General features: G+C 70.2%; 116 protein-coding genes (2 of these 116 cut by a window edge). 71 read left to right on the top strand and 45 right to left on the bottom strand.

All coding sequences use genetic code 11. From position 1 onward, the window contains the following. From hemH to hisG, 3 genes are all read left to right on the top strand, one after another. A protein-coding gene (gene hemH / locus ASG60_RS16185) for a ferrochelatase (protein ID WP_056172594.1) crosses the window boundary here: on the top strand, positions 1–630 show its 3' portion. It extends 444 nt beyond the left edge of the window; the window shows 630 of its 1,074 coding nt (coding positions 445–1,074); its start codon lies off the left edge, out of view; its stop codon occupies positions 628–630. A 76-nt stretch (positions 631–706) separates the two neighbouring features. Continuing rightward, positions 707–1,879 carry an ATP phosphoribosyltransferase regulatory subunit gene (locus ASG60_RS16180; RefSeq protein ID WP_056266771.1) on the top strand — a complete coding sequence of 391 codons (1,173 nt, stop codon included), beginning with the start codon at positions 707–709 and terminating at the stop codon, positions 1,877–1,879. A gap of 10 nt (positions 1,880–1,889) precedes the next feature. Beyond that, entirely contained in the window at positions 1,890–2,864 is a 975-nt protein-coding gene (gene hisG, locus ASG60_RS16175; RefSeq protein ID WP_056172589.1) for an ATP phosphoribosyltransferase, read from the top strand. 7 nt (positions 2,865–2,871) lie between these two features. On the opposite strand, the gene ASG60_RS16170 is transcribed toward hisG, so the two are convergent. Genes ASG60_RS16170 through ASG60_RS16150 form a run of 5 tightly spaced genes read right to left on the bottom strand, consistent with a single transcriptional unit; the run spans position 2,872 to position 5,494 of the window. Next, positions 2,872–3,222, bottom strand: coding sequence for a lysozyme inhibitor LprI family protein (locus ASG60_RS16170; RefSeq protein WP_056172585.1), 351 nt, complete (start codon positions 3,220–3,222; stop codon positions 2,872–2,874). Between the two features lie 20 nt (positions 3,223–3,242). Next, positions 3,243–3,542, bottom strand: a complete 300-nt coding sequence (locus ASG60_RS16165) for an addiction module antidote protein (RefSeq protein ID WP_056172582.1) — start codon at positions 3,540–3,542, stop codon at positions 3,243–3,245. Positions 3,543–3,561: 19 nt separating this feature from the next. Beyond that, positions 3,562–3,855: a type II toxin-antitoxin system RelE/ParE family toxin gene (locus tag ASG60_RS16160; RefSeq protein ID WP_056386581.1), complete on the bottom strand. Its 294-nt coding sequence runs from the start codon at positions 3,853–3,855 to the stop codon at positions 3,562–3,564. Between the two features lie 59 nt (positions 3,856–3,914). Next, positions 3,915–4,364: a protoporphyrinogen oxidase HemJ gene (gene hemJ / locus ASG60_RS16155; RefSeq protein ID WP_056172579.1), complete on the bottom strand. Its 450-nt coding sequence runs from the start codon at positions 4,362–4,364 to the stop codon at positions 3,915–3,917. Beyond that, positions 4,364–5,494 carry a uroporphyrinogen decarboxylase gene (locus ASG60_RS16150; RefSeq protein WP_056386579.1) on the bottom strand — a complete coding sequence of 377 codons (1,131 nt, stop codon included), beginning with the start codon at positions 5,492–5,494 and terminating at the stop codon, positions 4,364–4,366. Before ASG60_RS16150 ends, hemJ begins: the two co-directional genes overlap by 1 nt. Before the next feature lie 518 nt (positions 5,495–6,012). On the opposite strand from ASG60_RS16150, the gene ASG60_RS16145 reads away from it, so the two are divergent. From ASG60_RS16145 to ASG60_RS16080, 14 genes are all read left to right on the top strand, one after another. Beyond that, positions 6,013–6,843 (top strand): pyruvate, water dikinase regulatory protein, encoded by an 831-nt coding sequence (locus ASG60_RS16145; RefSeq protein ID WP_056386577.1) that lies wholly within the window; start codon positions 6,013–6,015, stop codon positions 6,841–6,843. A gap of 62 nt (positions 6,844–6,905) precedes the next feature. Continuing rightward, positions 6,906–7,130: a hypothetical protein gene (locus ASG60_RS16140; protein WP_056266765.1), complete on the top strand. Its 225-nt coding sequence runs from the start codon at positions 6,906–6,908 to the stop codon at positions 7,128–7,130. A gap of 47 nt (positions 7,131–7,177) precedes the next feature. After that, positions 7,178–7,798 carry a Maf family nucleotide pyrophosphatase gene (locus tag ASG60_RS16135; protein ID WP_056386575.1) on the top strand — a complete coding sequence of 207 codons (621 nt, stop codon included), beginning with the start codon at positions 7,178–7,180 and terminating at the stop codon, positions 7,796–7,798. 29 nt (positions 7,799–7,827) lie between these two features. Further along, positions 7,828–8,757 (top strand): AEC family transporter, encoded by a 930-nt coding sequence (locus tag ASG60_RS16130; RefSeq protein WP_056172564.1) that lies wholly within the window; start codon positions 7,828–7,830, stop codon positions 8,755–8,757. A gap of 161 nt (positions 8,758–8,918) precedes the next feature. Then, a complete protein-coding gene (locus tag ASG60_RS16125) occupies positions 8,919–9,920 on the top strand; it encodes a cation diffusion facilitator family transporter (protein WP_056266761.1) in 1,002 nt (333 codons plus the stop codon). Further along, on the top strand, positions 9,917–10,780 hold the full coding sequence (locus tag ASG60_RS16120) for a shikimate dehydrogenase (protein WP_056172557.1): 864 nt from the start codon (positions 9,917–9,919) through the stop codon (positions 10,778–10,780). The genes ASG60_RS16125 and ASG60_RS16120 overlap by 4 nt, the downstream gene beginning before the upstream one ends. Then, entirely contained in the window at positions 10,777–11,385 is a 609-nt protein-coding gene (gene coaE, locus ASG60_RS16115) for a dephospho-CoA kinase (protein WP_056386573.1), read from the top strand. The genes ASG60_RS16120 and coaE overlap by 4 nt, the downstream gene beginning before the upstream one ends. A 58-nt stretch (positions 11,386–11,443) precedes the next feature. Beyond that, positions 11,444–12,166, top strand: coding sequence for a DNA polymerase III subunit epsilon (gene dnaQ / locus ASG60_RS16110; RefSeq protein WP_056172552.1), 723 nt, complete (start codon positions 11,444–11,446; stop codon positions 12,164–12,166). Positions 12,167–12,169: 3 nt separating this feature from the next. After that, the gene (locus tag ASG60_RS16105; RefSeq protein WP_056172549.1) at positions 12,170–12,604 is read left to right on the top strand and encodes a TIGR01244 family sulfur transferase; all 435 of its coding nucleotides are present in this window, start codon (positions 12,170–12,172) and stop codon (positions 12,602–12,604) included. Positions 12,605–12,833: 229 nt separating this feature from the next. Beyond that, positions 12,834–13,415 carry an FMN reductase gene (gene msuE, locus ASG60_RS16100; protein WP_056386570.1) on the top strand — a complete coding sequence of 194 codons (582 nt, stop codon included), beginning with the start codon at positions 12,834–12,836 and terminating at the stop codon, positions 13,413–13,415. Between the two features lie 102 nt (positions 13,416–13,517). Continuing rightward, positions 13,518–14,330 carry an aliphatic sulfonate ABC transporter permease SsuC gene (gene ssuC, locus ASG60_RS16095; RefSeq protein ID WP_056172542.1) on the top strand — a complete coding sequence of 271 codons (813 nt, stop codon included), beginning with the start codon at positions 13,518–13,520 and terminating at the stop codon, positions 14,328–14,330. A gap of 47 nt (positions 14,331–14,377) precedes the next feature. Next, positions 14,378–15,235: an ATP-binding cassette domain-containing protein gene (locus ASG60_RS16090; protein WP_082531782.1), complete on the top strand. Its 858-nt coding sequence runs from the start codon at positions 14,378–14,380 to the stop codon at positions 15,233–15,235. Positions 15,236–15,304: 69 nt separating this feature from the next. Beyond that, a complete protein-coding gene (gene ssuD, locus ASG60_RS16085; protein WP_056266749.1) occupies positions 15,305–16,465 on the top strand; it encodes an FMNH2-dependent alkanesulfonate monooxygenase in 1,161 nt (386 codons plus the stop codon). A gap of 282 nt (positions 16,466–16,747) precedes the next feature. Next, a complete protein-coding gene (locus tag ASG60_RS16080; RefSeq protein WP_244476701.1) occupies positions 16,748–17,650 on the top strand; it encodes a sulfonate ABC transporter substrate-binding protein in 903 nt (300 codons plus the stop codon). Between the two features lie 95 nt (positions 17,651–17,745). Here the strand turns inward: ASG60_RS16080 and hisS are convergent, their stop codons facing one another. The 3 genes from hisS to secB form a co-directional block, all read right to left on the bottom strand. After that, positions 17,746–19,269 carry a histidine--tRNA ligase gene (hisS, locus tag ASG60_RS16075; protein ID WP_056386566.1) on the bottom strand — a complete coding sequence of 508 codons (1,524 nt, stop codon included), beginning with the start codon at positions 19,267–19,269 and terminating at the stop codon, positions 17,746–17,748. Positions 19,270–19,391: 122 nt separating this feature from the next. Next, entirely contained in the window at positions 19,392–19,877 is a 486-nt protein-coding gene (locus ASG60_RS16070; RefSeq protein ID WP_056172524.1) for a DUF3429 domain-containing protein, read from the bottom strand. A gap of 174 nt (positions 19,878–20,051) precedes the next feature. Continuing rightward, entirely contained in the window at positions 20,052–20,558 is a 507-nt protein-coding gene (secB, locus tag ASG60_RS16065; protein WP_056172521.1) for a protein-export chaperone SecB, read from the bottom strand. A 479-nt stretch (positions 20,559–21,037) separates the two neighbouring features. Here secB and ASG60_RS16060 point away from each other — a divergent pair, with 479 nt between their 5' ends. The 9 genes from ASG60_RS16060 to ASG60_RS16020 all read left to right on the top strand — a co-directional run bounded on the left by ASG60_RS16060 (position 21,038) and on the right by ASG60_RS16020 (position 31,210). After that, positions 21,038–21,763: a Tim44/TimA family putative adaptor protein gene (locus ASG60_RS16060; protein ID WP_056172518.1), complete on the top strand. Its 726-nt coding sequence runs from the start codon at positions 21,038–21,040 to the stop codon at positions 21,761–21,763. Between the two features lie 101 nt (positions 21,764–21,864). After that, positions 21,865–23,094, top strand: coding sequence for an MltA domain-containing protein (locus tag ASG60_RS16055; RefSeq protein ID WP_082531800.1), 1,230 nt, complete (start codon positions 21,865–21,867; stop codon positions 23,092–23,094). After that, positions 23,091–23,732 (top strand): Smr/MutS family protein, encoded by a 642-nt coding sequence (locus ASG60_RS16050; protein ID WP_056266740.1) that lies wholly within the window; start codon positions 23,091–23,093, stop codon positions 23,730–23,732. The genes ASG60_RS16055 and ASG60_RS16050 overlap by 4 nt, the downstream gene beginning before the upstream one ends. Positions 23,733–23,997: 265 nt before the next feature. Next, the gene (gene rho, locus ASG60_RS16045) at positions 23,998–25,341 is read left to right on the top strand and encodes a transcription termination factor Rho (RefSeq protein WP_056172508.1); all 1,344 of its coding nucleotides are present in this window, start codon (positions 23,998–24,000) and stop codon (positions 25,339–25,341) included. Between the two features lie 182 nt (positions 25,342–25,523). Continuing rightward, a complete protein-coding gene (mnmE, locus tag ASG60_RS16040; RefSeq protein ID WP_082531799.1) occupies positions 25,524–26,843 on the top strand; it encodes a tRNA uridine-5-carboxymethylaminomethyl(34) synthesis GTPase MnmE in 1,320 nt (439 codons plus the stop codon). A 74-nt stretch (positions 26,844–26,917) separates the two neighbouring features. Continuing rightward, entirely contained in the window at positions 26,918–28,801 is a 1,884-nt protein-coding gene (gene mnmG, locus ASG60_RS16035) for a tRNA uridine-5-carboxymethylaminomethyl(34) synthesis enzyme MnmG (protein WP_056386739.1), read from the top strand. Next, positions 28,791–29,429: a 16S rRNA (guanine(527)-N(7))-methyltransferase RsmG gene (gene rsmG, locus ASG60_RS16030; protein ID WP_056386737.1), complete on the top strand. Its 639-nt coding sequence runs from the start codon at positions 28,791–28,793 to the stop codon at positions 29,427–29,429. The genes mnmG and rsmG overlap by 11 nt, the downstream gene beginning before the upstream one ends. Then, positions 29,426–30,274: a ParA family protein gene (locus tag ASG60_RS16025; protein WP_056172499.1), complete on the top strand. Its 849-nt coding sequence runs from the start codon at positions 29,426–29,428 to the stop codon at positions 30,272–30,274. Before rsmG ends, ASG60_RS16025 begins: the two co-directional genes overlap by 4 nt. Before the next feature lie 39 nt (positions 30,275–30,313). Continuing rightward, positions 30,314–31,210, top strand: a complete 897-nt coding sequence (locus ASG60_RS16020; protein ID WP_056172496.1) for a ParB/RepB/Spo0J family partition protein — start codon at positions 30,314–30,316, stop codon at positions 31,208–31,210. Positions 31,211–31,248: 38 nt separating this feature from the next. Here ASG60_RS16020 and holA read toward each other — a convergent pair whose 3' ends face one another. From holA to leuS, 3 genes are all read right to left on the bottom strand, one after another. After that, a complete protein-coding gene (gene holA, locus ASG60_RS16015; RefSeq protein ID WP_056386560.1) occupies positions 31,249–32,277 on the bottom strand; it encodes a DNA polymerase III subunit delta in 1,029 nt (342 codons plus the stop codon). A gap of 13 nt (positions 32,278–32,290) precedes the next feature. After that, a complete protein-coding gene (lptE, locus tag ASG60_RS16010; RefSeq protein WP_056386735.1) occupies positions 32,291–32,848 on the bottom strand; it encodes an LPS assembly lipoprotein LptE in 558 nt (185 codons plus the stop codon). A gap of 125 nt (positions 32,849–32,973) precedes the next feature. Beyond that, positions 32,974–35,577 carry a leucine--tRNA ligase gene (leuS, locus tag ASG60_RS16005; RefSeq protein ID WP_056306304.1) on the bottom strand — a complete coding sequence of 868 codons (2,604 nt, stop codon included), beginning with the start codon at positions 35,575–35,577 and terminating at the stop codon, positions 32,974–32,976. A gap of 252 nt (positions 35,578–35,829) precedes the next feature. On the opposite strand from leuS, the gene ASG60_RS16000 reads away from it, so the two are divergent. Further along, entirely contained in the window at positions 35,830–36,543 is a 714-nt protein-coding gene (locus ASG60_RS16000) for a YggS family pyridoxal phosphate-dependent enzyme (RefSeq protein ID WP_056306306.1), read from the top strand. Positions 36,544–36,553: 10 nt separating this feature from the next. Here ASG60_RS16000 and ASG60_RS15995 read toward each other — a convergent pair whose 3' ends face one another. Then, entirely contained in the window at positions 36,554–36,979 is a 426-nt protein-coding gene (locus ASG60_RS15995; protein WP_056172483.1) for a MarR family winged helix-turn-helix transcriptional regulator, read from the bottom strand. A 115-nt stretch (positions 36,980–37,094) separates the two neighbouring features. Here ASG60_RS15995 and ASG60_RS15990 point away from each other — a divergent pair, with 115 nt between their 5' ends. Continuing rightward, positions 37,095–38,405 carry an MFS transporter gene (locus ASG60_RS15990; RefSeq protein ID WP_056172480.1) on the top strand — a complete coding sequence of 437 codons (1,311 nt, stop codon included), beginning with the start codon at positions 37,095–37,097 and terminating at the stop codon, positions 38,403–38,405. Between the two features lie 17 nt (positions 38,406–38,422). On the opposite strand, the gene ASG60_RS15985 is transcribed toward ASG60_RS15990, so the two are convergent. Then, positions 38,423–38,956, bottom strand: a complete 534-nt coding sequence (locus ASG60_RS15985; RefSeq protein WP_056172476.1) for a L,D-transpeptidase family protein — start codon at positions 38,954–38,956, stop codon at positions 38,423–38,425. 290 nt (positions 38,957–39,246) lie between these two features. Between ASG60_RS15985 and ASG60_RS15980 the strand changes: the two genes are divergently transcribed. The 6 genes from ASG60_RS15980 (at position 39,247) to ASG60_RS15955 (ending at position 44,197) form a co-directional block, all read left to right on the top strand. Beyond that, a complete protein-coding gene (locus ASG60_RS15980; RefSeq protein WP_056172474.1) occupies positions 39,247–39,933 on the top strand; it encodes a response regulator transcription factor in 687 nt (228 codons plus the stop codon). A 61-nt stretch (positions 39,934–39,994) separates the two neighbouring features. Further along, positions 39,995–40,483, top strand: coding sequence for a Crp/Fnr family transcriptional regulator (locus tag ASG60_RS15975; protein ID WP_056266720.1), 489 nt, complete (start codon positions 39,995–39,997; stop codon positions 40,481–40,483). Between the two features lie 207 nt (positions 40,484–40,690). Then, entirely contained in the window at positions 40,691–41,119 is a 429-nt protein-coding gene (locus ASG60_RS15970; RefSeq protein ID WP_056172468.1) for a hypothetical protein, read from the top strand. Between the two features lie 78 nt (positions 41,120–41,197). After that, on the top strand, positions 41,198–42,040 hold the full coding sequence (dapD, locus tag ASG60_RS15965) for a 2,3,4,5-tetrahydropyridine-2,6-dicarboxylate N-succinyltransferase (protein ID WP_056172465.1): 843 nt from the start codon (positions 41,198–41,200) through the stop codon (positions 42,038–42,040). Positions 42,041–42,224: 184 nt separating this feature from the next. Continuing rightward, positions 42,225–43,100, top strand: coding sequence for an alpha/beta hydrolase (locus ASG60_RS15960; RefSeq protein WP_056386558.1), 876 nt, complete (start codon positions 42,225–42,227; stop codon positions 43,098–43,100). Between the two features lie 203 nt (positions 43,101–43,303). Beyond that, entirely contained in the window at positions 43,304–44,197 is an 894-nt protein-coding gene (locus ASG60_RS15955; protein WP_082479087.1) for a phosphatase PAP2 family protein, read from the top strand. Positions 44,198–44,410: 213 nt separating this feature from the next. Here ASG60_RS15955 and ASG60_RS15950 read toward each other — a convergent pair whose 3' ends face one another. Both ASG60_RS15950 and ASG60_RS15945 read right to left on the bottom strand, forming a co-directional pair. Continuing rightward, complete coding sequence (locus ASG60_RS15950) at positions 44,411–45,169, bottom strand: TerC family protein (protein WP_056386556.1); 759 nt, start codon at positions 45,167–45,169, stop codon at positions 44,411–44,413. Positions 45,170–45,221: 52 nt separating this feature from the next. Further along, on the bottom strand, positions 45,222–46,151 hold the full coding sequence (locus tag ASG60_RS15945; protein WP_056172456.1) for a lipid kinase: 930 nt from the start codon (positions 46,149–46,151) through the stop codon (positions 45,222–45,224). 362 nt (positions 46,152–46,513) lie between these two features. Here ASG60_RS15945 and ASG60_RS15940 point away from each other — a divergent pair, with 362 nt between their 5' ends. The 3 genes from ASG60_RS15940 to ASG60_RS15930 all read left to right on the top strand — a co-directional run bounded on the left by ASG60_RS15940 (position 46,514) and on the right by ASG60_RS15930 (position 49,161). Then, positions 46,514–47,368 (top strand): hypothetical protein, encoded by an 855-nt coding sequence (locus ASG60_RS15940; protein ID WP_056386554.1) that lies wholly within the window; start codon positions 46,514–46,516, stop codon positions 47,366–47,368. Positions 47,369–47,422: 54 nt separating this feature from the next. Beyond that, positions 47,423–48,661: a hypothetical protein gene (locus ASG60_RS15935; protein WP_082531781.1), complete on the top strand. Its 1,239-nt coding sequence runs from the start codon at positions 47,423–47,425 to the stop codon at positions 48,659–48,661. 287 nt (positions 48,662–48,948) lie between these two features. Continuing rightward, the gene (locus ASG60_RS15930; protein WP_056172448.1) at positions 48,949–49,161 is read left to right on the top strand and encodes a DUF1127 domain-containing protein; all 213 of its coding nucleotides are present in this window, start codon (positions 48,949–48,951) and stop codon (positions 49,159–49,161) included. 115 nt (positions 49,162–49,276) lie between these two features. Here the strand turns inward: ASG60_RS15930 and ASG60_RS15925 are convergent, their stop codons facing one another. Further along, the gene (locus ASG60_RS15925) at positions 49,277–52,222 is read right to left on the bottom strand and encodes a phosphoenolpyruvate carboxylase (RefSeq protein WP_244476692.1); all 2,946 of its coding nucleotides are present in this window, start codon (positions 52,220–52,222) and stop codon (positions 49,277–49,279) included. Between the two features lie 280 nt (positions 52,223–52,502). On the opposite strand from ASG60_RS15925, the gene ASG60_RS15920 reads away from it, so the two are divergent. Genes ASG60_RS15920 through ASG60_RS15910 form a run of 3 tightly spaced genes read left to right on the top strand, consistent with a single transcriptional unit; the run spans position 52,503 to position 53,994 of the window. Beyond that, complete coding sequence (locus ASG60_RS15920; protein ID WP_056172445.1) at positions 52,503–52,772, top strand: hypothetical protein; 270 nt, start codon at positions 52,503–52,505, stop codon at positions 52,770–52,772. A gap of 11 nt (positions 52,773–52,783) precedes the next feature. Next, positions 52,784–53,512, top strand: coding sequence for a hypothetical protein (locus ASG60_RS23795; RefSeq protein WP_200947681.1), 729 nt, complete (start codon positions 52,784–52,786; stop codon positions 53,510–53,512). A gap of 32 nt (positions 53,513–53,544) precedes the next feature. Continuing rightward, positions 53,545–53,994, top strand: coding sequence for a cupin domain-containing protein (locus tag ASG60_RS15910; protein ID WP_056172440.1), 450 nt, complete (start codon positions 53,545–53,547; stop codon positions 53,992–53,994). Here the strand turns inward: ASG60_RS15910 and ASG60_RS15905 are convergent. Continuing rightward, positions 53,991–54,860: a DMT family transporter gene (locus ASG60_RS15905; RefSeq protein ID WP_056172437.1), complete on the bottom strand. Its 870-nt coding sequence runs from the start codon at positions 54,858–54,860 to the stop codon at positions 53,991–53,993. The genes ASG60_RS15910 and ASG60_RS15905 overlap by 4 nt on opposite strands. Positions 54,861–55,033: 173 nt before the next feature. Between ASG60_RS15905 and ASG60_RS15900 the strand changes: the two genes are divergently transcribed. Then, the gene (locus tag ASG60_RS15900; protein ID WP_056386548.1) at positions 55,034–56,263 is read left to right on the top strand and encodes a glycerophosphodiester phosphodiesterase family protein; all 1,230 of its coding nucleotides are present in this window, start codon (positions 55,034–55,036) and stop codon (positions 56,261–56,263) included. Positions 56,264–56,304: 41 nt separating this feature from the next. Here the strand turns inward: ASG60_RS15900 and phbB are convergent, their stop codons facing one another. Together phbB and ASG60_RS15890 are read right to left on the bottom strand one after the other, a co-directional pair. Beyond that, positions 56,305–57,033, bottom strand: a complete 729-nt coding sequence (gene phbB / locus ASG60_RS15895) for an acetoacetyl-CoA reductase (RefSeq protein ID WP_056172430.1) — start codon at positions 57,031–57,033, stop codon at positions 56,305–56,307. Between the two features lie 135 nt (positions 57,034–57,168). Next, complete coding sequence (locus tag ASG60_RS15890) at positions 57,169–58,350, bottom strand: acetyl-CoA C-acetyltransferase (protein ID WP_056172427.1); 1,182 nt, start codon at positions 58,348–58,350, stop codon at positions 57,169–57,171. A gap of 328 nt (positions 58,351–58,678) precedes the next feature. Here ASG60_RS15890 and phaR point away from each other — a divergent pair, with 328 nt between their 5' ends. Further along, positions 58,679–59,293: a polyhydroxyalkanoate synthesis repressor PhaR gene (gene phaR / locus ASG60_RS15885; protein ID WP_056172424.1), complete on the top strand. Its 615-nt coding sequence runs from the start codon at positions 58,679–58,681 to the stop codon at positions 59,291–59,293. Positions 59,294–59,387: 94 nt separating this feature from the next. Further along, positions 59,388–59,627, top strand: coding sequence for a hypothetical protein (locus ASG60_RS22920; RefSeq protein WP_156398929.1), 240 nt, complete (start codon positions 59,388–59,390; stop codon positions 59,625–59,627). 157 nt (positions 59,628–59,784) lie between these two features. Here ASG60_RS22920 and rpmF read toward each other — a convergent pair whose 3' ends face one another. Beyond that, positions 59,785–59,973: a 50S ribosomal protein L32 gene (gene rpmF, locus ASG60_RS15880; RefSeq protein WP_018046018.1), complete on the bottom strand. Its 189-nt coding sequence runs from the start codon at positions 59,971–59,973 to the stop codon at positions 59,785–59,787. A 331-nt stretch (positions 59,974–60,304) separates the two neighbouring features. On the opposite strand from rpmF, the gene ASG60_RS15875 reads away from it, so the two are divergent. The 6 genes from ASG60_RS15875 to rpoN all read left to right on the top strand — a co-directional run bounded on the left by ASG60_RS15875 (position 60,305) and on the right by rpoN (position 65,879). Beyond that, on the top strand, positions 60,305–60,736 hold the full coding sequence (locus ASG60_RS15875) for a helix-hairpin-helix domain-containing protein (protein WP_056172419.1): 432 nt from the start codon (positions 60,305–60,307) through the stop codon (positions 60,734–60,736). Positions 60,737–60,836: 100 nt separating this feature from the next. After that, entirely contained in the window at positions 60,837–61,463 is a 627-nt protein-coding gene (locus ASG60_RS15870; protein WP_056386546.1) for a ribonuclease D, read from the top strand. A 203-nt stretch (positions 61,464–61,666) separates the two neighbouring features. After that, complete coding sequence (locus ASG60_RS15865) at positions 61,667–62,407, top strand: hypothetical protein (protein ID WP_056386544.1); 741 nt, start codon at positions 61,667–61,669, stop codon at positions 62,405–62,407. Continuing rightward, positions 62,404–63,147, top strand: a complete 744-nt coding sequence (locus ASG60_RS15860; RefSeq protein ID WP_244476691.1) for an LptA/OstA family protein — start codon at positions 62,404–62,406, stop codon at positions 63,145–63,147. Before ASG60_RS15865 ends, ASG60_RS15860 begins: the two co-directional genes overlap by 4 nt. 53 nt (positions 63,148–63,200) lie before the next feature. After that, positions 63,201–63,992 carry an LPS export ABC transporter ATP-binding protein gene (gene lptB / locus ASG60_RS15855; RefSeq protein WP_244473814.1) on the top strand — a complete coding sequence of 264 codons (792 nt, stop codon included), beginning with the start codon at positions 63,201–63,203 and terminating at the stop codon, positions 63,990–63,992. A gap of 315 nt (positions 63,993–64,307) precedes the next feature. Next, the gene (gene rpoN / locus ASG60_RS15850) at positions 64,308–65,879 is read left to right on the top strand and encodes an RNA polymerase factor sigma-54 (RefSeq protein WP_082479077.1); all 1,572 of its coding nucleotides are present in this window, start codon (positions 64,308–64,310) and stop codon (positions 65,877–65,879) included. Between the two features lie 11 nt (positions 65,880–65,890). Here the strand turns inward: rpoN and ggt are convergent, their stop codons facing one another. The 3 genes from ggt to rlmN all read right to left on the bottom strand — a co-directional run bounded on the left by ggt (position 65,891) and on the right by rlmN (position 69,482). After that, a complete protein-coding gene (gene ggt, locus ASG60_RS15845; RefSeq protein WP_056266687.1) occupies positions 65,891–67,621 on the bottom strand; it encodes a gamma-glutamyltransferase in 1,731 nt (576 codons plus the stop codon). Beyond that, the gene (locus ASG60_RS15840; RefSeq protein ID WP_056386540.1) at positions 67,622–68,110 is read right to left on the bottom strand and encodes a hypothetical protein; all 489 of its coding nucleotides are present in this window, start codon (positions 68,108–68,110) and stop codon (positions 67,622–67,624) included. Positions 68,111–68,180: 70 nt separating this feature from the next. Next, positions 68,181–69,482, bottom strand: a complete 1,302-nt coding sequence (gene rlmN, locus ASG60_RS15835; protein WP_056172397.1) for a 23S rRNA (adenine(2503)-C(2))-methyltransferase RlmN — start codon at positions 69,480–69,482, stop codon at positions 68,181–68,183. A 157-nt stretch (positions 69,483–69,639) separates the two neighbouring features. Here rlmN and ASG60_RS15830 point away from each other — a divergent pair, with 157 nt between their 5' ends. Continuing rightward, positions 69,640–70,323 (top strand): spermidine synthase, encoded by a 684-nt coding sequence (locus ASG60_RS15830; protein ID WP_056386538.1) that lies wholly within the window; start codon positions 69,640–69,642, stop codon positions 70,321–70,323. 1 nt (position 70,324) lies between these two features. On the opposite strand, the gene ASG60_RS15825 is transcribed toward ASG60_RS15830, so the two are convergent. From ASG60_RS15825 to ASG60_RS15815, 3 genes are all read right to left on the bottom strand, one after another. Then, a complete protein-coding gene (locus ASG60_RS15825) occupies positions 70,325–70,525 on the bottom strand; it encodes a hypothetical protein (protein ID WP_056386536.1) in 201 nt (66 codons plus the stop codon). A gap of 114 nt (positions 70,526–70,639) precedes the next feature. Further along, positions 70,640–70,939: a hypothetical protein gene (locus ASG60_RS15820; RefSeq protein ID WP_056386535.1), complete on the bottom strand. Its 300-nt coding sequence runs from the start codon at positions 70,937–70,939 to the stop codon at positions 70,640–70,642. A 40-nt stretch (positions 70,940–70,979) separates the two neighbouring features. After that, positions 70,980–71,588, bottom strand: coding sequence for a GNAT family N-acetyltransferase (locus ASG60_RS15815; protein ID WP_244473086.1), 609 nt, complete (start codon positions 71,586–71,588; stop codon positions 70,980–70,982). Positions 71,589–71,825: 237 nt separating this feature from the next. On the opposite strand from ASG60_RS15815, the gene zapE reads away from it, so the two are divergent. From zapE to ASG60_RS15795, 4 genes are all read left to right on the top strand, one after another. Continuing rightward, complete coding sequence (gene zapE, locus ASG60_RS15810) at positions 71,826–73,055, top strand: cell division protein ZapE (protein WP_244473087.1); 1,230 nt, start codon at positions 71,826–71,828, stop codon at positions 73,053–73,055. Between the two features lie 390 nt (positions 73,056–73,445). Beyond that, complete coding sequence (locus ASG60_RS15805; protein ID WP_056089887.1) at positions 73,446–73,925, top strand: (2Fe-2S)-binding protein; 480 nt, start codon at positions 73,446–73,448, stop codon at positions 73,923–73,925. Continuing rightward, positions 73,922–76,261 carry a xanthine dehydrogenase family protein molybdopterin-binding subunit gene (locus ASG60_RS15800; RefSeq protein WP_056172378.1) on the top strand — a complete coding sequence of 780 codons (2,340 nt, stop codon included), beginning with the start codon at positions 73,922–73,924 and terminating at the stop codon, positions 76,259–76,261. The genes ASG60_RS15805 and ASG60_RS15800 overlap by 4 nt, the downstream gene beginning before the upstream one ends. 248 nt (positions 76,262–76,509) lie before the next feature. Next, positions 76,510–76,911 (top strand): hypothetical protein, encoded by a 402-nt coding sequence (locus tag ASG60_RS15795; RefSeq protein ID WP_056172374.1) that lies wholly within the window; start codon positions 76,510–76,512, stop codon positions 76,909–76,911. A gap of 87 nt (positions 76,912–76,998) precedes the next feature. Here the strand turns inward: ASG60_RS15795 and ASG60_RS15790 are convergent, their stop codons facing one another. Then, positions 76,999–77,220 carry a hypothetical protein gene (locus ASG60_RS15790; protein WP_056172371.1) on the bottom strand — a complete coding sequence of 74 codons (222 nt, stop codon included), beginning with the start codon at positions 77,218–77,220 and terminating at the stop codon, positions 76,999–77,001. 416 nt (positions 77,221–77,636) lie between these two features. Here ASG60_RS15790 and ASG60_RS23200 point away from each other — a divergent pair, with 416 nt between their 5' ends. The 3 genes from ASG60_RS23200 to ASG60_RS15775 all read left to right on the top strand — a co-directional run bounded on the left by ASG60_RS23200 (position 77,637) and on the right by ASG60_RS15775 (position 79,435). Beyond that, the gene (locus tag ASG60_RS23200; protein WP_200937402.1) at positions 77,637–77,777 is read left to right on the top strand and encodes a hypothetical protein; all 141 of its coding nucleotides are present in this window, start codon (positions 77,637–77,639) and stop codon (positions 77,775–77,777) included. 413 nt (positions 77,778–78,190) lie between these two features. Next, positions 78,191–78,598, top strand: a complete 408-nt coding sequence (locus ASG60_RS15780) for a DoxX family protein (protein WP_056172979.1) — start codon at positions 78,191–78,193, stop codon at positions 78,596–78,598. A gap of 225 nt (positions 78,599–78,823) precedes the next feature. Next, positions 78,824–79,435: a hypothetical protein gene (locus tag ASG60_RS15775; RefSeq protein WP_156398935.1), complete on the top strand. Its 612-nt coding sequence runs from the start codon at positions 78,824–78,826 to the stop codon at positions 79,433–79,435. Here ASG60_RS15775 and ASG60_RS15770 read toward each other — a convergent pair. Together ASG60_RS15770 and ASG60_RS15765 are read right to left on the bottom strand one after the other, a co-directional pair. After that, the gene (locus ASG60_RS15770; RefSeq protein WP_056266664.1) at positions 79,425–80,084 is read right to left on the bottom strand and encodes a methyltransferase; all 660 of its coding nucleotides are present in this window, start codon (positions 80,082–80,084) and stop codon (positions 79,425–79,427) included. The genes ASG60_RS15775 and ASG60_RS15770 overlap by 11 nt on opposite strands. Continuing rightward, positions 80,081–81,232: a glycosyltransferase gene (locus ASG60_RS15765; RefSeq protein ID WP_056386531.1), complete on the bottom strand. Its 1,152-nt coding sequence runs from the start codon at positions 81,230–81,232 to the stop codon at positions 80,081–80,083. The genes ASG60_RS15770 and ASG60_RS15765 overlap by 4 nt, the downstream gene beginning before the upstream one ends. 75 nt (positions 81,233–81,307) lie before the next feature. Between ASG60_RS15765 and ASG60_RS15760 the strand changes: the two genes are divergently transcribed. The 4 genes from ASG60_RS15760 (at position 81,308) to ASG60_RS15745 (ending at position 85,760) form a co-directional block, all read left to right on the top strand. Further along, entirely contained in the window at positions 81,308–81,730 is a 423-nt protein-coding gene (locus ASG60_RS15760) for a GNAT family acetyltransferase (RefSeq protein WP_056386528.1), read from the top strand. Between the two features lie 76 nt (positions 81,731–81,806). Then, the gene (locus ASG60_RS15755; protein WP_056386526.1) at positions 81,807–83,075 is read left to right on the top strand and encodes a DNA topoisomerase IB; all 1,269 of its coding nucleotides are present in this window, start codon (positions 81,807–81,809) and stop codon (positions 83,073–83,075) included. A 133-nt stretch (positions 83,076–83,208) separates the two neighbouring features. Continuing rightward, positions 83,209–84,219 (top strand): SDR family oxidoreductase, encoded by a 1,011-nt coding sequence (locus ASG60_RS15750; protein ID WP_056386524.1) that lies wholly within the window; start codon positions 83,209–83,211, stop codon positions 84,217–84,219. 134 nt (positions 84,220–84,353) lie between these two features. Further along, positions 84,354–85,760: a cytochrome ubiquinol oxidase subunit I gene (locus ASG60_RS15745; protein WP_056266649.1), complete on the top strand. Its 1,407-nt coding sequence runs from the start codon at positions 84,354–84,356 to the stop codon at positions 85,758–85,760. A 2-nt stretch (positions 85,761–85,762) separates the two neighbouring features. Here ASG60_RS15745 and ASG60_RS15740 read toward each other — a convergent pair whose 3' ends face one another. The 10 genes from ASG60_RS15740 to ASG60_RS15705 all read right to left on the bottom strand — a co-directional run bounded on the left by ASG60_RS15740 (position 85,763) and on the right by ASG60_RS15705 (position 92,234). Next, positions 85,763–86,434: a response regulator transcription factor gene (locus ASG60_RS15740; RefSeq protein ID WP_056386522.1), complete on the bottom strand. Its 672-nt coding sequence runs from the start codon at positions 86,432–86,434 to the stop codon at positions 85,763–85,765. A 213-nt stretch (positions 86,435–86,647) separates the two neighbouring features. Then, entirely contained in the window at positions 86,648–87,544 is an 897-nt protein-coding gene (locus ASG60_RS15735) for a diguanylate cyclase (RefSeq protein ID WP_056266647.1), read from the bottom strand. A gap of 86 nt (positions 87,545–87,630) precedes the next feature. Next, positions 87,631–88,086, bottom strand: coding sequence for a hypothetical protein (locus ASG60_RS15730; RefSeq protein ID WP_156398928.1), 456 nt, complete (start codon positions 88,084–88,086; stop codon positions 87,631–87,633). 197 nt (positions 88,087–88,283) lie between these two features. Then, positions 88,284–88,544 carry a hypothetical protein gene (locus ASG60_RS15725; protein ID WP_082531779.1) on the bottom strand — a complete coding sequence of 87 codons (261 nt, stop codon included), beginning with the start codon at positions 88,542–88,544 and terminating at the stop codon, positions 88,284–88,286. A gap of 171 nt (positions 88,545–88,715) precedes the next feature. Beyond that, positions 88,716–88,874 carry a hypothetical protein gene (locus tag ASG60_RS23195; protein WP_200918827.1) on the bottom strand — a complete coding sequence of 53 codons (159 nt, stop codon included), beginning with the start codon at positions 88,872–88,874 and terminating at the stop codon, positions 88,716–88,718. Positions 88,875–89,020: 146 nt separating this feature from the next. Continuing rightward, positions 89,021–89,356 carry a hypothetical protein gene (locus ASG60_RS15720; protein WP_056172336.1) on the bottom strand — a complete coding sequence of 112 codons (336 nt, stop codon included), beginning with the start codon at positions 89,354–89,356 and terminating at the stop codon, positions 89,021–89,023. After that, positions 89,353–89,517: a hypothetical protein gene (locus tag ASG60_RS22915; RefSeq protein ID WP_156369063.1), complete on the bottom strand. Its 165-nt coding sequence runs from the start codon at positions 89,515–89,517 to the stop codon at positions 89,353–89,355. The genes ASG60_RS15720 and ASG60_RS22915 overlap by 4 nt, the downstream gene beginning before the upstream one ends. Before the next feature lie 262 nt (positions 89,518–89,779). Next, on the bottom strand, positions 89,780–90,148 hold the full coding sequence (crcB, locus tag ASG60_RS15715; protein ID WP_082515323.1) for a fluoride efflux transporter CrcB: 369 nt from the start codon (positions 90,146–90,148) through the stop codon (positions 89,780–89,782). Positions 90,149–90,173: 25 nt separating this feature from the next. Continuing rightward, positions 90,174–91,316 (bottom strand): complex I NDUFA9 subunit family protein, encoded by a 1,143-nt coding sequence (locus ASG60_RS15710; protein ID WP_056172333.1) that lies wholly within the window; start codon positions 91,314–91,316, stop codon positions 90,174–90,176. A 201-nt stretch (positions 91,317–91,517) separates the two neighbouring features. Continuing rightward, a complete protein-coding gene (locus ASG60_RS15705; RefSeq protein ID WP_056172332.1) occupies positions 91,518–92,234 on the bottom strand; it encodes a sulfate transporter family protein in 717 nt (238 codons plus the stop codon). Between the two features lie 199 nt (positions 92,235–92,433). Between ASG60_RS15705 and ASG60_RS15700 the strand changes: the two genes are divergently transcribed. Together ASG60_RS15700 and ASG60_RS15695 are read left to right on the top strand one after the other, a co-directional pair. Next, positions 92,434–93,468 (top strand): kelch repeat-containing protein, encoded by a 1,035-nt coding sequence (locus ASG60_RS15700; RefSeq protein WP_056386518.1) that lies wholly within the window; start codon positions 92,434–92,436, stop codon positions 93,466–93,468. A 67-nt stretch (positions 93,469–93,535) separates the two neighbouring features. Further along, positions 93,536–94,870: an NAD(P)/FAD-dependent oxidoreductase gene (locus ASG60_RS15695; protein ID WP_056386517.1), complete on the top strand. Its 1,335-nt coding sequence runs from the start codon at positions 93,536–93,538 to the stop codon at positions 94,868–94,870. 45 nt (positions 94,871–94,915) lie between these two features. On the opposite strand, the gene ASG60_RS15690 is transcribed toward ASG60_RS15695, so the two are convergent. From ASG60_RS15690 to ASG60_RS15680, 3 genes are all read right to left on the bottom strand, one after another. Continuing rightward, positions 94,916–95,131, bottom strand: a complete 216-nt coding sequence (locus ASG60_RS15690) for a hypothetical protein (RefSeq protein WP_056172325.1) — start codon at positions 95,129–95,131, stop codon at positions 94,916–94,918. Positions 95,132–95,165: 34 nt separating this feature from the next. Next, complete coding sequence (locus ASG60_RS15685; RefSeq protein ID WP_056172321.1) at positions 95,166–95,402, bottom strand: hypothetical protein; 237 nt, start codon at positions 95,400–95,402, stop codon at positions 95,166–95,168. A gap of 117 nt (positions 95,403–95,519) precedes the next feature. Next, complete coding sequence (locus ASG60_RS15680) at positions 95,520–97,964, bottom strand: EAL domain-containing protein (protein ID WP_056386515.1); 2,445 nt, start codon at positions 97,962–97,964, stop codon at positions 95,520–95,522. A gap of 622 nt (positions 97,965–98,586) precedes the next feature. Here ASG60_RS15680 and ASG60_RS15675 point away from each other — a divergent pair. The 4 genes from ASG60_RS15675 (at position 98,587) to ASG60_RS15660 (ending at position 102,548) form a co-directional block, all read left to right on the top strand. Beyond that, complete coding sequence (locus ASG60_RS15675; protein ID WP_056172316.1) at positions 98,587–99,660, top strand: sulfate ABC transporter substrate-binding protein; 1,074 nt, start codon at positions 98,587–98,589, stop codon at positions 99,658–99,660. A 108-nt stretch (positions 99,661–99,768) separates the two neighbouring features. Continuing rightward, positions 99,769–100,626: a sulfate ABC transporter permease subunit CysT gene (gene cysT, locus ASG60_RS15670; protein WP_056172313.1), complete on the top strand. Its 858-nt coding sequence runs from the start codon at positions 99,769–99,771 to the stop codon at positions 100,624–100,626. Next, a complete protein-coding gene (cysW, locus tag ASG60_RS15665; RefSeq protein ID WP_056172310.1) occupies positions 100,619–101,497 on the top strand; it encodes a sulfate ABC transporter permease subunit CysW in 879 nt (292 codons plus the stop codon). Before cysT ends, cysW begins: the two co-directional genes overlap by 8 nt. A gap of 4 nt (positions 101,498–101,501) precedes the next feature. After that, a complete protein-coding gene (locus ASG60_RS15660; RefSeq protein WP_056172309.1) occupies positions 101,502–102,548 on the top strand; it encodes a sulfate/molybdate ABC transporter ATP-binding protein in 1,047 nt (348 codons plus the stop codon). 84 nt (positions 102,549–102,632) lie between these two features. Here the strand turns inward: ASG60_RS15660 and ASG60_RS15655 are convergent, their stop codons facing one another. Continuing rightward, positions 102,633–103,055: an organic hydroperoxide resistance protein gene (locus ASG60_RS15655; protein WP_056172306.1), complete on the bottom strand. Its 423-nt coding sequence runs from the start codon at positions 103,053–103,055 to the stop codon at positions 102,633–102,635. 249 nt (positions 103,056–103,304) lie between these two features. On the opposite strand from ASG60_RS15655, the gene ASG60_RS23790 reads away from it, so the two are divergent. After that, complete coding sequence (locus tag ASG60_RS23790) at positions 103,305–103,886, top strand: MarR family transcriptional regulator (protein ID WP_277996241.1); 582 nt, start codon at positions 103,305–103,307, stop codon at positions 103,884–103,886. Between the two features lie 84 nt (positions 103,887–103,970). Here ASG60_RS23790 and ASG60_RS15645 read toward each other — a convergent pair whose 3' ends face one another. Then, the gene (locus ASG60_RS15645) at positions 103,971–104,333 is read right to left on the bottom strand and encodes a cytochrome c family protein (RefSeq protein WP_056089739.1); all 363 of its coding nucleotides are present in this window, start codon (positions 104,331–104,333) and stop codon (positions 103,971–103,973) included. A gap of 311 nt (positions 104,334–104,644) precedes the next feature. Between ASG60_RS15645 and ASG60_RS15640 the strand changes: the two genes are divergently transcribed. Further along, positions 104,645–106,078, top strand: coding sequence for an FAD-linked oxidase C-terminal domain-containing protein (locus tag ASG60_RS15640; protein ID WP_056386513.1), 1,434 nt, complete (start codon positions 104,645–104,647; stop codon positions 106,076–106,078). Between the two features lie 150 nt (positions 106,079–106,228). Then, entirely contained in the window at positions 106,229–106,498 is a 270-nt protein-coding gene (locus ASG60_RS15635) for a hypothetical protein (RefSeq protein ID WP_056172301.1), read from the top strand. Between the two features lie 796 nt (positions 106,499–107,294). Here ASG60_RS15635 and ASG60_RS15630 read toward each other — a convergent pair. Continuing rightward, positions 107,295–107,528 carry a hypothetical protein gene (locus ASG60_RS15630; RefSeq protein WP_056172298.1) on the bottom strand — a complete coding sequence of 78 codons (234 nt, stop codon included), beginning with the start codon at positions 107,526–107,528 and terminating at the stop codon, positions 107,295–107,297. Between the two features lie 707 nt (positions 107,529–108,235). On the opposite strand from ASG60_RS15630, the gene ASG60_RS15625 reads away from it, so the two are divergent. Continuing rightward, on the top strand, positions 108,236–109,078 hold the 5' portion of the coding sequence (locus tag ASG60_RS15625; RefSeq protein WP_056386510.1) for a cobalamin B12-binding domain-containing protein. Its footprint extends 51 nt past the window's final position; only the first 843 of its 894 coding nucleotides appear in the window; it begins with the start codon at positions 108,236–108,238; its stop codon lies beyond the right edge, outside the window.

Genomic DNA, 109,078 nt, shown 5'->3' with positions numbered 1-109,078 from the left:
CAGGGCTGCGACCGCATCCTCCTCGTGCCGCTCTATCCGCAATACGCCGCCGCCACCTCGGCCACCGCCTGCGACCAGGCGTTCAAGGCCCTGATGAAGATGCGCTGGCAGCCGACCTTGAGGGTCTCGGCGCCCTATCACGACGATCCGGTCTACATCGACGCCATCGCCACCTCGATCCGCGAGGGGCTGGCCAAGCTCGACTTCGAGCCCGAGGTGATCCTGACCTCGTTCCACGGGGTGCCGAAGAGCTACCTCCTCAAGGGCGACCCCTACCATTGCCAGTGCGTGAAGACCGGCCGCCTCGTGCGGGAAGCCCTCGGCTTCTCGACGGACAAGATGCGCACCACCTTCCAGTCGCGCTTCGGCAACGAGGAATGGCTGCGCCCCTACACCGACGAGACCGTGCAGGAGCTGGCGAAAAGCGGGGTGAAGCGCATGGCCATCGTGGCACCGGGCTTCTCGGCCGATTGTCTCGAGACCCTGGAAGAGCTCGACGGCGAGAACCGGCACTATTTCGAGGACAATGGCGGCGAGCGCTTCGCCTACATCCCGTGCCTCAACGACGGCGCATTGGGCCTCAAGGTGATCGAGACCGTGGTCCGGCGCGAATTGCAGGGCTGGCTCTAGTCGCCACGGTCGATACGACGGTCGCCAAGCCGGATTCCGGTTGCTACGAGGGCGCGATGACGAGGCGGGCGGACCCATGATGAACCCGGAACCCGGCGGCGCGATCGCCGGCGGACGATCGCACGGCACGGCGCGCCTGCTCGCCCAGTTCGCGGATGCGGGCTACGGCGCCGTGACCCCGCCGGTGCTCCAGCCCGTGGAGCCGTTCCTCGAACTGTCGGGCGAGGACATTCGCCGCCGCATCTTCGTGACCCAGGATGCCGGCGGCGCCGAGTTGTGCCTGCGGCCGGAATTCACGATCCCCGTCTGCCGCCACCACCTCGCGCACGGTGCCGCGGGACCGGCCGATTACAGCTATTGCGGGCCGGTGTTCCGCCTCGGGCGCGACGAGCCGGACGAATTCCTGCAGGCCGGCATCGAATCCATCGGCCGCACCGACGTTCCGGCGGCGGATGCCGAGGTCCTCGGCCTTGCGCTGGAGGGCCTTTCCGCCCTGGGCCGCAGCGACGTCGCCGTGCGGCTGGGCGACATGGGTCTCCTCGACGCACTCCTCGACGCGCTGGCCGTGCCCCCGGCCGCCAAGCGCCGGACCCTGCGGGCCATCGCGGCCGGCCGGTCGCTCGACGAGGTCACCAACGGCGTGCGCCAGGAGGATCCCCATGCGGGCCTCCTCGCGGCGATCCAGGGCCAGGACCCCAGGGGGGTGCGCGCCTTCGTGGAGGACGTGCTGTCCATCGCGGGCATCTCGCGGGTCGGCGGGCGCAGCGCCGGCGAGATCGCCGAGCGCTTCCTGTCGAAGGCCGCCGCCCAGGCGAGCGGCGGCGCCGGCCTCAACCCGGAGAACCGCGCCCTCGTCGAGCGCTACCGCGCCATCGCGGGCGATCCCGACGCGGCGGCACTCGCCATGCGCGAGCTCATCCGCACGGCCGGCCTCGACCATCCGCCCCTCGAGGCGGCGCTCGGTCTGTTCGAGGAGCGCACGGGCTTCATGGCGGCGCGGGGACTGTCCGTCGAGCGCTTCGCCTTCTCGGGCGGGTTCGCGCGCAACCTCGACTACTACACCGGCTTCATCTTCGAGGTGACGGCGGCAGGCCCCTCCGGGCCGCCCCTCGTCGGCGGCGGACGCTACGACGGCCTCCTGCAGCATCTCGGCAGTCCGATCCCGGTGCCGGCCGTCGGCTGCGCCGTCTGGCTCTCGCGGGTCGCCCCTTCCGACACCTCCCAAACATCCGACACTTCCCACCCGTGAGCCGGCGCCGATGACCGATCCCCTCGTCCTCGCCGTGCCCTCCAAGGGGCGCCTGCAGGAGAACGCCGCCGCCTTCTTCGCCCGCGCCGGACTGAAGCTCGCGCAGAACACCGGCGCCCGCGACTATCGCGGCAAGCTCGTCGGCGTGCCGGGCGTCGAGGTCCGCTACCTCTCGGCGTCCGAGATCGCGGCGCAACTGGCCTCGGGCGCGGCCCATCTCGGCATCACCGGCGAGGATCTCATCCGCGAATCCCTGCCCGAGGCGCGCGGCCAGGTCGAATTGCTGACCCCGCTGGGCTTCGGCCAAGCCACCGTCGTGGTCGCCGTGCCCCAGGCCTGGATCGACGTGCGGGCCATGAGCGATCTCGACGAGGTCGCGGCCGAGATGCGGGTGCGCCACGGCAAGCGCCTGCGCATCGCCACGAAATACGTGAACCTCACCCGGCGGTTCTTCGCCGAGCACGGGGTCGCGGATTACCGCATCGTCGAGAGCCTCGGGGCCACCGAGGGCGCGCCGGCGGCGGGCTCGGCCGAGATCATCGTCGACATCACCACCACGGGCGCGACGCTGGCCGCCAACGCCCTGAAGATCCTCGACGACGGGATCATCCTGCGCTCGGAGGCGAACCTCGTCGCCTCCCTCAACGCCGCCTGGGGCCCGAGCCCGCGCAACGCCCTGCGGGCCGTGCTCGGCCGCATCCAGGCCGAGGAGCGGGCCCGCACCACCCGCGAGGTCCGCGCCGCCATGCCGGACGACGGCGACATCGATCTCGCCGGCATCTCCGCTCTGCACGACGCCGAACTGCCCTACGGCGCCCCCGAGGGACGGGGCGAGATGGTGCTGCACTGCCCCGTCGACGCGGTGTTCGATCTGGCCGACGCCCTGGTGAAGGCCGGAGCCGGCTCGGTCAGCGTGCGCAAGATCGATTACGCCTTCACGCCGGACAACCCGCTGATGGACCGGCTTCTCGCCCGTTTGGGTTGAGGGCGCCTCAGAGCGGCCCCTGCTTGGCGAATTCCGAGAACACCGCCCGCAGGGTCTTCAGACGGGCGTCGTAGGCCTGCGTGAGACAGGCGACGTCCGCCTCGCAAGCGCGGCGCTCGGCGAGCCACGTTTCCTGGTCCTCGCGCAGCTTGGCATTGCCGCCCATGGGCAGCATGGCGCGCAGGATCTCGAAGCGGGTGGCCATCTCCACGTCGCGGTCGTTCAGGACGAGGGTGGCGCAGATGGCCTTCTCGTCGGCCGCCTCGGCCTTGTCGCACGGGAAGCTCGCGGCCTGCGCGGTCGTCGCGACGAGGGCCAGGGTCATCCCGGCGAGGGCAGCGGACAGGATCGGGGACATGGCGGTCCTTGAGGCGGGGGTCAGGTCGCTGCGGGGGTGATGGGTTTGACGCTCAGCTGCAGCCCAAGGGCCTTCAAAACTCCCATCAACGTGGTGAGTTCAGGGTTTCCCTTGTCGGAGAGCGCCCGGTACAGGCTTTCGCGCGAACGCCCGGTCTCCCTGGCGATCTGAGCCATGCCCCGCGCGCGCGCGATATCTCCGAGGGTCGCCGCAAGCAGTGCGGGGTCGCCATCGTCGATGACGGCTTCGATGTAGAGTGCGATGCGTTCCGGGGTATCCAAATACTCGGCCACGTCCCAGGGCTTCAGTTCGATGGTCATAGCTTTACCCTACCAACGATCATCGCAGTTCGCGCGCCAGCCGCTTCGCGGTCTCGATGTCCCGCGCTTGTGTTGATTTTTCGCCGCCGCAGAGAAGGATCGTGATGTCCGAACCGGTCCGCCGGAAATAGACTCGATAGCCCGGTCCGTAATCGATCCGCATTTCACTGACGCCCTCACCGACCGGTTTGACATCCCCCGGATTGTCCAGTTCGAGCCGCCTGATCCGAACGGCGATCCGGGTCAGCGTGCGATCGTCGCGAAGGGCATCGAACCATGCGACGAAATTCGGATGCCGGAGAATAGTCGCCACGATCTTTTGTAGCTTTTAAGCTACTCCCTTACAAGTAGACCAAGGGTAGGTCCGGCGGATCACCCCCACAGCCCCGGCTTCACCACCACGAGCACGACGATGGCGACCATCAGGAGGGTCGGTCCTTCGTTGAGCACCCGGTAGAACTTGTGGCCGCGCGTATTCCGGTCGGCGGCGAAATCCTTGACCATGCGGGCGAGCCAGCCGTGGATGCCGCTCATGGCGAGCACGAGGGCGACCTTCGCCTGGAGCCAGCCGGCGGCGTAGTAGCCGCTCTGCCAGACGAGGATCAGCCCGAAGATCCAGGTGGCGATCATGGCCGGCGTCATGATCGCCTTGAGGAGCCGCCGCTCCATCACCTTGAAGGTCTCGGACTGCGCCTGCGCGTGCGGTCCGGGCACCAGGGAGGCGTGGTAGACGAACAGGCGCGGCAGATAGAGCATCGCCGCCATCCACGAGATGACGGCGACGACGTGGAGCGCCTTGATCCAGAGGTAGAGGCCGTCCATCAGCCGCGAAGTCGCTTCAGCATCTGCTCGACATGGGCGATGGGCGTCTGCGGCGTGATGCCGTGGCCGAGGTTGAAGATGTGCGGCAGGCCATCCGTCGCCGCCAGCACGCCGTCCACGGCGGCGTCCAGGGCCGCTCCGCCCTCGATGAGGGTCTCGGGGTGGACATTGCCCTGGGTGACCGTGGTGGCCGGCACACGGCCCCGGAGCGCCGCCAGATCCACCGACCAGTCGACGCCCACGGCATCGGCCGCCGTCTCCGGCACCACACGGGCGTGGCCGTCGAGGCCCGAGCCCCGGGCGAACACGATGATCTTCGCGCCGGGCACCCGGGCGCGCACGCCGGCGATCATCCGGGCGATGGGCTGGAGCGACCAGCGGGTCAGGGCGTCGCCCGGGGTGCCCTCCGGCAAGGCGCTCTCGGCGACCTCGTTGACGGGCGCTTCCTCGGGCTCCGAGGCGCCGCGCACGTCGGGCAGCGACCCGGCATGGGATTCGAAGATCTGCACCGCGTCGGCCCCGGCCTCGAGCTGGCGCACGAGGTACTCGGTCTGCACGGTGACGAGACGGTCGATGAGCGCTTCGACGAGGGCCGTGTCGTGGCGGGCGAGCGCCCGCGACGGCGCAAGGTCGGGCGTGCCGCGCCCACCGATCATGTAGCTCGCCACCGTCCAGGGCGCGCCGCAGAAACCCAGCAGCGTGGTCTCGTGGGGCAATTCGGCCCGCAGGCGCCGCACCGTCTCGAAGACGGGGGCCAGATGCGAAAAGATCGCCGGATCGTCGGCCTGGCGCAGGCGCTCGAACTCGGCCCGGCCGGCGAGTGGATCGAGGCGCGGCCCCTCGCCTTCGACGAACCGCACGTCCTGGCCGAGGGCGTCGGGGATCACGAGGATGTCGGAGAACAGGATCGACGCCTCGAAGCCGAAGCGCCGGATCGGCTGGAGGGTGACCTCGGTGGCGAAATCCGGGTTGTAGCAGAGGTCGAGGAACGAGCCGGCCTTCGCCCTGACTTCCCGGTACTCGGGAAGGTAGCGGCCGGCCTGACGCATCATCCAGGCGGGGGGGCGCTTCTGCGCCTCGCCCGAGAGCACCCGCAGGACCACGCGGTCCGCCCCATCACCCTGGCTCATCCGATCTCCGACACCCAAACCCCGTGACCGGTATGTAGCACCGATGGCCCGGCTGTCTCCCCCTCGAAAACCGTTCTGATCTCCGCTCGATGAGGTCGCGACGGATCGATCCCCACACGGCCCTTCTAAAAGGAAAGAGAGATTCTAGGACTCTGTTTTTTCTTTTAGAGGGCTGGATGACGGGAGCGGAAAAGCGTCCACAGGCCGTCCCCGCCGCCACGGCGTTAAGAGGGCTTTAACGGATTGCGAGCAATGTCCCGGATAGACGATGCCGGACAGTGCCTTGCGAGGCGGTCCGCGCGGCTGGGCGCCGGTCGGTCCCTGATTCTCCCAAAACCGCGTCCGGTCGACGTGCGTCGGACGGCGTGTGGACGCGAGAGTCGACAACACGGGGTGGGTCCTGCCTGGACCACGGTGACGAGCCGGCTTATCCACATTCATCGACTCCCCCAAGGCGCAAGCGGTGGACAAGGCCGGCACGCTCCTTGTCTCCTGATTCCGAGGAGACAGAGTTCTCGATGAGCCGCAGCTACTTCCACCTCCACCTCGTGTCGGATTCCACCGGCGAGACCCTGATCAACGTGGGCCGCGCGGCGGCCGCGCAGTACGAGGGCGTCTCGGCCATCGAGCACGTCTACCCCCTGGTGCGCTCGGGTCCGCAGCTCGAACGGGTGATCTCCGAGATCGAGGCGGCGCCCGGCCTCGTGCTCTACACCCTGGTCGGCCACGACCTCACCGAGCGCCTGGAGGCGGCCTGCCGCGAGACCGGCTCGCCGTGCCTGTCCGTGCTCCAGCCCGTGCACGCCCTGCTGCAATCCTACCTCGGCGCGGATTCGACGGCCCGACCGGGCGCGCAGCACATGCTCAACGCCGAGTACTTCAAGCGCATCGACGCCATGAACTTCACCCTGGCGCACGACGACGGCAATCTGCCCCTCGATGTCGACGAGGCCGACGTGATCCTGGTGGGCGTCAGCCGCACCTCGAAGACGCCGACCGCCATCTACCTCGCCAACCGCGGCCTCAAGACCGCGAACTTTCCCCTGGTGCCCGGCATGCCGCTGCCGGCCTCCCTGGAGAACGCGCGAAAGCCGCTCCTCGTCGGGCTGCTGGCAAGCCCCGAGCGCATCGTGCAGATCCGCCAGAACCGGCTCCTCAGCCTCAACGCCGACGATTCCTCCCTCTACGTCGACCGCTCGGCCGTGGCCGACGAGATCGCGGCGTGCCGGCGCCTGTGCACCAAGCACCGCTGGCCGACCATCGACGTGACGCGCCGCTCCATCGAGGAGACCGCCGCGGCGATCCTCGACCTGCACCGCGAGCACCGGCTGAAGTTCATCGCCACCTGAGGGCGCGAACCAACGGGAACCCACGCGGGTTGACCCTGCGATCCGTCACTTCAGGATGCCCGATGCCCAACCGTCTCGCCTGCGCCGCCCTCTTCGCTCTGATCGTCGGCACGTCCGTCTCCCCCGCCGAGGCCGGCCGGGCGCAGGATTACCAGTACCGCAACAAGAGCCACAAATATTCCTGCCGGCCGCCTCTCAAGTTCGCGGCGGGCGCCTGCGTCGCCAGATGCCCGGGCGGGTTCCAGGACAACGGCCGGTACTGCCGCTTCCGCAGCATGCGCCGCTGAAATCGAGCGCATCTTGTCGAGGCGCGGCGATCCGTGACACTGGAGCGATGGATTCCCCCTCCCCGCTATGGCGCGGCGCCGCGCCGCTCCTCCTCGCCTCCACCAGCCCGACCCGGCGCGCGCTCCTCGCTGGGGCTGGCCTCACCGTCGAAACCGAAAGCCCCGGTGTCGACGAGCGCGCCATCGAGGCCGCTTGTGCGGGGCTCGCTCCGTCCGACCTCGCCCTGCGTCTCGCCCTCGCCAAGGCCGAGGCGGTGGCCGCCCGTGCGCCGAGCCGGATCGTCGTCGGGGCCGATCAGGTGCTCGCCTGCGACGGCGTCGTGTTCCACAAGCCCGCCGACGCGGCGGCCGCCCGCGCGCAGCTCGCGCGTCTCGCCGGGCGCACCCACCACCTGCATTCCGCCGTGGCCCTGATCGACGGGGTGCACGCGCCAGACACCTTCGTTGAGACGGCGCACCTCACCTTGCGGCCCCTCGATGCGGCGTCCATCGCGGCCTACGTGGCGCTCGCGGGACCCGGCGCCATGTCCAGCGTCGGCGCCTACCAGCTCGAGGGCCTCGGCATCCATCTGTTCGCGGAGGTCGCGGGCGACCACACCACCATCCTGGGCCTGCCCCTGCTGCCCCTGCTCGCCCGCCTGCGCGCCCGACGGCTCCTGGCGTTCTAGATGCCCGCTCCGGTCTCAGGCGGCCCGCGATGATCGGGTCCGTCCTCCTCGCCCTGGTGCCCATCGGCTTGCTGATCGCGCTGGGCGCCACATTGCGCCGCGTCGGCTTCCTCGGCGAGGGCTTCTGGCCCCAGGCCGAACGCCTCAGCTACTACGTGCTGCTGCCGTCCCTGATGGTGCACGGGCTCACGACGGCGCGGCTGGACGGCGTGCCGGTGCTGGCCCTGGTCGTGGTGCTGGTGGTCTCCACCTGCGCGGTCGCGGCGATCCTGCTCCTGGCGCGATCACGCCTCGGCTTCCAGGGGGCGTCCTTCACCTCGGTGTTCCAGGGCGGCATCCGCTTCAACAACTATGTCGGCGTCTCGGCGGCGATCGGGGTGTTCGGTGCGCAAGGGCTCGCCCTCGCGGCGGTGGCGAATGCCGCCATCGTGCCCACGGTGAACATCCTGTGCGTGCTCGTCTTCGCCCGCTTCGGCACCGGCGAACGGCCCGGACCGGCCGGCCTCGCCCGCCAGCTCGCCCTCAATCCCCTGGTGATCGCGTGCTTCGGTGGCATCCTCCTCCAGGCGTCGGGACTGCACCTCCCGCCGGGGATCGAGCCGATGCTCAAGGCGCTGGGGCAGGCGTCCCTGCCGCTGGGCCTGCTCTGTGTCGGAGCCGCCCTCGACCTGTCGGCGGCGCGGACCTGGATGCGCCCGGTCCTGGTGTCGTCGGCCGTCAAGTTCGTGCTGATGCCCGTGGCGACGGTGCTGGCCTGCCGCGCCGTCGGCCTCCACGGCCCCGCCGCCGTGACCGCCCTGATCTTCCAGGTTCTCCCCACCGCCTCGTCCTCCTACATCATGGCTCGCCAGCTCGGCGGCGACGCACCGCTGATGGCGGGGATCGTCGCGGTCCAGACCATCCTGGCCGGCCTCGCCATTCCGCTGGTCCTGACGGTGTTCCAGGGTTTCCTCGATTAGGCCTGGCTCGGCCGAGGCCATCGCGCGGACGGGACGACCGCGTCGTCATCCGCCCTGGATGGACCGACGGATCGCGGCTAAGGCCTCGTCGCGAGACGCCTCGCGCACAGGGTTTCTTCCCGGCCGCGACGGCGCCGCCGGGCAGCGCCACGGAGACCCCCATGGCCGGACACGACCACCCCCACGATCACGCCGGTCATGATCATGCGGGCCACGATCACGGGCATCGGCACAGCCACGGCGGGAGTCATCACGGCGGTGGCCATGGGGGTGGACACGTCCACGCCCCGGCCTCGTTCGGCCGGGCCTTCGCCATCGGCATCGTTCTCAACACCGGGTTCGTGATCGTCGAAGCCGGCTACGGCTTCGCCTCGCAATCCATGGCCCTCGTGGCCGATGCGGGCCACAACCTCTCCGACGTGCTCGGCCTCGTCGTCGCCTGGATCGCCTCGGTGCTGGTGAAGCGCGCTCCGAGCCCGCGCTTCACCTACGGGCTTCGCTCCTCCTCGATCCTCGCCGCCCTGTTCAACGCCGTGTTCCTGCTGGTCGCCACGGGCGCCATCATCTGGGAGGCGATCCTCCGGCTCCTGGCCCCCGAGCCCGTGGCGGGCGTCACCGTGATGGTGGTGGCCGGCATCGGTATCGTCATCAACGGCATCACCGCCTGGCTGTTCGCCTCCGGCAAGGGCAGCGACATCAACATCCGCGGCGCCTACCTGCACATGGTGGCGGATGCCGCCGTGTCCCTCGGGGTTGTGCTGGCCGGCCTCGCCATCGTGCTCACGGGAGCCGCGTGGATCGACCCCGCGGTCAGTCTCGCCATCGCCGGCCTCATCGTCTGGATGACCTGGGGCCTCCTGCGCGACAGCGTGATCATGGCCCTCTCGGCGGTGCCGCCGGGGATCGACCCGGAGGCCGTGCGCGGCTTCCTCGGTGCCCGGCCGGGGGTGTCGGCGCTCCACGATCTCCACATCTGGCCGATGAGCACCACCGAGATCGCGCTGACCGTCCACCTCGTCATGCCGGGGGGCCACCCGGGCAACGCCTTCCTGCTCGGCCTCGCCGAGGACTTGCGCAAGACCTTCGGCATCGGGCACGCGACGGTGCAGATCGAAGGGGCGGACGGCCCCGCCTGTATCCTGGCTTCGGAGGACGTGGTGTGACGAAGGCCTTCGTTGTCGGGCATCCCATCGCCCATTCGCGCTCGCCCCTGATCCACGGTCACTGGCTCGCCGAGCACGGGATCGCGGGGACCTACGCGCGCGTCGACGTGGCCCCGGACGCGTTCCCGGATTTCCTGTTGACCCTGCGCGAACACGGATTCGCTGGCGGCAACGTCACGATCCCGCACAAGGAGGCGGCCTCTCGCCTCGTAGACGAACTGACGCCGCGCGCGGAGAAGATCGGCGCGGTCAACACCGTGTTCTTCGACACGCACGGACGCCTGTGGGGGGACAACACCGACGCGCCGGGCTTCATCGCCCATCTCGACCGGAGTCTCGGCGCCGATTGGGTGGAGCGCACGGGCGGCGCCGCCCTTGTGCTCGGGGCCGGGGGCGCGGCCCGCGCCATCGTGGTCGGCCTGCTGGAGCGCGGCCTGAGCCGAATCCGGGTAGCCAACCGCACCCGCGCCCGGGCGGAGGCTCTCGTCGCCCTCGATCCAGAACGGGTCGCCGCCTGCGACTGGGCCGACCTGCCCGCCGCGCTCCCCGGAACCGGGCTTCTCGTCAACACCACCTCCCTCGGCATGGCGGGCCATGGCGCCCTCGATCTCGACCTGACGCCCCTGCCCGCCACGGCATGCGTCGCCGACATCGTCTACGTGCCCCTGGAGACGCCGTTGCTCGCCGCCGCCCGTGCCCGGGGCCTGGCCGCCGTCGACGGACTCGGGATGCTGCTGCATCAGGCGGTGCCGGGTTTCGCACGCTGGTTCGGCGTGCATCCGGCCGTGACGCCGGCCCTGCGCGAGCGCCTCGTCGCCGATATCGTCGGCCCAAAAGCCGGATCGAAGGCCGGTTCGTGAGCCGCCCCCTCGTCCTCGGCCTCACCGGCTCCATCGGCATGGGGAAATCCGCCACCGCCGCGATGTTTTCCGCACGCGGGGTTCCCGTCCACGATGCGGATGCGGTGGTCCATGCCCTCTACGCACCCGGCGGCGCGGCGGCCCACGCCATCGCGGGGGAATTTCCCGGTGTTCTGGCGCCGGACGGGTCCGTCGATCGCGAGCGGCTGCGCGGCGAAGTGCTCGGCCACCCGGAGCGCCTCGCCGCCCTGGAGCGGCTGGTCCATCCCCTGGCGCGCCGGGCCGGTGCCGATTTTCTCGCCGCCCACGCGCAGGCCCCCGTCGTCGTCCTCGACATCCCGCTCCTGTTCGAGACGGGCGGGGACGCGCGCTGCGACGCGGTCCTCGTCGTCACGGCGCCGGCCGAGGTTCAGCGCGAACGGGTGCTGGCCCGGCCCGGCATGGACGCGGCGACCTTCGCGTCGATCCTCGCCAAGCAGCTGCCCGACGCCGAGAAGCGCGCCCGGGCGGATTTCGTCCTCGATACCGGCCTCGGCTTCGCCCATGCCGAGGCCGAGGTCGATGCGATCCTGGACCGTCTGCGCGGGATGCCACCGCCGCCTTGAACCGGCCCGGTCTCCGGCGCATGGTCGTCGCGACCCCCGGCCCCATGGACCCCAAGCGATGCTGCGTGAGATCGTCCTCGACACCGAGACCACCGGCACCGACGCCAAGAACGGCGACCGCCTCATCGAGATCGGCTGCGTCGAGCTCATCAACCACGTGCAGACCGGCAAGGTCTTCCACAAACTCGTGAATCCCACCCGGCCGGTTTCCCAGGGCGCCTTCGGGGTGCACGGCATCTCGGATGCGATGCTGGCCGACAAGCCGCTCTTCGCCGACATCGTCGACGAGTTCCGCGACTTCTGCGGCGACTCCCCCCTGGTGATCCACAACGCGCCCTTCGACGTCGGCTTCCTCAACATGGAATACGCCCGCCTCGGCGCCGCGGCCCCACCGCCCATCGACCTCGCCGCCGTTATCGACACCCTGCAACTCGCGCGGCGCAAGCACACGGGCGCCTCCAACACCCTCGACGCCCTGTGCGTGCGCTACGGCATCGACACCACCCGGCGCACGAAGCACGGGGCGTTGCTCGATTCGCAGATCCTGGCGGAGGTCTATGTCGAGCTGCTCGGCGGCAAGCAGACCAGCCTCGGGCTCGCCGTCGCCGAAATTCCGGCCGAGACCGGGCCGGCGCTGGCCGAGGACGGTGCCCCCATCGGCCCGCGCCGCCTGCGCCACCGACTCACCCCGGACGAGAGCGCCCGCCACGCCGCCTTCCTCGCCACCCTCGGCCCGGCCTCCGTCTGGCGCGACTATCTCGGCGAAGACGGAACGGCCTGACCCATGCGCCTCACCCGAATCGACGACACCGTCTCGGTCGCGGGTCAGCCGGCCCTCGACGAGATCGCTGCGCTCGGACGCGCGGGCGTCACCACCCTGATCAACAACCGGCCGGACGGCGAGGAGCCCGGCCAGCCCGGCACTGAGGCGGAGGCCGCCGCCGCGCGGGAAGCGGGCCTCGCCTATCACCACCTGCCGGTGACGGGGGCCACCCTGGGGCGGCCCGAGATCGATGCGTTTCGCGCGAGCCTGCGGGCTGCCCCCGGTCCCGTCGTCGCCCATTGCCGCTCCGGCACGCGTTCCTTGACCCTCTACGCCCTCGCCGCGGTCCTCGACGGGCGCATGCGTCGCGACGCGGTGCTCGCCTTCGGCACCCGCCACGGCTTCGACCTGACGGGGGCCGTCGCCTGGCTCGATGCCAACGCACCCGACAGCTGATCCGTCCTCACGATGGTGCAGTGCCCTCTCGGTTTCGGAGCTCCTCGGCCGCGGACAAAACAATATTCTCTTCTCGTCCGGGATCGAAGAGTGTTCGTCTTCGCTCTGGGGTATCTTTGAGGGAACGTTTCATTGACCGACGGGTGACCGTGGGACATCTTTTCGTGAACACAGAGTTGCTTCGAGCGACGCTGTCTGTCCTCCGAAAAGCTGTTCGATCGGAACATTCATGACCCGCCCCCGCATCGTCGGTTTCAGCGCGAACCTGCAACGCCCCTCGAAGACGCGCAGCCTCGTCGAGGCTGTCGCCGCCCAGACCGAGACGCAGATCCAGGCCGAGATCCAGCTGTTCGACATGGTGGATGCCGGCACCGCCCTCGGCGCGGCCTGGTCGCGCCAGGACCTGTCCCTCCCGGCGCGCCGCATCGTCGAGGCCATCGAGGGCGCCGACGCCCTCATCGTCGGGTCGCCCGTCTACAAGGGCGCCTATACGGGCCTGTTCAAGCACCTGTTCGACCTCGTCGATCCGACGGCGCTCACGGGCAAGCCCGTGGCCATCGTCGCCACGGGCGGAGGCGCCCGCCATGCCCTCGTGGTCGAGCACGCCTTCCGGCCCCTGTTCGGATTCTTCGGGGCGCTCGCCCTGCCGACCGCCGTCTACGCGTCCGATGCCGACTTCACCGATGGGGCCCTGACGGATCCCGGCGTGCGCGCGCGGGTCTCCGATGCGGCGTGCCAGCTCGCGAGTCAGCTCATCCACGCCTCGGCCGCGCGTGGCGGCGTCCGTGCCGTGGCCGGCGCCGCCCGGTGATCCGAAGGCGGCCCCGCCCCGCATCGGCGCAGGCCTGACCCCGAGAAGCCCATCCGCGTCCGCGACGCCGTATGGGCGGTCCCTCCCAACGGCTGACATCCCATGGCAAGTCCCTCCCTTTCCGCGCCGCGGCTCTCCACGCGTCTGCGTGACGGCGCCGCCCAGCGCCTCGTCCCCTGGCTCCTGCCCCTTGGCATCGTGCTCGGCTGGCAGGCGGCGAGTTCGGCCGGCCTCGTCTCGACCCGGTTCATGCCGGCGCCCCTGGATGTGATCGCGGCGGGCTGGCAGCTCGGCCGCACGGGCGAACTCTGGGCCAACCTCTGGGTCAGCACCCTGCGGGCGCTGGCGGGCTTCGCCGTCGGCGGCGGCATCGGCTTCGCGCTCGGCCTCGCCAACGGCCTGTCGCGCGCCTCCGACCGGCTCACGGACACCACCGTACAGATGGTGCGCAACGTGCCCCACCTGTCCCTCATTCCCCTGGTGATCCTGTGGTTCGGCATCGGCGAGGAGGCCAAGCTCTTCCTCGTGGCGCTCGGCGTGTTCTTCCCCGTCTACGCCAACACGCTGCACGGCATCCGCTCCGTCGATCCGCAACTCGTGGAGATGGGCCGGGTCTACGGCCTGTCGTCGTGGAGCCTGTTCACCCGCGTGGTCCTGCCCGGCGCCCTGCCGTCGATCTTCGTCGGCCTGCGCTATGCGCTCGGCATCATGTGGCTGACCCTCATCGTCGCCGAGACGATCTCGGCCTCCTCGGGGCTCGGCTACATGGCCATGCAGGCGCGCGAGTTCATGCTCGTCGACGTCGTGGTGCTGGCCATCGTGATCTATGCCGGCCTCGGCAAGCTCGCCGACGTGCTCACCCGCTGGCTCGAGCGCACCTGTCTCGCCTGGAATCCCGCCTACCGGACCGTCTGAGGCACCGCCTCGCTCCAAGCCCTCGAAGAACTCCAACGGACCCGGCCATGACCGCCACCGCCCTGCGCGTCCACGACGCCGCGCCCGAAACCGTCCCCGTTCAGAAGCCCGCCGATCGGCCGGTGAAGGGTACCGCCCCCCGCGCCCGGCCGCCCGAGGCCGCGGCCACCGGCGGCCTCGCCGTCACCGTGCGCGACCTGTCGAAGTCCTTCGACGGGCATACGGTCATCGCCGGCCTCGACCTCCATATCCCGGCCGGGCAGTTCGTGGCCGTCGTCGGCCGTTCGGGCTGCGGCAAGAGCACCTTGCTGCGCCTCATCCTCGGCCTGGAGCAGCCGAGCGCCGGCCGCGTCGTCCTCGAATCCGACGCCGTGCGGGCGCCCCCGAAGCGCATCATGTTCCAGGAGCCGCGCCTCCTGCCCTGGGCCAAGGTGGTGGACAACGTCGCGGTGGGCTTGGGCGAAACCGGCACCCGGGCCGAGCGCCGGGCGCGGGCCGCGAGCGCGCTGGCCGAGGTCGGCCTCACCGACAAGTCGGCCAACTGGCCCGCCACCCTATCGGGCGGCCAGCGTCAGCGCGTGGCGCTCGCCCGCGCCCTCGTCTCCCGCCCCGGCCTGCTCGCCCTCGACGAACCCCTCGGGGCCCTCGACGCCCTCACCCGCATCGACATGCAGGCGATGATCGAGGCGATCTGGCGGGCGCAGGGCTTCACCGCCCTCCTCGTCACCCACGACGTCGCCGAGGCCGTGGCCATGGCCGACCGCATCCTCGTCGTCGAGAACGGGCACATCGCCCTCGACGTGAAGGTCGACGTGCCCCGCCCGCGCCGGCGCGGCGACCCGGACCTCGCGGCCCTCGAAGGCCGCATCCTCGACCATCTGCTTCAGAACCACGCGCCGGCCTGAGCCGGGCATCCTGCAGAACCAAGCGCCGGCTTCGGCCGCGCTTTCGCCCCTCATCCGAAAGAGTTTCCCATGACCGGTCAGACCGACGTCCTCTGGTTCCTGCCCACCCACGGCGACGGCCGCTACCTCGGTGCCCAGGAGGGCGCGCGCGCCGTCACGCTGCCGTATCTCCGCCAGATCGCGCAGGCGGCGGACGAGCTCGGCTATTATGGCGTGCTCCTACCCACGGGCCGCTCGTGCGAGGATTCCTGGGTGGTGGCCTCCGCCCTCGTCCCCCTGACTCAGCGCCTGCGCTTTCTCGTCGCCGTGCGCCCCGGCCTGCAGGAACCGGCCGTCGCCGCCCGCATGGCCGCCACCCTCGACCGGATCTCCGACGGCCGCCTCCTCATCAACGTGGTCACGGGCGGCGATCCGGTGGAGCTGCGCGGCGACGGCGTGTTCCTCGATCACGACGAGCGCTACGTTGTCACCGACGAGTTCCTGCACATCTGGCGCGGGCTGATGTCCGGCGAGACCGTCAGCTACGAAGGCAAGCACCTCAAGGTCGAGGAGGGCCGGGTGATCTTCCCGCCCGTGCAGAAGCCCTACCCGCCGCTGTATTTCGGCGGCTCCTCCCCCGCCGGCATCGAGGTCGCGGCCGAGCATTGCGAAGTCTACCTGACCTGGGGCGAGCCCCCGGCCGGCGTGGCCGAGAAGATCGCCAAGGCCAGGGAGGCCGCCGACCGGAAAGGCAAAACATTCTCGTACGGCATCCGCCTGCACGTCATCGTCCGCGAGACCGAGGGCGAGGCCTGGGCGGCCGCCGAGAACCTGATCTCGCGCCTCGACGACGAGACCATCGCCAAGGCGCAGGCCACCCTGAAGCGCCAGGATTCCGTCGGCCAGAGCCGGATGATGGCGCTCCACGGCGGCGACCGCACCAAGCTCGAGGTCTCGCCCAACCTCTGGGCCGGCGTCGGCCTCGTGCGCGGCGGCGCCGGCACCGCCCTCGTCGGCTCCGCGGATCAGGTCGCCGACCGGATGAAGGAGTATATCGATCTCGGCATCGATCGCTTCATCCTCTCGGGCTACCCGCACCTCGAGGAAGCCTACCGCTTCGCCGAACTCGTGTTCCCGAAGCTCCCCTTGCGCGCCACCACCGGCGTCGCCCCGAGCAACGCCCGCAACGACGGGCCCTTCGGCGAGGTGATGGCCAACGACATCGTGCCCCGCCGGGTGTCGGCGCACTGAGGACGCACCTCCCTTCCCCTTGCGGGGAGGGATCGAGGGTGGGGGTGGTTCCGCCGGCCTCCGCACGGTGAAGTCCTGGCTCGATGAGGAGCGCCCGGCCACCCCCACCGCCGACTCCTCCCCGCGAGGGGGAGGAGCGCGCTTCCGGTGTCCACCGAATCCCGTCCCCTCCCCCCTGTCGGAAGAACGTCCATGCCACGCGCCACCACCCATGCCCTCGTCGCCCCGAGAGTCCCATCCGTCGGCGCCTGGGCGTGGTTCGCCGCCGCCCTCTCGTTCCTGATGCTGTTCACCCTCCAGGCCCGGGCCGACGAGAAGGTGATCCGGATCGGCTACCAGAAGTACGGCACCCTCGTGCTCCTCAAGGGCAAGGGCCTGCTGGAGGAGCGTCTGAAGCCGCTCGGCTACCGCGTGACGTGGTCGGAATTCCCGTCGGGCCCGCCCCTGATGGAAGCGCTCAATGCCGGAGCCATCGATTTAGGCTCGGCCGGCGAGGCGCCGCCGATCTTCGCCCAGGCCGCGAGCCGCGACCTCGTCTACGTCGCCCACGAGCCAGCCGCGCCCCGCGGCGAAGCGATCCTGGTGGCCGCCGACAGCCCGATCCGCACCGTGGCCGACCTGCGCGGCCGGACCATCGCCCTCAACAAGGGCTCCAACGTCCACTACTTCTTGGTGCGTGCCCTCGAAGCGGCGGGCATCCCCTACGATGCGGTGAAGCTCGCCTTCCTCGGACCCGCCGACGCGGCGGCGGCCTTCGCCCGCGGCTCCGTCGACGCCTGGGCGATCTGGGACCCCTACCTCGCCTCCGGCGAGCGGGCGACGGGCGCACGCACCCTCGTCACCGGTGAGGGCCTCGTGCCGAACCGGCAGTTCTACCTCTCGCGCCGCCCCTTCGCCGACGCCGCCGTCAACCGCGCCGTCCTCGACACCACCCTGGCGGCCATCGGCACCATCGACGCCTGGGCCAAGGACAACACCGATGCGGTCGCGGCCGAACTCGCGCCGTCCGTGGGCATCCCGGCCCCGATCCTCACCGTCGCCCTCAAGCGCCTCACCTACGGGGTCACGCCCCTCGACGCCGGCACCGTGGCCGATCAGCAGACCGTGGCCGACACCTTCCACCGCCTCGGCCTGCTGCCGAAGCCCCTGGTGGTCTCGGACGCCGTGTGGAAGCCCGGCAGTTAAAACCCGAATCCACACGGAGTGACGACGAAACGCGAAAGGGCGGGCGGATGCGTCCCCCCGCCCTTTCGCTTGGCATCGTTCACCGAGGCGGTGCCCTAGTAGTGCCGCGCCAGGACTTCGCGCACCCGCGCGACCATCTCGGCCTCCGGCACCGAGAACTGCGCCGGCCGGGCGGCCTTCCACTCGGCGTTGCTGCTGATGCCCTCGGCGGCCTTGGAGCCCTCGATGAGATCCTTGATCTGAACCTCGCCGGCCTCGCGCTCGTTCGAGCCCTGGATGATGGCGCAGGGGGAACCCCGCCGGTCGGCGTACTTCATCTGCGCCTTCATGCCGGAGCCACCGAGGTAGAGCTCGGCCCGGATGCCTTCGCCGCGCAAGGCCGCGACGAGGCGCTGGTAATCGGCGATGTTTTCGCGGTCCAGCACCAGCACGACCACGGGGCCGGGCTTGCTTGTGCCCTCCAGGAGCGGGCTCCCGGTGAGCTGGAGCGCCGAGAACAGGCGCGAGACGCCGATGGAGAAGCCGGTGGCCGGCACCGGCTCCGAGCGGAACCGCCCGACGAGACCATCGTAGCGCCCGCCGCCCGCCACCGAGCCGAAGCGCACGGTCTGGCCGTCCTCGTTCACGACCGGGAAGGTCAGCTCCGCCTCGTAGACCGGGCCGGTGTAGTATTCGAGGCCGCGCACCACGCTGGGGTCGGCGCGGATCCGGTCGAAGCCGTAGCCGGCCGCCGCGCACAGGCGCATCATCGCGTGGAGTTCGGCGATCCCCTCGCGGCCGGTCACCGAATCGCCCACCACCTCGGTCCAGGTGCCGAAGAACTGTTCCCAGAACGCCATGCGGTCGGCGCCCTCCACGGGGGCGGACTGGAACGAGACGTAGGCGAGGATGCGCTCCACCGCCGCCGCATCGAGGCCGGCGCCCTTGGTGAAGTCGCCGCTCTCGTCCTTGCGGCCGGCACCGAGAAGGTCGCGCACGCCGTCGGGCCCGAGGCGGTCGAGCTTGTCGATGGCGCGCAGCACGGTGAGGCGCTGGCCCGCCTTGTCGGCGCCCGCGAGGCCGATGGCCTCCATGACGCCGTCGAGCACCTTGCGGTTGTTCACCTTGACGACGAACTGGCCGGTGAGCCCGAGCTTCTCCAGGGTGTCGGCCATGAGCATGCAGATCTCGGCATCCGCCGCGACGGTGCCGGCCCCGACGATGTCGGCGTCGAACTGCATGAACTGGCGGAAGCGCCCCGGGCCGGGCTTCTCATTGCGGAAGACGTAGCCGGCGCGGAAGCTGCGGTAGGGCTTGGGGATGGAATCGAAATGCTCGGCGACGTGGCGGGCCAGCGGCGCCGTGAGGTCGTAGCGCAGCGACAGCCAGGATTCGTCGTCGTCCTGGAACGAGAACACGCCCTCGTTCGGCCGGTCGAGGTCGGGCAGGAACTTGCCGAGCGCCTCGGTGTATTCGACGAACGGGGTCTCGAGGGCCTCGAAGCCGTAGAGTTCGAAGCTCTGGCGGATCGTCTCCAGCATCCGGTGCTGGGCGGCGATCTCGTCCGCGCGGCGGTCGACGAACCCGCGCGGCAGGCGCGGCTTCAGGGTGTCGGCCTTGTTGGAATCGGCCTTGGCCATGGTGGTTTCGCTCTGCGGAGGGTTTTTGGGGGTTGCGCGGGCTCTATCGCGGGGGGGCCGGAGCGGCAAGCGCGGCCGGCATCACGAGCGCGGCCGGCACCCGGACCGAGTGCGGCGCCGATCTACAGCTTCAGGGCGAGGAGCGCGCAAAGGCTCAGAATCGCGATGGGGATCTGGAGCGGACGCAGGCGCGCGAAGAACAGGGGCGCTTCGCCCCGGCGCGCCGCGATGGGATCGAGCACGGCGATCCCAGCGAATCCGACGATGAGCAGAATGAGCGCGGGGCCGGTCGCGCCGCCGGTCGTGAGCACGAGGGCGCAGAAGCCGAGGAGGAACAAGGCCAGCATCGTGGCGATCTGGACCCAGGTCGGACCGCCTTCCGTGCGGAAGCTGAGACCGCGCCGGACGCCGGAGAGGAACAGCAGGATCGCGCAGCCCCACAGGGTGGTGAGGGACAGAGCCAGCTCGCCCCAGACCCCGCCGAGCCACCACGCGGCCGCCGCGCCCGCTGCGAAGGGCAGCATCGGTCCGTAGCCGAACACCACACTGAGCCACGGCACGGCCCCGGGCTCGGAGACGGTCAGTGTCCGGTTCTCCTGGTCCGTCATAGGCCCCTCCTGCGCGAAAGGCGGGTAACCGACCGGGCGTCGTGCTGTTCCAGCTTCATTCCGGCACAGGACCATGGTCTGCGACGGGGACGATACGGCAAAGAAAAGCCCCGGCCGTGAGGCCGGGGCAAAAAGCGTTCGCTCGACGAAGTGACGTCGGGGAACCGCTCGGGCTCAGGACGAGAGCGGGCCGGTCTCGGCGCCTTGCGCTTCCATCGCCTTCTGGCGGTAGAGGCCGACGAAATCGATGGGGTCGATGTAGAGCGGCGGGAAGCCGCCATTGCGCACGGCCTCGGCGACGATCTGGCGCGCGAACGGGAACAGCAGGCGCGGGCACTCGATCATCACGGCCGGATGCAGCTGGTCCTGCGGGATGTTGCGCATGCGGAAGATGCCGGCATAGGTCAGCTCGAACGCGAACAGCACCTCGGTGCCGGTCTTGGCGTCGCCCTCCAGGGTCAGCTCGACCTCGAAATCCTCTTCGGCGAGCTGCTTGGCGTTGACGTTGACCTGGATGTTGATCTGCGGCGCGGATTCCTGGGGCTGAAGCGAGCGCGGGGCGTTCGGATTCTCGAAGGAGAGATCCTTGGCGTATTGCCCCAGGGCGTTGATGGCGGGGAGCTGGTCCTCGGCCTGCGCCGTGGCGCCACCGTTCCCGTTCGGTGCCGATGTGTCGGCCATGGCGTTGTCGTCCTTCTCAAGAGCCCTGGGGGCGCGATCCTTGGGAGCACATGCGGGCCGGCGACCGAGCCAGTTCTTGTGTGCTTGCGACGGTTGCGACCACCCATCCGGTGCGAGAGCGCGCTATCATGCCCATCCGGTGCGAACAAGGCGCCGGCTGGCGGCGGCTGGAACCGGGCCGGGCACGCACCATATCCCGGACAACGCGACAGGCCGAGAACGCACCACGGCGTTGCGGCGGGCGCGCTCGACGGGTCGGGTTGAACGACCCGGCTCGCTCCCGGCGCGGGCCTCGGCTAAGAGTGCTGGCAAAACTCCCGCCCATGGCCGGATCCATGGTTGGATCGGGCTCCGGGCGCGACGGTGCGACGGGAGTTTGGTGCGGGAGTTTGGTAACGGACTCGCAACGCGCGGGATGCGGGGTTTCCGGAGCCCCTCGAACTTCAGCTGTCGTGCGACGGCCACGATCAGGATCGGTGATGCAGGACTCCTTCGACTTGACGACCTTGATCTTCCTCGCCCTGGCGGTGTTCGTGATCTGGCGGCTGCGCTCGGTGCTCGGCCAGAAGACCGGAGCGGAACGCTCGCCGTTCAAGCCCGTGGACCGCAGCCGCACGGAGCCCCCGGCCAACCGGACGGAGGGCGACAACGTGGTGCGCCTGCCCGGCGCCGACCGTGCGCAGGCCGACCGAAGCCAAGCGGCCCCCAAGGCGGAGGTCCGCGACTGGCGCGGCATCGCCGAGCCGGGCTCGGCCATCGCCAACGGCCTCGAAGCGGTGGTGCAGGTGGAGCCCGGTTTCGATCCGCGCGGCTTCGTCGAGGGTGCCAAGTCGGCCTACGAGGCCATTGTGATCGCCTTCGCCAAGGGCGACCGCAAGACACTGCGCAGCCTGCTCTCGCGGGAGGTCTGCGAAGGCTTCGAGCGCGAGATCGACGCCCGCGAGGGCCGGAAGGAAGTGGTCGAGACCACCTTCGTCTCCCTCGACAAGGCCGAGATCGTCGCCGTCGACGTGAAGAACCGCGTCGCCCAGGTGACGGTACACTTCCTGTCCCACCTCATCACCGCGACCCGCAACGCGCAGGGCCAGGTGATCGACGGCAGCGCCGAGACCGTGGTCGAGGTGCCCGACGTGTGGACCTTCGCCCGGACGCTCGGCACCCGCGACCCGAACTGGCAGCTCGTCGCCACCGAAGCTGGCGCCTGACCCCTCCGGACCGCGTGCGACCACTCGCCCTCGGCGCGGCCCTGGCCGCCCTCGCTCTCTGCCCTCCCCTCCCCGGCTCGGTCGCCCACGCGGCCGAGCCGCTGCGCTTGGGCGGAGCGGTCTCGGGCGGAGGGGTCTTGAGCGCAGTGGTCTCGGGCGGAGCGGTGCTGGAGTGGGTCGATCTCGCGGGCCTGCCGGGCTTTCCCGGTCCCGATCCGGTCCGTGCCCTCGAAGCCTTCCGCCGGACCTGCGCGGCGGCCCCCGTCCCGATGGCGCCGTCGGTCGCCGGCCATGCGGGCGATCTCGCGGCGGCCTGCGCCCGCGCCGCCGCCGTCCCGCCCGAGGGCGCGGCCGCCTTCTTCGCTACGGCGTTCGACGCCTACCGGATCGTCCGCCCCGCGGTTGACGGCGTTCCCGAGCGCCGGGCGGGATTCCTGACCGGGTATTTCGAGCCGGAACTCACGGGCTCGTCCGTCGCGGCTCCGGGCTTCACCGCGCCCGTCCTCGCCCGGCCCGACGACCTCGTGAGCCTGGAGCCCGGCGAGACCCGAACGGGCCTCGATCCGGCGCTCCGCGCCGCGCGCCGGACGGAGACGGGGCTGGCCCCCTATCCCACCCGTGCCGCCATCGAGGACGGAGCCCTGGGGGAGGTCGCCAAGGCGCTGCTCTGGCTCGACCCCGTCGACCTGTTCGTGCTGCAGGTCCAGGGCTCGGGGCGGGTGCGCCTGACCGACGGCCGGACGGTGCGGGTGCTCTATGACGGGCGCAACGGCCGGCCCTACACCTCCATCGGCAAACTCATCGTCACCGAGGGCCACCTGCCCCTCGACGGCCTCACCCTGGCGCGCTGGACGGGCTGGCTGCGGGACCACCCCGAGACGGCCCGCCGCCTGATGCGCCGCAACGAATCGTACATCTTCTTCAAGCTGGCGCCCGTCGAGGACCCGTCGCTCGGCCCCCCGGGGGCCGCCGGCGTCGCGCTGAGCCCCGGACACAGCCTCGCGGTGGATTCCACCCTGTGGCGCTACGGCCTGCCGTTCTGGCTCGAAGCCGCCGGCGATTCCCGGACCGCGCGCCTCGCCATCGCGGCCGATACCGGTTCGGCCATCGTCGGCCCGGCCCGGGGCGATCTCTACCTCGGCACCGGCGAGGCTGCGGGTGTCGCCGCCGGCAACCTGCGGGCGACGGCCGGCTTCGTCGTGCTGCTGCCCCGTTCCGGCGAGGCCAAGGCCTTTCCCGAGGTCTCTTCGAAGGCCCCCGCCGAGGTCCCCCCGAAGGCCCCCGCCGAGGTCCCCCCGAAGGCCCCTGCCCTCGCCCCGACCCAACCATGAGACTCCCCCGCCGACCCCGTGGCCTCTCCGGCGAGGACGCTTACCTGTGGGGTGAGATCGCCCGCCTGATCACGCCCCTGCGCGCGAAGTCCAAGCCCAAGCCGAAAGCGCCGGACGCCAATCCGCCCGCCACGCCGCTGCCGAAGGCCGGTGCGAAGCCGGCTCACAAGCCTTCGTCCGCGACGCCTGCGAAGCCGGCCGTGAAGCCGCCGGCGAAACGCGTCACCCTGAAACCCAATCCGCCTCCGGCCCTCCCCGCTCCCGTCGTCGCCCCGCCGGCCGCGGCTCCCGCCCTGGCGCCCGGGCTCGAGCGCCGCGTCCGTCTCGCTTTTCGGCGCGGCGCGCTCCAGGTCGATGCCCGGATCGATCTCCACGGGATGTACCAGGCTCAGGCCCACGGCGCGCTGACCGGGTTCCTCATGCGGGCACGGGCAGCCGGCCACACCCATGTGCTCGTCGTCACGGGCAAGGGTGGGATGGATTACAACGACGCCTTCTCGGAGCGCGGGGTCCTGCGCCGCAGCGTGCCGCATTGGCTGCGCGCGCCCGAGCTGCGCAGCATCGTGCTCGGTTTCGAGGAAGCGGCCCGTCACCACGGCGGAGCCGGGGCCCTCTACGTTCGCCTGCGCCGCCGCTGATAGGCGCGTCCCGGGGGCGGGTCGTGCCGGTCCCGGTTGAGGGCTTGAGAAAAATCGAGAATCACGATAGGGCTGAACTCCCTCCTCGTTATGCCGTGCTGCATCCCGTGAGCCCCAAGGCTCCCTCAAGACGATGCGCGGAGCCGTCCCCCTTCGACGCTCCGACCAAAGGCGCCTTCACCGCGCCCGGCGACTCCATCCCAGAATGCATTCCGCCCTTCCGTCCGTCCTGCCGCGGTTTTGAATTCCCAGGTTTTGAATTCCCATGACAGCCTCATACGACGCCCTTGAACCCGTGGATTCGCTGGCCGAGGGCGGCCTTGCCGCCGCCGATCTCGATAGCAAGCGCGAGGTCAAGCTCCAGGATCTCAAGTCGAAGACGCCGACCGACCTGATCGCTTTCGCCGAAGAGGTCGAGGTCGAGAACGCCTCGACCATGCGCAAGCAGGAGCTGATGTTCGCCATCCTGAAGCAGCTCGCGGCCAAGGAGGTCGAGATCATCGGCGCCGGCACCGTCGAAGTGCTGCAGGACGGCTTCGGCTTCCTGCGCTCGTCCGATTCGAACTACCTGCCGGGTCCCGACGACATCTACATCTCGCCGACCCAGATCCGCCGATTCGGCCTGCGCACGGGCGACACGGTGGAGGGGCCGATCCGGGGTCCGAAGGACGGCGAGCGCTACTTCGCCCTGCTCAAGGTCAACACGATCAACTTCGAGAACCCGGAGAAGATCAAGCACAAGGTCCACTTCGACAACCTGACGCCGCTGTTCCCGACGCAGCGCTTCAAGCTCGAACTGGACAATCCGCCGAAGAAAGATTTCAGCCCTCGGATCATCGACATCGTCGCCCCCATCGGTAAGGGCCAGCGCGCCCTGATCGTGGCGCCGCCGCGCACGGGCAAGACCGTGCTGATGCAGAACATCGCTCAGTCGATCACCATCAACCACCCGGAATGCTACCTCATCGTGCTGCTCATCGACGAGCGCCCCGAGGAAGTGACCGACATGATCCGCTCGGTGAAGGGCGAGGTCATCGCCTCGACCTTCGATGAGCCGGCCACTCGTCACGTGCAGGTGGCCGAGATGGTGATCGAGAAGGCCAAGCGCCTCGTGGAGCACGGCCGCGACGTGGTCATCCTGCTCGATTCGATCACCCGCCTCGGCCGGGCCTACAACACCGTGGTGCCGTCCTCTGGCAAGGTGCTGACCGGCGGCGTCGACGCCAACGCCCTACAGCGGCCGAAGCGCTTCTTCGGTGCCGCCCGCAACATCGAGGAAGGCGGCTCGCTCTCGATCATCGCGACCGCCCTCATCGACACCGGCTCGCGGATGGACGAGGTGATCTTCGAGGAGTTCAAGGGCACCGGCAACTCCGAGATCATCCTGGACCGCAAGGTCTCGGACAAGCGCATCTTCCCGGCCATCGACATCACCCGCTCGGGCACCCGCAAGGAAGAGCTCCTGGTTCCGCCGGACTCGCTCAAGAAGACCTACGTGCTGCGCCGCATCCTCAACCCGATGGGCGTCACCGACGCCATCGAGTTCCTCATGGACAAGCTGCGCCAGACCAAGAGCAACAACGACTTCTTCGACTCGATGAACACCTGAGCTTTTCGAGAAGGCCCCCTCTTTTCCTTTGGCGTGGGAGGGGGCCGAAAAATTCGTTTCGTTCCGACCGAGTGTCAGACCGACGCGGCACGCAAGTCATTATTAAAAAACAACGAATTCCGCCGGAAACTATATCTCTTGCCGGCTTATGAAATTAGCCACTAAGCTGTGACTGCCCGGTGATAGACCAGCCCCCCACGATCTTCGCGCCGGCGAGTGGCTTCGGCCGCGCTGCTGTCGCGGTGATCCGGATCAGCGGCCCCGCCTCCGCATCGGTCCTGATCCGCCTGTCGGGCTCCCTCCCCGCTCCCCGTCGCCTCGTCCTGCGAACCCTGCAGGCGCCGCAAGTGCAGGAGACCTTGGATCAGGCCCTCGTCGTGTGGATGCCGGGACCCGGCACGTTCACGGGCGAAGACATGGCCGAACTCCATCTCCATGGCGGTCCGGCCGTCCGCGCGGCGGTGCTGGGTGCCCTTGCGGCTCTTCCCGGATGCATTCCGGCCGAGCCGGGAGCCTTCACCCGGCGCGCCTTCCTCAACGGTCGCCTGGGTCTCACCGAGGCCGAGGGCATCGCCGACCTCATCAACGCCGAAACCGAAGCCCAGCGCCGCCAGGCCCTGCGCCAACTCGACGGTGCACTCGGTCGTCGGGTCGCGGCGTGGCGCGACCGCCTCATCGATCTCCTCGCCGGCGTCGAAGCCGCCCTCGATTTCTCCGACGAGGGCGATGTCGACGACGATGCCCTCGACGCCGCCCTGTTCGCCAAGGCCCGGGTGATCCGCGATGCCATCGCCGCCGCCCTCGATGACGGGGGGCGCGGCGAGCGCCTGCGCGACGGCTTCACCGTCGTCCTCGCCGGTCCACCGAACGCTGGCAAATCCACCCTGCTGAATGCCCTCAGTCGGCGTGACGCGGCCATCGTATCCCCGGTTCCCGGCACGACCCGCGACGTCATCGAGGTACGCTGCGATCTCGGCGGCTTGCCGGTTCTCTTGATCGATACGGCGGGCCTGCGCGAGGCCGGCGACGCCCTCGAAGCCGAGGGCATCCGCCGGACAAGGGCTCGCATCGCCCAAGCCGATCTCGTGCTTCTCCTGGCGGAGGCCGGTTCGATCTCCGACGTGACCGATCTGTCCGTTCCGATGCCCCCGGTGCTTCGGGTCCAGACGAAGGCTGATCTGTCCGAGGGTTCGCGCTCCGCCGAGGGCCACGTCATCTCGGCGATGACCGGCGAGGGGCTCGACACCCTTCTCGATGCCATCGAACACCATGCCTCGGTGTCGATCGGGGGCGAGGCCGCGCTCATCACGCGCCAGCGGCACCGGGAGGGGCTGACGCGCTGTCGCGATCACCTCGACCGCTTGGTGCAGGGCGCTGTCCTACCCGAACTCGCCGCGGAAGATCTGCGTCTCGCCGTGCGGGCCCTGGGCGAGGTTGCGGGTCAGGTCGGTGTCGAGGAAATGCTCGATCGGCTGTTCTCCGGGTTCTGTATCGGAAAGTAGACAGGCCCGCAGTTTCACGTGAAAAACCGCCGGAATCGTTGACGGTGGCGCGCTCGGGCGCGTACTCCAGCGCCATGCTCCATTCCGTTCTGCCCTATGACGTGATCGTCGTCGGCGGTGGTCACGCCGGCACCGAAGCCGCCGCCGCTGCCGCACGGTTCGGTGCCCGCACGGCCCTCGTGACCCATAGCGCCGCGACCATCGGTGCGATGTCCTGCAACCCCGCCATCGGCGGGCTCGGCAAGGGGCATCTCGTCCGGGAAGTCGATGCCCTCGATGGTCTCATGGGACGGGTCGCCGACGCGGCCGGGATCCAGTTTCGCCTGCTCAACCGGCGCAAGGGACCGGCCGTGCGCGGCCCACGCACCCAGGCCGACCGCAAGCTCTACGCCGCCGCCATGCAGGCCGCCATCGCCGAGACGGCGAACCTCACGGTGATCGAGGGCGAAGTCGGCGACCTCACCGTTCACGACGGTCGAGTCGTGGGTGTCGTCCTGGGGGATGGACGTGCCCTCCCCTGCGCCGCCGTGGTGCTGACCACCGGCACCTTCTTGCGCGGTCTCATCCATATCGGAGAGATCCAAACCCCCGCTGGACGAGTCGGCGAAGGCCCGTCCATCGGCCTTGCCGAAACATTGGATCGTCATGGTTTCGCACTGGGGCGTCTGAAGACCGGGACACCGGCCCGCCTCGACGGGCGTACCATCGCCTGGTCCGGACTCGAGATGCAGTCGGCCGACGCCGATCCCGTGCCGTTCTCGACTTTGACCGAGCGGATCACGACGCCGCAGATTCAGTGTGGCATCACCCGCACCACCCAGGCGGTACACGACCTCATCCGGGCCAATCTCCATCGCTCGCCGATGTATTCCGGTGGAATCGCCAGTCGTGGCCCGCGCTACTGTCCTTCGATCGAGGACAAGGTCGTGCGGTTCGGCGACCGGGAGGGCCACCAGATCTTCCTCGAACTCGAAGGGCTCGACGATCCCACGGTCTATCCCAACGGAATTTCCACCGCCTTGCCGGAGGCGGTGCAGCGCGCAGTGATCGCCCTGATCCCGGGCCTGGAGCGCGCTACCATCGTGCGTCCGGGGTATGCCATCGAGTACGACTACGTCGATCCCCGCGAACTCGATACGACGCTTCAGACGCGCCGGTTGCCGGGTCTGTTCCTGGCCGGGCAGATCAACGGCACCACCGGCTACGAGGAGGCGGCGGGGCAGGGGCTGGTGGCCGGTCTCAATGCGGCGCGTTTGGCCGGTGGGGCCGAGCTCGCCACCTTCGACCGGGCGGAATCCTATCTCGGGGTCATGATCGACGACCTCGTCACCCACGGGGTGAGCGAGCCCTATCGCATGTTCACCTCGCGCTCCGAGTATCGCCTGTCCCTCCGCGTCGACAACGCCGATGAGCGGCTGACGCCGCGCGGTGCGGCGTTGGGCTGCGTCGGGACCCGCCGCGCCAGCCACTTCGCCCAGGCGCAGGGGGGGCTTCACGCGGCAAGGGCCTGTCTCGACGGCCTGAGTCTCACACCGAACGAGGCCGCTGCGCACGGCATCCCGCTCAACCAAGACGGGATCCGACGCTCGGCGTTCCAATTGCTCTCCTACCCGGAGATCGACTGGGCCCGGCTTGCCGCGGTATGGCCGGGCCTCTCGGGCGTCCCGGACCGGATCGCCGAGCGTCTCCAGACGGACGCCACCTATGCGGTCTATCTCGATCGCCAGAACGCCGACATCGCTGCGTTCCGGCGTGACGAGGCCGTCGCCCTCCCCGCCCGTCTGGATTACGGCGCGATTCCCGGCCTGTCCAACGAGATGCGGAGCAAGTTGGAAACCGTGCGTCCCGGAACCCTCGGCCAGGCGGCACGGATCGAAGGCGTGACCCCAGCGGCGCTGACCTTGCTCGCTGCTCATGCCCGGCGTGGGCACCGCCCGAGTGCCGCGCATGCAAGCTGAGTTCGGACGCGACCGCGTCCTCTCCGAGGCCGGTGTTTCACGTGAAACAGCGTGGAGGCTGGACGTTTATGTCGAGCAGCTTCGCCGGTGGCAGACGGTGAAGAACCTCGTCGGTCCCGCGACACTCGACGAAGTCTGGACCCGTCACATCGCCGACGCGCTGCAACTCGCGGCGTTGGCGCCGGATGCCACGCGCTGGCTCGACCTTGGTTCAGGGGCGGGCATTCCCGGCCTGATCCTGGCGCTGGCCGGTCACGGGCGGCCGGGCTTTCAGGTCGATCTCATCGAGAGCAACGCGCGCAAATGCGCGTTCCTCCTCGAGTCCGCGCGCCTGACTTCAGCACCCGCGCGGGTGCACAACGTCCGGATTGAGGATGCGATCGGCAGCCAGACCGGTGTCGAGATCGTGTGCGCCCGCGCGCTCGCTCCCCTCACCCAGTTGCTTGCCTGGACCGAGCCCCTGTTGAAAACCGGCACCGTCGCGCTGTTTCCCAAGGGGCGTGACGTGCAATCCGAATTGACCGAGGCGGCGCAACGGTGGAGATTCGTTTACGATCTTGTGCCGAGCCGTACCGATTCTGACGCGCGGATCGTCCGCGTCACGGCCCTCTCCCGCGTGGATTCATGACCAGCGCTCCCACATCCGATCCCCTCAGCGGCGGCAGGCCGGACCGGCCCCTGCGCATCCTCGCCCTTGCCAACCAGAAGGGCGGGGTCGGCAAGACCACGACGGCGATCAACCTCGGCACGGCGCTCGCCGCCATCGGGGAGTCGGTCCTGGTGATCGACCTCGATCCGCAGGGCAACGCCTCGACCGGGCTCGGTGTCGACCGGCGCCAGCGCAAGGTCTCGACCTATCATGTGTTGGCGGGGGAGGCGGAGCTGGGAGCCGCCTGCGTGCAGACGGCCGTGCCCCGTCTCATGGTCGCCCCCTCGACCATGGATCTCCTCGGCCTGGAAATGGAGATGGCGACCGCCCCCGACCGGGCGCACCGGCTGCGCAACGTCCTGAAGGGCGTCGGCCAGAGCGGGACGACGCAGGGCGTCACCTACGTCCTCATCGATTGCCCGCCCTCGCTCAACCTCCTCACCATCAACGCCCTGGCGGCAGCCGACGCGGTGCTGGTGCCCCTGCAATGCGAGTTCTTCGCCCTGGAAGGCTTAAGCCAGTTGCTGCGCACCGTCGAGCAGGTCCGGGGCGCCCTCAACGCGCGCCTGACCATCCAGGGGATCGTCCTGACGATGTTCGATCCGCGCAACAACCTCTCCGCACAGGTGGTGGCCGACGTACGCAGCTTCATGGGCGACAAGGTCTACGAGACCATGATTCCCCGCAACGTGCGCGTGTCGGAAGCGCCGTCGCACGGCAAGCCGGTGCTGCTCTACGATCTCAAATGCGCCGGCAGCCAAGCCTATCTTCGCCTCGCCTCCGAGATCATCCAGCGCGAGGGGCGTCTGCCCGTCGCGGCCTAATCCATGAAAACAGTGCGTAACGGAGTCGAGCGGGTGGCGATGGCGGATGATGTGGTGCGGCCTCGGCTCGGGCGCGGTCTCGCGGCCCTGATCGGTGATTTCGGCGACGAGGGGGCCGACGCGAACCGGTCCCAGGCCCAGCGCAAGGTCGCGGTGGAGTTCCTGCGACCGAACCCACGCAACCCGCGCCGGCGTTTCACCGAAGCCGATCTTGAGGAGCTTGCGGCATCCATCAAGGTGCGCGGCATCATCCAGCCCATCGTGGTGCGGGCCCTGTCGGGCGTGCCCGACACCTTCGAGATCGTCGCGGGCGAGCGCCGTTGGCGGGCGGCCCAGCGTGCGGGTCTGACCGAAGTCCCGGTGGTCACCGTCGAGATCGACGACCGGACCTCGTTGGAGTTCGCCATCCTGGAGAACGTCCAGCGCACGGACCTCAACGCCATCGAAGAGGCGGCCGGCTACGAGCGGCTGATGAGCGAGTTTCAGTACAACCAGAGCGAGTTGGCCGAGATCATCGGCAAGAGCCGCAGCCATCTTGCCAACACCCTGCGCCTGCTGCAGCTGTCTCCCGCGATCCAGGATCGGGTGGTCGCCGGCGAGATCACGGCGGGCCACGCTCGCGCCCTCCTGGCGGTGAAGGATCCCGAGGCCGTCGCCCGGCGGATCGTCGAGGAGGGGATGTCGGTGCGCGAGGTCGAGGCCCTGGCGTCGGCCGAGGTTCCAGATAGCGACGCCCCCCGACCCGGCCGTCCCCGCCGTGGTGCCGAGAAGGACGCCACCCTGCGGTCCTTGGAGCAGGCCATGGGCCGGGCGATCGGCATGCCGGTCTCGTTCAAGACCAAGGCCGCCGGCACGGGCGAGATCCGCATCCGGTACGAGACCGCCGAAGAGCTCGATGGTCTCTGCCGTCTGCTTCAGGTGAGCCCGCAGGGGTAAAGACGATCCCCCCGCCTCGTTGAGGCGGGGTGCCCCCTTCAGCGCCGCCGCGCAGCCTCTGAGGCGATCCGCAGGAGGGTGCTCGACGCGTTGGCGTGGGCGAGATCCGGCGGCGAGCGGCGGCAGGCCAGCACGGCCTCCTGCAAGAGCTGGATCGCGTGGCGGAGCGCCGGAGGCGTCCAGCGCGCGAGCTGGGTCTCCACCGTGGCCTTGCGGCGAAAATGCAGACCGCGCCAATTGCCGACCATCATGCTGGCGCTCTGCCGCTCCCCGGCCAGACGGGTGGCGAGGAGCGTCAGGGCGTGGCGCAGGGCCGAGCCGAGCATCACCGAGGGGTCCATGCCCTCGTGGCGAAAGCGGCGGTAATCGCGCTCGACATCGGTGGTGCGGCCCGAGAAGGCCGCGTCGATCAGTGTGTTGAGGACACTGGCGGCGACGTCGCTCACCACGGCCTCGACGTCGTCGAGGCTCACCGTGTCCTGCCCGCGGGCGTAGAGCGCCAGCTTCTCGATCTCCGACAGGCTGGCACCGCGATCTCCCCCGAGGCTCGTCGCCAGCACGTCGCGCGCCTCGCGGGCGATCCGAAGCCCCTGCTCCTGCAGGGTGCGCTCGATGAGGTCGCCGAGGGCGCGCTCGTCGTCCGGGTAGCACGGGATCGCCAGGGCCTTGGGCGACTTCTCGCAGAGGGTGCGCAGCGGCGCGGATTTCGCCAGATCCCCGGCCTCCACGACGATGCGGGCCTGAGTGATCTCGGCCTTCAGGGCGGCCTCGACGGCCGGTGCGTAGTTGCGGCTTCCCGCCCGCACCCAGATCGTGCGGTTGCCGCCGAACAGGCCGACGGTGCCGGCCTCGTCGACGAGTCGGCCGGCATCCTGCGCCAGGGTGTCGCCGTCGATCTTCACCATGGCGAACGGGTCGCCCGGATCGGAGACGAAGGCTTCGGCGAGGCGCTTGGCACGCTCGAACACCAGGCCGGTGTCCGGTCCGTAGAGGAGCAGCACCGCGATGCGCGGGTCGGGCCCGCGCCGGATCAGTGCCTCGACATCGCTGGCCTTGACGGCGGTCATGCGGGCGAGCTCGTCAGGGCTTCGTCACCAGCACGGAGGCGATGCGGGTCTTGATCTGCTCGGCCAGCACCTTGGCGAGGCGGATCTCCGCGTCGCGTGCTGCGCGAAGCGAGGCGAAACGCTGCACCGAGCGATCGTAGGTCGCCGTCGAGGTCGCGACACCTTCGCTGATGATCTTCGTGCCGTCGAGATTCTCGAGGGAGTATTTCACATTGGCGATGATGGTGCCTGCCTCGGCGCGCCCCGTCTGGGACGAGACGATGGGGGTCTGTACCGTCTCGCTGCCCTGCATCTTGAGGCGGTAGCGCTTGGTCGAGGGCTGGCCCGAGCCGTCGAGATCGAAGATCAATTCGCTGCGCAGATAGTGGCCGATGCGCTCCTGGCCCTGGGCCATGCTGACGTCGTCCACCTGCACGGACGCGAGCAGGGCCGCCATGGGCTCACCTGAAGCAGTGGGGCCGTAGAGGGGCCGGAAGCATGCGGAGAGATTGAGGCCGAGGGCGCAGACGAGCGCCACCCGGACCGCCCGACGCGCAAGGCCGTTCCGCTCCGTCCGAATCGCCACACGCATCATTGTCGCCGCCGTTCCGACTGCCCAGTTTCGAAGGGCTGAGCTCGCTGTTTACGGCGAAGCCAGGCCCGCCGCCACCCTAGTGGCCGTGTGGTTTACGCTTCGTCTCCGGCCGGATCGTGAGCCTACACGACGAGGTTGACGATCCGGCCGGGTACGACGATCACCTTCTTCGGTGCACGGCCTTCGAGGGCCTTCCGCACGGCCTCGTCCAGGAGCGTCAGGCGTTCGACCTCGGCCTTGTCGGCGTCGCGCGGCACGGTCACGTCCGCCCGCTTCTTGCCGTTGATCTGGACGGGGAGGGTGACGGAATCCTCAACCAGGAGCGCACGATCCGCCACGGGCCAGGGCGCCTGGGCCACGAGGCCGTCGCGACCGAGGGCGTGCCAGCACTCTTCGGCGAGATGCGGCATCATCGGTGCCACGAGTTGGGTGAGGATGCCGGCGGCTTCCCGGGCGGCCCCCGCGTCGACGCCGCCGCGCAGGGCTTCGTCGAGGGCGTTGGCGAGGGTGTAGATGTGCGCCACGCAGCGGTTGAAGCGCAGGCGCTCGACATCCTCCTCGACGGAGGCCAGGGCCTTGTGTGCCGCCTTGCGCAGGGCGGCGTCGTTTGCGCCCGCCGTGCCGTTCGCCCCCGCCGCGAGGGAGACGAGGCGCCAGACGCGCTGGACGAAGCGGGCTGCACCCTGGACGCCGTCCTCGGTCCAGATCACGTCGCGCTCGGGCGGCGAGTCCGAGAGCATGAACCAGCGTGCGGTATCGGCGCCGTAGCTCGCGATGATGTCGTCGGGGTCGACGACGTTCTTCTTCGACTTCGACATCTTCTCGATGGCACCGATGGCGATGGGCGCATCGGTTTTCACGTGGAACGCCTGGCGCTCACCGGACTCGGCGGTGATGCGGATGTCGGCCGGCTGAACCCAGGCGCCGGCCGCGTCCTTGTAGGTCTCGTGGACGACCATGCCCTGCGTGAACAACCCGTCGAAGGGCTCGGACACGCCGGACCAGCCGGTGGCTTGCATCGCCCGCATGAAGAAGCGCGCGTAGAGCAGGTGCAGGATCGCGTGCTCGATGCCGCCGATATACTGGTCCACGGCGAGCCACTGATCGACGGCCTTGCGGTCTGTGGGCGCGTCCTGCAGCCACGGTGCGGTGAAGCGCGCGTAGTACCAGGACGAATCCACGAACGTGTCCATGGTGTCGGTCTCGCGCCGGGCCGGCTTCCCGCAGGTGGGGCAGGGGACGTCGCGCCAGGCGTGGTCACGCTCCAGCGGATTGCCGGGCACGTCGAACGAGACCTCGTCGGGCAGGCGCACGGGCAGGTCGGCCACGGGCACTGACACGGGGCCGCAGGCGTCGCAATGGATGATCGGGATCGGGCACCCCCAGTAGCGCTGGCGCGACACGCCCCAGTCGCGCAACCGGAACTGCACCTTTCGCGATGCGATGGGGGCGCCCGAAAGGGTCTCGGATTCGAGGCGGTTCGCCACCGCATCGAACGCCTCGTCCGTGGTCATGTCGTCGAGGAAGCGCGAATTGATCATCCGGCCGTCGCCGTCATAGGCGGTGTCGGTGACGACGAAGGTCTTGGCGTCCTGCTCTTCAGGGCAGACCACCGGAGTGTTGCCGAGGCCGTACTTGTTGGCGAAATCCAGATCGCGCTGGTCGTGGGCCGGGCAGCCGAACACCGCCCCAGTGCCGTATTCCATCAGCACGAAGTTCGCGACGTAGACCGGCAGCAGCCACGACGGGTCGAGGGGGTGGCGCACCCTCAGCCCCGTGTCGAATCCGAGCTTCTCCGCCGTATCGATGGCGGCCTGGGCCGTGCCCGTGCGGCGGCACTCTTCGATGAACGTCTGGAGTTCGGGGCGCGCGGGCGCGAGCGCCGCCGCGATCGGGTGGTCGGCCGCGATCGCCAAGAACTTCGCGCCGAACAGGGTGTCGGGGCGGGTGGTGTAGACCTTCACCTCCGGCCCCACGCCGGAGGGGGGCGCGTCGAGGGCGAAGCGGACCTCCAGCCCTTCCGAGCGTCCGATCCAGTTCTTCTGCATCACCCGGACTTTTTCCGGCCACCGCTCGAGGCCGTCGAGGGCGTCGTACAGGTCCTGGGCGAAGTCGGTGATCTTGAAGAACCATTGGGTCAGCTCGCGCTGCTCCACCAGGGCGCCCGAGCGCCAGCCGCGCCCGTCGATGACCTGCTCGTTGGCGAGCACCGTGTGGTCCACCGGGTCCCAGTTCACCTTGGCCGTGCGGCGCGTCACCAGTCCCTTGTCGAGGAAATCGAGGAACATGCGCTGCTGGTGCTTGTAGTAGTCGGGATCGCAGGTCGCGATCTCGCGGCTCCAGTCCAGGGACAGGCCCATGCTCTGGAGCTGGCCGCGCATGGTGGCGATGTTGGCGTAGGTCCATTCGCGCGGGTTGACCTTGCGCTCCATGGCGGCGTTCTCGGCCGGCAGGCCGAAGGCGTCCCAGCCCATGGGGTGCAGCACGTTGAAGCCGCGCGCCCGCTTGTAGCGGGCCACCACGTCGCCCATGGCGTAGTTGCGCACGTGGCCCATGTGGATGCGCCCGGACGGGTAGGGGAACATCTCCAGCACGTAGTATTTCGGCCGGCCGTCGTCGTTCCTGGTGGCGTAGATGCCGGCCTCATTCCAGGCCTGCTGCCAGCGCGGCTCGGTCTCCTTGGCGTTGTAACGCTCGGGCGCGGCGGGGCGGGCGGACTGGGTCATGGCGGGCGCCATCCAAATGGAGGAGCGGGCGGCGTCCAGGCGCGCCCGAAAGGGTTGGCCGCCGGACTACCACGCGGCGTCACCCGGTCAACACGAAGGCGCGCCTGGAAATCTTGCTGGGTCGGGAGTTCTGCCGTGTCAGCGGCTCTGCCTTGCCGGCACCCGTGTTCTTGCCGGGACCCCTGCCTTGCCGTGCGCGTTCGGAATGGTAGTCCGATCCCAGATCCCACGACCCCTCCGAGAACGAACCCCATGGCCGACGCCCCCTTCGAGTATGCCCGCCCGCCCGCCGTCGATGTCGTCGCCGGCCTGGAGGCCGTGCGCGGAAAAATCCGGCAGGCGGCCGACGATGCCGAACGCGATCCGGCGTCCATCGCCCTCGTCGCCGTCTCGAAACTGATTTCAGCCGAAGGCATCCTGCCGGCCCTGGAAGCGGGACACCGGGTGTTCGGAGAGAACTACGTCCAGGAATCGAAGGCGAAGTGGCCGGCCCTGCGGGAGCGGTTCCCGGACGTGGAGTTGCACCTCGTCGGGCCGCTCCAGTCGAACAAGGCCCGCGAGGCGGTAGAGCTGTTCGACGTGATCCACGGCCTCGACCGGCTCTCCCTGGCCGCGGCACTCGGGAAGGAGATCGCGCGGAGCGGCCGGACCCCGAAGCTCCTCGTCCAGGTCAACACCGGCGACGAGCCGCAGAAGGCCGGCGTCTCGCCGGCCCATGTCGATGCCCTGCTCGCCGAGTGTCGCGACACCCACGGCCTCGCGATCGACGGGCTGATGTGCATTCCCCCGGCGGAGGACCCGCCCTCGGCCCATTTCGCCCTGCTCGCCCGCATCGCGGCACGCCACAACCTGCCGATCCTGTCCATGGGCATGAGCGCGGATTACCCGGCGGCGATCCAGATGGGCGCCACGCATATCCGCGTCGGTACGGCGATCTTCGGGGCTCGGCCCTCCAGAACCCAGTAGGACCGCGCCGTCAGAGCGTATCCACCACCCGCGCCATGGCGGCGCGAAGGGCCGCCGCCTCGGGGGGCCCGAATCCCTGCTCGAAGGCGGCCTGCGCCCCTTGCCAGAGCGGCGCCGCGGCAGCCAAGCGCTCCGCACCCGCCGGCGTCAGCGAGAGTTTGCGGGTGCGGGCATCGCGTCCGACGCCGATCGCCAGCAATCCCTCCCGCTCGAGGGGACGCAGCGCCCGGCCCAGCGTGGTGCGGTCCATCACCATCCCGGTGGCGAGGGCGTTGATCGACATCGGACCCGACCGGCCGAGCCGGGCCAGTATCGGATACTGTGTCGCCCGCAGTCCCGCCGGCGCGAGGTGCCGGTCGTAGAATTGCGTCAGTTGCCGTGCGCCCTGCCGGACGGCGAGACACGTGCAGATTGCGATGGGGGTGGGCTCCGTCATGCCGGTACTTCCAGATGTTTCGCCACGACGCGACGGGGGATGCTTGAATAAAGCGTGCATATGCGCCTATGCAACGCGCATCTGAGACGGGCGGTTCGCCCCGGAGCGATCAGGCATGGCCTTTCGGGCCCTCCACCCTTCGACGGCCCTGGCGGGCGCCTTCGCGCGCCGCGACATCCACTATGGCTGGGTGGTGGTGGCGGTCACGTTCCTGACCATGCTGGTGACGGCGGGCGCCGTGGGCGCGCCGGGCGTGCTGATCCTTCCGCTGCAGAAGGAGTTCGGCTGGGACACGGCGACGATCTCCTCGGCCCTGGCCATCCGGCTGGTGCTGTTTGGCCTGATGGGACCTTTCGCGGCCGCCCTGATGAACCGGTACGGTCCGCGCCGCGTCGTCCTGACCGCCCTGTCCCTCATCGCCGGCGGCCTCGTGGCGTCCCTTTGGATGAGCCAGGTCTGGCACCTGATCCTGCTGTGGGGCGTGGTCGTCGGGATCGGTACCGGGCTGACGGCCCTGGTTCTCGGCGCGACGGTGGCGACCCGGTGGTTCTCCCATCGCCGCGGCCTCGTGGTCGGCCTGCTCACGGCGAGTTCGGCCACGGGCCAGCTCGTGGTGCTGCCGGTCCTGGCGGCGCTGACCGAGCAGTTCGGCTGGCGGGCGTCCCTCCTGCTGATCTGCGGGCTCCTGCTCGCCGCAGGGCTCGGCGTCCTGGCCCTGATGCGCGACCGGCCGGAGGATCTCGGCCTGCTGCCCTACGGCGAGACGAGACCCCTCGCGGCCGCCTCGACCCCGACGGCGGGCGGGGCCGTCGCGGTCCTGCGCGACGCCGGACGGACGCGGGTTTTCTGGGTTCTGTTCGCCACGTTCTTCATCTGCGGGGCCAGCACCAACGGACTGATCCAGACCCACTTCATTCCCCTGTGCGCCGATTACGGCATCGGTCCCGTCCAGGGCGCCAGCGTGCTCGCCGCGATGGGGATCTTCGACTTCGTCGGCACCGTCGCGTCGGGCTGGCTGTCCGACCGCTACGACAACCGCTGGCTGCTGTTCTGGTACTACGGCCTGCGCGGCCTCTCGCTGATGTTCCTGCCGTTCTCGGACTTCTCGTTCGTCGGGCTCTCGCTGTTCGCGGCCTTCTACGGCCTCGACTGGATCGCCACCGTGCCGCCGACCGTGCGGTTGACGGCGTCGCGCTTCGGCCGGGAGCGGGCGAACCTCGTGTTCGGATGGGTGTTTGCCGGGCATCAGCTCGGCGCGGCGACGGTGGCCTACGGTGCCGGCCTGTCGCGCACGGCGCTGTCGAGCTACCTGCCGGCCTTCTTCGCCGCCGGCGCCCTGTGCCTGATCGCGGCCGGTCTGATCCTGACCCTGGCCGATCCGGAGCGGCGGGGCGACGGCGTTCCGAACGCCGTGCCGGCGCACTGACGGCGCGTACCATGAGGTTATCCGATCCACATCCGCGTGCGCGGCCCGAGACGGCGCAGGAGCCGGGCGAGATCCGCGCGCTTCAGGGCGACGCAGCCCTCCGTCGGGGTGTAGCCCGGCCGCGCGCAGTGGAAGAAGATCGCCGAACCGAGGCGCTTGCGGATCGGTCCGCGATTGTAGTCGAGGTCGATGACGAGGTCGTACAGACCGTCGTCCCGCCACATCCGTTCCGTGCTCACGGGGCAGGGCAGGGTGACGGGCCGGTTGTAGCGCCGGTCCCCGGGCTCGTCGCACCAGCCGTCGCTCGGTCGCGTCGCGCGCAGGGCGAGGGCGGTGCGCGGTCGGGCCGCGAACACGTCGGGACGGTAGGCGCCCCCCCGCAGGCGAAAGTGCCCCCGCGGCGAGCCGCCGTCGCCCTCGCGCTTGCGCTGGACCAGCCCCGAGCGCCCGAGGGCACAGGGGATGACGGCCGGACCGGCGAGAACCTGTCCACGGGTGCGGTCGCCCACGAGGGCACGGACGCGCAGGTGCGAGAGCGTCGTTCGTTTCATGGGGCACCTTATCGCCCGGGACGGCACGGGATGCCATCATCGGCAGACCTTCGGCCCCTCCGTCATTTGCCACGCGACCGGACTGAAACTTTAGGCAGTCGTCGGTCGTTTGTGGGGATATTACTGCGCATACGCGCGTCTTTTCCTGAAGACGCGCGGTCCATCAAATCGTTTTCGTTCTGCCGCCGCCTCTCTGGATTCCGCTTGAGGCGGACGCCTTAATCCCTTCCCCTGGTCTGAGGATCACGCGCTGGACGTGACCTCACTCGTGCGCGAAAGTCGTCTGGTCGATGCCCAATACCCATCGCCTGCTGGTCTGCGACGACGATGCTTCGTTGCGGGAAACCCTGACGGAGCAACTGGACCTCTACGAAGAGTTCCGGGTGATCGGCCTGGCGGATGCCACCAGCGCCATCGCCTGCGTGACCGACGATCGCATCGACCTCGTGGTGATGGATGTCGGCCTGCCCGACATGGACGGACGCGAGGCCGTGCGGGCCATGCGCCGGAACGGCTATCGCGGGCCCGTCATCATGCTCACGGGCCAGGATTCCGAGGACGACACGGTGGAGGGGCTCGAAGCCGGAGCCAACGACTACGTCACCAAGCCGTTCAAGTTCGCGGTCCTGCTCGCCCGCATCCGCGCCCACCTGCGCAGCCACGAGGCGAGTGAGGATGCGGTGTTCCAGATCGGGCCCTACACCTTCCGCCCCGGCGCCAAGCTCCTGGTCGACGCGCGCGGGTCGAAGCTGAAGCTGACCGAGAAGGAGACCGCGATCCTGCGCTTCCTCTACCGCGCCGGGTGTGCGGTGGTGGGCCGGGACACGCTGCTCGCGGAAGTCTGGGGCTACAACGCCCAGGTGACCACCCACACCCTCGAGACGCACATCTATCGCCTGCGCCAGAAGATCGAGCCGAATCCGGGACTCGCGGCGATCCTGGTGACAGAGGGCGGCGGCTACAAGCTGCTTCCGTAGCGTATCGCGCCGCCGCGCGGCTTGCGGTAAGCTCGCCCATCGACGGAAGGGATAGGGCGGCTTGGGGCTGGACGACGACATCGCGATCCTGGCCGGCGCCCCCCTGTTCGGATTCCTGGGCCGCGACGCCCTGCGCCTGCTCTCCTTCGCCGCCGAGCGGCGCAGCCTGGGCTCCGGCGACCGGCTGTTCGCCCGCGGCGATGCCTCCGATGGCGGCTTCGTCGTCCTGTCGGGCACCATCGCCCTGGCGCCCCGCGTGGCCGGCGGCGAGACCATCACGCTCGGCCGCTCCGCCCTCATCGGCCGCCTCGCCCTGCTCCTGCCCGGTGAGCGGCCAACGGACGCCCATGCGGCGGCGGCGGCGGAGGTGCTCCGCATCACGCCCGTCCTGATGCGGCGGGTGCTGGCGGAATTCCCGCAGGCCGCGCAGGCCATCCACGACGAACTCGCCGACGACCTGACCTCCCTCGCGGGCGACCTCGACCGGGTTCGCCGGCGCTTCGATGCCGTGACGCCCGTGCTTCGGGGTGATGGCGGCGCGGTGGCATAGCCCGCGCGGCGCCTGAGCCAGCAACGTGAGCCCGCGCGGCGCCCGAGCGCCGGTCCCCGGAGTTCGGACGGTCCTCTTTCGATCGATGTCGCGAATGCTCACGACCGCGTGAGGTCTTTCCTAAGACACGCGGGCGCAGGCTGGATCAGCGGAACGGGTGAGGGGGATCGGTGGAGTTCCGGCCTTCCTCGGAGGCTCTTCAGGACCATGCTGAACCATCTCGCGCAGGACGCGCAGGACCGGCGGGCGCAGATCGCCGGCGTGGCCTTCCTCGGCCTCGTCAGCCTGGGAGGCATCTACGCCGTCGCGGTCTATTCCGGCCGGCTCATGGTCTGCCACGAGACCAACAGCTCTCTCACCGACCAGAACTTCATCGACATCATGATCGGCAACATCGTCCGCGAGGGCGATCACGGTGGACGCGCCTACGGCAACCGTCTCGACTACCTCGACGACCGGACCGAGTGCTGCACCATCGAACGGATCACGGACCGGCTTCCGTCGGGGGCGCCGGGCAAACCGGAGGTTTCCGTCTCGGCGAAGTACTTCAACACCACGCGCAAGGACTACGTCCTGATTCAGCGCCGCTTCGACGCCTGCGGCCACGCCGCGTCGAAACCCCTGACCGCCGGCTGACTGGGTGACGCGGCCGAGGTGACAGGGCGGGCGGGCTTTTGTAAGCACGGAACCCTCGTCTCATCCCCGGAAGCCGTCATGTCCCACGCCGACCTCGCCACCACCATCGAGACCGCCTGGGAGGAGCGCGCCGGCATCGACACCGGCACCAAGGGCGCCGTGCGCGACGCCGTGGAGCACGCCCTCGACCTCCTCGATGCCGGCAAGGCCCGCGTCGCCGAGAAGGTGGACGGCGAGTGGCAGGTCAACCAGTGGCTCAAGAAGGCGGTGCTGCTGTCCTTCCGCCTCAACGACATGGAGATCATCCATGGCGGCCCCGACGGCGCGACCTGGTGGGACAAGGTCCCGTCCAAGTTCGAGGGCTGGAAGAAGAAGCATTTTCGCGAGGCCGGCTTCCGGGCGGTGCCCGGCTGCGTCGTGCGGCGCGGCTCCTACATCGCGCCCGGCGCGGTGCTGATGCCGTCCTTCATCAACCTCGGCGCCCATGTCGGCGAGGGCACCATGGTCGACACCTGGGTCACCATCGGCTCCTGCGCGCAGGTGGGAAAGAACTGCCACATCTCCGGCGGCGCCGGCATCGCCGGGGTGCTCGAGCCGCTCCAGGCCAATCCGGTCATCATCGAGGACAACTGCTTCATCGGCGCCCGCGCAGAGGTGGCCGAGGGTGTGATCGTCGGCGAGGGCAGCGTGCTCTCCATGGGCGTCTACATCGGCGCCTCCACCAAGATCATCGACCGGTCGACGGGCGAGGTCATGTACGGCCGCGTGCCGCCGTACTCCGTCGTGGTCTCCGGCACCACGCCGGGCAAGGACCTGCCCGACGGCACGCCCGGCCCGGGCCTGTACTGCGCGGTCATCGTCAAGCGCGTCGATGCCGGCACCCGCTCCAAGACCGCCATCAACGAACTGCTGCGCACCTGAATCCGTCGGTGGACCCCGGTCGAGCGCAGGCTCGGCGGGGTCCGGCCCCCCGCCGGCGGGCAGACCCGTCCGGCGGATCGCCGCGATCCCGCTTCGGAGCGGCGGGAGCACTGGTATTGTGCCGCATGTCGGGGGGAGGGGGGCGACCCCATCTTGCCGACGACGCACCCGTTGGAACTGCGCGATGATCGAGCCGGCCTGCTCCGCCCGTAGCCTGTCCCTCACCGTCGCCGGACGGCCGCTGCCGACGCCGTGCGACGTGATCGGCAACGGTCCCGATGCCCTGCTGCTCCCCGCCCTGTCGTCGATCTCGGCCCGGGCCGAGATGCGGCCGCTGGCGCGGGACCTTGGCCATGACTTCCGATGCCACGTACCGGACTGGCCGGGCTTCGGCGACCGGACGCGGCCACGGATCGCCCTGAATCCCACCACGATGCACGGGTTCCTCGACACCCTGCTGGCGGCGGAGCGCGGCCCCTACGCGCTCGGCGTCGCCGCGGGCCACGCGGCGGGTTATCTCGTGGCGGCGGCCCGACGGCATCCCGGCCTGTTCGCGCGTCTCGTCCTCGTGGCGCCGACCTGGCGCGGCCCGTTCCCCACCATGATGGGACCGAACCGGCGCGGCCTCATCGCGGGCATCCGCCGCGCCGTCGAGCTGCCGGTGCTCGGCGAAGCCTTGTACCGCCTCAACATCAGCCCGCCGGTGATCGGCCGGATGATGCGGGCCCACGTCTACGCCGATCCCGCCCACGTCACGCCGGGTGTCATCGCCGACAAGCACGCCGTCACCCGCCACCCCGGCGGCCGCTTCGGCACCGCCGCCTTCGTCACCGGCGGCCTCGACCCGTGCGAGACCCGCAAGGACTTCCTCGACCTGTTCACCGATGACGGCCTGCCGCCGATCCTCGTCCTGCGCCCCGAACGGGCGCCGCGCCGCTCCGGCGCCGAGATGGATGCGCTCGTCGCCACCGGCCACGTCGCCCGCGCGTCGGTGCCGGGTGCCCTGAGCCCGCACGAGGAGTATCCCGGCGAAGTCGCGGCGGCGATCCGCGCGGCCTGAGGGCGCGAGGGGCGTCACGAAACGCCGGGCCAAGGTCTCAACGGCGTGCCGACGCGGCGAGTGACAAAACACGCCGTCGGGCACCGTTCAGGCGGCGTGTGCGAAGGATCGGCCCTTGCCATAGGGCCGTTACATGGGAACCCTATGACACGAGGCTGCTCCGCCTTTCGTCCCCAGTTCCACACACGCTCTCAGAGACGCCGATGGCCCGCCTACCCTTCGCCCTCGTCCTCCTCGCCACCGTCGCTGGAATCGGGCCGGTCTGCGCCGAGGATATGCAGCCCAAAGATCCACTGGCCAAGGATGCGCCCGTCAAGGATGCACCCGGCAAACCCGCCTCCGCCCCCTCCGTGGCCACCACGCCGGTGACGCCGGCCAAGGTGGCGCGCCAGCCTTATCTCGCCGACGCCGTGGCGCCCGACACCGTGGCGATCCTCCCCGCGCCGCCGCGCGGCCAGTCGGCGGCGGAAACCGCCGACAAGGCCGCCTTCACGGCGACTCGCTCCCTCAAGGGCACCCCCCGCTGGGTTCTGGCCACCACGGACGTCGCCGACGGCGCCTCGGCGATCCTCGACGATTTCGCCTGCGTCATCGGCCAGCGCATCGATCAGGCCCGCGCACCTGCCCTGATGACCCTGCTGGAGCGCTCGCGCCTCGACATCGCCCGCGCGACCCGGGGGCCGAAGGAACATTACCGCCGTATCCGCCCGTTCGTCGGCAACGACGCGGAGATCTGTGTCGTCCGCTCGGCCGAGATCGCCAACGCGTTCAGCTTCCCCTCGAGCCACGCGACCCAGGGCTGGACCTACGCTTCGATCATGGCCGCGCTGATGCCCGAGAAGGCGACCCAGTTCTTCGTGCGCGCCCGGTCCTACGGCGAGAGTCGCGTCGTCTGCGGTTTGCACTGGATGAGCGATGTCCAGGCCGGCCGTACCGCCGGAAGCATCGTCTTCGCGGCCCTTCAGGGGGATGCGGGGTTCCGGGCCGATCTGGAGCGGGCCCGGGCGGAAATCACCAAGCTCGTCGCCGGGGGGGGCTCGCCGCCCGATCAGGCGATCTGCAAACGCGAGGCAGCTGGCACTGAATCCATCCTCTGAGACTGTCTCCGGATGATCCATTCGGAGACGGTCTCAGGCAGCCCGCGCGGCGCCTCGGCGAAGCCCAAATCCGCATCGCGAAGCGATCGACCGGATTTGCTATAAAACCGCGCCGCTCGTCCGCCTGCGGGCGGGACGTCGTGTGCCCATACGAAGAAGGCCCGCCGGAGCGATCCGGCGGGCCTTCTTGTTTTCCCGTGAAACCGACGGGTCCTACCCCTTGGCGGGGCCGGCTGCGCCCTGCTTGGCCCTGCGGCGACGCCGGGACAGCATGTTGAGGCCTTCGACACCGGCCGAGAACGCCATGGCTGTGTAGATGTAGCCCTTGGAGACGTGGGCACCGAACCCCTCCGCGATCAGCGTCATGCCGATCATGATGAGGAAGCCCAGCGCCAGCATCACCACCGTGGGATTGGCGGCGATGAAGCGCGAGAGCGGGTTCGCCGCCACCAGCATCACCGTCACGGCGACGACGACGGCCACCACCATGATGGGCACGTGCTCGGTCATGCCCACCGCCGTGATGATGCTGTCGATGGAGAACACGAGGTCGAGGACGAGGATCTGGCCGATGGCCGTGGCGAAGCCGAGGGTCACGGCCTGCCCCGGGCCCTTGTCCTCCGGCTCCGGCTCCATGGTGTGGTGGATCTCCTTGGTGGCCTTCCACAGCAGGAAGAGACCGCCGCCGATGAGGATCAGGTCCCGCCAGGAGAAGGCGTGGCCCAGCACCGTGAAGACCGGCTGCGTCAGGGCGACGATGTAGGCGACGGTCCCGAGCAACCCGAGGCGCAGCACCAGGGCGAGGCCGATACCGATGCGCCGCGCCCGGTCCTGCTGGTGGGCCGGCAGCTTGTTCGTCAGGATCGAGATGAAGATCAGGTTGTCGATGCCGAGGACCACCTCCATCACGATGAGGGTGGCGAGGGCCGCCCAGGCGGTCGGGTCGCTGAGAAGGGGAAGGATGCTGTCCACGGGAGGGCTGTTCCGAACGTCGAGAAGGGCAGGGTACTAGAAGGCGAAGGTACTAGAAGGGCAGGGTGAAGGTAGGACGCGGGACGCCCGGGCGCTGCGAAGCCTCCGGCGCGAAGATGCGGACGGCCTTGGGGAAGACCTTGAAGTGGGCCGGCGTGTAGGTCGACAGCTCGCCGTCGGTGTTCACCGGCCGGGGCTTCTTCGTCTTCACCACGATTTCGGTGGTGTGGAAGGCACGCACGTCCGCGGCCTTCCCTTGCGTGCCCCGCCGCAGGGCCGGCAGCAGGGCGAGCAGCCGCCACCAGTGCTTCACCTCCAGGCTGTAGAAGTCGAGCTTGCCGTCGTCGACGGTGGCGGTTTCCTCCACGGTCATGCCGCCGCCGTAATGACGCCCGTTGCCCACCGAGACCTGGATGGTGGTGATCGTCTCGGTCTGCCCGTCATGCTCGAGATAGACCGTGAACGGCCGGACCCGGCGCAGGACCCGCATGGCGGCGATGCCGTAACCGACGGTGCCCCACTTCTTCTTGGATTCGGCCGTGAGGTCTCCGGCGAGCTCGGCCGAGAAGCCGATGCTGGCGACGTTGAAATAGTAGTGGCCGTTGACGCAGCCGAGATCGACCGGCCGGGCCTCCTCCGTGGCGATGAGGGTCGCGGCCGCCACCGGATCGGGGGGCAGGCCGAGGGAGCGGGCGAGGTCGTTGGCGGTTCCGAGCGGCAGGATGCCGAGGGGCAGGCCCGTCTCGACGAGGGCGGGCGCCGCCGCGTTCAGGGTCCCGTCGCCGCCGCCGAGGATCACCAGGTCGCTTTGCGCCGCATGCCGCTTGATGACGGCCGTGCAGTCGGGATCGCCCGGTGGCTCGAAGGGTTCGATGCCGCCCTCGCGCAGGGCCTCGCGCACGGCATCGAGGGAGAAGCCGCCGTTGCGGGCATTGGGGTTGACGAGGAGGAGGCCCCGGCGGGCCTGCGGACCGGCGCTCACGCGGAGGCCTCGGGAACGGTGCGACGGGAAATCTGGATCGGCATGGGGTTGGAGACCCTCCGGTGCGTTCGCGCCGCGTGAGCGCAAAGGCAGAGAAGGGGTCCGACATCACGGTCAACGCCTCGACCGCCAGAGGGGCCCGGACCCAGTACGGTCAAGGTGGGTTGCCCGCCCGGGATGGCAAGGCCGATGGCACCGGGAAAGCGGGATCGTGAGGCTGTGACCCTGGCGCCACGGTCGCGGATCATCGTACGTTGAGCGTCGATGGCGCGAAACCGAGCGCGCTCACGAAACGTTCAACCCCCATCGACCGCTCTGCTCCTCGAACCTTTCGCATCGGTCGCGACCCCGGTGATGATGTCATGCGCTACGGTTCGTGTTCCGTCTGCTTCGCCGCGTTGATGGGCGTCCTCTGGATCGGTGGGCCGGCCCAGGCCCAGTCGGGACCGGGCTGGATCGATCCGCCGGCCAAGACCGAGGGCAAGGCCGAGGGCATGACCGAGACGAAGGGCGATGCGGCCAAGGCCGGATCCGGCAGCGAGCCCGAAGCCCGGACCGGAGCGAGGATGCAATCGGATTCCGGCACGCCGCGGGCCTCCGCCAGGGCGGAACCGAGTCCGCCGGCTGCGGTGCGCCGCCCGGCTCGTCCGTCCGCCCGGTATCGGGGGCCCGAGGATGCGCCGCCCCGCCGCCTGTCGCGTGTCCCCGCCGTGCCGGCGACGCCCATGGCGACGGCAGCCCCCGCAACGTCCATGGCCTCGGCCGACCGGTTCCCCGAATGGGCCGCCGCGGCGGAGCGCCTGAGCGACGACTATCTCGACAGCGTCTCCGCTCCGGGCCTCGGTCTCGTGACCGCCGCACCGCGCTTCTACGGCGAGCGTGTGCGCTTCCATGGCCGGGTCGTTTCCCTGGCCGCGCTGATGGCCGAGAAGCGCCGCTTCGCCGCCCGCTGGCCGGTGCGCCGCTACGAGCCGCAATCCGGCGCCACGCGCACCGCCTGCAACGCCGCCACCGCGACCTGCATCGTCCGCACCACCTTCGACTACCGCGCAGAGAACCCGGCCCGCGGCACCCGGGCACAGGGTGTGTCGGACCTCGTTCTCACCATCGACCTGTCCGGCCCCCGCCCGGTCATCGTCTCGGAAACCAGTCGCGTGCTGCGCCGCTATGGTCCGGGGCCGCTCGGCGCTATAGCGGGACGCACGCGCGGGGCGTGATCCCGCTGCGTCGTAGAATCACTGGGAGTGGTCCACGCCTTGGAAGTGAGCGCCTTGAAACCCCGTGATCCGCGAGAGGGACCGGGCGATACCCCCGACGCGTTGGCGCGCGCCGCCCTGCGGACCCGGATCGCCGAGGAGATCGCCGCCCAGGGCGGCCATCCCCTGGCGCAGCGGACCCTCCAGCTTCTCACGGAAGCCGTGGCCGAGCCGCAGGACGCGCCGCCGGGCTACCGGATCCTCGACCGGGCCGGCCACCCGCGTCGCGGCCCCGCGGGGCCGAGCGAGGGCACGGGCAAGGCCGGCCCCGAACCGACCGTCGATTCCGAGCCGGCCATGACCCTGGCCGATTTCGTCGCTGACCTGCGCCGCCTTCACCCGGCCCTGTTCGTGCCGTCGGTGCCCGAGGCCGCCGCGCCTGCACCCGAGGCCGCGTCGGAAGGCGCCGCCGCTAGGGAATCCGCCACTCCGGTGCCGGCCGCTCCGGGCGCCGCAGCCCGGTTCGTCGAGGCCCGATCCACGCAGGCCAGACGCGCCCTCGCCCGTTCGGCCACCCGTGGTCGAGCCCTCGCCGGGCAGGCGACCGAGCGCTGGCAGGGCCTGCGCCGGCGCTTCGCTGCGCCTCTTGCTGCGACGTCCACGGAGTCCGCGCTCCCATCGACGGAAACGGCGACCCGGCCGGGCGGCCTCGGCGCCTTCGCGCGCCAGGCGGCGGGGCGGGCGCGGGGCGGTTTCGCCGACACGGGCGCGCGCCTGCACGGGACCATGCGGGAGGGTGGGGTGCTTCGCGACCGCCGGGTTCTCGCCGCCGGCGCCGGCCTTCTCGGGCTCGTCGTCCTGATCGCCGTGGCCCAGCGCTCCGGCGAGGACACCCAAACGCCATCGCCGCCGCCGGTCTCCGACGCCGCCCCGTCCGCCACCGAGACGGTTCCCCCCGCCGTGAGCGAAGCTGCGAAGCCCGTCGGCGAGCGGGCCGCCGATGCCTTGACCGGTCCCGTCGAGGTCATCGACACCGCAACCCTGCGCGTGGCGGGGAAGCTCGTGCGCCTGTTCGGCGTCGAATGGGTGCGCGGGGGCCAGGCCGACGAACTCACGCGCTATCTCGCCGGACGCACGGTCACCTGCCAGCCCGTGGCGGGCAGCGAGGCGCGCCTGTGTAACGTCGACGGCCGCGACCTGTCGGAGGTGGTGCTGTTCAACGGCGGCGGCCGCGCCTCGTCGGAGGCGACGCCCGATCTCGTCGCCGCCGAGGATCGTGCCCGGACCGAACGGCTGGGCGTCTGGGCCCGCTAGGGACCGTGCCCGACCGCTCCGGACCGGATCGCCCCGCCCGAACCGCGTTGCGCCGGGGTGTCCCCCGCGAACCCGCTTCCGCTCAACCGGACGGCACGCCGGACCGAAGCTGAAAAACTGGGCTGGATTGCATCGAGCTTAAGCAATCCCTGCACACTCCATGCCCAAGGAGCATGGCTGACCCACCCGCTTTCCCTCTCGTCGTTGCAGTGCACAAACCTTACTTTCCGATCAGACGCCGCCGAACGAGACCAGGGCGGCAGAGACAAAGCCGGAAAGCAAAGCCCGTGACCCTCTCCCTCATCACCAGCCTGAAGTCCCGCTGGAAGGACAACGAAACCGCGCGCCAGATCGCCCAGCTGACCGACCGCGAACTCGCCGATATCGGCGCCCAGCAGATCGGTGGCCGGATCCTCTCGAAGGCGCAGAATTACCGCGTCGCCGACGGCCTGCGTGGCACGCAGTCGCCGCTTCGCTACGCTTCGTTCCCCTCCGCCTGACCTATCATCCCGACCCGCCCGGCCGATCCGGCCTTCGGGTTCTCGGGAGTTGCCTGAACACGCCGGCCCCTCGTGGCCGGCGTTTCCATGTGCGGGGCAACACAGCGCCGTCCGACTACCCGAACGCCCCGACCTCGTGCTGGATCATGCCGGAGAGCTCGCGCACCCGGGCGAAGGAGCGGCGGATCGGTTCGAACAGGGTGTTGTGCTCGGCTTCATAGGTGCCGACGTCGCGTGGCCCCGCCGGCTCGCCGAAGTTGAGACCGAGCGTCGGGTCCGGCGTCACCGGGAAGATGTCCTCCAGGAGCGTCAGGCAGCCGTCGATGTCGAGGCGCAGGAACCGCTCGATGAGGGCCTCCCGGCTGATGCCCGATTGCGGCCGGAAGCCGGGGATGTGCACGGCCAGGAACCAGATCCGGTGGATCAGGGCGAGGCGGATGGCGTGCAGCAGGGTCAGGCGGGGCGACATCTTGCCGAGGTCGGGTGCCGCCGCCTGGAGGCTGAGCCAGTCGCAGGTGAGCCGCCCGAACAGCCGGCGCAGGTCCGGGGCCAGGCGCAGGCGGTCGAGGGCCGTGGCGATGACCACGAGTTCCTCGCGGCGGCCGTCGCGCTGGGTGCGCCGCGCCCGCTCCAGCCACACCGCCGGGTCGAGGGTGTCGACGTAGGCGCGCAGCACGTCGAGGTCGCCGACGCTGGCCGCGTGCTGGACTAGGCGGAAGGCGCGGGAGAACCGCACGGAATCGCGGCGCATATCGCGAAACAGGTCCGGCGCCCGGCCGGCGGCCCGGCCGATGCCGTGCAGGGAATTGGCGAGGAAGCCGAGCTGCTGCAGGATCGCGTTGTTGGGGATCGCCCGCATCTGGCGCGGATGGGTGATCATGCTCGGGCCCCCGCCATCGGATTGGCGCGCCACGGGCCGTGAACCGGTGCGGTCGAGGAGGCTCGGGCCGAACGTGCCGAGCAGGGCGGCGTAGCCCGGGTCGTCGACGAGGGTCTCCATGTCCTGGCGCACCACCGTGAAGAACTCGGCGGAGAAGTCGGCCTCGCCGTAGATCGGGTCGTCGGCCTCGTCGGCACCACTCGTCGCATCGGACAGGACATAGTCGGCAAACGAATCGTCGTCGGTGAGATCCAGGGCGAAGACGTGCTCGGCGATGCGCTCCACCGTGGCTTTCGCGAGCGGCAGGGTGCCGAACATGAGGTAGCCGTCCGAGCCTTGGAAGCTCGATTCGAGACGGACCCGGATGCCCGCCGCCCGGTTGCGCCGGCGCGCATCCTCGGGGGCGAGATAGGCGAGGCGGTCGCGCAGGCTCGTCGGGTGGGCGCCCCGGCCGATGGATTCGCCGTGGGTGTCGAAGATGGCGAGTTCGACGCCGGTGAGGTCGTTCTGCACCATGAGTTCGGTGATGCGCAGGCGCAGGCGCTCGATCCAGAAGCTCGCGGCGAGCTGGCCGACGTAGCGGCCGGAATCCGAGTAGCCGAACTGCACCGTGAGGCGGCCGATGCGCTTGAGGTATTGCCGCCAGTGCGGGTTGCGCAGGGCGTCGTCGAGGACGCGGATGCCCTGCTCCAGGGCCGAGGCGGTCTCGAACAGGGGCGTGATCTCGACCTTGTCGGCGATCCCGTAGTGCCGGGCGAGCCAGAGGGCGGCCAGCAGGGTGTAGCCCGTCTCCGTCTCGGCGATGAGGAAGCGCACGGGATGCGTGCCGTCCACGTGCTTGAGGATCTGGGTGATGGTCATCATCAGCCGGGCGGCCGAGGCCCGCTCGGCGGCGAGCGCCCCGAAATCCACGTCCACGGCGTGGACGTCGTTGAGCAGCGCGTGGATCGTCGAGAGGTGGGAGCGGCGCTGGGCCGCGTCGGTCGGCTCGCCCTCGAGGTCGGTCACCCGGCGCACGGCGTTGTGGATCTGGCTGGCGTTGAGCCGGAAATGGGGCAGGGCGTTGGAGAGGCCGTGGGTGGCGATGCCCGAGCGCAGGATCGCGATGGCGCGCCGCTCCTCGTCCGTCGCGACCCCGCCCATGGCCCCGGCGAGGCCGGCGAGGATCGCGGTGGCGTCGGTCTGGGCGCGCTCGCGCTCGATGATGAGGGCGAGGGCGAAGCGGTGGACCGCCTCAAGGGACGGCTTGGTGCCGAGGCGCGGGGCCACGGCGAGCTGGCGATTGACCGCCGCCAGCGCCCCGGCCGTGAGGTCGCGGACCACCTGGGTCGCGGGCACCTGCGGCAGGTGGCGCATCACCCGGTCGAGCTGCATGCGCTTCGATTCGATGCGGTAGCGCAGGGTGTCCCACCACCCGATATCCGTGCGCCCGTCCGTGTCGCAGCCGACCCAGCTGGCGATGGCGAAGGGTTTCGGCACGAGTTCGGTCCAGCGGTCGGGCCAGCGCTGGCGGGCGGCCTCCAGGAGGGCGTCGTTGAAGGCGTCCAGGGCCGAACGGCCGTGATTGGCCGCGACGCAGGCCTGTTCGAACTCGTCGTCGAGGGAGATGGCCGGATCGGGCCGGGTGGAGAGGGCGGCGGCCTTCTCCGTCAGGGGCCGGCGCGCGGCCGCATCCGCCTCGCTCGCGGCCTCGGCGATGAGGCCGGCGACCGCCCGGGGCATGCCGAAGGTCGGATGCGCCGTGAACACCACGGCAAAGCCCGTGCGGCCGACGAGGTCGCGAAACGCCTCGAAATCGCCCTGGCGCTTCGGGATCGCCGCGACGAGGCGTGCCGGCGTGTGGGCCTCCTGCCCGGAGGCCGCATCCCGCTCCAGGCCCACATAGGCGCGCAGGCGCTCGGCCCGTTCGGCCAGGGCCTGCGCCCGCAGCCGGGCGAACAGGCCGTCGAGGACCTCCTCGCCGATCTCACCGCGATCGAACCGCCGGGTGATGGCCAGGGTCACCGCCAGGACGGGGTTGCGGAACGGATCCTCCGCCGCCTGTTCGCGGGATTCCTCGATCAGCCCGAGGAGATCCGCCTCGAGGGCCTCGGGCGCGAGGACCCCGTGGGCAGGAACCCCGTGGGCAGGAACCCCGGGGGTCGGAACCGCGTGATCCGGGCTGCGGTCGTGCATGCGCATCGATGGACCTTGGTGACGGGGTGGACGGGGACCGTCATAGGACAATCCGGTGGCGGTGGGGCGATCCCCGGGCCGGGCATCCCCAGACGGGCAGGTATCCCCGCTGGGCACCTGTATCCCGCCGGGCAAGGTATGCCCCGGCGGACGGGTATGCCTGCCCGACATCGCCACCCGGACGTTCGACGCCCGTGCGGTGCCACGCAAGGACCGTTCCGGGTCCGTCTCCCAAGCCGGGTGGCGGATGCATCGCCGGCCATCCTGGGGTAACGCTGACGGCGGCATGGAAACCACCCTGATCCTGGCCGCGATCGCGGTCTTCACCCTCTCGTGCATCGTGGTGATGGCGATGATGGCCCGCGCACGGCGGCCCGAACTGCGCATGGCGCGCGAGGAGGATCTGATGGAGGACCTCATGGAGGAGGACGAGGAGACCCTGATGCGCAGCCTGCAAACGCCCCGGACCAGCCCCATCGACCGTTCCGCGACGATCCTGCCCATCGAGCCGCAACCGGATGTCCGGCGCCTGCCTCCCGGCGACGGCACCCGATGACGGATCCGCGGATGCGTCCCACCCGCCCGACCCCCACGACCCGCTCGGGTCCTGCGGCCCGCCTGGCCCTCGCCGCGCTCCTCGCCGCCTGGACGCACGCCGCCGCGGCTCAGGAGCCGGCGCCGGACGAACCGGCCGCCGCCGCCCCGGTGCGAAAGCCGGTGCCCCGCAAGGTCGCGCCGGCCAAGCCGAAGCCGGTCGCGCCGCCGCCCGCCGCCAGCGCACCGGAGACCCTCACGCCGGCGGCGCCGCCACCCGCCCCGCGTGCGGACCTCACCGTCGCCTGCGCGGAGAAGGCCGCCCTCTACGAGGGACCGAAGAACTTCTCCGTCTGGGTCACCCGGACCGGGCTCATCGTGGTCGAGAACCCCCTGCTGCCGCTGACGCCGGAGACGGCGCGGGTGCTGCAGGTCGTCATCGCCGGCAAGGTCGCGACCGCCTACGGGCCGGACCTGTACGCCCTGCGCCGGGGCGGCGCGCCCGCCGCCTTGGAGGGGGCGAAGGGTGGGACCATCCGCTGGGACGCGACCCCGACGCCCCTGCCCGACACCCTCAACATCGTCTCGGAGGCGGGCCAGCCCCTGGCACAGCTCGCCTTCCAGTCCTGCGGCGAGGCGCCGACCGTCAAGGCGGCCCCCGTGGCCAGATCCAACCCGGGCACCAAGCCCAAGGCCCGTCCGAAGACGGCGCCCGAAGCCCCTCCGGGGATGCGGCTGCCGGCCTCGGCCCTGGAGCCCTGATGCCGTCTCACCCGCAACAGAACGGAATGCCCATGGGCCCTGGACCGGGCGGCCCGACCGCCGCCGAAATCATCGCCCGCTTGCGGTTGGCCCCGCACCCGGAGGGCGGGCATTACCGCGAGACCTTTCGCGATGCCCGCACCATCGACGGGCGCTCCGTCGGCAGCGCGATCTATTACCTGCTCGATACGGGCGAGGTCTCGGAGTGGCACCGGGTCGATGCCGCCGAGATCTGGCACTGGCACGCTGGCGCGCCGCTGGTGATCACCCAGAGCCCCAACGGGCACGACGCGACGGCGGCCTATCTCGGGCCCGACCTCGCGCGCGGGCAGCAGCCGCAGATCGTCGTGCCGGCCGGCCATTGGCAGACGGCCACGAGCCTCGGGGCCTGGACGCTGGTCGGCTGCACGGTCGCGCCGGCCTTCGAGTTCGCCGGCTTCGAGATGGCTCCCCCGGACTGGCGGCCGACCCCGCGGACCTAACGGTCGCCGGCCCGCGAGGCCCGGACGGCGATCCCGGCGCCCAGGATGATGAGGGCGCAGGCCAGTCCAAGGGCTGGGCTCGGGTCCGCGTAGCCGCCGGCCACGAGGGTGATGGTCGAGAGCACGGGCGCCGCATAGGCGGCGACGCCGAGGAGCCGAAGGTCGCCCCGCTTCACGCCGACGTCCCAGAGGTAGAAGGCGGCGCCCACGGGGCCGAGGCCGAGGGCGAGGACTGCGCCCCATTGCACGGCGCCCACCGGCCACAGCGTCGTCTCGAAGGCCCAATGGCAGGCGAGGCTCAGGGCGGCGGTGCCGAGGCAGAAGCCCGCCACCGCGTCCGTCGGCACCGCGCCGACCCGCGCGGAGAGCACGGAATAGGCCGACCAGACGAAGGCGGCCGCCAGAGCCGCGAGGTAGCCGGGCAGTGCCCCGGGCTGGAAATCGAGGCCGCCCCGCCCGGCGAACAGGGCCACGACGCCGGCCAAGCCCAGGGCGGCGCCGACGAGATGCCCGGCGCGCAGGCCGGCCGCGCCCGGCATCTGCGCCGACAGGAGCACGATGAGCAGGGGCCAGAGATAGTTGATCAGGCCGGCTTCCGCCGGCGGCGCGAGGCGCAGCGCGGCGAAGTAGAGGGAATGGTAGCCGAACAGGCCGCCGATGCCGAGGAGCCAGACCGGCCAGGGTTGACGCAGGGCACGAAGACCCGGCGGACGCACGATCCAGCTGGCGCAGCCCGCGAGTCCCCCGATGGCGAAGGTCATCGCGGCGAGCTGGAACGGCGGTACCGCCCCCGACAGCGCCGTCAGCAGGGCGAGCAGCGACCACAGCAGGATAGCACCGAAGCCGAGAAGGGTCGCGGTGGACATGGAAAAGGGCCGGGGTGGACTTGGAAGGGCCGGGGTGGCGCGCGCGGAGGCCCCTGTTCCACGCCGGCACGCCGAAAGGCAACATCGGTGCGCCACCAGTCTTTCACGGGCCGGTCACGGTTCCGGGCTACCGCTCGATACCGGTGTGAACGAAGCGTGGAGCGCAGAGAGCCATGCGGAGCATCATCCTGGGAGCGGCGCTCCTCGCCGGGCTGTCCGGTGGCGAGGCGCGCGCTGGCGAGATCGCTCAGATCGGACCGCGTCCGTTCTACCTCGTCGACAGCATGAAGCCCGGCCCGGTGCAGGATCGCCTTCGGGCCTGCGGTTCCGACAGAACCTACACGGCCCGCGCCTTCTCGATCGCGCATCGAGGCGCCCCGCTGCAATTTCCCGAGCACACCCGGGAGGGCGTCCGCGCGGCGGCCCGCATGGGGGCCGGTTCGATCGAATGCGACGTCGTCTTCACGCGGGACCGGCACCTGGTCTGCCGGCATGCGCAGTGCGACCTCCACACCACCACCGACATCCTGACGCGGCCCGAACTCGCGGCGAAATGCAGCCGCGACTTCCAACCGGCCGATCCCGCCACCGGGCGCAAGGCGAGCGCGCGCTGCTGCACCAGCGACCTGACGCTGGCCGAGTTCCGGACCCTGAACGGAAAGATGGACGCCTTCGACGCGGAGGCCACGACCCGCGCCGCCTACATGAACGCCACCCCGCGCTGGCGTACGGACCTCTACGCCACCACCGGCACCCCGATGACCCACGGCGAGTACATCGCCCTGGTGAAATCCCTGGGGCGCCGGTTCATCCCGGAACTGAAGGCGCCCGAGGTCGCGATGCCGTTCGGGGGCTACACTCAGGATCAGTACGCGCAGGCGATGATCGATGCCTACCGCCAGGCGGGGGTGCCGGCCGCCGACGTCCGGCCGCAGAGTTTCCAGCTGCGGGACATCCTGTATTGGCTGGAGGCGGAGCCGGACTTCGGCCGGCAGGCGCTTTGGCTCGACAACCGCGACGAGACCGATCCGGGCTTCGACCCCGAGACGCCCGCGAGCTGGAAACCCGGCATGGCGGACCTCGCCGCCCTCGGCCTGCGCACGCTGGCGCCGCCGCTCTGGATGCTGGTGCGGGTGGGGGCCGGCGGGGGCATCGAGCCGTCCGCCTACGCGCGCGCGGCGAAGGCCGCCGGCCTCGAGCTGATCACCTGGTCGTTGGAGCGCTCGGGACCGCTGAAGGGCGGGGGCGGATACTACTACAAGTCCATCCGGCCGCTGATCGAGCGGGACGGCGACGTGCTCGCCCTCCTCGACGTCCTGTACCGGGACGTGGGTGTGACGGGGGTCTTCTCGGACTGGCCGGCGACGACGACGTTCTACGCCAACTGCATGGGGATCGAGTGAGGGGCGCGGCTCCCCCTCGGGGAAGCCGCGCGGGAGCCGGATCAGGCGATGTACTGGCCGCCGTTGATGGTGAGCGTCGAGCCGGTGACGAAGCCCGAATCTTCCGCCGCGAGGTACTCCACCGCGCGGGCGATCTCCTCGGCCTCGCCGAGGCGGCCGACGGGGATCGTGGAGATGATCTTGTTGCGGATGTCCTCCGCCACCGCCATCACCATCTCGGTCGCGACGTAGCCCGGCGCGATCACGTTGACGGTGATGCCCTTGCCGGCGCTCTCCTGGGCGAGCGCCTTGGCGAAGCCGATGACGCCGGCCTTGGCGGCCGAGTAGTTGGTCTGGCCGGCCTGGCCCTTCTGGCCGTTGATCGACGAGATCAGGATGATGCGGCCGAAGTTGCGCGAACGCATGCCTTCGATGAGCGGACGCGTGCAGGTGAACATCGAATCGAGGTTGGTCTTGATGACCGCCTGCCACTTCTCGAAGCTCATCTTGTGGAACGCGCCGTCGCGGGTGATGCCGGCGTTGTTCACCAGGATGTCGATGGGGCCGACGTCCGATTCGATCTGCTTGATGCCGGCCTCGCAGGCGGCGTAATCGCCGACATCGAACTTGAAGACCGGAATGCCGGTCTCGGCCTTGAAGGCGTTGGCGGCTTCGTCGTTGCCGCCGTAATTGGCGGCGACCTTGTAGCCCTTGGCCTGAAGGCCCTTCGAGATGGCGGCACCGATGCCGCGCGTTCCACCCGTGACGAGGGCGACGCGTTCTTGAGCCATGATATCCTCCGGTTCGTGTTTTTTTGGCAGGTTCGCGAGTGGGTCGTGCGCGGCTTTAGCTGGCGAGGCAGCCGGCGCGCGACCCATTTAAATTTGCGGCGCCATCAAGAATTATGGCGCCGCAAGGCCGTTCGATCAGACGCGCTCGATGCACATGGCGACGCCCATGCCACCGCCGATGCACAGGGTGGCGAGACCCTTCTTGGCGTCGCGGCGCTTGAGCTCGTGCAGCAGGGTGACGAGGACGCGGGCGCCGGAGGCGCCGATGGGGTGGCCGATGGCGATGGCGCCGCCGTTGACGTTCACCTTGTCGGTGTCCCAGCCCATGTCCTTGTTCACGGCGAGCGCCTGGGCGGCGAAGGCCTCGTTGGCCTCGATCAGGTCGAGGTCGGACGGCGTCCAGCCGGCCTTGTCCAGGGCCTTGCGCGAGGCCGGGATCGGGCCGGTGCCCATCACCTTCGGGTCGACGCCGGCGGTGGCCCAGGACACGATGCGGGCGAGCGGCGTGATGCCCCGGCGCTCGGCCTCGGAGGCGGACATCAGCACGATGGCGGCGGCGCCGTCGTTGAGGCCCGACGCGTTGGCGGCCGTCACGGTGCCGTCCTTCGAGAAGGCGGGCTTGAGCTTGGCCATCGCCTCGATGGTGGCGCCGTCACGGATGTACTCGTCGGTGTCGACGATGGTGTCGCCCTTGCGGCCCGGCACGGTGACGGGGCAGATCTCGTCCTTGAAGCGGCCTTCCTTGCGGGCGGCCTCGGCCTTGTTCTGCGACTTCGTCGCGAACTCGTCCTGCTGCTCGCGGGTGAGCTGGAAGGCCTGGGCCACGTTCTCGGCGGTGGTGCCCATGTGGTAGCCGTTGAAGGCGTCCCACAGGCCGTCCTTGATCATGGTGTCGACGAGCTTGACGTCGCCCATCTTCTGGCCGCCGCGCAGGTACTGCGCGTGGGGGGAGAGCGACATGGATTCCTGGCCGCCGGCCACGATGACCGTGGCGTCGCCGTTGGCGATCTGCTGCATGCCGAGGGCGACGGTGCGAAGCCCCGAGCCGCAAACCTGGTTGACGCCCCAGGCCGTGGCCTTCTCGGGGATGCCGGCCTTGATGGCGGCCTGGCGGGCCGGGTTCTGTCCGGCGCCGGCGGTGAGCACCTGACCGAAGATCACCTCGTCCACGTCGTCGGGGGAGACGCCGGCCCGCTCCAGGGCGGCCTTGATCGCCACGGCCCCGAGGTCATGGGCGGGTACGGTGTTGAAGGCGCCGCCGAACGAACCGACGGCGGTGCGGGCCGCCCCGACGATGACGATATCTTCTGCTGCCATGGTGACGTTCTCCTCATGCCGGCCGGCGCTGCGTTGTCGCTTACGGGTGAGCGTGCGCGCCTTGTGCCGTTGCCATCGGATGAAAGCCCACGACCCCGCGAAGTCAAGGCGCTTTGGCGAGGACGCGGAGGCTCTGTCATGCCCGTGGGTGCGGAGACCGGCACTATTCCGCGTGGACGGCGGTCAGATAGGTGTTTTCGTCGGCGGGCGAACGCTTTAAGATGAATCCAGGCGGATCTGGAGTGTTCACGGCTCCGTGTGCGTCGTCGAAGATCGAGCCGCAAGGATCGAGCGACCTGCATGATCGCGTTGGGAGAGGCCCCCAGAGATGGCGGACAACGGTAAGTCCAACCACACCGTTATCAAGAAGTACGCCAACCGGCGCCTCTACCATACCGGCACCTCGACCTACGTCACCCTCGAGGATCTCTCGACGATGGTCCAGAACGGTGAGGACTTCCTCGTCTACGACGCCCGTTCGGGCGACGACATCACCCGCTCGGTGCTCACCCAGATCATCTTCGAGCAGGAGAACAAGGCCGGCGACGACAACCTGCTGCCGGTCGCGTTCCTGCGCCAGCTCATTCGCTTCTACGGCGACAGCATGCGCACCATGGTGCCGAGCTTCCTCGAATTCTCCATGGCCAACTTCGCCCGCGACCAGGACGGTCTGCGCGAGAAGATGACCCAGAGCTTCGCCCCCACGGTGTTCCAGAACGCCATGGAGGAGCAGGTGCGGGCCAACATGAGCTTCTTCGGCGACGCCATGAAGATGTTCACGACCTTCGGCACGGGTCCCCTCTCGGGCATGGGCTCGCACCCCTCCGCCGCGCCGCGCCCGGCGCAGGCGGCGGTTCCGACGCCCACGGGGGCCGACCTCGACGATCTCAAGCGCCAGATGGCCGAGATGCAGTCGCGCCTCGAGGATCTCTCGAAGAAGTAGGGTCCCGTCGCCGGCCCGGATGAAAGGTTGACGAACCGTTAACGTCGGCCCACCTCTTGCGCATCTCACCCCGGTTCACACGGGAATGGATGCGATGGGGCGATCTGGAACAGGCCGACGTCCGGAAACGGAACAGGCGCCGGTCTACGATCTCGTGGTGGTTCCCGGCGGCGTCGAAGCGCAGGGCTTCCGGCGTGGCGCCTCCGCACGGGCGAATGCGGGTTTCCTCACCCACCTTCTCGTCAGTGCCGACCCGGCCATGCGCCCCGCACGGCTGGAGCGGACGCGCCTGGCCGCGGCCACCTATGCGGCTGCGAGTCGACGCATCGCCTGATCATCGGTCCAATACGAAAAACCGCGCCCGCTCTCGCAGGGCACGGTCTGTTCGCGCTCCGTAGGACCCGGTCTTCCGTCAGACCTGGTCTACGGGCGCGGTCCGTCGAACCCGGGCCGCCGGAGCGGCCATCCCGCCCGAGGGCGCGGCGTCGGGTTCAGGCCTCGGCCGACTTCACCTTGAGGACCTGACGGCCGCGGTACATGCCGGTCTTCAGGTCGATGTGGTGGGGACGGCGCAGCTCGCCCGAATCCTTGTCGGCGACGTAGGTCGGAGCCTTGAGGGCGTCGGCGGACCGGCGCATGCCGCGCCGCGAGGGGGAGGTCTTGCGCTTCGGAACGGCCATGGGATGATCCTGTCGATGGCAAAAAGGGCGCCTCAGGCGATCCCCCTCCGGGAGGACGCCTCGGCACCGTGTTCAAACGGAGATTCGAGGCCGGGCTTATAGCCGCGCGCGGTCGTCCTGGCTAGGGCACCGGGCGGAAAAGTGGAGCCGGTCTCCGCCGCGGCGATACGGGCGGAAAAGCGTACGGATCAAGATCTCGCGCGGTGATCCGGCGTTCCGCCAAGGCCTGCGCGGCGCAATCGCATCGTTAAGCGGCGGTTCAACCCCGTTTGTCTAGGTCTTCGAAGGTTGGCGCGGCACCGCGATCACGCCATCGACCCGGGAGTGTCCCATGCCGTCATCCCTTCTTCGCAGCCTCGTCGTCCTGGCCGGCCTCGCCACCGTTCCCGCACTGGCGCAGGCTCCGAGCCCTTCTGCCCCGAGCCCCACAATCCCCACGACGAAGCCTGCCCCGGCGGTGCCGGCGCCCTCGAATCCCACTCCCCCCACCGTCACGCCGCCGAAGGCGCCGACGACGGCCGCCCAGCCCGAGTCGGGCAAGGCCGAGACGGGCAAGCACGAGACGGGCAAGGCCGCGCTCATCGACCTCAACAGCGCCAGTCCCGCCGAACTCGATGCCCTGCCGGGCATCGGCGCGGCCCGCGCCGCCGCCATCGTCAAGGGCCGGCCCTATCGCGGCAAGGACGAGCTCGTCTCGAAGAAGGTCCTGTCGCAGGGCGTCTACGACGGTATCAAGGACAAGGTGATCGCCAAGCAGAAGTAAGCGCTCATGGCGCGCGGCGGATCGGGTATCCGCCGCGCTTGTCCGCCCGGGGGCCGGGTGTTACGCGCGGAGCCGTCTGTCTCCATCCGCGAAGTCCCCCATGCCGCCCCAACCCCTCGTGCGCGTCCATCGTGGCGACCTGCCCGCCGATTACGTCGCCGGCCCCGCCATCGCCATCGACACGGAGACCCTCGGGCTGAACCCGCACCGGGACCGGCTCTGCGTGGTTCAGATCTCGCGGGGGGACGGCAGCGCCGATGTGGTGCAGATCATCCCCGGCGGCCCGGTGCCGGAGGTCCTCGCCCGGGTGATGGGCGATCCCGGCACCCTCAAGATCTTCCATTTCGGCCGGTTCGACCTCGCCGTGCTGTTCAACGCGCTCGGGGTGATGCCTGCCCCGGTCTACTGCACCAAGATCGCCTCGAAGCTCGCGCGGACCTACACCGACCGCCATGGGCTCAAGGATGTGGTCCGCGAACTCGTCGGCGTCGACCTGTCGAAGCAGCAGCAATCCTCCGACTGGGGCGCCGAGACCCTGAGTCAGGCGCAGATCGACTACGCGGCCTCCGACGTCCTCTATCTCCACGCCGCCCGTTGCCGCCTCGACGCGATGCTGGCCCGCGAGGGGCGGACGGAGATGGCCCAGGCCTGCTTCGACTTCCTGCCGACCCGCGCTCGCCTCGACCTCGCCGGCTGGCCGGAGACCGACATCTTCGCCCACACCTGACGGAATTCTTCGCCGAGCCTTCGTCTTCGGCAAGTCTCTGTCTTCGCCAAGCCTTCGTCTTGGACAGGGCCTCGCTTCCATGGGGCGGTGCGTCCTCGCACATGAGCGCGGCCGGGCGTGCGGGCGCCCTTGATGATTTGGCAACGGGGTGGTCATAACTTCGCCATGGCCCGCGCGCATCCGGCGGCATGTTTGGGACTGTCATGCAGGTGGGCGAGGCCATCGAGACCGAGACATCCGGCGGCCCGCGCGCCGATGCGCGCCGCACCCGCGCCCATGCGCGCGCCCGCAGCCACAGCACCCGCGTCCGAACCCTGCGGCGGGTCATCCCCCTGGTGGCCGGCACGGCGGTGCTGGCCCTCGCGGCCGTCCTGTTCAATCCGTTCGGCACGAGCCTGCCGGGCGTGAGCGTCGGCCCCGTCAGCCTGTCCGGCACCAAGGTGAAGATGGAGAGCCCGCGCCTGTCCGGCTTCCGCCAGGGCGAGCGCGGCTACGAGGTCACGGCCACGGCGGCGTTCCAGGACGTGCGCAAGCCGACCCTCATTGAATTGCAGGCCATGAAGGGCCGCCTCAACACCGACGACAAGGGCGGCCGCGCCCATCTCGAGGCGGCGTCGGGCCTGTTCGACACGGCGCGGGAAGCCCTGATCCTGGAGCAGGACATCCGGATCTGGACCGACAAGGGCGAGGAGATCCGCCTGAAGTCGGCCGCCGTCGATTTCAAGGCCGGCACGGTCAAGTCGAACGAGACCGTCACGGTGACGATCCCGAGCGGCACCGTGGTGGCCGACACCCTCGACGTCACCGACAGCGGCCACGTCATCTCCTTCGTGGGCAACGTCCACACGGTGCTGCACGAACTCGACAGGCCGGACAAACCCGCCAAGCCCCCCCGCGTCCTCACCTCCGCGGCCGAGCCGACGGATGGGGAGTCCCGCCCGTGATCGCCCTGCGGTCCCTCGCCCTCGGCTGGGCGGCCCTCGCCGCCGGTCTCGCCCTCGCGGTGCCGGCCGGTGCGCAGACGGCCGCCCCCGCTCCGAAGAAGGAGAAGCCCGCCGGCGGCCTCGGCAATCTCGGCGGCGGCGGCAAGGAGCCGATCAAGATCGACGCCGACCGCCTCGACGTGTTCGACCGCGAGAACAAGGCCGTGTTCGCCGGCAACGTGGTGGCCGTGCAGGGCGACAGCACCATCCGCTGTTCCAGCATGACCGTGCGGTACAAGCGGGGCAAGAAAGACGACAAGAAGGGGGACGCGGCCCGGGAGCCGGCCGCCGACACGGCCGAGGCCTCGGAAAAACCCGCCGGCGGGATGGGCGAGAACGGCATCCAGCGCGTCGAGTGCGCCGGCCCCGTCACCGTGGTGCAGAAGGACCAGGTCGCGACGGGCGACAACGCCGTGTTCGACCAGGAGGCCAAGCGCATCGTGGTCACCGGCAACGTCGTGCTCAGCCAGTGCCAGAACGTGACCCGCGGCTCGCGCCTCGTCTACGACATGAACACTGGCCGGGCGAACATGGACCCCGTGGCCGGCGGCCGGGTCTCGGCCCTGTTCGTGCCGCAGAAGGAGGACGGCCCGAAGACCGGCAAGGGCTGCGCGACGCCCCCCGCCGCGGCCAAGGCTGTCCAGAAACCGGCGGACGGCAAGCCCGCCGAGGCGGCCAAGCCCCGGGCGCAGGCGAATTGAGCGCCGCGTCGCCGGTGTCTGCCGCCCCGGTCCAGCCGTCCCCGTTCAGCCGGATGTTCGGTCGGGGCCGCCGCGACGCGGCCGCCGCGCGCGAGGCCGCGATCCTCGCCGAGGGCGGCGGGCCGGGCATCCTGCACGTGCGCGGCCTGCGCAAGAGCTACGGCGCCCGCACCGTGGTGCACGAGGCCGGCCTCACCGTGCGCAACGGCGAGGCGGTGGGTCTGCTCGGTCCCAACGGCGCCGGCAAGACCACGATCTTCTACATGATCACCGGCCTCGTCTCGGCCGATCGCGGATCGATCAGCCTCGACGGCCTGCCGATCACCCACCTGCCGATGTACCAGCGCGCGCGCCTCGGCATCGGCTACCTGCCGCAGGAAGCCTCGATCTTCCGCGGCCTCACGGTGGAGGACAACATCCGGGCCGTGCTCGAAGTGGCCGAGCCCGACCGCAAGGAGCGGGCGAAGAAGCTCGACTCCCTGCTGGAGGAGTTCGACATCGCGCGCCTGCGCAAGTCCCCCTCCATCGCCCTGTCGGGCGGCGAGCGCCGGCGCTGCGAGATCGCCCGGGCGCTGGCCTCGTCCCCCAGCTTCATGCTGCTCGACGAGCCCTTCGCGGGCATCGACCCCATCGCGGTGGGGGACATCCAGGATCTGGTGAAGCACCTGAAGCAGCGCGGCATCGGCGTGCTCATCACCGACCACAACGTGCGCGAGACCCTGGGGCTCATCGACCGGGCCTACATCGCCCATTCGGGCCGGATCCTCACGGAGGGCACGCCCGAGGAGATCGTCGCCAACCCCGACGCGCGGCGGCTCTATCTCGGCGAGGATTTCCGCCTCTAAGCCGGGTTTGCTGAAACGGCCCCCGAACCGAGTGCGGCCCCGCGACGGCCCATTTCGCCCCATCCGAGACGCGTCGTCCGCCGCGTCCGGGAAGGCTTTCGTTACCGCCCCGATGTGATGCTGACACCACGCCGCGGCGGCGCGTGCAGGCGGCTGGGCAATTTTTAGGCACCGAGCACCCAACACACTTTGACGTGGGCGCAGGTTGGGGCTAAACCTCGAAACGGCAAAAAGAAGCAAGATTGATGCCGAAGTTCGGCCCGCGCTGCCGCGCGCCGCCGAGCGGAGGTGCGACTCGGGGATCGGGACCTTACCATGAGTCTGGTGCAACGGCTGGAAATGCGCCAGGGCCAAGCCCTGGTGATGACGCCTCAGCTCCTGCAGGCGATCAAGCTCCTTCAACTCTCCCATCTCGACCTCACCGCCTATGTGGACGCGGAACTCGAGCGCAATCCGCTCCTCGAACGCGCCGAGGGCGAAACCGGGGACGAGCGTACCCCCGGCGAGACCCCGTCCGAATCCTCCGTCGACCGCCAGGGCGAGGAGGGGGGCGATTTCGACGGCGGCGATTTCGAGGGGGGCGAAGAGCCCTGGATCGCCACCACCCTGACGGCGAGCGGCGCCGACATGGAGGGCGCCCTCGACACCCGCCTCGACAACGTGTTCGCGGACGAGAACCCCACCCATGCCCGCGAGGCCGCGTCGGGCGACATGCTGTCCCTGACACCGGCACCCTACGGCAACACCGGAGGCTCCTTCGACGGCGAGGCCCCGGATTTCGAAGCGACCCTCACCTCCGAGATGTCCCTGCGCGAGCATCTGGTCGCCCAGCTCGACCTCGCCACCCGCGATCCGGCCGACCGTCTCATCGCCGGCTTCCTCATCGATGCCGTGGACGACGCCGGCTACTGCCGCGAATCCATCGACGACCTCGCCGAGCGGCTCGGCACGTCCCTCGACACCGTCGCGCGCGTGCTGAAACTGGTGCAGAGCTTCGAGCCGGCCGGCATCGCCGCCCGCGACCTCGCCGAATGCCTCGCCCTGCAGCTGCGCGACCGCGACCGGTTCGATCCGGCGATGCAGGCCCTGGTCTCGCGCCTCGACCTCGTGGCCAAGCGCGATTTCGCCTCGCTCCGGCGCCTCTGCGGCGTCGACGACGAGGACCTCGTCGACATGCTGGCCGAGCTGCGCCGCCTCGACCCGAAGCCCGGCCGCGCCTTCGGGGCCCGGGCCGTCGAGGTGCTGATCCCCGACGTGTTCGTGCGCGCCGCCCCCGACGGGTCGTGGCTGGTGGAATTGAACGCCGAGGCCCTGCCGCGCGTTCTGGTGAACCAGAGCTACTACGCCCGCGTCTCGCGCGGGGCGCAGGCCGAGGGCGACAAGGCGTTCCTGTCCGAATGCCTGCAGACGGCGAACTGGCTCACCCGCAGCCTGGAGCAGCGCGCCCGCACTATCCTCAAGGTCGCCTCCGAGATCGTGCGCCAGCAGGACGCGTTCTTCCTGCACGGGGTCGCGCACCTGCGCCCCCTCAACCTCAAGACCGTCGCCGAGGCCATCGGCATGCACGAATCCACCGTCTCGCGGGTGACCTCGAACAAGTCCATCGGCACGAGCCGGGGCACCCTGGAGATGAAGTACTTCTTCACGGCCGCCATTCCGGGCGCCGCCGGCACCGCCGCGCATTCCTCGGAGGCCGTGCGCCACCGGATCAAGCAGCTCGTCGACGGCGAGGCCCGCAGCGACGTGCTCTCCGACGACGCCCTGGTGCAGAAACTGCGCGACGAGGGCATCGACATCGCCCGCCGCACGGTGGCGAAGTACCGGGAATCCCTACGGATTCCCTCCTCCATCGAGCGCAGGCGCGAGCACTTCGCCTACGCGCGGTAGGGGAGCCCCCCTCAGTACCCCTCCGCCAGGGTGCCGCGCTGGCGGGGGTCGGCCGCTCCGGCCACGAGCCCGTCCGCGGTCATCACCGAATTGGCCGAGCCCGAGGCCGGCGCCACCACCACCCGGTGGCCGCGCGCCCGCAGGATCGCGAGGGTGTCGGGCGAGACGCCTTCCTCCACCGTGAGCACGTCCGGGCGCCACTGGTGGTGGATGCGCGGAGCCGCCACCGCCTGCAGCAGGTTCATGCGGAAATCGACCACGTTGACGATGGTCTGCAGCACCGTCGAGATGATGCGGCTGCCGCCCGGACTCCCCGTCACGAGGAGCAGCTTGCCGTCCCGGAACACGAAGGCCGGCGTCATGGAGGACAGGGGCCGGGCGCCCGGCGCCACGGCGTTGGCCTTGCCGCCGACGAGGCCATAGGCGTTGAGCGCCCCGGTCTTGGCGGAAAAGTCGTCCATCTCGTTGTTGAGCAGCACCCCGGTGCCGGGGGCGACGAGGCCCATCCCGTAGGAAAAGTTCAGGGTGGTGGTGTTCGAGACCGCGTTGCCCTCGGCATCCATCACCGAGAAATGCGTGGTCTGGTCGGACTCGTGGGGGAGGGGATCGCCGGCCTTTACCTCCGCCGCCGGACGGGCGCGGGCCGGGTCGATGGCCGCGCGCAACCCCTCGGCGTAGGATTTGGCCGTCAGCCCCTCGACGGGGATCTGCGACCGCGCCGGGTCGCCGAGCCAGGTGGCCCGGTCGGCATAGGCCGGCTTCATCGACTCGGCGAGGGTGTGGATCGCGTCGGCGCTGCCCGCCCCCATCCGGGCGAGATCGAAGCCCTCCAGCATGTTCAGGATCTCGATGAGGTGGATCCCCCCCGAACTCGGGGGCGGCATCGATGCGATGGACAGGCCCCGATAGGTGCCGCGCACGGGTTGGCGGATCACCGGTCGGTAGGCGGCTAAGTCCTCCGCCGTCACGACGCCGCCGGCCTCCTGAACGGCCCGCGCGATGGCCACCGCGATGGGGCCGGTGTGGAACGCGTCGGGGCCGTCCTTGGCGATGGCCCGCAGCGTTGCGGCGAGGTCGGTCTGCACCAGCCGCTCGCCGCGACGGAGTGGTCTGTCGCCGGCAAAGAAGATCGCTCGGCTCGACGGCCAGCGCCCGAGCAGGTCGACGGCGCGGGGCAGGGAATCGGCGAGGCCGGCCTCGACGTCGATGCCCTCGCGAGCCAGCCGCTCGGCCGGGGCGACGAGGTCGGCGAGGGTGAAGCGGCCCGACCCGTAGAGCCGGTGCGCCTCGGCCAAGCCCCGCACGGTGCCGGGCACGCCGACCGCCTTGCCCGTGCGGGTGGAGGCGGCGTGGTCGGGCTCGCCCCGCGCGTCGAGGAACATGTCGGCGCGGGCCGCCGCCGGGGCGGTCTCGCGGTAGTCGATGGCCACGGTCTCGGCGGGGCTCGCCCGATGCACCATCATGAAGCCGCCGCCGCCGAGGTTGCCCGCGCGCGGCAGGGTGACGGCCAGCGCGAAGCCCACGGCCACGGCGGCATCGACGGCGTTGCCGCCGGCCTTGAGGATCGCGACGCCGACCCGCGTCGCCCGCGCCTCCTGCGAGGAGACCATGCCGTGCGCGGCCAGTACCGGCAGCATCCGGGCGGTGTCCGACTGGATCGGCGAGGAATCCGCCTGAGCCCACGCCGCGTGGGGGAGGCCGAGCAGGAGGCAGAGGGCGAGGACTGGGGTCTGGCGGCGCATTCACACGGCTCCGTCGCGCGGGCCGAAGCGGCCCGCCACCAGCCAATAGACGAGGCCCGAGGCCGCGCCCGTGAGAAACAGGATGGCGGTGATGCGACCCTCCTGGGCGAAGGCCTGCGTGTCGCCGGCGCGGGCCGCGGACCGGGCGAGCCACGGCACGAGCGCCGTGAGGAGGCCCGTGCCGGCCCCGTACCAGGCGGCGGACCGCCAGTTCAGGGTCTCGCCGATCACCGCCAGGGCGACGGGCGGCAGCACGAGGAGGAGGAACAGGGCGCGGGCGAAGGCGGCGAGGGCGAACAGAACCGTCTCGGGGCCGATTCCGGAGGCGAGGTCGTTCAGCCCCTCGAACAGGCCGGCGAGCCCGAGGTTCCCGAGCACGTCGCGTGAGACCGGATCGAGCATGGCTCCCAGCCCGAGGACGAACGCGCCGCACGGGATCGCCAGGAGCAGGGCGAGGCATCCGACGAAGACGCGGCCGAGGAACCGCATGGTGACGCCCTCTTGGATGTGTTGGAAACGCGGCCCTCCTCCCCACAAGGGGGAGGGGGGTGTCAGGCCATCAATCGTCGTCGCCGTCGTCGGCGCCCGCGTAGACGCCCTCGGCGCCGATCCCGTCCTCCAGCATCATCCGGGCGCGGGCGCGCAGCTTCTCGGTCTCGCTCTTGAGCTGACCGCAGGCGGCGAGGATGTCGCGGCCGCGCGGGGTGCGCACGGGGGACGCGTAGCCGGCGTCGTAGACGATCTCGGAGAAGCGCTCGATGCGCTCCCAGTCGGAGCATTCGTAGACGCTGCCGGGCCAGGGGTTGAACGGGATGAGGTTGATCTTGGCCGGAATGCCCTGGAGCAGCCGCACCAGCTCGCGGGCATCGGCGTCGGTGTCGTTGATGCCTTTCAGCATCACGTACTCGAAGGTGATGCGCCGGGCGTTGTTGAGGCCCGGATAGTTGCGGCAGGCGGCGATGAGTTCGGCCAGCGGATACTTGCGGTTGAGCGGCACCAGGGTATCGCGAAGATCGTCGCGCACGGCGTGCAGCGAGATCGCCAGCATGGCGTGGGCGTCGGTGCCGAGGCGCTGCATCTGCGGCACCACGCCGGAGGTCGAGACGGTGATGCGCCGGCGCGACAGGCCCAGGCCCTCTTGGTCGGCCATGACGCCGACGGAATCGATGACGTTGTCGATGTTGTAGAGGGGCTCGCCCATGCCCATGAACACGATGTTGGTCACCGCGCGGCGGACCTCGTCGGCCCCGGCCGGCGTCGGGTTCTGCCCGGCCCAGTCGTTGAGGTGGTCGCGCGCCACCACCACCTGCGCGACGATCTCGGCCGCCGTCAGGTTGCGCACGAGGCGCTGGGTGCCCGTGTGGCAGAACGAGCAGGTGAGGGTGCAGCCGACCTGGCTCGAGACACAGAGGGTGCCCCGGCCCCGGCCGGGAATGTAGACGCACTCGATCTCGGCGCCGCGATTGTGGTCGTGCTTGCCCGTCGGCGCCATGCGCATGAGCCACTTGCGGGTGCCGTCCCGCGAGACCTGCTCGGTGATCACCTCCGGCCGGTCGAGGGTGTAGGCGCGCGCCAGATCCGCCTTCAGGCCCTTGCCGACATTGGTCATGTCGTCGAAGTGCTTGGCGCCGCGCACGTTGACCCAGTGCCAGATCTGGCCCGACCGCATGCGCTGCTCGCGCTCGGACACGCCGATGGCGCCAAGCCGCGCCTTGAGGTCGTCCCGGGTCAGGCCGACGAGGGAGGACCGCCCGAGGGGGCCGCCGAGGGGCGTCGTCTCCGGCGCGAACTCGGGCAGCTTCTCGATTGCGGGTGCGGCGCTCGCGTCGCCCCGGGCGGTGTCGAACGACGCCGTCGCCATGGTCTTGGAACCTTCGATCTGGAATCGGTCCGATATAGGCGATCGGCGCGGCGAAGGCGAATACGGGTGCGGCATGGCCGGCGTGCACCGGGTTGGGCGGGGTGCGCCGGGTGTGGTACCGGGCGCCACGCCTGTTCTGACGCCCGCGAGGTTCGCCGTGATTCCCTGGGTCGCCCTCGACACCGCCCCGATCCCGGGCACCACCGACGAGCTGCGTCTGCTCCAGCGCGGCCATGAATTCCTCATCCGGATCGGCCGCAACGACCTGATGAACAGCCGCCTCAGCGGCTCGGAGGAGGCGCTGGCGACCTTGACGGCGGCGCGGATCGGCGGACGGGCCGGGGCGAAGGTCCTCATCGGCGGCTTCGGCATGGGCTTCACCCTGCGGGCGGCCCTGGACGCCCTGGGGCCGGATGCGCGGCTGGTGGTGGCCGAACTGGTGCCGGCGGTGCTCGCCTGGGGGCGCGGCCCCCTGGCCCACATCTCCGCCGATGCCCTGTCCGACCCCCGGGTCGAGGCGCGGGAGGCCGATGTCGCCGCCCTGATCCGGTCCTCGGCGCTGGCCTTCGACGCGATCCTCCTCGATGTCGACAACGGCCCCGAGGGGCTGACCCGGGCGGAGAACGACCGGCTCTACGACGTGGGCGGGTTGGCCGCGGCGCGCAACGCCCTGCGCCCCGGCGGCGTGCTCGCCGTGTGGTCGGCCCATCCCGATCCGGCCTTCACCCAGCGCCTCGTCCGCGCCGGGTTCGCCGTGGAAGCGGTGTCCGTGCGGGCCGGGCGGGGGCGGGGCGCCCGCCACACGATCTGGCTCGCCGTGCGGCCGGAGCGGGCGAAATAGGTCAGCCCGTGGCGCGCAGGCCGTCGCGGCAGCGGCTCAGGCGCGTGGCGCCGTAGATGGCGGCGAGCTGGCGCCGGGCCGCCTTGACCGGAGGGGCGTCGCGCTCGGCGCAGGCCGCTGCGATGGTCCGCAGGGTGTCGGCGACGGAGCGCTGCAGGCGCAGGTCGCCGGGCTGGCGCGCGACGTGATCGCTGGTGCTCATGCGTGTGGCCCCTCGGTGCCGGCCCCCCCGCGGGGCGTCGCCGCCAGCATCGGCACGGGGCTTGGCCGCAACATGGCAGCTTGGCCGTGACGCGTCCTGTCGGGACTGCGGTGCCTATTCGCGGCCGCCGCCCTCGGTGAAGCGGTCGTGGCAGGTGTAGCCGACGAAGCAGCGCGGCGTGTCGCGCGTCAGCTCGAAGGCCGGCCGCGTCGTTTCCGGCAGGGGGCAGAAGCCGCCGTCGCGCACGAACCGGGCGTAGGTGAACGGCCCCGTCGTGAGCACGATGGCGCCCGTGCGGGCGACGAGGCCGGCCGCCTCGGCACAGATCATCTCCGGCATGGCCGGCCGCGTCTGGCCGAACCCTTGGCCGGAGGAGACGAGCAGGACGGCGGTGGCGAACAGGGCGGGGCGCATGGCGGGAGCCACTCTCGAAAGCGTGATCCCCAGTGTGGCCTCACGCGGCGGCGAGCGCCAGGGTGAAGTCGAACGCCTCGGTGACGCTCTCCTGCCACAGGGAGACGGGCGTCGGCCGGGCGAGGTGAAGCGCCCCCTCGGCCTCCCCGTCCGCCATCCGCAGGTCGGCGCCGACCCGGAGGGCGAGGTTCTGCATCGGCCGGTTCCGGCTGAGGCAGCGCACCCGCAGGTCGCGTACGCCGCGATTGCGCGCCGCCCCGGCGATCCGGCGAAACAGGGCGTGGCCGAGGCCGTTGCGCCGGTAGCCGCGCTCCACCGCGAAGGCGGCCTCCGCCTCGGCGCCGAGCCGGTAGCGCGACGGCGGCGCCCGGGTCGGTCGCAGCTCACCGAGGGCCCGCAGGGTGCCGTCGACGAACCCGCCGAACACCACGCCGTCGATCCTCAGGGCCCGGCGCGCATAGGCCAGGGCGGCCGCGTCGCTCAAGGTGCCCATGAAGCGGTTGGCGCGGGTCTCCGGATCGAGGCGCAGGAAGTAGGCCTCCACCGCCGCGGCATCGCTCGGCCACAGGCGGCGGATGACGGGGTGCAGGGCGCGCGGTTCCGATCGGGGTTCGCGTGTTCGGGATTCGGGCATTCGGGGCTCGGGCATGGTGATGCCTCTCCGGCGTGAGGGCGCGCCGCGGCGCGCCGGAATCCGGGCGTTGCCTCCCTCAAGGCCGGGCAGATGTGGCACCGCCACCCGATTTGTGCAATGCAGCAAAACGTCATGCCGGCCCTGTCTCTGGCATACCAATCACCCCGCTTGATCCGGCCCCGGACGCGCGGCAGACCCGGATCGTACGGGCCGCCCGTCCCGGTCCCGGCCCCTGCGTCGAGGCTTACCGTCGTGAGTTCATCAGCCCCCGTGGCGCCGTCCGATCACGCCCGTTCGGGCGCGGTCTCCCCCGGTCCGGTCTTCGAGCGCTACGAGGCCCTGGTGGCGTCGGGCGCCATCGAGCGCGACCCGGCGCAGGTCCACCTCGTGCGGGCGCTGGACGGTCTGGCGCAGGAACTCGGCCGGCGCCGGCGCGCCCGCAAGGGCAGCGCGCTGGGCTGGCTGTTCGGGCGCAAGGCGGATCCGGCCGCCGTACCGAAGGGCCTCTACATCTGGGGCTCCGTCGGCCGGGGCAAGACCATGCTGATGGACCTGTTCCACGAGGCGGCACCCGGCCCGAAGCGCCGGGTGCACTTCCACGGCTTCCTCGCCGACGCGCACGAGCGCATCCACGCCCACCGCCAGGCCCTCAAGGCCGGCACGGCGAAGGGCGACGATCCGATCCCCGTGGTGGCCGACGCGCTGGCCGACGAGGCGACCCTGCTGTGCTTCGACGAGTTCACCGTCACCGACATCGCCGACGCGATGATCCTGGGGCGCCTGTTCGACGCCCTGTTCAAGCGGGGTGTCACCGTGGTGGCGACCTCCAACGTCGAGCCCGACCGGCTCTACGAGGGCGGCCTCAACCGGGCCCTGTTCCTGCCCTTCGTCGCCGAGCTGCAGAACCGCGTCGACGTCCTGCGCCTCGATTCGCGCACGGATTTCCGGCTGGAGAAGCTCGGGGGCGCCTCGGTCTATCACGTGCCCGCGGACGCGGAGGCCGAGGCGGCCCTCGCCCGCGCCTTCAAGGGTCTCACGGGCAAGGCCCGGGGCAGGCCCGCCACCGTGCGGGTGAAGGGGCGGGACGTGCCGGTGCCGGAAGAGGCGGCGGGCGTGGCGCGCTTCACCTTCGCGGATCTCTGCGCGCAGCCGCTCGGGGCCTCCGACTACATGGCCGTGGCACGGGCCTTCCACACGGTGATCCTCGCCGACATCCCGGTGATGAGCGCGGAGACCCGCAACGAGGCCAAGCGCTTCATCACCCTGGTCGACACCTTCTACGATGCCCACGTGAAGCTCGTCGCCTCGGCGGCGGCCGAGCCGCCGGGACTCTACACGGCCACCGACGGCCGCGAGGCCTTCGAGTTCGACCGCACGGTGTCGCGCCTCATCGAGATGCGTTCTTCGGAGTATCTCGCCCTGCCGCACGGGGCTGGGGATTCGGAGGCGTCGGGATCGAGCGCGGGTCTGGTCGAGACCTGAGACCGCGATCGCCGCCCCACGCACCGCCCCTCACGTGCGATCGCGGCCCGCGGTCGCAGCGGCGCGGGTGCAGTTTGTGCGCCAACGCACATCCATAGTGCCGGATCGTCCCGGTCAGGGAGCCGGATCGGACCTCCGGCGTTGCACTGCAGCACGCGCTGCATTTAATTGGTCTCATTCCGAAGAACGACGTCGCGCCCGCCGCGCCGCCCATGCCGCCGCCGTCCGGTGGCGGTTGCCGTTCCTGCAGGAAGCCGGGGCTCTCCGCGCGAGCGATCGATGCGGGACCGCGACACGGATCGCGTGCCCGGACGCCGACCACGCGACCCAGACGGGCGGCCCGACGGTCCACGACCGCCGGAATCGCCCGATTCAGGATAGGACAGACCAATGATCAAACTCACCGTGAACGGGGCTGAACGCAGCTTCGACGGCGATCCCGACATGCCGCTGCTGTGGTACCTGCGCGACGAGGTCGGTCTCACCGGCACCAAGTTCGGCTGCGGCCAGGCGCTGTGCGGCGCCTGTACCATCCATGTCGGCGGCACCGCCGTGCGCGGCTGCGTCACGCCGGTCTCGGCCGCCGAGGGTCAGGCCGTCGTCACCATCGAGGGCCTGTCCCCCGACGGCAACCACCCGGTCCAGGCGGCCTGGCGCGACCTCAACGTCGCCCAGTGCGGCTATTGCCAGTGCGGGCAGATGATGCAGGCCGCCTCGCTCCTCACCGATACCCCGAAGCCCACGGACGCACAGATCGACGAGGCCATGAGCGGCAACCTGTGCCGCTGCGGCACCTACCCGCGCATCCGCGCCGCCATCCATCAGGCCGCCGGCCAGGCTGCCCCCGCCGCCAAGGGAGAGCGCCTGTGATCCACGATTCGAAGATGATGGCCGAAGCCACCGCGACCCAAGACACCGCCCCGACGGCCCTCGCCAATGTCAGCCGCCGCGCCATGCTGGGCGGCATGGGTGCCCTGGTGCTCGCCCTGTCGTGGCGTGATTCGGCGAAAGCCGAGGACAAGGCGAACGAGCCGAAAAAATTCGGCGCCGATGCCATGCCGCACGGCTGGCAGGACGACCCCAAGGTGTTCGTCGCCATCGCCCCCGACGGCACCGTGACGGTGACCTGCCACCGCGCCGAGATGGGCCAGGGGGTTCGCACCTCCATCGCCTTCGTGGTCGCCGACGAACTCGAAGCCACCTGGGACAAGGTGAAGGTCGCCCAGGCCTGGGGCGACGAGACCCGCTTCGGCAACCAGGACACGGACGGGTCGCGCTCGCTCCGCCACTTCTTCCAGCACCTGCGCCACGCCGGGGCCGCCGCCCGCCTGATGCTGGTCCAGGCCGCCGCCAAGCAATGGAACGTGCCGGTCTCGGAAGTGAAGGCCGAGAACCACGTCGTCACCCACGCCAAATCCAAGCGCAGCCTCGGCTACGGCGAGATCGCGGCGGCAGCGGCCGAACTGCCGGTGCCGGCCCGCGAATCCGTGACGCTCAAGGATTCGAAGGACTTCAAGTACATCGGCAAGGGCAAGATCGGCCTCGTCGACAACCGCGACATCACCACGGGCAAGGCCGTCTACGGCCTCGACACCAAGATCGACGGGATGCTCTACGCCCTCGTCGCCCGCCCGCCGGTCTTCGGCGGCAAGGTGGTGAGCTACGACGACACCGAGGCCAAGAAAGTCCCGGGCGTCGTCAAGATCTTCAAGATCGACGCCCCGGAGGCACCGGTCGAGTTCCAGCCGCTGGGCGGCGTTGCGGTCATCGCGAAAAACACCTGGGCGGCCATGAAGGCCCGCGAGGCCCTCAAAGTGACCTGGGACGACGGCCCCAATGCCTCCTACGACTCCGTCGCCTTCCGGGGCGAGCTGGAGAAGGCGGTGCGTGCCCCCGGCAAGGTCGTGCGCAACCAGGGCGACGTCGACGGCGCGATGGCGAAGGCCAAGAAGCGGGTCGAGGCCGAATACTTCGTGCCCCACCTCGTCCAGGCCCCGATGGAGCCGCCGGCCGCCGTGGTGCGGATCAAGGACGGTTTCTGCGAGGCCTGGGCCTGCACCCAGGCGCCGCAGGCGACCCACGACCGGCTGGCGAAGAAGTTGAATCTCGCGGCCGACAAGGTGCGGGTCAACCAGACCCTGCTCGGCGGCGGTTTCGGCCGCAAGTCGAAGCCGGATTACGTGCTCGAAGCGGCCCTGTGCTCCCAGGCCGTGGACGGCGCCCCGGTGAAGCTGACCTGGACCCGTGAGGACGACCTGCACCACGGCTACTACCACACCATCTCGGTGGAGCGCCTGGAAGCCGGCCTCGACGACAAGGGCATGCCGGTGGCTTGGCTCCACCGTTCGGCGGCCCCCACCATCGGGTCGATCTTCGCGGCGGGCGCCAAGAACGAACTCCCGTTCGAGCTCGGCATGGGCCTCACCAACACGCCGTTCGCCGTACCCAACATCCGTCTCGAGAACCCGGCGGCCGACGCGCACGTGCGCATCGGCTGGTTCCGCTCGGTCTCGAACATCCCGCACGCCTTCGCGATCCAGTCGTTCGTGAACGAGTTGGCGCATGCGGCGGGGCGTGACCCGAAGGAGTACCTGCTCGCCCTCATCGGCCCCGATCGCAAGATCGATCCGACGACGCTCGGCGATGTCTGGAACTACGGCGAGGACCCTGCCCGCTACCCCATCGACACGGCACGCCTGCGCGGGGTCATCGAGGCGGCGGCCAAGGGCATCGGCTGGGGCCGCAAGATGGCGAAGAACACCGGGCTCGGCATCGCCGGTCACTACAGCTTCGTCACCCACACGGCGGTCGCCGCCGAGGTGGAGGTCGGGGCCAAGGGCGAGGTCGTGGTCAAGCGCGTCGACATCGCCGTCGATTGCGGACCGCAGGTGAACCCGGAGCGCATCCGGTCGCAGATGGAAGGCGCCGTGGTCATGGGGATGGGCCTCGCGCTCTCGGCCGAGATCACGTTCAAGGACGGCCGCGCCCAGCAGAACAACTTCGACGGCTACGAGATCACCCGCATCGACGCCGCCCCGAAGGAGATCCACGTCCACCTGCTGCCGAACCCGAACTTCTCGGGGCCGCTGGGCGGCGTCGGCGAGCCGGGCGTACCGCCGGTCGCCCCCGCCATCGCCAACGCGATCTTCGCGGCCACGGGCCGTCGCATCCGGCAGCTGCCGATCCGCGACCAGCTCAGCGCCTGAGCGGACGCCCCTCGGGGCGCCGCGACGAACCCGGCCCTGGGCCGGTGCCTCTCCGGGGGCTTCACGACGATGGACAGCACGAGAAACGGGGGTGTCGCATCGCGCGGCACCCCTTTTTCATGGTCGGGCGCGACGAAAAACGGTGGTTCCGCCATCCGGGCCGGAGCCGTCCCGCCTCCCGGCGGGTTGACCCGGGGAAGAGGCCGCCGCTTCGGCGCCTCGCTGCTGTATCGGGATTCGATTCGACGATGCCATCGAACACGACACGACCCGCCTGGCTCGCCGCCGGCCTCCTCGCCGCGACCCTCGCGGGTGCGGTGAGCCAAGCCCACGCCTCGCCCTGCGCGGACGAAATCGCGGCCCTCGAGGGCAAGGTGAAGAATCAGGCCAAGGAGTCGATCTCGGCCTCCACGAGCGGCCAGGCCGATGCCGGCGCGCGCGGCGGCGAGGGTGGGGCGTCCGGCGGCAATCCGAGCACGCACCCCACGACGCCGCCGGAGAAGTCGGCCGAGGCCGGCAAGGGCGGCGACAAGGCGATGCAGGCCAAGGTCGCCCTCGACGAGGCCCGCACCGCCGATGGCAAGGGCGACGCCAAGGGTTGCAGGGAGGCCCTCGGGCGCGCCAGGCAGCAGCTCGACGCGGCCCCTTGAGCGGGCGGCGGAGCGGCCCGGACGGGCGGGCTCCGCACGCGAGGCCCGGCGTCTCGTCCGACGAGACGCCGGGCCGGGCGGCACCCCTCAGGCGGCTGCGCTGAGGGCGTGCTTGTTGCCGTTGAGGCCGGCACAGAGGTCGTCGATGGCGGCCAAGTCCAGGGCCTCGCCGGAATGCCCGGCGATGGCGTCGATCAAATGATCCTGCTGCGGATTAAATGGATTTCCCTGCAAACGATAGAATTGATAATATCGCAGCGCGGCGATCACTGTATCCCGCTCGCGTTCGGTCATTGCAATACTTTGCATGCCACTCAATTTGACCTCATCCAGACTGCGAGGTGGCTGAGCGTAGGGAGTGCTCATGCCTGAGTAAAAGATGTAAACCAGCCGCGATGCCGACGTCTACCACTTGACAGCGGCGCGAAAACGGGCGGCGGGCCGCGTCGGAATGGGGGGGCGGACGCAAGTCTCTGGCACCGCGCCATTTCTCTTCGATCCAACGGTCACGCTTTTATTTCGCGCCCGTCGCCCGAGTCGCGGCGGACCGGTGGCCGATCGCCGGAAACGCATCCTTAACCCTGCCGTGCGATCGTCGCCGGGTCCGACCACGCCGATCCGGTGCCGTCGTGACGACGCGGCGAGAGGGGGCTTTTCGAATGCCCGAGACGCACGGCGAACGATCTCATGGCTCCCATGCCGCGGCTGCGACGGAGGCGGGTTCGGTGCGCCGTCCGCCGGCCCTGGCGCCGCACGTCCGGCGCCACCTCGGCCACACCCTGCGGGCCTTCTATCCGGCGGATCCGGCCGAACCCGTGGGCGAGCGGATCGAAGCGTTGCTGATTCGGCTCGGCAAGATCGGTTAGCATCGCTTGCCCCGACGGTGTCCCCGGGACACGGCGCTGGAGCCGGCACGGGAGCAATTGATTCACGCCGTTCCGCATTGCCGGGTCGGCCGGGCCGTGGCGTTCATGAACCGGCCAGAAGCGTGGCCGTAAGGCTGGCCTCCCGGTCCTCGAAGCCTAAGATTCCATCGCCATGCTCGTCCTCGCTCTCGTCGTCGCCGGCAATGTCCTGTTGGCGGCCCTGTTCTCCCTCGTCGCCGTCGCGGCCGACTGAACCGGCGCCCCCGCGCGACCTCTTCCGTGCCGCCCGGCACGATCCGGTTCGCGGACGCCCGCCGGTGCCGCCGGGGTGGATCGACGCACCGTACGATTCGTGCTCGATGCGGGGCTCCCTCGCCTCGGGTCCAGGGGCGTTCCTCGGAGCACGTCACCGCATGAACACCAACGCCCTCTCGGTCACCTGGGCCCCGCGCCTGCTCAGCGTCCTGCGCATCATGGCGGGGCTGCTGTTCCTCGCCCACGGGACACAGAAGCTCCTCGGCTTTCCCGCACGCATGGGTGGCGGCGGCGCGCCGGAACTGGTCTCCCTGATCGGGATGGCGGGCCTGCTCGAACTCGTCGGCGGCGCGCTGATCGTGCTCGGCCTGTTCACCCGGCCGGTGGCGTTCGTTCTGTCGGGCCAGATGGCGGTGGCCTACTTCATGGCCCATGCGCCGAAGAGCCCGTTTCCCGCCCTCAACGGCGGCGACGCGGCGATCCTGTTCTGCTTCGTGTTCCTCTACCTCGCCGCCGCCGGCGCCGGCCCGTGGAGCCTCGACGCCCAGCGCCGCGGCCGGTTCTAACAAGCGCCGCGGCCGGTTCTAACAAGCGCCGCGGCCGGTTCTGATCGCGCCCTTCCCAACGTAAGCTGTGCCGCTCGTCACCGCCCCGGCGGCGCCGGCACGGCATCGTCCCGACACCGGGCCGATCGGGGCCGGACGGACCTTCAGACCATGAGCGCTTCCCTCTCGCCGGCCCCCTGGGACAGCACGCTGGCGTCCTCCGAAGGGGCACGCCAGCGCCTGCCGATGGCCCTCAAGCTCGCCTACACGGCTTTCATGGCCGTGCTGGTGCCGACCTACGGGTGGTATTACGGGCCGACGAACTTCCTCTACTTCTGCGACATCTCCCTGATCCTGACCCTCTGGGGGATCTGGACCGAGCGCGCGCTGCCCATCTCCATGGGCGCCGTCGGCATCCTGGCGCCGCAGGTGATCTGGGTGGCGGATTTCACCGCCGGCCTGTTCGGCCTGCCGATCACCGGCATGACCGACTACATGTTCAAGTCCGAGAATTCGCTCTTCCTGCGCGGCCTGTCGCTGTTCCACGGCTGGCTGCCGTTCCTGCTGATCTATCTCGTCTGGCGCCTCGGCTACGACCGCCGCGCCTGGACGGCGTGGTCGGGCCTCGCCGTGGTGGTGCTGGCGGTCTGCTTCTTCGCCATGCCGGCGCCGCGCCCCGATCCCGGCCTCACCCCGGTCAACATCAACTACGTCTGGGGCATGAGCGACACCGCCGCCCAGACCTGGATGTCGCCTTACGCCTGGTTCGGCCTCCTCGTCGTCGGCATTCCGCTCGCCCTGTGCGGGCCGACGCACCTCGCCCTGCGCGCCGTGATGCCGAAGGCCGTCAGGCGGTGAAGCGCCAGACGCTGCTCTGCTTGATCTCGGCATCCTCCAGGGACCGGCTCACCGGCACCGCGTAGGTGGCGAGCCGTTCGAGCCGGTCGCGCGGCAGGTAGGACCGGCCGGGATCGCCCACCAGCACGGTGGCGCCGCGCGCATGCAGCCCGGCCAGCCACGCGGTGACGCGCCCGGCGAGGTCGCATTCGTAGAAGATGTCGGCGGCGAGCACGACGGCGCTGCCGGGATCGGAGCCGATGAGGTCGTCCCGCACCGCCTCGATGCGGTCGGCGACGCCGTTGGCCGCCGCGTTGAGGCCGATGGCGGGGATCGCGAACCCGTCGAGGTCGCTCGCCGTCACGTGGATCGCCCCGGCTTTCGCCGCCGCGATGGCGACGAGTCCGGAGCCCGAGGCGAAATCGAGGACGCGGCGCCCGGAGACGAGCTCGGGGTTGTCGAGGATGTAGCGGGCGAGCGCCTGTCCCCCCGCCCAGGCGAAGGCCCAGAACGGCGGCGGCAGGCCGATGGCCTCGAGCTCGTCCTCGGTCTTCTGCCACAGGGCGGTGGCCTCGTCGGCGACATGCAGCACGATCTCGGGCGCGTGGGGCACCGGCAGCAGCCGGGTGTTTTCACGGATGAAGGCGAGGGGATCGGGCGAGGCGATCATGCCGAGAGCTCCGCGTAGATCGCACAGACGGCGCCGGCCACGGCCGCTTCCGTGAAGTCCCCCGCCCGGATGCGGTCGCGTGCCGCTTCGCCCATCCGCACCACGAGTCCCGGATCGGCGGCGAGGCGCGCGAGGGCGGCGGCCAGCGCCGCGGAATCGTCGGGCGGGACGACGAAACCTTCGAGTCCGTCGCGCACCAGGGAGCGGCAGCCCGGCACGTCGGTGGTGAGGAGCGCGCGCCCGCAGGCGGCCGCCTCCAGCAGGGTGCGGGGCAGGCCCTCGCCGCCCCGCGAGGGCAGGCAGGCGGCGTGGTGGGCGGCGTAGGCCCCGGCGACGTCGGCGGTGGGCCCGTGCCACGCGATCCCGTCGCGCGACCAGTCCCGGAGCGTCGCCTCGGGGATCGCCCGGCGGTTCGAGGGGTCTGGCGCGCCGTAGAGGGAGAGCTCCACCGCCACCCCGTCGGCGCGGGCGCGGCGCACGGCCTCCACGGCCGTATCGACGCCCTTCGACCACAGCATCCGGGCCACCAGGGCGACCCGCAGGGGCGGGGTCGGCGGCAGGGGTCGGGGCGTGAAGGCCTCGGGATCGACGCCGGCCCCGCCGACGAGGGTGACGGCGGTGTCGGCCGGGTCGAGGCCGAGCGCCCGGGCGTCGTCGGGATTCTCGAACAGGAACCGGGTTCGCTTCGAGGCGAGCGGTCCCCGGATGAGGCCGCGCAGCGCCAGGCGCGACAGCCGGCCGGTGGCGTCGGCGCGGGCGCCGAGGAGCCCGAGGCCAGTCACCGCGTAGACCCGGGCGGGGATGCCCGCCATGGCGGCCGCGGTGCCGCCGACCAGGATGGCGCGCAGGGCAATGCAGTGGACGATGTCGGCCCGCAACGCCTTGAGGATACCGGCGAGCTGGCCCGCCGCGTACCCCGCCGCCATGGGGTTGAGGCTCGAGCGCTCGGCCTCCAGGTGGACCACCCGCGCACCCGTGGCCTCGATGGGCGCGCGGTGATCGCGCACCCGCGTCACCACCGCCACGGTGAGACCCATGGCGACGGCCGCCCGCGCCAGGGGCAGGAAGTGCGAGGCGAAGAACCAGTCCTCGGTGACCACGAAGACCAGGGTTTTTCGCGGGTGGGGCGGGTGGGGCGGCGTATCCATTCCTCAGCCTGTAGCATGCCTCGCCGCGCAGAAAGGCAAGACCGCACTAGGACAAGACCGCACGAGGACAAGACCATGGACACGACCGAGAGCCTGACGATCCGGCCGTTCCGGGCCGACGACCACGCGGCGGTGATCGCCCTGTGGCGCGCCTGCGGCCTCGTGGTGCCGCACAACGATCCGGACGCGGATCTCGACCGCGCCGCCGGGCGTCCGAACTCCGACGTCCTCGTCGGCGTCACGCCGGACGGGCGCGTCGCCGCGAGCGTGATGGTCGGCCACGACGGCCATCGCGGCTGGCTCTACTACGTCGCGGCCGAGGCGCGGGGCCGGGGCCACGGCCGGGCCATGGTGGCGGCCGGGGAAGAGTGGCTGCGGGTGCGGAAGATTCCCAAGGCGCAGCTCATGATCCGCGAGACCAACGTGGGCGTGCGCGACTTCTACGCCGGCCTCGGCTGGAACGCGGTCCCGCGCATCGTCATGGAGCGCTGGCTGTAGCGCGATGTCGCGCCCGGAACGGAGCGGCCCGGCCACCGGTTGTCGCCTCACGAAATCATCCGGGGGAGCGTTGCGCATGACGTCGGATCGGGACGAGGACGGCACCGTCGCCGATCCGCGCGACGCGGCCGAGGAGGCGGGCCTCGCCTATGTCGACGAGTCCACGCCGGGGCTGACCCGCCGCCGGAGCGGCACGGGCTTCGCCTACCGCGACCCCAAGGGCGCCCCGGTGCGCGACGCGAAGACCCTGGCCCGCATCCGGGCGCTCGCCATCCCGCCCGCCTACACCGACGTGTGGATCTGCGCGCGCGCCAACGGCCACATCCAGGCGACGGGGCGCGACGCCAAGGGGCGCAAGCAGTACCGCTACCACGCCGACTTCCGCGCCGCCCGGGACCAGACCAAGTTCGAGCACATCATGACCTTCGCGGACGTGCTGCCGGGCCTGCGCGCCCGCGTCGACGCCGACATGGGCAAGGCCGGCCTGCCCCGCGAAAAGGTGCTGGCGACGGTGGTGCATCTTCTGGAGACCACGCTCATTCGGGTGGGCAACGACGATTACGCCCGCACCAACAAGAGCTTCGGCCTCACCACCCTGCGCGACCGGCACGCCACGATCGCCGGCGCCAAGCTCACCTTCCGGTTCAAGGGCAAGAGCGGCAGGACCTGGGACCTCGGCGTGAAGGACCGGCGCGTGGCCCGGATCGTCAAGGCCTGCCAGGATCTGCCCGGCCAGGAGCTGTTCCAGTACCGCGACGCGGACGGCGCCATCCGAGACGTGACCTCGGCCGACGTGAACGCGTACCTGCGCGAGATCACCGGCCAGCCGGTCACCGCCAAGGATTTCCGCACCTGGGCCGGCACGGTGCTGGCCGCCCTGGCGCTGCAGGAATTCGAGGCGTTCGACAGCCAGGCCGCCGCCAAGAAGAACCTTCGGACGGCCATCGAGAGCGTGGCGAGCCGGCTCGGCAACACGCCGACCATCTGCCGCAAATGCTACATCCACCCCCAGGTGCTCGACGGCTACCTCGAGGGCGACCTGCTGCTGCAGGTGAAGCACGCCGTCGCGGACGAGTTGCGCCACGACCTCACGCGCCTGAAGCCCGAGGAGGCGGCGGTGCTGGGGCTGCTCCAGGCCCGGCTCGCCAAGGCGACCACGGCAACGCCGGTCAGGACGGCCACGCGTAAGACCAAAGCCAGCTCCCAGGCCAAATCTAAGGCCGCGACCAAGTCCGCCGACAGGGCGGGATCGAACGGACGGGACGCGGCGTCCGGCTCCGAAAGGCGCATGAAATCCCGGTCGAAGGCCCCCGATGCCGGGACGGCCGACCGGCCCACCGCCTGAGACCCATCCCGACCGCTGCCGCGAAGACGTGTCGTTTGGGCACGGACCTCCCTCCGCAACCGGATTCGAACACGTCCGTTGCCGAGGACGCGTCCCGGCAGGCTCGCCGGACGGATCTGGATTCTTGGATAGCATGGCACGCATCGCGGTCGTCACGGGCGGGACCGCCGGCATCGGGCTGGCGACGGCGGAGCTGTTCGCCAAGTGCGGCTGGGCGGTGGCCGTCATCGCCCGCGATCCGGATCGCCTGTCGGAAACGGAGGCCCTTCTCAAGGCCTACGGCCGGCCGGTCCTCGCCATCGCGGCCGATGTCGCGGATGCCGAGGCCGTCGCGGGGGCGGCCGAGCGGGTGGAGCGCGAACTCGGCCCCATCGACGCCTGGGTCAACAACGCCATGGCGACCATCGTGAATCCGGCCGACCGGATCACCCCAGCGGAGTACCGGCGCGTCACCGAGACCACCTATCTCAGCCAGGTCTACGGGACGCTCGCGGCCCTGCGGTTCATGAAGCCGCGCAACCGCGGCGCCATCCTTCAGGTGTCCTCGGGCCTCGCCATCCGGGCCGCACCGCTCCAGGCTCCGTACTGCGCCGCGAAGTTCGCCGTCACCGGCTTCACCGATGCCCTGCGGTGCGAGCTCATCCACGACCGGGTCGCGGTCTCCCTGAGCATCGTCTACCTGCCGGCGGTCAACACGCCGCAATTCAACTGGGCCCGCAACCGCACGGGCCATGGCCAATACGCCCCCGACCCGGTCTACGACCCGCGGCTGTGCGCCGAGGCCATCGTATCCACGGCGGCAAAGCCGCAACGGGACGTCTGGGTCGGTCGCAGCGTGCTGATGATGCATGCGGCACAGGTGATCGCGCCCGGCTTCGCCGATTCCAAGGCCGCCAGCATGTGGGACGCCCAACTCACGGACGCACCGGCTGCGGACAAACCCGGCAATCTGTTCGAGCCCGTTCCGGGACCGGCCCGCATCGACGGGCGCTTCGGCGACCGTACGGAAACCACGCGCAGCGAGTATTGGACCAGCCGCGAGCGCGACTGGATGCTGGCCGGCCTCGGCGGTCTCGCCGCCGTGGGTCTCGTCGGTGCGCTCGCCCTGGCGCGCGGTCCGCGCCGTCGGCTCCCGCGCGCCTGAAGCCGAGGGCTGCGACCAAGCCGCGCCGCGCGCGCGAATTTACAGTAGAGTAGACCGATTCGAGCAAGTTCTCCCGGGCCTGTCCTTCCGGACAAGTCCCGCCGGGGGACGCGGGCCGGACGGGAGGATGATCCATGGATGTCGATGCGCTTCTGCTTTCGCGGATTCAGTTCGGCTTCACCATGGCCTTCCACATCATCTTTCCGGCCTTCACCATCGGGCTGGCGAGTTTCCTCGCCCGCCTTGAAGGCCAGTGGTTGTGGACCGGCAACCCCCTTTACCGGAACCTCTACCGCTTCTGGGTGAAGGTCTTCGCGGTGTCGTTCGGCCTCGGCGTCGTGTCCGGCATCGTCATGAGCTACCAGCTCGGCACCAACTGGTCGCGCTACGCCGACTTCACCGGCAACGTGCTCGGGCCGCTGATCCAGTACGAGGTGATCACCGCGTTCTTCCTCGAGGCGGGCTTCCTCGGGATCATGCTGTTCGGCTGGGAGCGGGTGGGGGACCGCCTGCACTTCGTCTCCACCTGCATGGTCGCCATCGGCACCCTGATCTCGGCCTTCTGGATCCTGTCGGCCAATTCTTGGATGCAGACGCCTGCCGGCTTCGTCGTCGAGAACGGCCGGGCGGTGGCCACCGACTGGTGGCAGGTGATCTTCAACCCGTCCTTCCCGATCCGCTACGCCCACATGGTGATGGGTTGCTTCCTCACCACGGCCTTCGCGGTGGCGGGCATGTCGGCCTGGATGATTCTTCGCGGGCGGAAGGAGCCGCCGGCCAAGGTAGCCGGGGCGCGTGTCTCCCTGTCCATGGCCCTGTGGTTCGCGGTGATCTGCACGCCGCTGCAGATCATGATCGGTGACTCACACGGGCTCGCCGTGCTCAAGCACCAGCCGACGAAGCTCGCGGCCATCGAGGCGAACTGGGACCGGCAGGCCAACATGCCGCTGCTGCTGTTCGCGATCCCGAACATGAAGGAGGAGCGCAACGATTTCGAGATCGGTATCCCGAAGCTCGGCTCCTTCATCCTCACCCACGACTTCTCCGGCGTGGTGCCGGGCCTGAAGGACGTGCCGCCCGATCAGCGGCCGCCAGTCTGGCCGGTGTTCTACTCGTTCCGCATCATGGTCGCCATCGGGCTGGCGATGCTCGGCCTGAGCCTCTGGAGCCTGTACCTTCGCTGGCGCGGCACCCTCTACACCAACCGCTGGTTCCTGAATGCCGCGATGCTGATGACGCCGTCCGGCTTCGGTGCCGTGCTGTTCGGCTGGTTCACCGCCGAGATCGGGCGCCAGCCCTACATCGTCTACGGACAGATGCGCACGGCGGACGCGCACTCGCCGCTCACGGTCAACGCGGTCACCACCTCCCTCGTCGCATTCCTCGTCGCCTACGCGATCATCTTCGGGTTCGGCTCGTACTACCTCGCCAAGCTCCTGCGCAAAGGCCCGGAGCCCCTGGAGGAGGCGGTCCGCGGCGAGGATGTCGCGCGAAAACCCAAGCGGCCCCTCTCGGCGCTCGACGAAACGGTTCGGGCGTAGCGTCAGAAGCCGGCCGGGAGGGCGAACTGGCCCGTGGACGGGCCGGCCGTGCGGCGCACGGGGGTGGATCCCTCGGTGTCCGTCACGGGGGCGAGACCGAGCTGGCGGGCCAGGGCGACGAGGTCCTTGAGGCGACCGGTCTGGGTCTTGCGGCGCAGGTTGAGCCGGTGGGTCTCCACGGTGCGGACGCTGAGGCCGAGGCGGCGGGCCACTTCCTTGTTGCTGAACCCGGCACTGAGGAACCGCAGGATCTCCGCCTCGCGCGGGGTCAGGCCGTCGGTGGGGGCCATACCCTGCGCCGGCGCGTCCAGGCCGCCCAGGGCCAGGATGGCGGCGCAGACGACCCGGGCGGAGGCGGTGCGGGCGACGAACATGTCGGTGCCGGCCGCGACCAGCCGCGCCATCGCGGCGGCGTCCAGGGTCTCGAAAGCGGCGACGATCTTGAGGCCGGGACACCGGGCCCGCAGACCGCCGATCCGCGCCACCCCGCCTTCGGGATCCCCGTCGCCGACGACCACGAGGGCAACATTGGCCCCCGGCACGTCCGATCCGCCGCGGGACAGGTCCGCTTCGCTCACCGTGTGCAGGGTCGGTTCGTGCTCGAGGGCCGCCCGAAAGCTCGGCTGCAGCCCGTGCGGCTCATCGACGATCAATACTCCAACGGCCTGATGCATGCCGCAATCCCCCTCATGTGCCACCACGAGACACCGCGGCAGTACTGCGAAGGTTCACTTCAAGATCTGTTCCAGGCTTCTGTTTACCATGTCTTGTGTGATTTCAAGATCAGCGCGGAGGGGCCGGGCGATGCCGGTGACGATGACTCCGCGGGATGCCGTACGCCGCTGTCTCGCGGCGGTACAGGCCAAAGTCCCGATGGGAGAGGGGGATCAGCCGGCGCGGGCGAGGATCAGGTCGGAGGTCGCGGTGACCACACGGTTGCGGCCCGTGGACTTGGCTTCGTAGAGCGCGATGTCGGCGCGCTTGACCAAGCCCTCCACCGTGTCGGCCTCGATCCAGTCGCTGACGCCGAAGCTGCAGGTGAGCCGGATCGGTGCCCGCGCGCCGCGGATGCGCAGGGCCTCGATTCCCCGGCGCAGGCGCCCGGCGAGGGTCTCCGCTTCCGCCGCCGGACGATGCGGCAGGACGATGCCGAACTCCTCCCCGCCGAGGCGCCCGACGATGCCCTCGGTGCCGATCTCGCGGGCGACGGCCTGGATCGCCGCATCGCCGACATCGTGGCCGTACTCGTCGTTGATGCGCTTGAAGTGATCGATGTCGAGGAGGATCGCCGACATCTTGCCGTGGTTGCCGGCCCGGTCGGCCGCCTCGCGGGCGCGCTGGTAGAAGGCGCGGCGGTTGAGCAGGCCGGTGAGCGAATCCGTCTGGGCCAGGCGGATCAGCTCGCTCTGCATGGTGGTGAGCCGGTCGGCGGCGCGGAGCCGGGCGTGGAGCTCCTCGGGGCCGGGCGGCTTCTCGATGAAGTCGTCGGCGCCGCTGTCGAGGGCTTCGGCAAGGTTTCGGGCGTTGCGCGCCGAGGACATGGTGATCACGTACAGAGGCCGATTGGCCTCCGCCAGCAGACGGGCGGACCAACACAGTTCGAGGCCGCTGAGGGGCCTGACTTCGAGGCTGGTGATCAGGACGCGTACGGATTGTGTGGTCTCGACGAAATCCAGGGCCTCGCTGGAGTTCGTGAAGGCGGTGACCGTATGCCCGTTGGGCTCGAGCAGGGCGGCGATCATCTTGAGAACGACGCGGCTGGTGTCGACGAGAACAATATGCATGGCGTGCCCCTCACGTTTTCGGAAGGTATCGCCGAGAGATTAAATTGTTGCCAAGTTTTCTCGCCGCCCGCGATGCTTCGCCAAGCTCAGCGCAACGTTGCCTGCCGGGCCGGTACGCTCACGGGCACGACGCGTGCGCCCCCGGCCGACGCGTATGGCGTGGCGGACGGCGCCGGGGCGAACCGGCTCGCGCGGTCGCGTGCGAGCACCCGTGGTCCTGCCGTCGTACGCGCTTTTGCGCTCGCGCGGGCGGCGGGTGCAGGCGATTCGATCACGTAGACGGTGGGCGTTCCGACGGGCGCAGGGTGGATGCCCGAGACGGTGGGGACGCCGTAGGTGCCGTAGCCCCAGGCGCTCGGGACGATCTGGTCGGGCCGCGGAAACCGGGTGAGGGGTGCGCCGACATAGTCGCCCCGGATCGCGGAGCCGGCGTAGCCGTAGCCCGGCCCGACGTCGCCGTAGATCACCTGTGCCTGCGCGCCGGCGAAGGTCGCGCACGAGAGGGCGGCTCCCAGCAGGGTCGCCTTGAGACGCGTGATCATCGGTGGCGCACTCCGCAACGGGGCCTCGTTCCTGGCCGGCATCATGAGGCACAAACCGCCGGACCGCCCCGGCGTTCCGGCGGGTGGGGGAGGGGAAGAGTGCGTAGGCCTCAGCCCGACGAGGAAACCCGCCTCGCGGCGGGTCCGATCCACGGGGGATCGCGTCGTCCTCCGGTCCGTGACCCTCGCGGGGTCGCTCAGCGGCAGGTGGTGACCCGCCGGACGATCCAGCCCTCGCCATCGACCCAGAGGCGGCGGCGCGAACGGCTGCAATTCGTCAGGTCGTCGTCCCCCTCGGTCATGGCCGCGACGGCCGTGATCGGACGGTTGGGAAGGGCGGACGCCTCGGACGAACCCTGGTTCGCGGCGGGCGCCGCCTGGGCGCCGGAAAGGCCGACGCACGTGACGAACAGGGCGCCCGCGGCCATGGCGGCCAGCCGTGTGTGAAAGACCGACATATCTGAATCCTGACCGCGCACCGCTCGGTACCCTCAACCACCGTTCGGAACGGCCGCGAAGGCCGCTCTCGCTACAACAGATCAAGTCGCGGCGGGCCGGAAGGGTTGCAGGAATTCAGGCGCCCCGGTGGCAGAAAAGTGTCGTTCGCCCCAAGACCAGGCTTCGCCGGCTCAGGGATTCGCCGTCACGGTGATCATCGGAAGGGTGACGGCGACCTGTGCGTCGCCCGGCAGGCCACCGGGCGAGGACGGAAGCAGGATGGCGCCGAGCCCGAGAAGTAGGCTGAACCCGAGCAGGGATACCTCGATGCCGCGATAGAATCCGTCCATGCCGCGCCCCTTCCCAGTGCCTGCGGCCATGATCCGCCACGGTGTGTGAGGAAAGGGTAACCTTGAGTGAGGAAGGGACCTTGGGTGTGGAAGCGGTACCCGCGCGCAGTTCGGATCCGCGGGCGGCCCGCCCCGCCCGCGTCGCGTCAGGCGGATCCGGCGGCCGGCATGCGCAGGAGATCCGGCTGCGGCGGATGAAGCAGGGCGGCGGCGAGGTTGGCCTCGAGGACGATGAGGTCGCAATCGGGGTCGGGCTCCCAGCCGCACCCGCATCCGCCGGGCTGCTCGTGGGCCCGGGCCACCTGCCGGTAGAGGGCGCCGAGGGTCCGGGCCGCCGTTTCGAGGGCCTGCATGGCCGGCAGCGGCGCCCGGTTGAGGCTCTGCCAGAACGCCCGGCGCAGGGACTCGTCCAGGGTGTCCTCGGCCGAAGCCGCCTCGGCGCAGGCGTGAGGGGCGGGGTCGGCGTTGAGGCGGGGGTTCACGCAGGCGTCCTCCGGCGGATGTGGGCCGCGACCGGATCCGGGGCGGTGGCGACGAAATCGATGAAGTCGGTCAGGCGGTGCAGGCGCAGGTCGATGCAGGAGCCGTCCCACCAGGCGAGCTGCGCATAGCCCCGGACCCAATCCAGTGCCCGTTCCATCATCGTCGCCTCCCTGCCCGTTGCCGAATCGACGATGACAGCAATGCAGTGCAACAAGATGGATTTCAATCGTATTGGGAAACATTGGAATGCGTATAAATCGATGCTTCGAGCCTAAAAGACCCAGCTTCGATTTGGATCAATTCCAGGTCTTCGGTAAAATCCGAGCGCGGGCATGGGTTTGCCGCGTCGGCCCGCGAAGGGACGGCGGACGGGAGACGACAAACGGGGACGACGAAAAAAGATCGAGCGCGGTGACCGCCCGCTACAGCAGCGTTCGCATGGCCAGGAGTCCCAGCAGGAGGCCGCCGAGGCCGATCCCGACGGAGCCGAAGATGTAGGCGAGGGCGGCGGCATTCTCCCCGCGCTGCAGGAGGAAGACCCCGTCGAGGGCGAAGGTCGAGAAGGTGGTGAAGCCGCCGAGCACCCCGGTGGCGAGGAACAGCCGCAGGGGCTGGCTGCCGCCGCGCAGGGCGTACCAGCCCACCAGCACCCCCATCAGGGCCGAGCCCAGGATGTTGATGGCGAGGGTTCCGAAGGGAAAGCCCTGGCCGAGGCGCACGGCCGCGAGGCCGACGCCGTGGCGGGCCATGCCGCCGAGGCCCGAGCCGAGGAAGACGAGGAGGAACCCCACCGCGACGCTCACGGGGCGCGCCGTCTCAGCCGCGGGTGCCCCAGCGGGTGCCCATCCGGCTCGGCTGGCTGGCGTCGGGGCCCAGCGCCGGCCCGCTCGGCTTCGAGGGCGCGTAGGGCACCGGGGCCAGGGTCTCGGGGACCTCGGATTCCACCGCGACGCGGGGCTTGGCGAACTGGCCGGCGGTGCGGAAGCGCCAGAGATAGCCCGGCACCACCGCCTCCATGGTGGTGGGCTGGAGGCCGATGCCCTCCAGGGTGCGTCCCTCCGCCTTGGCCGCCTCCGAGACGACGTTGTCGGACTGGAGCAGGGTGACCTGATCGCGGGTGAGCTTGAGGGAATCCGGCAGGAGACCGAGGGTGAGGGTGTCGACGATCTCGAGGGCGCGGGCCTGGAGGCGGGCGACGGGCAGGGGTAGATCGAGCACCTTGCGGCGGCGCATGATCACCGTGAGCATGTAGCGCACGATGGCCTCCAGGGTGGCGACCTCCGGGCCGCCGAGCTCGTACACCCGTCCGGCCGGTACGCGGCCCTCCACCGCCCGGGTCACCGCCTCGGCGACGTCGCCGACATAGACCGGCTGGAATCGGCTCCGGGCCCCGGCGAGCGGCAGCACCGGCAGGACCCGGGCCAGGGACGCGAAGCGGTTGAAGAAGCTGTCGCCCGGGCCGAACACCAGGGACGGGCGCAGGATCACGTGCTCGCCTCCCGCCTCCCCGATGCGGGCCTCGCCCAGCGCCTTGGTGCGGGCATAGGCCGACGGCGAGCCGGCATCGGCCCCGATGGCCGAGACGTGGACGAGGGGCGCCCCGACGGCGGCGGCCGCGCGGGCGATCTCGCCGGCGCCCTCGGCCTGGAGCTTGGCGAAGCTCTGGCGCCCGGTCTCCTGCAGGATGCCCACGAGGTTGACCACCACGTCCGCGCCGTGGACCGCCGCCGCGATGGATTCGGGGTAGCGCAGGTTCGCCTGCACGGCGACGATCTGGCCGACCTTGCCCAGCGGCTGGAGGAACAGGGCGAGGTCGGGCCGGCGCACGGCGACCCGGATGCGGTAGCCGCGCTTGGCCAGCGCCCGGACCACGTGGCGGCCGAGGAAGCCGGAGCCGCCGAACACCGTGACGAGCTGGGCGTCGGGGCGGGTGAGGGGAAGGGTCTCGAAGCCGGTCATCGCTCTCAAAGGTCTCGAAAAGCGGCCCCGGTGCGCCTGGCCGTGCCCCCGATCGGGTCACGGGTCCGCGCCGGTCCTGGACGGGTGCCGGAACCGGCAGGCTTCAACCGGCAGGCTTCGACGGGGACTATCTAGAACAGTTCCGGGCCCTGGGGGAGCCGGATGCCGACGAAAACCGCCGGCCTGTCACCCGGGGGCGCGTCAGCGCAGGCGCGCGGGCGCCTCGGGCGGGGCGAGGGGGGTGCGCCGGCTCAAGCCCTTGTGGACGTGGACCATCAGGGCGATGCCGAACAGCGGCGTGAGGAGGTTGAGGACCGGCACCACCATCAGGCCGGCCAGAAGCGCGCCGGCCGTGAGAGTGGTCGGCCCGTAATGGCGGCGCATGGCCCCGGCCTCGTCCATGGGCCGGAAGCGCCCGGCGGCGAGCTCGAAATACTCGCGCGAGAGCAGGTAGGCGTTGGCGCCGAAGAACGCCACGAGGTTCACGCCCGGCACGAAGAACAGGATCAGGGCGACGAGGTTCACTAGGAGGGCGAGGCCGGCGAAGCGCACGGCGTAGAGCATCGCCCGGCCGAGCGGCAGGGCGGTGCCCGGCGGATCGTGGGGAAAGTCCGTGCGCTCGACGATCTCGGCCGCGTCGTCGAGGAAGAAGCCCGCCACCAGGATCGAGATGGCCGGCATCACGTAGGCGAGGCCGACGAACAGGCCGGCCCCGGCGAAGAACACCGCCAGGGTGTCGAGGAACGGATAGTCCACCGAGAGGTGGTGCTGGGACAGGAACCAGTTGATCGCCCGGGTGAGCCCGGCCCAGACCACGATGAGCAGGCCGACGGTCAGCCCGAGGGACTTCCACAGGATCGCCCGCAGGGGCGGCGAGAAGACCTGCCGGAGGGCGGCGAAGGCGGCCTTGAACAGCATGACCGTGTCTCGAATCCCGTCTTCGTGTCGGATCGTCCGGCGCGGGCGCCGTTCCCGCACGCACGTCCCGAAGGTTCTGCCGGCACGGTTCTGGCGGCGCGGGCGGGTGGATGCAAGGGTGCCGCCGCACACGGTCCGCGTCCGGCAGCCTTCGGCCGCCCGGCGCGTTCGTCCCCGGAGCCCAGCCGGAACCGACGCCATGCGTGCCTTCCTCGCCGTCCTGATCCTCGCGGCCACGATGTCCGCGAGCGCGCATGAGGCCGGGGGCACCCATGAGGCCGTGGGCACCCATGAGGCCGTGGGTACCCATGAGGCCGTGGGCACCCATGAGCGCCTGGGGGCAGGGGGGCCGGAGGGGTCAGGCACCTGGCGGGCCGCCGCGCCGGCCCCCGCCCCGCGCTCGGAGGTGGCCGTCGCCGCGCTGGCGGGCCTCGCCTACGTGATCGGCGACTACAACGGGGCCACCGGCCTCCTCGTCCGCGATCCGGCCACCGGCGCGTGGGGGACGGGGGCGGCGTTCCCGACGCCGATCCATCACGCCATGGCGGCGGGGTTCGGGGACCGGGTCTACGTCTTCGGCGGCTACGGCGCCGGCTGGCGGGCGAGCGACCGGGTCTGGGCCTACGATCAGAAGGCCGATGCCTGGAGCCCGCGCGCGCCGATGCCGAGCGCCCGGGCGGCAGGGGGCGCGGTGGCGATCGGCGACCGCATCCACGTGGTCGGCGGCAGCGTCTCGGGCGGCGGCAACGCGGCCGACCATGCGGTCTACGACCCGGCGCGCGACCGGTGGACCGAGGCCGCCGCCCTGCCGACCCGGCGCGACCACCTCGCCGTCCAGGCCGTGGACGGCCGCCTCGTCGCCATCGGCGGGCGGATCGACGGCGACCCCGCCCGCAACCGCACCGTGACCGAGATCTACGACCCGGCCGCCGACGCCTGGCGCACGGGGGCGCCGATGCCGACGGCCCGGAGCGGGGCCGCGGCGGCGGTGCTCGGCGGACGGATCTTCGTCATGGGCGGCGAATCGGACGCCCGCACCTTCGGCGCCGTCGAGGCCTACGATCCGGCGCGGGATGTCTGGACCCGGCACGCCCCCCTGCCCACCCCGCGCCACGGCTTCGGCGCCATCGTGGCGAATGGGCGCATCCACACCCTGGTGGGCAGCCCGAAACCGGGGGGCGACCGCTCGAGCCTCGTCGAGGTCCTCGACCTCGGCGACGGGGCGCGGCGCTGACGCTGCGCGTTGCCGCGCATCGCCGGCCTCTGATAGGCCGACAGCCGAGCGAGCCCCGGACCCCACCATGCGCAGACCCGAGCACGACAGCCTGCCGCCCAGCATCGCGCCGCGCCTCGCGCCCCTGCCGGCCGCCACGGAGGTGATCGTCATCGGCGCAGGGGCGGCCGGGATCGCGGCGGCGCGGGCGCTGACGCAGGCCGGGGTCGCGGTGGCGGTGCTGGAAGCGCGCGGCCGTGTCGGCGGGCGGGTGGCGACGGCCGCCCTGCGCGGCCACGCCGTCGATCTCGGCGCCCACTGGCTCCATGCGGGCCCGATCAATCCCCTCGTGCGCCTCGGCGAGGCCCGCGGCGAGCCCCTGCGGATCGCCGCGCAGGCGAGCCATGTCCGGGTCGGACGCCGCGCCGGCCGTCCGTCCGAAGCGGCCGCCCTCGGGCGCGCCTTCGCGGCGGCCGATCGGGCCATGAGCGACGGTGCGGCGCGCGGCGGACCGGACCGCCCCGCCGCCGGCGCCCTGCCGCCGGGGCTCGGCCCCTGGGGCCGCCGGGTGGAACTGGTGCACGGCCTCGTCTCGGGCCGGCCCCTCGACGCGGTCTCGCTGCAGGACTTCCCCAGCATGGAGTACGGCGACAACCGCTTCATCGCCGGCGGCTACGGCGGCTACCTCGCCCGCCTCGCCCAGGGGTTGCCCATCGCCCTCGACAGCCCGGTGACGGGGATCGACTGGGCCGGGTCGGGGGTGCGCGTCGCCCTGGCGGATGGCGGCGTCCGCACGGCCCGCGCCGTGATCGTGACGATTCCCACCATGGTCCTGCGGGACGCGTCCCTGTTCACCCCGGCCCTGCCGCCGGCCGTGGCCGCGGCCATCGCGGGGTTCTCCGTCGGCATCTACGAGCACGCGGTGCTGCACTGGCCGTCCTGCCCGTTCCGGGGCGCCGACCGCCTCGCCAGCCTCGTCGGCGGGCCTTTTCCGGTTCCGGGGCTTCTCACCCGCATCGACGGCACGCCGTTCCACTACTTCGAGCTCGACGCGCCCATGGCGGCGTCCCTCGACGCGCGCCGCGCCGGCCCGGACGGGGTGCGGCGGTTGGTCCGGCGGGCGCTGGAACAGCATTTCGGCGCCCGCGCCCTGCACGACCTGTCGATCCCGGTGGTCAGCGAATGGCGCCACGACCCCTGGTCGCGCGGCTCCTGGGCGGTGGTGCCGCCGGGCCATGCCGGCGCCCGCTTGAGCCTGCACGCCCCCGTGGGCGAGCGGATCTGGTTCGCCGGCGAGGCCCTGTCGCGCCTGCAATGGGGGACCGCCGGGGGCGCCTACGCCGAGGGCCTGCGCGCGGGCGCGGAGGTCGCCGCGATGGTGCGCGGCGGGGCGGCGCCGGATCGCGCCGCAGACATCGCGTGACTCGCGGGCCGTGCCTTGCGCCCCGTCGCGGCTCGGACGGATTGGTCAGCTGCGTTCGGGCCGCGTCGGCGGCGGGTCGCCCGCCCCCTCGCGCAGGGCATCCTCCAGGCGGACCAGCGCCGTCGCGATCCGGTGCGGCAGGTCCGTGCCGTCGGCCAGGGGAAACGCGTCGGCCAGGGCACGGTCGACGCCCGTCCGGAACGGGCTCCGATGGCCCGGCCCGGAGCGGGGCGTCCAGATACGGGATGCGGACGCTGTCATCGTGCTCGGGCTCACTTGCAGGCTACAGGCCAGGCTATTTGCGCTTCAGGACGTCTCGCAGCGGAAACGAGGCCCGCACGACGCGGTCCTCGTCCGTAATCTCGAAGACCTGACCGTTCACTTCCTCGCCAGCCCGAAGCTTCGAGGAGAGAATGTCGCGCGCGGCCAGCAGAGCTTCATGACAGGCAGCCTCGACATCGGGCAGGAGGCTTCCTTCCTCGTCTTCGATGAGACAGTCACCATCACGGATGTTGATGAAGAAGCGCGGCATGTCCGACCAACGCAGGAGATGCTGCGGTGTTGCCGTACGATAGCGTCCCGGCTTCGTTTAAGATCGATCGCAGGGTCTTCCCGTGCGGTGAGCCCGCCTCCTGTGCGCTGGAAAAGCCTATGCGGCGACGCGCGCGTCCGTGATTTCGTCGGAGAAGATCGCCTGGAAGCGGTGGGGCAGGGTTGCGATGAGGCCGTCGATCTCGGCGCTCGGGCGGCCCGGACTGAACAGGAAGCCCTGGATGTCGTCGCAGTGGCGCGCCCGCAGCATGGCCGCCTGCTCGACGGTCTCGACGCCCTCGGCCGTGACGGTGATGGACAGCTTGGCCGCGAGCGTCAGGATCGCCTCGATGATCGCCAGGCATTCGTGCCGGGTGCCCATCTCGTTGATGAACGAGCGGTCGATCTTGATCTTGTCGACGGGGAACCGGATCAGGTAGCTCAGGGACGAGTAGCCGGTGCCGAAATCGTCGAGCGCGATGCGCACGCCGAGCCCGCGCAGTTCCTTCAGGTTCGACACGGTGGTGCCGTTCATCTCGAAGAACACCGACTCGGTGATCTCGAGTTCGAGGCGGTCGGGCGCGAGGCCGCTGGCCTCCAGGGCCTGGAACACGTCGAGGACGAAATCGGCGTGCCGGAACTGCGTCGGCGAGATGTTGACGGCGATGCGGATCGGCTCGGGCCACCGCGCCGCCTCCCGGCAGGCCTCGTGCAGCACCCAATGCCCGATCACCGCGATGAGGCCTGAGGCCTCGGCGACGGGAATGAAGTCGGCCGGCGAGACCGGGCCGCCGGGATTGCGGGTCCAGCGCAGGAGGGCCTCGAAGCCGCGGACCTCCCCCCGGGCGAGGCCGACGAGGGGCTGGTAGTGCAGGCTCAGCTCACCCTGGGCGATGGCGCGCTTGAGGTCGACTTCGAGGTCCCGGCGCTTCAGCACCGACGCTTCGAGATCGGGGGTGAATTCCGACACCTCGCCTCGGCCGGCGGCCTTGGCCCGGTAGAGGGCGAGGTCCGCCCGGCCCAGCAGGGCCTCGGGCGTCGTGGCATCGTTCGGGGCCAGCGCGATCCCGATGCTCACCCCGATCTCCACCTGCACGCCGTCGATGAGGTAGGGGAGGCTCACCTGCCCGATCACCGTGCGGGCGAGGGCGAAGGCATCGTCCGCGTCGGCGCAGGGATGCAGGATGGCGAACTCGTCGCCCCCGAGGCGCGCGACGAGGTCGCCGGGCCGGGCGAGGGCGCTCAGCCGCGTGGCGACGCCGGTCAGCAGCGCATCGCCGAGGGCATGGCCGAAGGTGTCGTTGACGATCTTGAATCCGTCGAGGTCGAGGTAGAGCAGGGCACAGAGCTGGCCCGTCCGCTCCGCGCGCTCGCATTCCATCGAGGCGAGATCCTGGAACAGGGCCCGGTTGGCGAGGCCCGTCAGAGAATCGTAGCTCGCCAGGTAGGCGATCCGGGCCTCGGACTGGCGCGCGACGGTGATGTCGACGCCGATCCCGCGAAAACCGAGAAAACCGCCCGACCGGTCGTAGAGCGGCTTGCCGCTCAGCCGCCACCATTGCGGCGTCCCGCCGAGGGTCACCTCGACGACGCGCTCGCGGAACGCCTGGCGCCCGGCCACGAGGGCGACGAGTTCCGCGGCGGCGGCGCCCGGGGCGGCCGTAGACATCTCCGCATCGCGGAACAGCGTCTCGAACGGGGCGTCCCGGAGCCGCGTCGGGGATCTTCCCGAAATCTCGCCGAGGCGCTGCGAAACGTTCTGCAACCGGCCGTCGGGATCGGTTTCCCACAGCCACTCGCTGGCATTCTCGGTGAAATCGTTGAGGAGGAGGCCGATGGTCTCGTTCTGCTCGGCGACCCGGACGCGATCGACGATGCGCCCCATGGACACGTGCGCCATCCGTCTGGCGGTGAACAGGATGAAGCCGGCGTAGATCACGAACAGGACCGCGAGGACGCGGGCGACGTCGTCGCCGCGTGCCGCCAGCGCGAGGAATCCGCCGATGACCACGGGCACGGCGAACAGGGTCGCCACATGGCGGATCGGTCCGAGGGCATAGGCGGTCGCCATCAGCCCGGCGCACACGGCGACCACGTAGGTGCCGTGGTCGGGATCGGCCCGTACGAACAGGGCCATCGGCATCGTCGCCCAGGCGAGGCCGAGGCACAGGGCGAGGAGCCGGACGGTCGTCTGCCCCTTCTCGACGCGCGCCGCGGACGACGCTTCGCGGCGATAGAGGTAGGCGCCGGCGATGAAGGCGGCGGAGGGTAGGACGACGCCGGCGCACAGGGCGAGCAGGTAGGCGTCGGAGGCCTTGTTCCAGAACAGCAGCAGGACCGTGGCGACGACGACCACGTGCGTCAGGCCGATATGCACGCTGAGGTGAAGCGTTTCCTCGAGCTGCCCCGTCGCGGTCGCGATCCTGTACCGGGCGGACGCCGCGTCCCGTGCCGCGGGGGCGTCGAAGCCAGCGGCCTCGAAGGTCGCGTCCCGGCTCCGCGCCGAGACGCCGGTGGCGAGACCGGTGACGGCCGCCCGGAGGGTGGCCCCGCGGTGCGACAACGCGCGTGAGCCCGGAGTGGGACTTGAACTCGAAGTGCGACTTGAGCCCGAGATGGGACTTACGCCCGAAGTGGGACTTGAGCCCGAAGTGGGACTTGGCATTCGGAAGGTCCCGTTTCCGTTCAGCGTCCACCCTCCGCCGGAAAGGGACGGTGCACCCTGCGCGCGAGTCCTTTGAAGGATCGTTAAACGCCCGCTTCGGTGAACGGAACGCCATCGGACGCAATCGCCGCACGAGCCCGAGCCCGGATGGATCGCGGCCGCCTGCCCCGCGGGTCGACCTCGCGGCGATCCACGGCGGGGCGGCGCTTGTACGAGTCGGTTCCGGGCGGGAACGCCGACGAAAAACGGCGCCTGACGACTAAAAATGTTCTTCTTGAAGAACACTTGCGCGGAGAACGAACTTGCTCCCGATGTCGGTGTGCGGAAAACGACCTTTTCCGTCTCCCCCAGAGCTTGACCCAAACATGGGAATTCCCATCTCGCGGAGCCGTGTCCCCGGGAAACGGTACGGGCAGGCCGGTTGACATCGTTCGTTATATAGAACGAAAACCCTGCCGTGGACCGGACGATCCGTGATCGGCTCCTGGATCCAGAACGGCCCGTTATCAAGAGGCGACAGATGTCGAGCGAGACCCACCAGACCCGAAGCCGTCGAAGCCTGGCTCTGTCCGCCTGCCTCGCCACCGCCCTGCTGCTGGCCGGGCCCGTCTTCCTGACGGGACCTGTCTCCCCGGCGGGACCCGCTCGCGCCGACAGCGAATTGCTCAACGTCTCCTACGACCCGACCCGCGAGCTCTACAAGGACATCAACGCCGCGTTCAGTGCCGACTGGAAGGCCAAGACCGGCGAGACCGTGACCGTGCGCGCCTCGCATGGCGGCTCCGGCTCCCAGGCCCGCACGGTGATCGACGGCATCCCGGCCGACGTGGTGACCCTCGGCATCCCCTCCGACATCGATGCCATTTCCCGGCTATCGAAGAAGATTCCCGCCGACTGGCGCACGAAGCTGCCCAACGCCGGCCTGCCCTACACCTCGACGGTGGTGTTCCTCGTGCGCAAGGGCAATCCGAAGGGCGTCAAGGACTGGGGCGACCTCGTCAAGCCCGACGTCAAGGTCATCACCCCCAACCCGAAGACCTCGGCCGGCGGCCGCTGGAACTTCCTCGCTGCCTGGGGCTACGCCTACGAGAAGGACGGCAAGGACGTCGACAAGGCCAACGCCTTCGTGGGCGAGCTCTACAAGAACGTCCCCGTCCTCGACACGGGCGCCCGCGGCTCCACGGTGACCTTCGCCCAGCGCGGCCTCGGCGACGTGCTGCCGACCTGGGAGAACGAGGCCTACCTCGTGTTCGAGGAATTCGGCCGCGACAAGTTCGACGTGGTGGTGCCGCCGACCTCGATCTACGCCGAGCCGCCCGTCGCCCTCGTGGACGCCAACGTCGACAAGAAGGGAACCCGCAAGCAGGCGGAAGCTTACCTGCAGTTCCTCTACTCGGATGCCGCCCAGGCGATCTTCGCCAAGCACCATTACCGGCCCCTCAACCGCGCCGCCGCCAAGCCCGAGCATCTCGCAGAGCTGCCCGAGCTGAAGCTGTTCAAGATCGAGGATCTGCAGGGCAACTGGGACGATATCCAGAAGAAGAACTTCGACAACGGCGGCCTGTTCGACCAGCTGAGCAAGGCCGGGCGGTAACCGCTCCTTCTTCCCTGAACCGGCTTCGCCCAACGGGCCTAGCCTGAACAGGGGCCCCTCCTCCCCGCCCGCCGGGGAGGAGACCTCTCGAGACGCCCGGACGAGCCCATGGCCTCCCCACCCCTCCGCCCGCGACGGCGCTTCCGCCAACCGAGCGTCATTCCCGGCTTCGGCCTGACGCTGGGCTACACCCTCACCTGCCTCAGCCTCATCGTGCTGCTGCCGCTGGCCGCCCTGGTGGTGCGCGCCTCCGGGCTCGGGCTCTCGGGGATCTGGGAGGTCGCCACCGATCCGCGCGTGGCCTCGGCGCTCCGCGTCAGCTTCGGCATCTCGGCCCTGGCGGCGCTCACCGCCTCGCTCTTCGGCTTCCTCGTCGCCTGGGTGCTGACGCGCTACGACTTTCCCGGCCGCAGGCTCGTCGACGCGGTGGTGGACCTGCCCTTCGCCCTGCCCACCGCCGTCGCGGGCATCGCGCTGGCCTCCCTCTATGCGCCGAACGGCCTCGTCGGCGAGCAACTGGCGAAGCTCGGCATCCAGGCCGCCTACACTCCGGTGGGCATCTACATCGCCATGGTGTTCATCGGCCTGCCGTTCGCCGTGCGGACGGTGCAGCCCCTCATCGTCGAGATCGACAAGGAGATCGAGGAGGCCTCGGCCACCCTCGGGGCGGGCCGCTTCCACACCCTGACCCGGGTGGTGCTGCCGCCCCTGATCCCCGCGGTGCTGACGGGCTTCGCGCTCGCCTTCGCGCGGGGCGTCGGCGAGTACGGCTCGATCATCTTCATCGCCGGCAACCTGCCCTACGTCTCCGAGATCGCGCCGCTCCTCATCGTCATCAAGCTCTCGGAATTCGATTACGGCGGCGCCTGCGCCATCGCGACGATCATGCTCGGCATCTCGTTCGTGACCCTGCTCGCCATCAACCTCATCCAGGCCTGGAGCCGCAGGAGATTCGGCTATGTCTGAGATCGCAACCGACCTGCCGAGGCAGCAGCCGGCCAGCGTCGTCACCGAGGGCGGCCTCGTGCGCGGCCTCCTCATCGCCGTGGCGATCGTCTTCCTCGCCCTGTTCCTGGTGCTGCCCCTGGCGACGGTGTTCGTCCAGGCCTTCGCAAAGGGCTGGGACGCCTATCTGGCCGCCTTCCACGAGGCCGACGCCCACGCGGCCATCCGCCTGACCCTGATCACGGCCGCCATCGCCGTGCCGTTCAACCTCGTCTTCGGCGTCGTGGCCTCGTGGGCCATCGCCAAGTTCGAGTTCCGGGGCAAGAACCTGCTCATCACCCTCATCGACCTGCCGTTCTCGGTCTCGCCGGTGGTCTCGGGGCTGATCTACGTCCTCGTCTTCGGCTCCCAGGGGCTGATCGGGCCGTGGCTGATCGAGCACGACATCCAGATCATCTTCGCGGTGCCCGGCATCGTGCTGGCGACGATCTTCGTCACCTTCCCGTTCGTCGCCCGCCAGCTCATCCCTCTCATGCAGGAGCAGGGCACCGCCGAGGAGGAGGCTGCGTTGACCCTGGGCGCGTCCGGCTGGCACGCCTTCCGGACGGTGACGCTGCCCAACATCCGCTGGGGGCTCCTCTACAGCGTGCTCCTCTGCAACGCCCGCGCGATGGGTGAATTCGGCGCAGTCTCGGTGGTCTCGGGCCACATCCGGGGCCTCACCAACACGCTGCCGCTCCACGTGGAGATCCTCTACAATGAGTACAACTTCGTTGCCTCTTTCGCCGTCGCCTCCCTCCTTGCCGGTCTCGCTCTTGTCACCCTCGGCCTCAAATCCCTCCTCGAATGGCGCTACGCCGGCGACATCGCGGCGTCCGGCCGCCGGCACTGAACCGGTGAAGGGCTCCACCGCCATCCGGGTCGAGAACCTGTCGAAGACCTTCGACACGGCCGCGGTCCTGCACGACCTCTCCCTCGACGTGCGGGCGGGCGAATTGTTGGCGCTCCTCGGGCCCTCGGGCTCGGGCAAGACCACGCTGCTGCGCATCATCGCGGGCCTCGACTTCCCCGACCGCGGCCGCATCGTGTTCGGCGCCGAGGACGCGACGCGGCTCCCCGTGCAGCAGCGGGCCGTCGGCTTCGTGTTCCAGCACTACGCCCTGTTCAAGCACATGAGCGTCGCCGACAACATCGCCTACGGGCTGAATGCTCGGAAACGCGCCGACCGACCCAGCAAAGTCGAGATCAAGCGCCGCGTCGGCGATCTCCTCGATCTCATCAAGCTGTCGGGCTTCGCCGACCGCTATCCCTCCCAGCTCTCGGGCGGCCAGCGCCAGCGCATCGCGCTCGCCCGGGCGCTCGCCGTCGAGCCCCGGGTGCTGCTCCTCGACGAGCCGTTCGGCGCCCTCGACGCGCAAGTCCGAAAAGATCTGCGGCGCTGGCTGCGCGAGATCCACGACCGCACCGGCCAGACCACGATCTTCGTCACCCACGATCAGGACGAGGCCCTCGAACTCTCCGACCGGGTCGCTGTCCTGTCGCGAGGGCGCCTGGAGCAGATCGGGACGCCCGACGAGGTGCAGGAGGCGCCGGTCTCGGCCACCGTCCTGAAGTTCCTCGGCGACACCATCGAGGTCGAGGCCATCGCCCAGGGCGGACAGGTCCGGGTCGACGGCCGGCTCACCCCCGTGGCGGCGCCCCCCGGCCTCGTCGGCCCGGTCAAGCTCTACGCCCGTCCCTGGCAGCTCCAGTTCGCGGAAAGCCACGAGGCGCACCTGCACGGCACCGTGCGCTCGTCCTACCGCAGCCAGGGCCGCCAGCGCATCGAGGTCGACCGCCCCGAGGGCAAGACCGTGGTGGTGGAGGCCTCCGACACCGCCCGCCTGCCCGCCGGCCGGCCCGTCGGCCTGCGCATCCTCGCCGGGCACGTCTTCGCCGGCTGACCGGGGTTCCGGACACGACGGCGGCCCCCTCGGAAGGTCCGAGGGGGCCGCATGGCATCGCCGGGTCCGTCCGCGGTGACGGGATCAGGCGGCCGAGATGTCGACCTGGATGTTGCCGCGGGTGGCGTGCGAGTACGGGCACACCACGTCGGCGCGCTTTACGAGATCCTGCGCCACGGCTGGGTCGACGCCCGGCAGGGTCGCCTTGAGGGTGACCACGAGGCCGAAGCCCGTGCCGTCGTCGCGCTTGCCGATGCCGACGGTGGACTCGACCTTCGAATCCTCGGCGATCTTCACCTTGTCCTGGGCGGCCACGAACTTGATCGCGCCGAGGAAGCAGGCGGCGTAGCCGGCGGCGAAGAGCTGCTCCGGATTGGCGCCGGGGGCACCGTTGCCGCCGAGTTCCTTCGGGGTGGTGAGCGTCACGTCGACGGCCCCATTGTCGCTGGCGGCGGAGCCCTCGCGGCCGCCGGTGGCGTGGGCGCGAGCGGTGTAGAGTGCCTGCATGATCGGTCTCCTCGTTGGGCTAATGGCCGTGACGGCGCGCCAATTCGATTGCGCGCAATCTATTTTTCATGTCGCACAAAGATCGATTGCGCGCAACCCGGTTGCCATGCCGCGACGGTCGATTGTGCGCAATATGAGTTCCGCCTAAGATGGGCGTTCGTCGCGCCCTGGGGAAAGGGCGGCACCGGGAACCGGTTCCGTCCCCACCAACGGTGCGATGGGTCACGCATGGAAATGGAAAGTCGCCGCATGTCCGGCCGAGAGGATGCCCCGCTCTCTCCAGAAGTCCCGGCGGGCCCGTCCGCGGCGCAGAGCCTCGACGGGCAATTGTGCTTTGCCGTCTACGCGGCGGCGCACGCCTTCGGCCGGGCTTACCGCGCGCTCCTCGCCGCCCACGACCTGACCTACCCGCAATACCTCGTGCTCCTCGTGCTGTGGGAGCAGGAGGGCGTGACGGTCAAGGAGATCGGCACCCGGCTGTTCCTCGATTCGGGCACCCTGACGCCGCTGCTCAAGCGCCTGGAGGCGTCGGGCCATGTCCGCCGCGCCCGCGACCGGGCCGACGAGCGCCAGGTGAGCATCTTCCTCACGGAGAAGGGCCGGGACCTGAAGGGCCGGATGGACTGCGTGCCGCACGAGGCCGGCGGCCTCACCGGCCTCGATCTCGATGGGCGCCGGGCGCTCCTCGACGTCCTGGTGACCCTGCGCGGCGCCCTGCACGAGCGCCTGGGCGAAGGCGAGGGAACGTCCGCCGCCCCCGGCCGGGCGCGACCCGAGACGCGGGCCGGCAAAGGAAAAGCCGCCCCCGCGGGGGCGGGGACGGCTTCCTGACGATCTGCCTCGGCGAACCGACCCGCCGGTGGCGGGCCGGGCTCCGGATCAGGACTTGGTCTCGGATCAGGACTTGGTCTCGGATCAGGACTTGGTCTTGAGGTAGGCGATGATGTCGTCGACCTTCTTCGGGTCCTTGACGCCGGGGAAGACCATCTTGGTGCCGGGGATCTTCTTCTTCGGGTCGGTCAGCCACTCGTGCAGGTTGGCTTCGTCCCAGGTGATGCCGGAGCCCTTCATGGCCGCCGAGAAGGCGTAGCCGTCGGCACCTTCGCCGGCCTTCGCGCCGACGACACCCTTCAGGGTCGGGCCGACGCCGTTCTTCTCGAAGTTGTGGCAGGCCTTGCAGGGGGCGAACGCCTTCTCGCCGGCGGCCGCATCGCCTTCGGCGTGGGCGGAGAGAGGGAGCACGAGCGCGAGGGCGACGCCGAGGATGAGATGACGCATTCTTGTTTCCTCCTGAGGGGCGGTTTTGGGCCACCCCGGCTTATGGCAGAGCTTGTTCCTTTAGAACAGATCAAGGGTGAAAACGTTCCAGTCCGTCCGGTGGCGTCTGCGGCGAAACGAAGCTTCGCCGGGCCGGCGCCGTCGACCCGTCCCCGACCCCGGCGCGAAGCCCCTGGGAAGGGCGCGGCTTTGGCTGTAGCGTCGTCCCTCGAAGGCTGCTCCGACCGCATCGCCGGTCTACGCAGTCCAAGCTGAGCGTGGGCTGAAGACCCGGCGCCGACCGTCCCCGAGGAACGCCCGAAGGACCCGAGATGACCATCGCCTTTCCCGTGCCGGATGCCGGCATCGTCGCCCGCCGCGACGCGATCATCGAAGGGCTGCGCCCCCTGGTGGCGGCCGAGGCCCTGGTGACCACCGAGGACGAGCGCCGCGCCTTCGAGACCGACGGGCTGACGGCCTATCGCAAGATGCCGCTCGCCGTGGTCCTGCCCTCCACCACCGCGGAGGTCTCGGCCGTGATGGCGTATTGCCACGCCAACGGCGTGCGGGTGGTGCCGCGCGGCGCCGGCACCTCGCTCGCCGGCGGTGCCATCGCCCAGGAGGACGCCATCATCCTCGGGGTGGCCAAGATGAACAGCATCCTCGACATCAGCTACGAGAACCGCACGGCGCGGGTGGAATCCGGCATCACCAACCTGGCCATCTCGGGGGCGGTCTCCCACGAGGGCTTCTTCTACGCCCCCGACCCGTCGAGCCAGCTCGCCTGCACCATCGCGGGCAACATCGCGATGAATTCCGGCGGGGCGCATTGCCTCAAATACGGGGTCACCACCAACAACCTTCTCGGCGTCACCCTGGTGATGAACGACGGCACCGTGGTGGAGATCGGCGGCGAGCACCTCGATTCCGGCGGCTACGACCTGCTCGGCCTCGTCTGCGGCTCGGAAGGGCAGCTCGGCATCGTCACGGAGGCCACCGTCCGCATCCTGCGCGGTGCCGAGGGCGCGCGCCCGGCGCTTCTGGGCTTCGCCTCCGTGGAGGATGCGGGCGCCTGCACCGCCGCCATCATCGCCGCCGGCATCATCCCGGTGGCGATGGAGTACATGGACCGCGAGGCGATCCTCATCACGGAGGACTTCGCCCAGGCTGGTTACCCGCGCGACGCCGAGGCCATGCTGATCATCGAGGTCGAGGGCTCGGACGCCGAGTGCGAGGCCATGCTCGCCCGCATCGTCGCCATCGCGGAGGATTTCCGCCCGACGAGCCTGCGGGTGTCGAAGTCGGAGGGCGAGTCCGCCGCCATCTGGAAGGGCCGCAAGTCCGCCTTCGGTGCCACGGGCCGCATCTCCGACTACATCTGCATGGACGGCACCATTCCCACCGGCCAGCTGCCCCTGGTGCTCGAGCGCATCGGCGCCATCTGCGCCGGCCACGGCCTGCGGGTCGCCAACGTGTTCCATGCCGGCGACGGCAACCTGCACCCCTTGATCCTGTTCGACATCAACAAGCCGGGCGAACTCCAGAAGGCCGAGGCCGCGGGCGACGCCATCCTCAAGCTCTGCGTCGAGGTCGGCGGCTGCCTCACGGGGGAACACGGCGTCGGTATCGAGAAGCGCGAACTCATGCGCTTCCAGTACGGACAAGCCGATCTCGACCAGCAGATGCGGGTGAAGAACGTGTTCGACCCCGGCTGGCTCATGAACCCCGCCAAGGTGTTCCCCCTGGAAGGCCGCGTCGCGGCCTGACCCCGATTTGACTTCTCGCAGGCCGCGTCGCGGCCTACCCCTTTCTGAGTTTGTCGACGGGCCGCATTGCGGCGTGAACGAAGTGAGCGGCGTCCCGGAACGGGGTGGAGCGTGACGGTGTTTCATCCTCCGCAATCGTGGAGGATCACCATGCGGATCGTTTCGACCCTGTCGGCCGTCGCCCTCGCCACCCTGGTGAGCGCCGGCGCGGCCGAGGCCAAGGGCTGCATCAAGGGCGCGATCATCGGCGGCCTCGCCGGCCATTACCTCGCCGAGCGCGGCGTCGTCGGTGCCGTGGCGGGCTGTCTCGGCGGGCGCTATCTCGCCAACCGCAAGGCCCGGCGCGAGCGCGAGATCGACTACGGCTCCCGCGTCCAGCAGCGCGGCGGCGGCTACAACCAGCGCAGCTACAGCTACTGAGCGTCACGGCCGGCCATCGCGCCGCCTTGCCGTGCTCGTGCCAGGAATCGCTCGCGGCCGGAGAGACGTGGAATGCTTCGGCCGGGCGGCTTCGCCGGGCCGGGCGCCGCCGTCTCCCGACGGGCCTGGATGGCTGCGCGCGGCGGAAACCTGACGCATCCCGCGCCTCCGGGCGGGGGCATCGCGGCTGGCCGTGAGCGCACGGGCCGTATCGCCGACTGGCCTGAGAGCCGACCGACGAGGCGCCGGGCTTGGCCCTCTCGGGTCGAAACGGCGTCCCTCTCCCAAGGCCCTTCGACTGCACGTGGAACCGCCGGAACGGCTCGCCCGCTGCCTCGTCGACGCGGTCATGCCGCCCGGCCGCCTCGTCCCGGCGCAGACGCGCCGCTTCGTCATAGGGGGCGGCTCGGATCGAAGCCGGATGCGCGCGGAACGTGTCTCCCGGCTATCGGATCGGCCGGTTTCCACGGCACGGTCGGGCGCCCCCGGCCGGCTCGCCGTATGACCTCGTCGGGTGATCTGGCTGTCGAAGGTCGAGACGTTGCCCCAGTACAGGGCCGGGTGAGCGTTGAAGATCCGGAGGCCGCTCGTGCGCAGGGCCAGGAGGCACACCGCATCGACCCACTGCGTGATGCGGACGACCACGGGATGCCTGTACATCCTTCGGCGACGCTCGACGTCGCCGATTCCGGACGTAGAGCGGGTCGGTTGCGAGCCAAACGGTCTTCTTCGAAGTCGTGGCCGTCGGGGTGGAGGCCCCTGCGTCGGGACCTCCGAAAGCGTCGCGTATTCGAGATCACATGCCGCGGTTCATCATCCGGTTCTTCATCATGCGGCGCTTCATCATGTTCTTCCGCATCATGCGCTTCTTCATCATCATCCGCTCACTGCGGTCCATGCGGACCTGGGTGACGCCGCTCTCGGACTGAAGGCCGTTGACGGACATCGGGGCGGCCGTGGCCGAACCGGCGGCGAGGGCGATGCCGCCGAGGGCAGTCAAGGCGGTCAGCGCAAGGGTGAACGTCTTCATGTGTGATCTCCTGTGGAGGTGAACATCTTATCCAACCCACGAGACAACAGCATGATTGTATCGTTGTTCCCGAAAAAACGAAGAATTACTTTCCGATACTCTGATGATCTTGCAAGAGTCATCCCGCGCTCACATCAAGGCTTTTGCCTGGGCGCGATCCTATCCTCTCGCGTCGGTACGGAACGGGTCGGCGCGAAGTTTCAGGTCATCCACCAGGACGCCGCGGAGTCGGATCTCGACCCCGGACGAGCGGACGGTGTCGACCCGACGAGATCGGGGCCGCCCGCATCGGGGCTCACCCTTTCAGCAAAGGCGGCCCCTCTCCCGCTCACGGGCGAAGGCCCGCCGATGTGGCGCCGCTGCCCCCCTCACCGATCGACGCACGACCGCTTCCGGCGGATGGCGGAGAGCGGCTTATCCGGCAAAGTCGGGTCGGGGGCTGGCTGGCCGCTCTGCGACTGGCTCGGGTGGGAAGCGGTCGGTCCCCTCCAGGCTGCACTCGACGAGAGACGGACGTTCGACGACCTGTCTCTCGGCGAGTTGGGTCGTATGATCTGCCCGCCGTGAACCGCTGATATCGGCCGAGCGGGGTCGGAAATCCGCCGCCTTTACAACGCCCGCATTTGCGTCTCTGTTGCTCTCCGTACTCGCCGGACGACGGTCAATAACAAACGGGGACTTGAACCCCGGACCATGGGGATGAGGCAATGCTGGATCCAGGGTCGACCCATCGGGAGTGGGCGGGTCTCATTTCGGCGGGGATCGCCGAAGCGGCGTATGTCCGGGAGGACTATGCACGACGAAGATCCGTGGACGAGGCACGGCAGCGGACCCTGGCGCTCGGCCGCATCGTCCAGACAGACATCATCCCCCGGCTGATGCTGCTTGAACGCGGCGAAAGGCAGGTCCGGTCGGACGTTCTGCCGAAGCTGGATACGGAAACGGTCGCGGGCTTCACGGATCTGATCCTCGGGCACGACGTCACGGCCGTCATGAACGCTTTCTCGGCCCTGACGGCCAAGGGCTATTGCGTCGACGACCTGTTCCTCGACCTGCTGGCACCTTCGGCGGCCTTGCTGGGACGCATGTGGGACGACGACCTGTGCGGCTTCATCGAGGTCACGGCCGGCCTCGCCCAACTCCAGTTCCTGCTGGCCGCGTATCGCATGGACGGAGGCATCGCGCCCTACGATAGCGAGCGCCGTATCCTTCTGATGGGATCGCCAGGCGAACTTCACACCTTCGGCTTGGCCATCGTCGAGCAGTTCATGCGCAAGGCCGGCTGGCATGTGGCGAGTGGCCTTGCCTCCAGCCCCGAGGAGATCGCCGATCTCGTCGGTTCGGAGCCGTTCGGCGTGGTGGGCCTGACGCTGAGCCGGGAGAGCCATCTCGATCAACTCGCGGCCTCGATCCAGGCGGTGAGACGAGCGTCACTCAACCCGTCGATCGGCGTCATGGTCGGGGGACCCGTCTTCCTCGAACATCCCGAATATGTCGAACGGGTCGGTGCCGATGCCTCGGCGGTCGATGCCGCAACCGCCGTGCTGCTC

The sequence above is a fragment of the Methylobacterium sp. Leaf469 genome (assembly GCF_001424745.1).
GTDB lineage: Bacteria > Pseudomonadota > Alphaproteobacteria > Rhizobiales > Beijerinckiaceae > Methylobacterium.
The sequence above is the reverse complement of the archived record's forward strand: the minus strand, read 5'-3'. Positions and strand labels throughout refer to the sequence as shown.

Excerpts from the sequence above, each read along its gene's own strand:
- ASG60_RS16180 (WP_056266771.1), top strand. The coding sequence starts at position 707 with ATGATGAACCCGGAACCCGGCGGCGCGATCGCCGGCGGACGATCGCAC.
- hisG (WP_056172589.1), top strand. The coding sequence starts at position 1,890 with ATGACCGATCCCCTCGTCCTCGCCGTGCCCTCCAAGGGGCGCCTGCAG.
- ASG60_RS16170 (WP_056172585.1), bottom strand. The coding sequence starts at position 3,222 with ATGTCCCCGATCCTGTCCGCTGCCCTCGCCGGGATGACCCTGGCCCTC.
- ASG60_RS16165 (WP_056172582.1), bottom strand. The coding sequence starts at position 3,542 with ATGACCATCGAACTGAAGCCCTGGGACGTGGCCGAGTATTTGGATACC.
- hemJ (WP_056172579.1), bottom strand. The coding sequence starts at position 4,364 with ATGGACGGCCTCTACCTCTGGATCAAGGCGCTCCACGTCGTCGCCGTC.
- ASG60_RS16150 (WP_056386579.1), bottom strand. The coding sequence starts at position 5,494 with ATGAGCCAGGGTGATGGGGCGGACCGCGTGGTCCTGCGGGTGCTCTCG.
- ASG60_RS16145 (WP_056386577.1), top strand. The coding sequence starts at position 6,013 with ATGAGCCGCAGCTACTTCCACCTCCACCTCGTGTCGGATTCCACCGGC.
- ASG60_RS16140 (WP_056266765.1), top strand. The coding sequence starts at position 6,906 with ATGCCCAACCGTCTCGCCTGCGCCGCCCTCTTCGCTCTGATCGTCGGC.
- ASG60_RS16135 (WP_056386575.1), top strand. The coding sequence starts at position 7,178 with ATGGATTCCCCCTCCCCGCTATGGCGCGGCGCCGCGCCGCTCCTCCTC.
- ASG60_RS16130 (WP_056172564.1), top strand. The coding sequence starts at position 7,828 with ATGATCGGGTCCGTCCTCCTCGCCCTGGTGCCCATCGGCTTGCTGATC.
- ASG60_RS16125 (WP_056266761.1), top strand. The coding sequence starts at position 8,919 with ATGGCCGGACACGACCACCCCCACGATCACGCCGGTCATGATCATGCG.
- dnaQ (WP_056172552.1), top strand. The coding sequence starts at position 11,444 with ATGCTGCGTGAGATCGTCCTCGACACCGAGACCACCGGCACCGACGCC.
- ASG60_RS16105 (WP_056172549.1), top strand. The coding sequence starts at position 12,170 with ATGCGCCTCACCCGAATCGACGACACCGTCTCGGTCGCGGGTCAGCCG.
- msuE (WP_056386570.1), top strand. The coding sequence starts at position 12,834 with ATGACCCGCCCCCGCATCGTCGGTTTCAGCGCGAACCTGCAACGCCCC.
- ssuC (WP_056172542.1), top strand. The coding sequence starts at position 13,518 with ATGGCAAGTCCCTCCCTTTCCGCGCCGCGGCTCTCCACGCGTCTGCGT.
- ASG60_RS16090 (WP_082531782.1), top strand. The coding sequence starts at position 14,378 with ATGACCGCCACCGCCCTGCGCGTCCACGACGCCGCGCCCGAAACCGTC.
- ssuD (WP_056266749.1), top strand. The coding sequence starts at position 15,305 with ATGACCGGTCAGACCGACGTCCTCTGGTTCCTGCCCACCCACGGCGAC.
- ASG60_RS16080 (WP_244476701.1), top strand. The coding sequence starts at position 16,748 with ATGCTGTTCACCCTCCAGGCCCGGGCCGACGAGAAGGTGATCCGGATC.
- hisS (WP_056386566.1), bottom strand. The coding sequence starts at position 19,269 with ATGGCCAAGGCCGATTCCAACAAGGCCGACACCCTGAAGCCGCGCCTG.
- ASG60_RS16070 (WP_056172524.1), bottom strand. The coding sequence starts at position 19,877 with ATGACGGACCAGGAGAACCGGACACTGACCGTCTCCGAGCCCGGGGCC.
- secB (WP_056172521.1), bottom strand. The coding sequence starts at position 20,558 with ATGGCCGACACATCGGCACCGAACGGGAACGGTGGCGCCACGGCGCAG.
- ASG60_RS16060 (WP_056172518.1), top strand. The coding sequence starts at position 21,038 with ATGCAGGACTCCTTCGACTTGACGACCTTGATCTTCCTCGCCCTGGCG.
- ASG60_RS16050 (WP_056266740.1), top strand. The coding sequence starts at position 23,091 with ATGAGACTCCCCCGCCGACCCCGTGGCCTCTCCGGCGAGGACGCTTAC.
- rho (WP_056172508.1), top strand. The coding sequence starts at position 23,998 with ATGACAGCCTCATACGACGCCCTTGAACCCGTGGATTCGCTGGCCGAG.
- mnmG (WP_056386739.1), top strand. The coding sequence starts at position 26,918 with ATGCTCCATTCCGTTCTGCCCTATGACGTGATCGTCGTCGGCGGTGGT.
- rsmG (WP_056386737.1), top strand. The coding sequence starts at position 28,791 with ATGCAAGCTGAGTTCGGACGCGACCGCGTCCTCTCCGAGGCCGGTGTT.
- ASG60_RS16025 (WP_056172499.1), top strand. The coding sequence starts at position 29,426 with ATGACCAGCGCTCCCACATCCGATCCCCTCAGCGGCGGCAGGCCGGAC.
- ASG60_RS16020 (WP_056172496.1), top strand. The coding sequence starts at position 30,314 with ATGGCGGATGATGTGGTGCGGCCTCGGCTCGGGCGCGGTCTCGCGGCC.
- holA (WP_056386560.1), bottom strand. The coding sequence starts at position 32,277 with ATGACCGCCGTCAAGGCCAGCGATGTCGAGGCACTGATCCGGCGCGGG.
- lptE (WP_056386735.1), bottom strand. The coding sequence starts at position 32,848 with ATGCGTGTGGCGATTCGGACGGAGCGGAACGGCCTTGCGCGTCGGGCG.
- leuS (WP_056306304.1), bottom strand. The coding sequence starts at position 35,577 with ATGACCCAGTCCGCCCGCCCCGCCGCGCCCGAGCGTTACAACGCCAAG.
- ASG60_RS16000 (WP_056306306.1), top strand. The coding sequence starts at position 35,830 with ATGGCCGACGCCCCCTTCGAGTATGCCCGCCCGCCCGCCGTCGATGTC.
- ASG60_RS15995 (WP_056172483.1), bottom strand. The coding sequence starts at position 36,979 with ATGACGGAGCCCACCCCCATCGCAATCTGCACGTGTCTCGCCGTCCGG.
- ASG60_RS15990 (WP_056172480.1), top strand. The coding sequence starts at position 37,095 with ATGGCCTTTCGGGCCCTCCACCCTTCGACGGCCCTGGCGGGCGCCTTC.
- ASG60_RS15985 (WP_056172476.1), bottom strand. The coding sequence starts at position 38,956 with ATGAAACGAACGACGCTCTCGCACCTGCGCGTCCGTGCCCTCGTGGGC.
- ASG60_RS15980 (WP_056172474.1), top strand. The coding sequence starts at position 39,247 with ATGCCCAATACCCATCGCCTGCTGGTCTGCGACGACGATGCTTCGTTG.
- ASG60_RS15970 (WP_056172468.1), top strand. The coding sequence starts at position 40,691 with ATGCTGAACCATCTCGCGCAGGACGCGCAGGACCGGCGGGCGCAGATC.
- dapD (WP_056172465.1), top strand. The coding sequence starts at position 41,198 with ATGTCCCACGCCGACCTCGCCACCACCATCGAGACCGCCTGGGAGGAG.
- ASG60_RS15960 (WP_056386558.1), top strand. The coding sequence starts at position 42,225 with ATGATCGAGCCGGCCTGCTCCGCCCGTAGCCTGTCCCTCACCGTCGCC.
- ASG60_RS15955 (WP_082479087.1), top strand. The coding sequence starts at position 43,304 with ATGGCCCGCCTACCCTTCGCCCTCGTCCTCCTCGCCACCGTCGCTGGA.
- ASG60_RS15940 (WP_056386554.1), top strand. The coding sequence starts at position 46,514 with ATGCGCTACGGTTCGTGTTCCGTCTGCTTCGCCGCGTTGATGGGCGTC.
- ASG60_RS15925 (WP_244476692.1), bottom strand. The coding sequence starts at position 52,222 with ATGCGCATGCACGACCGCAGCCCGGATCACGCGGTTCCGACCCCCGGG.
- ASG60_RS15920 (WP_056172445.1), top strand. The coding sequence starts at position 52,503 with ATGGAAACCACCCTGATCCTGGCCGCGATCGCGGTCTTCACCCTCTCG.
- ASG60_RS23795 (WP_200947681.1), top strand. The coding sequence starts at position 52,784 with ATGCGTCCCACCCGCCCGACCCCCACGACCCGCTCGGGTCCTGCGGCC.
- ASG60_RS15910 (WP_056172440.1), top strand. The coding sequence starts at position 53,545 with ATGGGCCCTGGACCGGGCGGCCCGACCGCCGCCGAAATCATCGCCCGC.
- ASG60_RS15905 (WP_056172437.1), bottom strand. The coding sequence starts at position 54,860 with ATGTCCACCGCGACCCTTCTCGGCTTCGGTGCTATCCTGCTGTGGTCG.
- ASG60_RS15900 (WP_056386548.1), top strand. The coding sequence starts at position 55,034 with ATGCGGAGCATCATCCTGGGAGCGGCGCTCCTCGCCGGGCTGTCCGGT.
- phbB (WP_056172430.1), bottom strand. The coding sequence starts at position 57,033 with ATGGCTCAAGAACGCGTCGCCCTCGTCACGGGTGGAACGCGCGGCATC.
- ASG60_RS15890 (WP_056172427.1), bottom strand. The coding sequence starts at position 58,350 with ATGGCAGCAGAAGATATCGTCATCGTCGGGGCGGCCCGCACCGCCGTC.
- phaR (WP_056172424.1), top strand. The coding sequence starts at position 58,679 with ATGGCGGACAACGGTAAGTCCAACCACACCGTTATCAAGAAGTACGCC.
- ASG60_RS22920 (WP_156398929.1), top strand. The coding sequence starts at position 59,388 with ATGGGGCGATCTGGAACAGGCCGACGTCCGGAAACGGAACAGGCGCCG.
- rpmF (WP_018046018.1), bottom strand. The coding sequence starts at position 59,973 with ATGGCCGTTCCGAAGCGCAAGACCTCCCCCTCGCGGCGCGGCATGCGC.
- ASG60_RS15875 (WP_056172419.1), top strand. The coding sequence starts at position 60,305 with ATGCCGTCATCCCTTCTTCGCAGCCTCGTCGTCCTGGCCGGCCTCGCC.
- ASG60_RS15870 (WP_056386546.1), top strand. The coding sequence starts at position 60,837 with ATGCCGCCCCAACCCCTCGTGCGCGTCCATCGTGGCGACCTGCCCGCC.
- ASG60_RS15865 (WP_056386544.1), top strand. The coding sequence starts at position 61,667 with ATGCAGGTGGGCGAGGCCATCGAGACCGAGACATCCGGCGGCCCGCGC.
- lptB (WP_244473814.1), top strand. The coding sequence starts at position 63,201 with ATGTTCGGTCGGGGCCGCCGCGACGCGGCCGCCGCGCGCGAGGCCGCG.
- rpoN (WP_082479077.1), top strand. The coding sequence starts at position 64,308 with ATGAGTCTGGTGCAACGGCTGGAAATGCGCCAGGGCCAAGCCCTGGTG.
- ggt (WP_056266687.1), bottom strand. The coding sequence starts at position 67,621 with ATGCGCCGCCAGACCCCAGTCCTCGCCCTCTGCCTCCTGCTCGGCCTC.
- ASG60_RS15840 (WP_056386540.1), bottom strand. The coding sequence starts at position 68,110 with ATGCGGTTCCTCGGCCGCGTCTTCGTCGGATGCCTCGCCCTGCTCCTG.
- rlmN (WP_056172397.1), bottom strand. The coding sequence starts at position 69,482 with ATGGCGACGGCGTCGTTCGACACCGCCCGGGGCGACGCGAGCGCCGCA.
- ASG60_RS15825 (WP_056386536.1), bottom strand. The coding sequence starts at position 70,525 with ATGAGCACCAGCGATCACGTCGCGCGCCAGCCCGGCGACCTGCGCCTG.
- ASG60_RS15820 (WP_056386535.1), bottom strand. The coding sequence starts at position 70,939 with ATGCGCCCCGCCCTGTTCGCCACCGCCGTCCTGCTCGTCTCCTCCGGC.
- ASG60_RS15815 (WP_244473086.1), bottom strand. The coding sequence starts at position 71,588 with ATGCCCGAGCCCCGAATGCCCGAATCCCGAACACGCGAACCCCGATCG.
- ASG60_RS15805 (WP_056089887.1), top strand. The coding sequence starts at position 73,446 with ATGATCAAACTCACCGTGAACGGGGCTGAACGCAGCTTCGACGGCGAT.
- ASG60_RS15795 (WP_056172374.1), top strand. The coding sequence starts at position 76,510 with ATGCCATCGAACACGACACGACCCGCCTGGCTCGCCGCCGGCCTCCTC.
- ASG60_RS15790 (WP_056172371.1), bottom strand. The coding sequence starts at position 77,220 with ATGCAAAGTATTGCAATGACCGAACGCGAGCGGGATACAGTGATCGCC.
- ASG60_RS15780 (WP_056172979.1), top strand. The coding sequence starts at position 78,191 with ATGAACACCAACGCCCTCTCGGTCACCTGGGCCCCGCGCCTGCTCAGC.
- ASG60_RS15775 (WP_156398935.1), top strand. The coding sequence starts at position 78,824 with ATGGCCCTCAAGCTCGCCTACACGGCTTTCATGGCCGTGCTGGTGCCG.
- ASG60_RS15770 (WP_056266664.1), bottom strand. The coding sequence starts at position 80,084 with ATGATCGCCTCGCCCGATCCCCTCGCCTTCATCCGTGAAAACACCCGG.
- ASG60_RS15765 (WP_056386531.1), bottom strand. The coding sequence starts at position 81,232 with ATGGATACGCCGCCCCACCCGCCCCACCCGCGAAAAACCCTGGTCTTC.
- ASG60_RS15760 (WP_056386528.1), top strand. The coding sequence starts at position 81,308 with ATGGACACGACCGAGAGCCTGACGATCCGGCCGTTCCGGGCCGACGAC.
- ASG60_RS15755 (WP_056386526.1), top strand. The coding sequence starts at position 81,807 with ATGACGTCGGATCGGGACGAGGACGGCACCGTCGCCGATCCGCGCGAC.
- ASG60_RS15750 (WP_056386524.1), top strand. The coding sequence starts at position 83,209 with ATGGCACGCATCGCGGTCGTCACGGGCGGGACCGCCGGCATCGGGCTG.
- ASG60_RS15745 (WP_056266649.1), top strand. The coding sequence starts at position 84,354 with ATGGATGTCGATGCGCTTCTGCTTTCGCGGATTCAGTTCGGCTTCACC.
- ASG60_RS15740 (WP_056386522.1), bottom strand. The coding sequence starts at position 86,434 with ATGCATCAGGCCGTTGGAGTATTGATCGTCGATGAGCCGCACGGGCTG.
- ASG60_RS15735 (WP_056266647.1), bottom strand. The coding sequence starts at position 87,544 with ATGCATATTGTTCTCGTCGACACCAGCCGCGTCGTTCTCAAGATGATC.
- ASG60_RS15730 (WP_156398928.1), bottom strand. The coding sequence starts at position 88,086 with ATGATCACGCGTCTCAAGGCGACCCTGCTGGGAGCCGCCCTCTCGTGC.
- ASG60_RS15725 (WP_082531779.1), bottom strand. The coding sequence starts at position 88,544 with ATGTCGGTCTTTCACACACGGCTGGCCGCCATGGCCGCGGGCGCCCTG.
- ASG60_RS23195 (WP_200918827.1), bottom strand. The coding sequence starts at position 88,874 with ATGGACGGATTCTATCGCGGCATCGAGGTATCCCTGCTCGGGTTCAGC.
- ASG60_RS22915 (WP_156369063.1), bottom strand. The coding sequence starts at position 89,517 with ATGATGGAACGGGCACTGGATTGGGTCCGGGGCTATGCGCAGCTCGCC.
- ASG60_RS15710 (WP_056172333.1), bottom strand. The coding sequence starts at position 91,316 with ATGACCGGCTTCGAGACCCTTCCCCTCACCCGCCCCGACGCCCAGCTC.
- ASG60_RS15705 (WP_056172332.1), bottom strand. The coding sequence starts at position 92,234 with ATGCTGTTCAAGGCCGCCTTCGCCGCCCTCCGGCAGGTCTTCTCGCCG.
- ASG60_RS15700 (WP_056386518.1), top strand. The coding sequence starts at position 92,434 with ATGCGTGCCTTCCTCGCCGTCCTGATCCTCGCGGCCACGATGTCCGCG.
- ASG60_RS15695 (WP_056386517.1), top strand. The coding sequence starts at position 93,536 with ATGCGCAGACCCGAGCACGACAGCCTGCCGCCCAGCATCGCGCCGCGC.
- ASG60_RS15690 (WP_056172325.1), bottom strand. The coding sequence starts at position 95,131 with ATGACAGCGTCCGCATCCCGTATCTGGACGCCCCGCTCCGGGCCGGGC.
- ASG60_RS15685 (WP_056172321.1), bottom strand. The coding sequence starts at position 95,402 with ATGCCGCGCTTCTTCATCAACATCCGTGATGGTGACTGTCTCATCGAA.
- ASG60_RS15675 (WP_056172316.1), top strand. The coding sequence starts at position 98,587 with ATGTCGAGCGAGACCCACCAGACCCGAAGCCGTCGAAGCCTGGCTCTG.
- cysT (WP_056172313.1), top strand. The coding sequence starts at position 99,769 with ATGGCCTCCCCACCCCTCCGCCCGCGACGGCGCTTCCGCCAACCGAGC.
- cysW (WP_056172310.1), top strand. The coding sequence starts at position 100,619 with ATGTCTGAGATCGCAACCGACCTGCCGAGGCAGCAGCCGGCCAGCGTC.
- ASG60_RS15655 (WP_056172306.1), bottom strand. The coding sequence starts at position 103,055 with ATGCAGGCACTCTACACCGCTCGCGCCCACGCCACCGGCGGCCGCGAG.
- ASG60_RS23790 (WP_277996241.1), top strand. The coding sequence starts at position 103,305 with ATGTCCGGCCGAGAGGATGCCCCGCTCTCTCCAGAAGTCCCGGCGGGC.
- ASG60_RS15645 (WP_056089739.1), bottom strand. The coding sequence starts at position 104,333 with ATGCGTCATCTCATCCTCGGCGTCGCCCTCGCGCTCGTGCTCCCTCTC.
- ASG60_RS15640 (WP_056386513.1), top strand. The coding sequence starts at position 104,645 with ATGACCATCGCCTTTCCCGTGCCGGATGCCGGCATCGTCGCCCGCCGC.
- ASG60_RS15635 (WP_056172301.1), top strand. The coding sequence starts at position 106,229 with ATGCGGATCGTTTCGACCCTGTCGGCCGTCGCCCTCGCCACCCTGGTG.
- ASG60_RS15630 (WP_056172298.1), bottom strand. The coding sequence starts at position 107,528 with ATGAAGACGTTCACCCTTGCGCTGACCGCCTTGACTGCCCTCGGCGGC.